102 protein-coding genes, 1 tRNA gene and 1 pseudogene are annotated in these 99413 nt (G+C 68.6%); 46 read left to right on the forward strand and 58 right to left on the reverse strand.

The features are described 5' to 3' along the window. Both OZ671_RS17795 and OZ671_RS17800 read right to left on the reverse strand, forming a co-directional pair. A partial coding sequence (locus tag OZ671_RS17795) for an inositol monophosphatase family protein (RefSeq protein WP_328286384.1) occupies positions 1–363 on the reverse strand: 363 nt, incomplete at its 3' end. Beyond that, positions 350–1699, reverse strand: a complete 1350-nt coding sequence (locus OZ671_RS17800; RefSeq protein WP_268861986.1) for a TldD/PmbA family protein — start codon at positions 1697–1699, stop codon at positions 350–352. The genes OZ671_RS17800 and OZ671_RS17795, both read right to left, overlap by 14 nt. A 364-nt stretch (positions 1700–2063) precedes the next feature. On the opposite strand from OZ671_RS17800, the gene OZ671_RS17805 reads away from it, so the two are divergent. From OZ671_RS17805 to OZ671_RS17815, 3 genes are all read left to right on the forward strand, one after another. Further along, entirely contained in the window at positions 2064–2642 is a 579-nt protein-coding gene (locus OZ671_RS17805; RefSeq protein ID WP_268861987.1) for a DUF6101 family protein, read from the forward strand. A gap of 93 nt (positions 2643–2735) precedes the next feature. Then, entirely contained in the window at positions 2736–3398 is a 663-nt protein-coding gene (locus tag OZ671_RS17810) for a DsbA family protein (RefSeq protein WP_268861988.1), read from the forward strand. A gap of 134 nt (positions 3399–3532) precedes the next feature. Beyond that, positions 3533–4228, forward strand: coding sequence for a DsbA family protein (locus OZ671_RS17815; protein ID WP_268861989.1), 696 nt, complete (start codon positions 3533–3535; stop codon positions 4226–4228). Between the two features lie 112 nt (positions 4229–4340). Here OZ671_RS17815 and OZ671_RS17820 read toward each other — a convergent pair whose 3' ends face one another. The 6 genes from OZ671_RS17820 to smc form a co-directional block, all read right to left on the reverse strand. Further along, the gene (locus tag OZ671_RS17820; protein ID WP_268861990.1) at positions 4341–4826 is read right to left on the reverse strand and encodes a F0F1 ATP synthase subunit B family protein; all 486 of its coding nucleotides are present in this window, start codon (positions 4824–4826) and stop codon (positions 4341–4343) included. A 15-nt stretch (positions 4827–4841) separates the two neighbouring features. Next, positions 4842–5387, reverse strand: a complete 546-nt coding sequence (locus tag OZ671_RS17825) for a F0F1 ATP synthase subunit B (protein WP_268861991.1) — start codon at positions 5385–5387, stop codon at positions 4842–4844. A gap of 105 nt (positions 5388–5492) precedes the next feature. Continuing rightward, entirely contained in the window at positions 5493–5720 is a 228-nt protein-coding gene (locus OZ671_RS17830) for a F0F1 ATP synthase subunit C (protein ID WP_038302261.1), read from the reverse strand. A 56-nt stretch (positions 5721–5776) separates the two neighbouring features. Beyond that, complete coding sequence (locus tag OZ671_RS17835; protein ID WP_268861992.1) at positions 5777–6523, reverse strand: F0F1 ATP synthase subunit A; 747 nt, start codon at positions 6521–6523, stop codon at positions 5777–5779. A gap of 70 nt (positions 6524–6593) precedes the next feature. Beyond that, a complete protein-coding gene (locus OZ671_RS17840) occupies positions 6594–6953 on the reverse strand; it encodes an AtpZ/AtpI family protein (protein ID WP_038302265.1) in 360 nt (119 codons plus the stop codon). 238 nt (positions 6954–7191) lie between these two features. After that, a complete protein-coding gene (gene smc, locus OZ671_RS17845) occupies positions 7192–10647 on the reverse strand; it encodes a chromosome segregation protein SMC (protein WP_268861993.1) in 3456 nt (1151 codons plus the stop codon). Positions 10648–10919: 272 nt separating this feature from the next. Between smc and OZ671_RS17850 the strand changes: the two genes are divergently transcribed. Then, entirely contained in the window at positions 10920–11048 is a 129-nt protein-coding gene (locus OZ671_RS17850; protein ID WP_268861994.1) for a hypothetical protein, read from the forward strand. Positions 11049–11147: 99 nt separating this feature from the next. On the opposite strand, the gene OZ671_RS17855 is transcribed toward OZ671_RS17850, so the two are convergent. Continuing rightward, entirely contained in the window at positions 11148–11732 is a 585-nt protein-coding gene (locus tag OZ671_RS17855) for a L,D-transpeptidase (RefSeq protein ID WP_038302280.1), read from the reverse strand. A 325-nt stretch (positions 11733–12057) separates the two neighbouring features. On the opposite strand from OZ671_RS17855, the gene OZ671_RS17860 reads away from it, so the two are divergent. Next, complete coding sequence (locus OZ671_RS17860) at positions 12058–12237, forward strand: hypothetical protein (protein ID WP_038302282.1); 180 nt, start codon at positions 12058–12060, stop codon at positions 12235–12237. A gap of 146 nt (positions 12238–12383) precedes the next feature. Here the strand turns inward: OZ671_RS17860 and OZ671_RS17865 are convergent, their stop codons facing one another. Further along, positions 12384–13022, reverse strand: coding sequence for a LysE/ArgO family amino acid transporter (locus OZ671_RS17865; RefSeq protein WP_268861995.1), 639 nt, complete (start codon positions 13020–13022; stop codon positions 12384–12386). 187 nt (positions 13023–13209) lie between these two features. Here OZ671_RS17865 and corA point away from each other — a divergent pair, with 187 nt between their 5' ends. Beyond that, entirely contained in the window at positions 13210–14184 is a 975-nt protein-coding gene (gene corA, locus OZ671_RS17870) for a magnesium/cobalt transporter CorA (protein ID WP_268861996.1), read from the forward strand. 123 nt (positions 14185–14307) lie between these two features. On the opposite strand, the gene OZ671_RS17875 is transcribed toward corA, so the two are convergent. Beyond that, positions 14308–14727: a hypothetical protein gene (locus OZ671_RS17875; protein ID WP_268861997.1), complete on the reverse strand. Its 420-nt coding sequence runs from the start codon at positions 14725–14727 to the stop codon at positions 14308–14310. Between the two features lie 196 nt (positions 14728–14923). On the opposite strand from OZ671_RS17875, the gene OZ671_RS17880 reads away from it, so the two are divergent. Continuing rightward, positions 14924–15736, forward strand: a complete 813-nt coding sequence (locus OZ671_RS17880; RefSeq protein ID WP_268861998.1) for a helix-turn-helix domain-containing protein — start codon at positions 14924–14926, stop codon at positions 15734–15736. Positions 15737–15828: 92 nt separating this feature from the next. Here OZ671_RS17880 and OZ671_RS17885 read toward each other — a convergent pair whose 3' ends face one another. After that, a complete protein-coding gene (locus tag OZ671_RS17885; RefSeq protein ID WP_038302289.1) occupies positions 15829–16596 on the reverse strand; it encodes an SDR family NAD(P)-dependent oxidoreductase in 768 nt (255 codons plus the stop codon). A 120-nt stretch (positions 16597–16716) separates the two neighbouring features. On the opposite strand from OZ671_RS17885, the gene OZ671_RS17890 reads away from it, so the two are divergent. Next, the gene (locus OZ671_RS17890; protein ID WP_268861999.1) at positions 16717–18102 is read left to right on the forward strand and encodes an ethanolamine ammonia-lyase subunit EutB; all 1386 of its coding nucleotides are present in this window, start codon (positions 16717–16719) and stop codon (positions 18100–18102) included. Further along, the gene (eutC, locus tag OZ671_RS17895; protein ID WP_268862000.1) at positions 18099–18929 is read left to right on the forward strand and encodes an ethanolamine ammonia-lyase subunit EutC; all 831 of its coding nucleotides are present in this window, start codon (positions 18099–18101) and stop codon (positions 18927–18929) included. The genes OZ671_RS17890 and eutC overlap by 4 nt, the downstream gene beginning before the upstream one ends. Here eutC and pdxH read toward each other — a convergent pair. Then, on the reverse strand, positions 18920–19537 hold the full coding sequence (gene pdxH / locus OZ671_RS17900) for a pyridoxamine 5'-phosphate oxidase (RefSeq protein WP_268862001.1): 618 nt from the start codon (positions 19535–19537) through the stop codon (positions 18920–18922). The two genes, eutC and pdxH, sit on opposite strands and share 10 nt — an antisense overlap. Positions 19538–19689: 152 nt before the next feature. On the opposite strand from pdxH, the gene OZ671_RS17905 reads away from it, so the two are divergent. From OZ671_RS17905 to proB, 5 genes are all read left to right on the forward strand, one after another. Further along, positions 19690–20265 carry an RT0821/Lpp0805 family surface protein gene (locus tag OZ671_RS17905; protein WP_268862002.1) on the forward strand — a complete coding sequence of 192 codons (576 nt, stop codon included), beginning with the start codon at positions 19690–19692 and terminating at the stop codon, positions 20263–20265. 208 nt (positions 20266–20473) lie between these two features. Continuing rightward, positions 20474–21475, forward strand: coding sequence for a DnaJ C-terminal domain-containing protein (locus OZ671_RS17910; protein WP_268862003.1), 1002 nt, complete (start codon positions 20474–20476; stop codon positions 21473–21475). Positions 21476–21552: 77 nt separating this feature from the next. After that, positions 21553–22362 carry an enoyl-ACP reductase FabI gene (gene fabI, locus OZ671_RS17915; RefSeq protein ID WP_038302297.1) on the forward strand — a complete coding sequence of 270 codons (810 nt, stop codon included), beginning with the start codon at positions 21553–21555 and terminating at the stop codon, positions 22360–22362. A 123-nt stretch (positions 22363–22485) separates the two neighbouring features. Further along, positions 22486–23571: a BMP family ABC transporter substrate-binding protein gene (locus OZ671_RS17920; protein WP_268862004.1), complete on the forward strand. Its 1086-nt coding sequence runs from the start codon at positions 22486–22488 to the stop codon at positions 23569–23571. A 130-nt stretch (positions 23572–23701) separates the two neighbouring features. Further along, positions 23702–24829, forward strand: a complete 1128-nt coding sequence (gene proB, locus OZ671_RS17925; RefSeq protein ID WP_268862005.1) for a glutamate 5-kinase — start codon at positions 23702–23704, stop codon at positions 24827–24829. 71 nt (positions 24830–24900) lie between these two features. On the opposite strand, the gene rpoN is transcribed toward proB, so the two are convergent. The 5 genes from rpoN to OZ671_RS17950 form a co-directional block, all read right to left on the reverse strand. Beyond that, complete coding sequence (rpoN, locus tag OZ671_RS17930) at positions 24901–26433, reverse strand: RNA polymerase factor sigma-54 (RefSeq protein WP_268862006.1); 1533 nt, start codon at positions 26431–26433, stop codon at positions 24901–24903. 167 nt (positions 26434–26600) lie between these two features. After that, on the reverse strand, positions 26601–27494 hold the full coding sequence (gene lptB, locus OZ671_RS17935; RefSeq protein ID WP_268862007.1) for an LPS export ABC transporter ATP-binding protein: 894 nt from the start codon (positions 27492–27494) through the stop codon (positions 26601–26603). 24 nt (positions 27495–27518) lie between these two features. After that, complete coding sequence (locus tag OZ671_RS17940; RefSeq protein ID WP_268862008.1) at positions 27519–28214, reverse strand: LptA/OstA family protein; 696 nt, start codon at positions 28212–28214, stop codon at positions 27519–27521. Between the two features lie 17 nt (positions 28215–28231). Next, positions 28232–28978, reverse strand: a complete 747-nt coding sequence (lptC, locus tag OZ671_RS17945; protein WP_268862009.1) for an LPS export ABC transporter periplasmic protein LptC — start codon at positions 28976–28978, stop codon at positions 28232–28234. Positions 28979–29124: 146 nt separating this feature from the next. Next, positions 29125–29742: a ribonuclease D gene (locus tag OZ671_RS17950; protein WP_268862010.1), complete on the reverse strand. Its 618-nt coding sequence runs from the start codon at positions 29740–29742 to the stop codon at positions 29125–29127. A 125-nt stretch (positions 29743–29867) separates the two neighbouring features. Here OZ671_RS17950 and OZ671_RS17955 point away from each other — a divergent pair, with 125 nt between their 5' ends. Beyond that, positions 29868–30302 carry a DUF2948 family protein gene (locus OZ671_RS17955; RefSeq protein WP_268862011.1) on the forward strand — a complete coding sequence of 145 codons (435 nt, stop codon included), beginning with the start codon at positions 29868–29870 and terminating at the stop codon, positions 30300–30302. 32 nt (positions 30303–30334) lie between these two features. On the opposite strand, the gene OZ671_RS17960 is transcribed toward OZ671_RS17955, so the two are convergent. Next, entirely contained in the window at positions 30335–31216 is an 882-nt protein-coding gene (locus OZ671_RS17960) for a LysR family transcriptional regulator (RefSeq protein ID WP_268862012.1), read from the reverse strand. 125 nt (positions 31217–31341) lie between these two features. Between OZ671_RS17960 and OZ671_RS17965 the strand changes: the two genes are divergently transcribed. The 9 genes from OZ671_RS17965 to OZ671_RS18005 all read left to right on the forward strand — a co-directional run bounded on the left by OZ671_RS17965 (position 31342) and on the right by OZ671_RS18005 (position 42031). Beyond that, a complete protein-coding gene (locus OZ671_RS17965; protein ID WP_268862013.1) occupies positions 31342–32166 on the forward strand; it encodes a putative hydro-lyase in 825 nt (274 codons plus the stop codon). Next, positions 32163–32600: a cupin gene (locus OZ671_RS17970; protein WP_268862014.1), complete on the forward strand. Its 438-nt coding sequence runs from the start codon at positions 32163–32165 to the stop codon at positions 32598–32600. The genes OZ671_RS17965 and OZ671_RS17970 overlap by 4 nt, the downstream gene beginning before the upstream one ends. Positions 32601–32643: 43 nt before the next feature. Beyond that, on the forward strand, positions 32644–33726 hold the full coding sequence (locus OZ671_RS17975) for a TRAP transporter substrate-binding protein (protein ID WP_268862015.1): 1083 nt from the start codon (positions 32644–32646) through the stop codon (positions 33724–33726). 187 nt (positions 33727–33913) lie between these two features. Beyond that, positions 33914–34534, forward strand: coding sequence for a TRAP transporter small permease subunit (locus tag OZ671_RS17980; RefSeq protein ID WP_268862016.1), 621 nt, complete (start codon positions 33914–33916; stop codon positions 34532–34534). Further along, on the forward strand, positions 34531–35907 hold the full coding sequence (locus OZ671_RS17985) for a TRAP transporter large permease (RefSeq protein ID WP_268862017.1): 1377 nt from the start codon (positions 34531–34533) through the stop codon (positions 35905–35907). Before OZ671_RS17980 ends, OZ671_RS17985 begins: the two co-directional genes overlap by 4 nt. Before the next feature lie 302 nt (positions 35908–36209). Then, positions 36210–38372 (forward strand): FAD-dependent oxidoreductase, encoded by a 2163-nt coding sequence (locus tag OZ671_RS17990; protein ID WP_268862018.1) that lies wholly within the window; start codon positions 36210–36212, stop codon positions 38370–38372. A 205-nt stretch (positions 38373–38577) separates the two neighbouring features. Continuing rightward, on the forward strand, positions 38578–40404 hold the full coding sequence (locus tag OZ671_RS17995) for an ABC transporter ATP-binding protein (protein ID WP_268862019.1): 1827 nt from the start codon (positions 38578–38580) through the stop codon (positions 40402–40404). 97 nt (positions 40405–40501) lie between these two features. After that, positions 40502–41557: an MBL fold metallo-hydrolase gene (locus OZ671_RS18000; protein ID WP_268862020.1), complete on the forward strand. Its 1056-nt coding sequence runs from the start codon at positions 40502–40504 to the stop codon at positions 41555–41557. Between the two features lie 162 nt (positions 41558–41719). Beyond that, positions 41720–42031, forward strand: coding sequence for a hypothetical protein (locus OZ671_RS18005; protein WP_268862021.1), 312 nt, complete (start codon positions 41720–41722; stop codon positions 42029–42031). Positions 42032–42131: 100 nt separating this feature from the next. Here the strand turns inward: OZ671_RS18005 and OZ671_RS18010 are convergent, their stop codons facing one another. After that, positions 42132–43142: a YeiH family protein gene (locus tag OZ671_RS18010; RefSeq protein WP_268862022.1), complete on the reverse strand. Its 1011-nt coding sequence runs from the start codon at positions 43140–43142 to the stop codon at positions 42132–42134. A gap of 136 nt (positions 43143–43278) precedes the next feature. Between OZ671_RS18010 and OZ671_RS18015 the strand changes: the two genes are divergently transcribed. Beyond that, positions 43279–44166 carry a LysR substrate-binding domain-containing protein gene (locus OZ671_RS18015; RefSeq protein ID WP_268862023.1) on the forward strand — a complete coding sequence of 296 codons (888 nt, stop codon included), beginning with the start codon at positions 43279–43281 and terminating at the stop codon, positions 44164–44166. Between the two features lie 6 nt (positions 44167–44172). Here the strand turns inward: OZ671_RS18015 and cysN are convergent, their stop codons facing one another. Genes cysN through OZ671_RS18070 form a run of 11 tightly spaced genes read right to left on the reverse strand, consistent with a single transcriptional unit; the run spans position 44173 to position 55619 of the window. Beyond that, complete coding sequence (gene cysN, locus OZ671_RS18020) at positions 44173–46110, reverse strand: sulfate adenylyltransferase subunit CysN (protein WP_328286385.1); 1938 nt, start codon at positions 46108–46110, stop codon at positions 44173–44175. Further along, on the reverse strand, positions 46110–47018 hold the full coding sequence (gene cysD / locus OZ671_RS18025) for a sulfate adenylyltransferase subunit CysD (RefSeq protein WP_268862076.1): 909 nt from the start codon (positions 47016–47018) through the stop codon (positions 46110–46112). Before cysD ends, cysN begins: the two co-directional genes overlap by 1 nt. 53 nt (positions 47019–47071) lie before the next feature. Next, positions 47072–47599 carry a DUF934 domain-containing protein gene (locus OZ671_RS18030; RefSeq protein ID WP_268862024.1) on the reverse strand — a complete coding sequence of 176 codons (528 nt, stop codon included), beginning with the start codon at positions 47597–47599 and terminating at the stop codon, positions 47072–47074. A 6-nt stretch (positions 47600–47605) separates the two neighbouring features. Further along, entirely contained in the window at positions 47606–48367 is a 762-nt protein-coding gene (locus tag OZ671_RS18035; protein WP_268862025.1) for a phosphoadenylyl-sulfate reductase, read from the reverse strand. Beyond that, complete coding sequence (locus OZ671_RS18040) at positions 48354–50012, reverse strand: nitrite/sulfite reductase (RefSeq protein WP_268862026.1); 1659 nt, start codon at positions 50010–50012, stop codon at positions 48354–48356. The genes OZ671_RS18035 and OZ671_RS18040 overlap by 14 nt, the downstream gene beginning before the upstream one ends. 7 nt (positions 50013–50019) lie before the next feature. Continuing rightward, a complete protein-coding gene (locus OZ671_RS18045) occupies positions 50020–50346 on the reverse strand; it encodes a DUF2849 domain-containing protein (protein WP_268862027.1) in 327 nt (108 codons plus the stop codon). Between the two features lie 10 nt (positions 50347–50356). After that, entirely contained in the window at positions 50357–51775 is a 1419-nt protein-coding gene (gene cysG, locus OZ671_RS18050) for a siroheme synthase CysG (protein WP_268862028.1), read from the reverse strand. Between the two features lie 9 nt (positions 51776–51784). Further along, positions 51785–52921: a sulfate/molybdate ABC transporter ATP-binding protein gene (locus OZ671_RS18055; RefSeq protein ID WP_442957098.1), complete on the reverse strand. Its 1137-nt coding sequence runs from the start codon at positions 52919–52921 to the stop codon at positions 51785–51787. Further along, the gene (gene cysW / locus OZ671_RS18060; RefSeq protein ID WP_268862030.1) at positions 52848–53711 is read right to left on the reverse strand and encodes a sulfate ABC transporter permease subunit CysW; all 864 of its coding nucleotides are present in this window, start codon (positions 53709–53711) and stop codon (positions 52848–52850) included. Before cysW ends, OZ671_RS18055 begins: the two co-directional genes overlap by 74 nt. Then, on the reverse strand, positions 53704–54564 hold the full coding sequence (cysT, locus tag OZ671_RS18065) for a sulfate ABC transporter permease subunit CysT (protein WP_268862031.1): 861 nt from the start codon (positions 54562–54564) through the stop codon (positions 53704–53706). The genes cysW and cysT overlap by 8 nt, the downstream gene beginning before the upstream one ends. After that, positions 54561–55619 (reverse strand): sulfate ABC transporter substrate-binding protein, encoded by a 1059-nt coding sequence (locus tag OZ671_RS18070; protein ID WP_268862032.1) that lies wholly within the window; start codon positions 55617–55619, stop codon positions 54561–54563. Before OZ671_RS18070 ends, cysT begins: the two co-directional genes overlap by 4 nt. Positions 55620–56152: 533 nt before the next feature. On the opposite strand from OZ671_RS18070, the gene OZ671_RS18075 reads away from it, so the two are divergent. Further along, entirely contained in the window at positions 56153–56827 is a 675-nt protein-coding gene (locus tag OZ671_RS18075; protein ID WP_268862033.1) for a response regulator transcription factor, read from the forward strand. Beyond that, positions 56824–58173, forward strand: coding sequence for an ATP-binding protein (locus OZ671_RS18080; protein ID WP_268862034.1), 1350 nt, complete (start codon positions 56824–56826; stop codon positions 58171–58173). Before OZ671_RS18075 ends, OZ671_RS18080 begins: the two co-directional genes overlap by 4 nt. Before the next feature lie 45 nt (positions 58174–58218). On the opposite strand, the gene OZ671_RS18085 is transcribed toward OZ671_RS18080, so the two are convergent. Genes OZ671_RS18085 through OZ671_RS18105 form a run of 5 tightly spaced genes read right to left on the reverse strand, consistent with a single transcriptional unit; the run spans position 58219 to position 62660 of the window. Beyond that, on the reverse strand, positions 58219–58791 hold the full coding sequence (locus tag OZ671_RS18085; RefSeq protein WP_268862035.1) for a flavin reductase family protein: 573 nt from the start codon (positions 58789–58791) through the stop codon (positions 58219–58221). Positions 58792–58802: 11 nt separating this feature from the next. Beyond that, the gene (locus tag OZ671_RS18090) at positions 58803–59633 is read right to left on the reverse strand and encodes an ATP-binding cassette domain-containing protein (protein ID WP_268862036.1); all 831 of its coding nucleotides are present in this window, start codon (positions 59631–59633) and stop codon (positions 58803–58805) included. 10 nt (positions 59634–59643) lie between these two features. Next, on the reverse strand, positions 59644–60459 hold the full coding sequence (ssuC, locus tag OZ671_RS18095; RefSeq protein ID WP_442957101.1) for an aliphatic sulfonate ABC transporter permease SsuC: 816 nt from the start codon (positions 60457–60459) through the stop codon (positions 59644–59646). Positions 60460–60494: 35 nt separating this feature from the next. After that, positions 60495–61661 carry an FMNH2-dependent alkanesulfonate monooxygenase gene (gene ssuD / locus OZ671_RS18100; RefSeq protein ID WP_268862037.1) on the reverse strand — a complete coding sequence of 389 codons (1167 nt, stop codon included), beginning with the start codon at positions 61659–61661 and terminating at the stop codon, positions 60495–60497. Positions 61662–61697: 36 nt separating this feature from the next. Further along, entirely contained in the window at positions 61698–62660 is a 963-nt protein-coding gene (locus tag OZ671_RS18105) for a sulfonate ABC transporter substrate-binding protein (RefSeq protein ID WP_268862038.1), read from the reverse strand. Between the two features lie 780 nt (positions 62661–63440). On the opposite strand from OZ671_RS18105, the gene cysE reads away from it, so the two are divergent. After that, positions 63441–64298 carry a serine O-acetyltransferase gene (cysE, locus tag OZ671_RS18110; RefSeq protein WP_442957099.1) on the forward strand — a complete coding sequence of 286 codons (858 nt, stop codon included), beginning with the start codon at positions 63441–63443 and terminating at the stop codon, positions 64296–64298. 250 nt (positions 64299–64548) lie between these two features. After that, positions 64549–65649, forward strand: coding sequence for an alkene reductase (locus OZ671_RS18115; protein ID WP_268862039.1), 1101 nt, complete (start codon positions 64549–64551; stop codon positions 65647–65649). Between the two features lie 99 nt (positions 65650–65748). Here OZ671_RS18115 and rnk read toward each other — a convergent pair whose 3' ends face one another. After that, positions 65749–66174: a nucleoside diphosphate kinase regulator gene (rnk, locus tag OZ671_RS18120; protein WP_268862040.1), complete on the reverse strand. Its 426-nt coding sequence runs from the start codon at positions 66172–66174 to the stop codon at positions 65749–65751. Between the two features lie 376 nt (positions 66175–66550). Here rnk and OZ671_RS18125 point away from each other — a divergent pair, with 376 nt between their 5' ends. The 3 genes from OZ671_RS18125 to OZ671_RS18135 all read left to right on the forward strand — a co-directional run bounded on the left by OZ671_RS18125 (position 66551) and on the right by OZ671_RS18135 (position 68725). Then, positions 66551–67519, forward strand: a complete 969-nt coding sequence (locus OZ671_RS18125; RefSeq protein ID WP_268862041.1) for a dimethylarginine dimethylaminohydrolase family protein — start codon at positions 66551–66553, stop codon at positions 67517–67519. A gap of 176 nt (positions 67520–67695) precedes the next feature. Continuing rightward, complete coding sequence (locus tag OZ671_RS18130) at positions 67696–68067, forward strand: hypothetical protein (protein ID WP_268862042.1); 372 nt, start codon at positions 67696–67698, stop codon at positions 68065–68067. A gap of 127 nt (positions 68068–68194) precedes the next feature. After that, on the forward strand, positions 68195–68725 hold the full coding sequence (locus OZ671_RS18135) for a MucR family transcriptional regulator (protein WP_268862043.1): 531 nt from the start codon (positions 68195–68197) through the stop codon (positions 68723–68725). Positions 68726–68727: 2 nt separating this feature from the next. Here the strand turns inward: OZ671_RS18135 and OZ671_RS18140 are convergent, their stop codons facing one another. After that, entirely contained in the window at positions 68728–69405 is a 678-nt protein-coding gene (locus OZ671_RS18140; protein WP_268862044.1) for a helix-turn-helix transcriptional regulator, read from the reverse strand. An 82-nt stretch (positions 69406–69487) separates the two neighbouring features. Here OZ671_RS18140 and OZ671_RS18145 point away from each other — a divergent pair, with 82 nt between their 5' ends. Next, positions 69488–69919 carry a PaaI family thioesterase gene (locus OZ671_RS18145; protein WP_268862045.1) on the forward strand — a complete coding sequence of 144 codons (432 nt, stop codon included), beginning with the start codon at positions 69488–69490 and terminating at the stop codon, positions 69917–69919. A gap of 261 nt (positions 69920–70180) precedes the next feature. Continuing rightward, positions 70181–71017 carry a hypothetical protein gene (locus OZ671_RS18150; protein ID WP_268862046.1) on the forward strand — a complete coding sequence of 279 codons (837 nt, stop codon included), beginning with the start codon at positions 70181–70183 and terminating at the stop codon, positions 71015–71017. A 13-nt stretch (positions 71018–71030) separates the two neighbouring features. Here OZ671_RS18150 and OZ671_RS18155 read toward each other — a convergent pair whose 3' ends face one another. Then, complete coding sequence (locus OZ671_RS18155) at positions 71031–72491, reverse strand: MFS transporter (protein WP_268862047.1); 1461 nt, start codon at positions 72489–72491, stop codon at positions 71031–71033. Positions 72492–72622: 131 nt separating this feature from the next. Here OZ671_RS18155 and OZ671_RS18160 point away from each other — a divergent pair, with 131 nt between their 5' ends. Together OZ671_RS18160 and OZ671_RS18165 are read left to right on the forward strand one after the other, a co-directional pair. Further along, positions 72623–73483, forward strand: a complete 861-nt coding sequence (locus tag OZ671_RS18160) for a helix-turn-helix transcriptional regulator (RefSeq protein ID WP_268862048.1) — start codon at positions 72623–72625, stop codon at positions 73481–73483. Positions 73484–73571: 88 nt separating this feature from the next. Further along, the gene (locus tag OZ671_RS18165) at positions 73572–74015 is read left to right on the forward strand and encodes a hypothetical protein (RefSeq protein ID WP_268862049.1); all 444 of its coding nucleotides are present in this window, start codon (positions 73572–73574) and stop codon (positions 74013–74015) included. An 85-nt stretch (positions 74016–74100) separates the two neighbouring features. Here OZ671_RS18165 and OZ671_RS18170 read toward each other — a convergent pair whose 3' ends face one another. Then, positions 74101–74790: a hypothetical protein gene (locus OZ671_RS18170; RefSeq protein ID WP_268862050.1), complete on the reverse strand. Its 690-nt coding sequence runs from the start codon at positions 74788–74790 to the stop codon at positions 74101–74103. Between the two features lie 190 nt (positions 74791–74980). On the opposite strand from OZ671_RS18170, the gene OZ671_RS18175 reads away from it, so the two are divergent. Next, positions 74981–75631, forward strand: coding sequence for an urea carboxylase-associated family protein (locus OZ671_RS18175; RefSeq protein WP_268862051.1), 651 nt, complete (start codon positions 74981–74983; stop codon positions 75629–75631). 52 nt (positions 75632–75683) lie between these two features. Here OZ671_RS18175 and OZ671_RS18180 read toward each other — a convergent pair whose 3' ends face one another. Next, entirely contained in the window at positions 75684–76574 is an 891-nt protein-coding gene (locus tag OZ671_RS18180; RefSeq protein ID WP_268862052.1) for a LysR family transcriptional regulator, read from the reverse strand. Between the two features lie 235 nt (positions 76575–76809). Here OZ671_RS18180 and OZ671_RS18185 point away from each other — a divergent pair, with 235 nt between their 5' ends. Beyond that, complete coding sequence (locus OZ671_RS18185; protein ID WP_268862053.1) at positions 76810–77736, forward strand: DMT family transporter; 927 nt, start codon at positions 76810–76812, stop codon at positions 77734–77736. A gap of 85 nt (positions 77737–77821) precedes the next feature. Here OZ671_RS18185 and OZ671_RS18190 read toward each other — a convergent pair whose 3' ends face one another. Continuing rightward, positions 77822–77941, reverse strand: a complete 120-nt coding sequence (locus OZ671_RS18190; protein ID WP_268862054.1) for a DUF2783 domain-containing protein — start codon at positions 77939–77941, stop codon at positions 77822–77824. A gap of 146 nt (positions 77942–78087) precedes the next feature. After that, positions 78088–79056, reverse strand: a complete 969-nt coding sequence (locus OZ671_RS18195; protein ID WP_268862055.1) for an MBL fold metallo-hydrolase — start codon at positions 79054–79056, stop codon at positions 78088–78090. A gap of 175 nt (positions 79057–79231) precedes the next feature. Between OZ671_RS18195 and OZ671_RS18200 the strand changes: the two genes are divergently transcribed. Together OZ671_RS18200 and OZ671_RS18205 are read left to right on the forward strand one after the other, a co-directional pair. Beyond that, complete coding sequence (locus OZ671_RS18200; RefSeq protein WP_268862056.1) at positions 79232–79687, forward strand: MarR family winged helix-turn-helix transcriptional regulator; 456 nt, start codon at positions 79232–79234, stop codon at positions 79685–79687. Positions 79688–79977: 290 nt separating this feature from the next. After that, positions 79978–80847: a class I SAM-dependent methyltransferase gene (locus tag OZ671_RS18205; RefSeq protein WP_268862057.1), complete on the forward strand. Its 870-nt coding sequence runs from the start codon at positions 79978–79980 to the stop codon at positions 80845–80847. A 79-nt stretch (positions 80848–80926) separates the two neighbouring features. On the opposite strand, the pseudogene OZ671_RS18210 reads toward OZ671_RS18205, so the two are convergent. Then, a pseudogene (locus OZ671_RS18210) lies at positions 80927–81903 on the reverse strand (IS481 family transposase). Positions 81904–82379: 476 nt separating this feature from the next. Then, positions 82380–82718: a MarR family winged helix-turn-helix transcriptional regulator gene (locus OZ671_RS18215; RefSeq protein ID WP_268862058.1), complete on the reverse strand. Its 339-nt coding sequence runs from the start codon at positions 82716–82718 to the stop codon at positions 82380–82382. Positions 82719–83057: 339 nt separating this feature from the next. Between OZ671_RS18215 and OZ671_RS18220 the strand changes: the two genes are divergently transcribed. Further along, the gene (locus OZ671_RS18220) at positions 83058–83537 is read left to right on the forward strand and encodes a VOC family protein (protein WP_268862059.1); all 480 of its coding nucleotides are present in this window, start codon (positions 83058–83060) and stop codon (positions 83535–83537) included. A gap of 36 nt (positions 83538–83573) precedes the next feature. Here OZ671_RS18220 and OZ671_RS18225 read toward each other — a convergent pair whose 3' ends face one another. Then, positions 83574–84098, reverse strand: a complete 525-nt coding sequence (locus OZ671_RS18225) for a DUF6428 family protein (RefSeq protein ID WP_442957100.1) — start codon at positions 84096–84098, stop codon at positions 83574–83576. A gap of 49 nt (positions 84099–84147) precedes the next feature. Between OZ671_RS18225 and OZ671_RS18230 the strand changes: the two genes are divergently transcribed. The 5 genes from OZ671_RS18230 to OZ671_RS18250 are packed head-to-tail and all read left to right on the forward strand — an operon-like array spanning position 84148 to position 86837. Beyond that, positions 84148–84507, forward strand: coding sequence for an ArsR/SmtB family transcription factor (locus OZ671_RS18230; protein ID WP_268862060.1), 360 nt, complete (start codon positions 84148–84150; stop codon positions 84505–84507). 15 nt (positions 84508–84522) lie between these two features. Continuing rightward, complete coding sequence (locus OZ671_RS18235; RefSeq protein WP_268862061.1) at positions 84523–85218, forward strand: aquaporin; 696 nt, start codon at positions 84523–84525, stop codon at positions 85216–85218. Continuing rightward, positions 85215–85640, forward strand: coding sequence for an arsenate reductase (glutaredoxin) (gene arsC / locus OZ671_RS18240; RefSeq protein ID WP_268862062.1), 426 nt, complete (start codon positions 85215–85217; stop codon positions 85638–85640). Before OZ671_RS18235 ends, arsC begins: the two co-directional genes overlap by 4 nt. Continuing rightward, positions 85630–86310, forward strand: a complete 681-nt coding sequence (locus OZ671_RS18245; RefSeq protein WP_268862063.1) for an MFS transporter — start codon at positions 85630–85632, stop codon at positions 86308–86310. The genes arsC and OZ671_RS18245 overlap by 11 nt, the downstream gene beginning before the upstream one ends. After that, positions 86280–86837, forward strand: a complete 558-nt coding sequence (locus OZ671_RS18250; RefSeq protein WP_268862064.1) for a hypothetical protein — start codon at positions 86280–86282, stop codon at positions 86835–86837. The genes OZ671_RS18245 and OZ671_RS18250 overlap by 31 nt, the downstream gene beginning before the upstream one ends. Positions 86838–86869: 32 nt before the next feature. On the opposite strand, the gene OZ671_RS18255 is transcribed toward OZ671_RS18250, so the two are convergent. The 12 genes from OZ671_RS18255 to OZ671_RS18310 all read right to left on the reverse strand — a co-directional run bounded on the left by OZ671_RS18255 (position 86870) and on the right by OZ671_RS18310 (position 99176). Next, positions 86870–87937, reverse strand: coding sequence for a reprolysin-like metallopeptidase (locus OZ671_RS18255; RefSeq protein WP_268862065.1), 1068 nt, complete (start codon positions 87935–87937; stop codon positions 86870–86872). Between the two features lie 408 nt (positions 87938–88345). After that, complete coding sequence (locus tag OZ671_RS18260) at positions 88346–89026, reverse strand: TetR/AcrR family transcriptional regulator (RefSeq protein WP_268862066.1); 681 nt, start codon at positions 89024–89026, stop codon at positions 88346–88348. Further along, positions 89019–90683 carry an AMP-binding protein gene (locus OZ671_RS18265; RefSeq protein ID WP_268862067.1) on the reverse strand — a complete coding sequence of 555 codons (1665 nt, stop codon included), beginning with the start codon at positions 90681–90683 and terminating at the stop codon, positions 89019–89021. Before OZ671_RS18265 ends, OZ671_RS18260 begins: the two co-directional genes overlap by 8 nt. A 31-nt stretch (positions 90684–90714) precedes the next feature. Beyond that, positions 90715–91419 (reverse strand): ABC transporter ATP-binding protein, encoded by a 705-nt coding sequence (locus OZ671_RS18270; protein WP_268862068.1) that lies wholly within the window; start codon positions 91417–91419, stop codon positions 90715–90717. Beyond that, the gene (locus OZ671_RS18275) at positions 91412–92182 is read right to left on the reverse strand and encodes an ABC transporter ATP-binding protein (protein ID WP_268862069.1); all 771 of its coding nucleotides are present in this window, start codon (positions 92180–92182) and stop codon (positions 91412–91414) included. The genes OZ671_RS18270 and OZ671_RS18275 overlap by 8 nt, the downstream gene beginning before the upstream one ends. Next, the gene (locus tag OZ671_RS18280) at positions 92179–93183 is read right to left on the reverse strand and encodes a branched-chain amino acid ABC transporter permease (protein ID WP_268862070.1); all 1005 of its coding nucleotides are present in this window, start codon (positions 93181–93183) and stop codon (positions 92179–92181) included. The genes OZ671_RS18275 and OZ671_RS18280 overlap by 4 nt, the downstream gene beginning before the upstream one ends. After that, positions 93180–94067, reverse strand: coding sequence for a branched-chain amino acid ABC transporter permease (locus tag OZ671_RS18285; protein ID WP_268862071.1), 888 nt, complete (start codon positions 94065–94067; stop codon positions 93180–93182). The genes OZ671_RS18280 and OZ671_RS18285 overlap by 4 nt, the downstream gene beginning before the upstream one ends. Before the next feature lie 70 nt (positions 94068–94137). Further along, positions 94138–95394 carry an ABC transporter substrate-binding protein gene (locus OZ671_RS18290; RefSeq protein ID WP_268862072.1) on the reverse strand — a complete coding sequence of 419 codons (1257 nt, stop codon included), beginning with the start codon at positions 95392–95394 and terminating at the stop codon, positions 94138–94140. Positions 95395–95437: 43 nt separating this feature from the next. Next, positions 95438–96235, reverse strand: a complete 798-nt coding sequence (locus OZ671_RS18295) for an enoyl-CoA hydratase/isomerase family protein (protein ID WP_268862073.1) — start codon at positions 96233–96235, stop codon at positions 95438–95440. After that, positions 96232–97335 (reverse strand): acyl-CoA dehydrogenase family protein, encoded by a 1104-nt coding sequence (locus OZ671_RS18300; RefSeq protein WP_268862080.1) that lies wholly within the window; start codon positions 97333–97335, stop codon positions 96232–96234. Before OZ671_RS18300 ends, OZ671_RS18295 begins: the two co-directional genes overlap by 4 nt. Positions 97336–97337: 2 nt before the next feature. Then, positions 97338–98522, reverse strand: coding sequence for an acyl-CoA dehydrogenase family protein (locus OZ671_RS18305; protein ID WP_268862074.1), 1185 nt, complete (start codon positions 98520–98522; stop codon positions 97338–97340). Positions 98523–99086: 564 nt separating this feature from the next. Next, positions 99087–99176: transfer RNA gene (locus tag OZ671_RS18310), tRNA-Ser, on the reverse strand. Positions 99177–99413 lie beyond the last annotated feature (237 nt).

Here is a 99413-nt window from a genome sequence, read left to right on the forward strand (position 1 = left end):
GGCCAGCGCCGCCGCCACCGGCCGGCCGTCGCGCACGACGGCGATCGATATGGTCCAGTCCGGCAGGCCGCCGGCAAAGGCGCGGGTACCGTCGATCGGATCGACGATGAACACCTCGCGCCGGGCCAGGCGGGCGGGATCGTCGGCGGTTTCCTCCGACAGCCAGCCGAAATCCGGCCGGGCCGCGCCGAGCCGCTCCTTCAGGAAGCGGTCGATGGCGATGTCGGCCTCCGTCACCGGCGAGGAATGGCCCTTGGTCCAGGTCTTCACGCCCCGCCTGGCATAGTCGAGCGCCATGCGGCCCGCCTCCTCGGCGAGCGCCGCCACGAGGTCGCGCAGAACCAGATCCTCAGCGTCCGGCAACGGTCAGGCCTTCGACGAGCACCGTCGGCGCGTTGACATAGTGACGGAACGACAGGTCGTCGGCGGGCGTCATGTTGAGGAAGATGTCGGCGAGGTTGCCGGCAATGGTGATCTCGGCCACCGGATAGGTCAGCTCGCCGTTCTCGATCCAGAAGCCGGAACAGCCGCGCGAATAGTCGCCGGTCACCATGTTGACGCCGCTGCCGATCATGTCGGTGACATAGAGCCCATCCTTGACCGCGCCGATCAGCGCCGCGCGCGTCTCGGTGCCCGCGGCGAGATGCAGATTGGTGGTGCCCGGGCTCGGCGCGCCGCCGACGCCGCGGCTTGCATGGCCGGTGGTCTTCAGCCCGAGCTCGCGGGCGGTGGTCGTGTCGAGCACCCAGCTCTTCAGAACGCCGTCCTCGACCAGTGCCAGCCGGCGCGCTGCAACGCCCTCGCCGTCGAAGGGCCGGGAGGCGAGTCCGCGCCGGCGGGTCGGGTCGTCGATGATGGCGACGCCGGACTTGAACAGGCGCTCGCCGAGCCGGTCGCGCAGGAACGACGTCTTGCGGGCGATCGACTGGCCGTTGACGGCGGCGGCGAGGTGGCCGGCAAGGCTCGCGGCCATCCGCGGATCGAACACCACCGGCACCTTGCGCGTCTCGACCTTGCGTGGATTGAGGCGCTTGACGGCGCGCTCGCCGGCGCTCGCACCGATCGCCTCGGGCGTCTCGAGATCATTCCGATGGCAGACGACCGAATAGTCGCTGTCGCGTTCCATACCGGTGCCCTCGCCGGCAATGGCGGTGACCTGGAACGAGGTGTTGGAATAGAGCACCGCGCCTTCGAAACCCGTCGAGGTGACCAGCGCGAAGCCGCCGAGGCCGGTGCCGGCTGCCGCGCCGCCGGACCTGCTCACCCCGGCAACGCCGAGCGCCGCAGCCTCGGCCCGGCGCGCTAGCTCCTCGAGCTCGCCGACGCTCGCAAGGTTCGGGTCGAGCAGGTCGAGATCCTCCCAGCCGCGGGCGAGATCCGCCGGATCGGCAAGCCCCGCCACCGGATCTTCCGGCGTTGCGCGAGCGATGGCGACCGCCCGTTCGGCGAGCGCCGCAACATCCTCGCGCGGATCGTTCGAGGAGACCGAGGCCGAGCGCCGGCCGACGAAGACCCGCAGGCCGATATCGTCGCCCTCGGACCGTTCGGTGCCTTCGACCTTGCCTTCACGGAGCTGCACGCTGAGCGACATGCCGCGCACCGCCACCACGTCGCAGGCGTCGGCGCCGGCCTGGCGCGCCGCTGCAGCCAGCCGATGTGCCTGGTCGATCAGAATGCGGGTATCGAGGAGATCGGACATGAAGGGCCTATGACCATCGAGGCAATGGTCCTCGTGTAGGGACGCGCGCGCGCCGATTCAAGGCGGCATCGCGGCGGCATCCGCACGATCGCGCGAGGCGGACGACAAGTCGAATTGTCGCGGCCCTGGTCATGAACGATTCATCCTGGCGCTGAACCTTTGCGAAAGCACGTGCCGCAAGCACTCGATAAGCAGTCGTGCCAAGGCTTTCTCAAGCATAGGCAGACATCGCGGATTTCTACGATTCAATTGAGCACCGCTTAACCGTTCCGCTTAAGCGGACCGACAAGAAATGCTGCGACAGTCAGGCCAACGACGGGGCGAGAGCTGGTGCAAACAGCCGAAGACCCCAGGGAGCATGCACGTGTCGCGTCAAACCGAATTGAGGAGCGCACCCGCCGGGATCGAGGCCCTCCGCCTCGATCCCGCCAGCCTGCCGGTCCGTTACCTGATGCCCGATGCGGGCGCCGACGGCGGCAAGCGAGCGGTGGACCTGTTTCACGACGGCCTGATCATCCGCCGCACCGTAGGCGGCGCCAGGATGAAGCTGAACCTGCCCTTCACCGCCTATCAGGGTGTCGCGGTCAGCGTCGGCGAGGGCGCCGAGCCCGGCACCGACCGGGTGGAAGTGGTGCTCGTCCATGCCGATGCCAGCCTCAACGTGCCGCTGTTCGTCGCCGCCGACGACACCGAAGTGGTCGCCGAATGGCAGCTCTGGGGCCGGCGTCTCGGCCTGCCGCTGCTCGTGGTCCAGCCCGACGGCTCGGTGCAGGATGCCTTCGACCGGCTCGGCCAGGTGCTGATCGGCCGGCCAGGGCCGCGCCGGCGCCGGCATTCGGCGCTGCGCAGCCGGCGCCCGATGGCGCTGATGCGCCGCAAGGCCGGCGGCGCCGTGCAGGGGCGGGCCGTGCACCGGGAGCGCGAGATCATCGCGCGGTCGTGACGGCCGAAGCCTCGGCGTGCATTGCACGACGGGGACGACCTTGCCACATTCGGCACGGCGGGCGCCGCGGCGGCGCTCCGGAGAACCCGACAGATGCCCTTGACCCGACGCGGCCTCGGCGTGGCCGGAGCGGCGCTCGCCGCGGGACTGGCCGGCACGGCGGGGGCCGCCTTCGGCCAGGCCGCGGCGGAAACCGTCGACGTCACGCAGCTGATGCAGCCCGGCCCGCTCGGCGATTGCGTGCTCGGAGCGCCCGACGCACCGGTCACGGTGGTCGAATATGCCTCCGTCACCTGCCCGCACTGCGCGCGCTTCCACACTGCAACCCTGCCGGCCCTGAAGAATAAATATATCGACCGGGGCCATATGCGGCTGGTGTTTCGCGAGTTCCCGCTGAACCAGCTCGACGTCGCCGCCTATATCTTCGCGCGCTGCACGCTCGGTGCCGGCCGGGCGCTCGGCAATCAGGAACGCTATTTCGTCTATCTCGATGCGCTGTTCCGCAGGCAGCGCGAATGGGCCACCGCCAGCAATCCGATCGTCGCCCTCGCCGACATCGCCGCCGAGGCCGGCTATGCGCGGGCCGATCTCGAACAATGCCTCAGGGACCAGGCGATCCTCGATGCCGTGCTGCACAGCCGCGACCGGGCGGCGAGCGAGTTCGGCGTCAACTCGACGCCGACCTTCTTCGTCAACGGCCGGCGGGCGACCGGCTCCGACGCCGATCTCGCCGCGCTGATCGGCACGCTCTTGTGAACGTGGCCGCCCGCGGTCTCGCGCAAGCGTGACCGTCACGGTGCGGGCAAGCCGAAGCCGTCCTGTTGCCACGGTCGGAGGCGACAGGTATTGGCCTTGATCGACCATTTGCTGGGCAATAAGGAACAAACCACATGGCGTTGTCGCGCAGGGAACTTCTCGAGGGGGCGGCCAGCCTCGCGCTGATCGGCGCGGCGGCGGGCCTTGCCGGTCCCGCCTTGGCCCAGGCACCCCGGCGCTCGGCCGCCGAGACCGTCGACGTCGCCGAGCTGATGAAGCCCGGCCCGCTCGGCGACTGCGTGCTGGGCAAGGAAGACGCCCCGGTCACGATCGTCGAATACGCCTCGCTGACCTGCGGCCACTGCGCCAACTTCCACAACACCATCCTGCCGGGCCTGAAGGAAAAATATATCGACACCGGCAAGGTCAAGCTGGTGTTCCGCGAATTCCCGCTGAACCAGCTCGACACCGCCGTCTATATGCTGTCGCGCTGCGCGCTCGGCGCCGACGGCAAGTCGAGCGGCGATCAGGCCCGCTATTTCGCGCTGGTGAGCGTGTTCTTCAAGGACCAGCGCCAGTGGGCCTTCACCAACGATCCGCTGACCGCCGTCACCAACATCACCCGCCAGGCCGGCTTCACCCAGGCCGCCTTCGAGGCCTGCCTCAACAACCAGCCGATCCTCGACGCGCTGAACGCGGCGCGCGACCGTGCCGCCAATGCCTTCGGCGTCGAATCAACCCCGACCTTCTTCGTCAACGGCAAGCGGGTGCTGGGCGCCCAGCCGCTGGAAGAGTTCGAGAAGATCATCACGCCGCTGCTGCCGGCCTGACCCGGCCGTGCCGGGGCCGCAAGGCGCGGCCCTCTCGCCAGAAACAAAAAGGCCGCCGGGACACCCGGCGGCCTTTTTGTTGTCGGTGCGGGCAGGCCCGCCAGGCCCTCGCTCAGTTGAGCTTCGCCTTGACCTCGGCGATGCCGGCCTTGATCAGGTCGCTGCCGCCGGCGCCCTTGGCGATGTCGGCAAGCACGGAACCGGCTGCCGCGGTTGCCACATCGGCCGCAGCCGAACGGACCTCGGCCACCGCCTGGGCTTCCGCCTGGGCGATCTTGGCCTCGGCCATCTTGGTGCGGCGGGCGACGAAGTCCTCGACCTTGGTCTTGGCTTCGGTGGCCAGGCGCTCGGCATCCGCCTTGGCGGCGGCGACGATCTCGACCGCCTCCTTTTCGGCGGCGGCCTGCTTGGCCTTGTAGTCGGCGACGATCGCCTGGGCTTCCTCGCGCAGGCGCTTGGCCTCGGCGAGTTCCCCCTCGATCTTGCGGCCGCGCTCGTCGATGGCGTTGAGCACGGTCCGATGGACACCGAAATAGGCGAGGATGCCGACGAAGATCAGGAAGGCGACGGCAACCCAGGTTTCAGCTGCGAAAAGCATGATAGGGCCCTTTCCTCAGTTCTTCAGGGCCGCATCGACCGCCTTTTCGACATCGGCCTGCGCCGGCGTCTGGCCGGTGAGCTGGGCGACGATGCTCGGGGCGGTCTCGATCGCGATGCCGCGGACATTGGCCATGGCCTTTGCCTTGGATTCCGCGATCTGGGCCTCGGCGGCCGTGAGCTTGGCGCCGAGCTCGGCTTCCAGGCTCTTGCGCGTCGCCTCAGCCTCGGCGGCAACCTTGGCGTGGGTTTCGGCGGCGATCGCCTGGGCATTGTTGCGGGCATCGCCCAGCGATTTCTCGTAGGCCGCGCCGGCAGCCTCCGATTCCGCCTTGAGGCGCTGGGCCTCGGCGAGGTCGCGCGCGATGCGCTCGCCGCGCTCCTCCAGGATACTGCCGATGCGCGGCAGGATCATCTTGGAGAGCAGCCAGTAGAGCAGGCCGAACGTGATCACCAGCCACAGGATCTGCGACAGGAAGGTGTCGCCCTGGAAGGGCGGGAACCCGACGCTGCCATGCGCGTCATGCGGCACGGTGGTTCCGGTTGTGGTGGGAGAAGCCATGGCCGACCTTTAGGGATCTTGATGCAAGCCGAGAGGGCCCGACGTTGGTCACGTCGAGGCCCCCGGATCTAGAAGGCGGCTGGAGCGCCGCCCGACCGGCTCGTATCAGACTGCGAAGAGCAGCAGCAGCGCGATCAGCAGCGAGAAGATGCCGAGCGCTTCGGTCACGGCGAAGCCGAAGATCAGGCGGGGGAACTGGCCGTCGGCAGCGCTCGGATTGCGCAGCGCGCCCGAGAGGAACTGGCCGAAGATGTTGCCCACGCCGACGGCGGCGCCGGCCATGCCGATGCAGGCCAGGCCCGCGCCGAGATACTTAGCTGCAACCGGATCCATGATGAACTCCTTGAGTGCCGGTAAAGAGGATGTGGGAGAGAAACGCCGCCGCCGGATCAGTGGCCCGGATGCAGCGCGTCGTTCAGGTAGATGCAGGTCAGGATGGTGAAGACATAGGCCTGCAGGAAAGCGACGAGCAGTTCCAGCGCGGTGAGGCCGACCGCCAGCGCCAGGGGCAGCGGCGAGAAGATGGCCCAGATGCCGGCGCCGAGCATGGAGGCGACGAAGCCCGCGAAGATCTTCAGCGCGATGTGGCCGGCCAGCATGTTGGCGAAAAGACGAACCGACAGCGAGATCGGCCGCGACAGGAACGAAATGACCTCGATGACGACGACCAGCGGCAGCACGTAGCCGGGAACGCCCGAGGGTACGAAGAGGTGGAAGAAATGGGCGCCGTGCGCGGCGAAGCCGTAGATCACCACGGTGAGGAACACCAACATCGCCAGCAGGAAGGTGACGATGATGTGACTGGTGACGGTGAAGGTGCCGGGGATGAGGCCGATCAGGTTGGCGACCAGCACGAACATGAAGAGCGAGAAGACCAGCGGGAAGAACTTCATGCCTTCGTTGCCGGCCGATTGTCGCACCGTATTGGCGACAAATTCGTAGGATATCTCGGCCAGCGACTGCCACCTCGACGGCACCAGCGAGCGCCCGCGGGTAGACAGGAACAGGAAGCCGATGATCACCGCGACGGTGATCGCCATGAAGGCTGCGGAATTGGTGAAGGCGATCGGGGACTCACCGATCTTGCCGAGGGTAACGAGCGGCTTGATCTCGAATTGTGCGATCGGGCTCGCCATTTGTCGGCTGCTCCAAGTTCTTCATGCCACGGTCGCGAGGCCGAACCCCGCGGCGAACCGGCTGCGCGCTCTAGCGATCGCCCTGCCGGCTTTCGCGTTCGGCGAGCCTTAGGAGGGTGATCACCCCCGCGGCGAAGCCGAGCACGACGAAAACAATCAGACCCCAGGGTCGCGTGCCAGCGAAATGGTCGAACAACCATCCCAGGCCCGAACCCACCAGCACCGCCGAGACGAAATCGGCAGAGTAGCGGAAGCCGCGTCCCATGCCCGACGTATCGGAACCCGTCCGGCCGGCTTGGCCGCGCGCCTCGGTTCGCTTCTGCTCGAGAGCTTCGAGCCTGGATCCGAGCGCACGGCGACGCGCGTCGAGGTCGGCCTCTTCGGACGACCGCCCGCCTGCCGATCCGTCGTTCCGCTCCTCCGCTGCCATTCCAGCCTCCACGGCCGGCCCGGTCGGATGTCGCAAAACCACGGAAGGACGCCGGTCTGCCACCCCCCGTAAGCCGCGGACACCTATAGTGACGGGGCGAAACTGTGTCAAGGATTGGCAATTTCAGCCTAACTCGCTGATTCCTTGTTCATTTTTCCGTTGTCGCCGGTTCGGACTATCACCCTTGCGCCATCGAGCGACAGTCGGCCGCACGACCGCGGCCGCCGCTTCGCCCCGGTCATTCCGCCGCGATCAATTGCTCGGCGCGATCGAGATTGACGCTGACCAGGGTCGAGATGCCGCGTTCGGCCATGGTCACGCCGAACAGCCGGTTCATCCGCGCCATGGTGATCGGGTTGTGCGTGATGACGACGAAGCGCGTCTGCGTCGTGCGCGCCATCTCCTGCAGGAGATCGCAGTAGCGCTCGACATTGGCATCGTCGAGCGGCGCGTCGACCTCGTCGAGCACGCAGATCGGCGCCGGATTGGTCAGGAACACCGCGAAGATCAGCGCAATCGCCGTCAGCGCCTGCTCGCCGCCGGACAGCAGCGACAGGGTCTGCGGCTTCTTGCCCGGCGGGCGGGCGAGAATGTCGAGACCGGCTTCGAGCGGATCGTCGGATTCGATCAGCTGCAGCTCGGCCGTGCCGCCACCGAACAGGGTGGTGAACAGCCGCTGGAAGTTCTCGTTGACCATGGCGAAGGAGGCGAGCAGGCGCTCGCGGCCTTCGCGGTTGAGCGAACCGATACCGGCCCTGAGCTTCTTGATCGCCTCGACCAGGTCGTCCCGTTCGCGCGTCATGCCGTCGTACTGGGTCTGGATCTCGGTCAGCTCGTCGTCGGCGCGCAGATTGACGCCGCCCAGCTTTTCCCGCTCGCGCTTCAGCCGGTCGAGCGCCTCCTCCAGGTCGCGGGCCGGCGGCAGCTCGGCTTCCGGCGCGAGCTCGGCGATCTTGGCGAGCGCCGCCGGCGGAGAATCGAATTTCTCGACGATCTCCTGCTCGAGCTCGCGCATGCGCGTCTGGGCCGCCTCGTGCCGGCCCTCGGCGCGCACCAGCGCCTCGCGCGCGCCGGCCATGGAATCGAGCGCGGAGCGGGCCGCCCTGTCGGCCTCGGCGAGCGTCGTTTCGCCGGCCGTCAGCCGGTCGGCGGCGGTCTTCTGGGCGGCTTCGGCGTCCTGGATGCGGCCGATCAGCGACCGGCGCTGCTCGACGAAGGTGTCGGGCGCGTCGGCGAGGGTCTGGGCCTCCTCCCGCGCCTCGCCCAGACGGCGCTCGAGATCGGCGATCTGGCGGCCGGAATTGGCCTGACGGTCGAGCCAGGCCTTGCGGTCGGTCATGATGTCGCCAAGCCGGCGGGTGCGCATTTCCGCTTCGCGCGCGAGGCCCTGGGCATAGGCCCGGGCCTCGGCCAGCACCGCGCGATGCTGGGCGACCTCGGTACGGGTCTCGCCGAGCGCCTTCTCCAGATGGTCGAGCCGGTCGAGATTGTCGAAGGCGCGCACGGCGTCGTCCTTGACGGTCGCCGCCTCCTCGATGCTGGCCGACAGGCGCGCCCGCGCCTCGGCGAGGGTCGCGAGCCGCGTCACGATGCCGGCCGCGGCGCGCTCGGCGCCGGCAAGCTGGTCGCGCATGCCGTCGGCGGCGCGCTGGGCGGCGCGCCAGCCGTCGCGGGCGGCCTGCTCGCGCTGGGCCGACATCTTCACCGCGCCGACCGCCTCCTCGACCGCGGCCTTCAGGGTCACGACGGTTTCGCGGGCGGCGACGAGATCCTTTTCGATGTCGCCGAGGCGGTTGCGTTCGGCAAGCCGCCGCGCGGCGGCGGTCGGCGCATTGGCCGCCACCACGAAACCGTCCCAGCGCCAGAGGTCGCCGTCCCTGGACACCAGGCGCTGGCCGGGCAGCAGGGACTTGGCGAGCTGGGCGCCGTCGGCCTTGGCGACGACGCCGATCTGGGCGAGACGGCGGGCGAGCTCGGGCGGTGCGTCGACATGGGCGGCGAGCGGCTCGACGCCGGCCGGCAGGGCGGCATCGCCGGTCGCGTCCGCGCCACCCCAGCGCTGCGGCGAATCGGCCGCCGTCGGCGCGTCGAGATCGTCGCCGAGGGCCGCGCCGAGCGCGGTTTCGTACCCCTTGGCGACCCGGATCGCCTCCAGCACCGGCGGGAAGGCCGAGTCATGGGCGACATTCAGCACCTTGGCGAGGGTGCGCGCCTCGGTGTCGAGATGCTGCACCTGGCGCTCGGCATCGGCGAGCGGCCGGCGCGCCTCGGCTTCGAGGTCGCGGGCCTCGGCATGGGCCTGCTCGGCTTCGACAGCCTCGGCCTCGGCCTCGACCAGCGCGGCGGAGGCTGCCTCGAGCTGCACCTTCAGGGCCTCGAGGCGCGCGGCATGATCGGAACTGGCCTCGAGCTTCGAGGTTTCCGCCTCGATCTCGGCGCGCTGGGCCTCCAGTCGCACCAGCCGGTCGGAAACATCACGGATCGCGCGCTCGAGCTCGGTGCGCCGGGCGACCGCCCCGGCCAGCGCGGCGGTGGCGTCGGCAAAGGCCTTTTCGCTGCCGGCGAGCGTCGCCTCGGCGCCGGCGACCTGCTCGGCCGCCTCCTCCCCGGCCTCGCGCGCGCCCTCGACGGCCTCGCGCAGGTCCTGTTCCTCGTTGGCGAGCCGGGCCAGCACGCCGTCGGCATCGGCGCCGAGCGCCTTCTCGCGGGCGATATCGCCGTCGAGCTGGGCGACGCGCCGCTCGAGCTCGGCCATGCGCTCGCGCGCCCGCCGCTCCTCGCCGTCGAGCTGGTCGCGTGCCAGAACCAGGCGCTGCAGGGCCGCGGCCGCCTTGGCGGCCTCGTCGCGCAGGGCCGGCAGCTGATGGGCGGCGATCGCCTGCATCTTCGCGGCTTCGGCCTGGCCGGTGGTGCGCTCGGCCACCAGCCGCGTCTCGGTCTCGACCAGGCGCGAGGCCTCGCGCACCGCTTCGCCCGCCTCGCGGAACTTCAGGAAGACCAGCGTCGCCTCGGCCTTGCGGATATCCGCCGAGAGGCCGCGATAACGGATCGCCTGACGCGCCTGGCGCTTCAGATTGTCGAGCTGGCCCTCGATCTGGGCAATCACCACTTCCAGCCGCTCGAGATTGGTCTCGGCCGCCTTCAGGCGCGTCTCGGCCTCGTGCCGTCGGGCATAGAGGCCGGCAATGCCGGCCGCCTCTTCCAGAATGCGACGGCGCGACTGGGGCTTGGCGTTGATGATCTCGCTGATCTGACCCTGGCGGACCAGCGCCGGTGAGCGCGCGCCGGTGGAGGCGTCGGCGAACAGGATCTGCACGTCACGGGCGCGCACCTCGCGGCCGTTGATCTTGTAGATCGAGCCCGCCTCGCGCTCGATGCGGCGCGAGACTTCCAGCGTGTCGTTGTCGTTGAACTGGGCTGGCGCCAGGCGCTGGCTGTTGTCGACGGTGAGCGTCACTTCCGCCGTGTTGCGCGCCGGCCGGTTGCCCGAACCGGAAAAGATCACGTCGTCCATGCCGGACGCGCGCATGTTCTTGAACGAATTCTCGCCCATCACCCAGCGCAGCGCCTCGACGAGGTTCGACTTGCCGCAGCCGTTCGGCCCGACCACACCGGTCAGGCCCGGCTCGATCAGGAATTCCATCGGCTCGACGAAGGTCTTGAAGCCGAGAATGCGCAAGCGCGAGAACTTCATGGGTCCCAGGACTCGCTACGATCACTTCGCTGGATCGGTTTCGGGTGGGCGTCCAACCTGCCACGATTCATCGGGGCGCGCCATATCTAGCGTTACAATCCTGTGGACCCCGCAAGATGTTGGTGATGACGACCGCGTGCCAGCCTGGGTCGTCGTGCTGTGGCGCAGCCGCCGATGTTGCGTCGCACGACTGCCCCCTTCGATGCGGCGGCACGATCGTGTTACATTTGCGTGACAAACGCAGGAACGGACGAACCGTTCAGGAGGAAACGATGGTTTCGAAGACCCCGCGGACGCAGCCGCAAGGCAGCGTCAAGCTGGAAGACCGCTACGGCAAGGTTGCCATCAAGGCGGTGGCCGGCGCGATCGGCACGCAGAAGACGGCCAAGACCGGCTCCTGACCGGCGCGGAATGCAAAAAAGGCGGCTCGCGCCGCCTTTTGTCGTTCCGGAGATCCGAGCAGGCCCCGGCCGCACGGCCGGCTCCGCGGCGCGGGCGCCTCAGCGCACGATCACGCGGGTACCGACCGGGACGCGGTTGAACAGGTCGATCGCATGCTCGTTGTGCATGCGGATGCAGCCCGACGAGACGGCCTCGCCGATCTGCAGCGGCGAATTGGTGCCGTGGATGCGGTAGAGCGTGTCGCGACCGTTCTGATAGAGATAGAGCGCGCGCGAGCCCATCGGATTCTGCGGTCCGCCCTCCATGAAGGCCGGCAGCTGCGGCCAGCGGCGGCGCATTTCCGCTGGCGGCGTCCAGCTCGGCCACTCGGCCTTGCGCTGGATGGTCGCCGTGCCGGTCCAGCCGAACGCCTCGTTGCCGACGGCGACCTGATAACGGATGGCCGTGCCGCCTTCCTCGACCAGGAACAGATGCTTGGAGGCGGTCTCGACGATGATCGTGCCCGGCGCTTCCTGGGTGCGATAAGGCACGCGCAGCGGCATGCGCCAGTAGTCCATCTCGACCTGCGGGCCCTGCGCCATCAAGGTGGCGTCCCGCTCGGACACCGGCCTGACGGCATTCACCGTCTGATTGTTGCAGCCGGCAAGCGCCACGGCCGCCAGCGCGAGGATACCCCACCGCATGCCCAGGTCCTTTTCCAATGCCCTGGGTCGCCGGATGGCGAGGGGGTCCAGGGAACTCTTGTGAATTGCTTTGTAAGTCTTGTGGCGAAGACATGACTTTTGGTCAACGTGCCCGCGCGTGGAGCCGTGGCAAAATGCGCATCTCTGTTGCATTTCTGCCATGACGTGCCACGGCACCCGCGAACTGCCGGTCGTAAAGAGAGCCGTTCGCCGCCACGATCCTTCCACGATCGGAACCAATGGCTGCCGCACCGCACGCTTAACTCTCTCTCCAGCCGACGCGAGCCCTATGCAAGCCCGCCCGGTGCCTTTGGAGATCAGACCTATGACCTTCGCCCCGACGGCCGTCACCGTCGCTGCCGAAACATCCGGCGACCCGCTCGCCGCGCACTATCGCCGGATCGGTATCCCCGCCGTATCGGCAGCCGCAGCCCTGACGAAGCCCTCAAGATCCAAGGTGCCGGCAAGACCGGCTCACCGGCCGATCGAAGAGTTCGTCGACTGACCTTTGCGGCCGTCACGGGCGACCGTCATGGGTTCGGTCTCCATGAGAGCCGGTTCCGACCGGTCTTCATGACTACCTCCTTTAGCCTCTCCTGAATCACTTCAAGGCCGGTCCTCTGGACCGGCCTTTTTTTCATGACCGCCTTTTCAGGGCCGGCCCTCGAGCCAGGCCGAGACGAGGCCGAGGGCGATCGCCCACATGACGCAGGCGATCAGCCCGTCGAGAATGCGCCAGGCGACCGGCCGCGCGAAAACCGGCGCGAGCAGGCGAGCGCCGAAGCCGAGGGCGTAGAACCAGACCGCCGAGGCGGTCATGGCGCCGCCGGCGAAGGCCAGCCTTTCGGCGCCGGCAAAGCGGGCCGACAGACTGCCGACCAGCACGACGGTATCGAGATAGACATGCGGATTGAGCCAGGTGAAGGCGAGCGCCGCGGCAAGCGTCGCCCTGAGATCGCCGGCCTGGCCGGCCGCCGCGACCAGCGCGCCGGGCTTGAAGGCGCGGCGGGCGGCGAGCCAGCCATAGGCGGCGAGGAACGCGGCGCCGCCGAGCGTGGCGACCGTCAGAAGGCCGGGCGTCGCCCGGACCAGCGTCCCGAGCCCGGCGACGCCCGCCGCGATCAGGATCGCGTCGGACAGCGCACAAACCGTCGTCACCGCCAGGACGTGCCGGCGGATCAGGCCCTGCCGCAGCACGAAGGCGTTCTGAGCGCCGATCGCGACGATCAGGCCGGCGCCGACGAGAAGACCGGCGAGCGCCGCCTGCAGGAAGGGATAGGCCTGATCCATGCGCCGGGATTAGGCCGCCGGCCGGCCGCGGGCAAGATCGGCGGCCAATCCATTTGCCGGCATCCTTGTCATGGCCGCGTCATGGTCTGGCCTTCTTGTCGCGGCCGGCTTTCCAGGCCGGCACGAATTGGGCTAGGCCGGGAACAGCAAGGCGGGACGCCCCGGCGTGCCATTCGGAGCTTGAGCCATGTTTAATGCCTATGCCGTCGAGAACGAGGCTCTCGTCCGGATCGACACGACGCCCGATGCGGTCCCGGCCAACGTCAAATGGGTCGACCTGCTGCAGCCGGTCCAGGGCGAGGACAAGCTCCTGGAAAAATGCCTCGGCATCGAGATCCCGACGCGCGAGGAAATGCTGGAGATCGAGCCGTCGAGCCGGCTCTATGTCGACCATGGCGTGCGCTACATGACCGCGACGCTGCTCTGCAACACCGAGCTCGGCGCGCCGAAGCTCACCCAGATCTCCTTCGTGCTGTCGCCGACCCGGCTGATCACCGTGCGCTACGACACGCCGAAACCGATCAACCTGTTCCTCAACCGGTCGCAGAAGCCGGGCTCTCTGCAGGCGAGCCCGGAAGCGATCATGACCGGCCTGCTCGACACCATCGTCGACCGGATCGCCGACATCCTGGAACGCGTCGGCGAGGAGATCGAGCAGGCTTCGAGCCGCATCTTCAGCGGCGGCCACGGCGCGCGCGGCGCATCCGAGACCTTCCAGGACGTGCTGCAGACGCTCGGCACCAAGGGCGAGCTCGTCTCGAAAGCGCGCGAAAGCCTCGTCTCGATCAACCGCCTCGTCCTGTTCCTGGCGACCGAGATCGAAGGCAGCAAGGTGTCGAAGGAGGTCCGGGCGCTGCTGAAGAGCCAGAGCCGCGACGCCGAATCGCTGACCCAGCACTGCGATTCGCTCGCCGCCAAGATCACCTTCCTGCTCGACGCGGTGCTCGGCCTCATCGGCATCGAGCAGAACAACATCGTCAAGATCTTTGCGGTGCTCTCGGTGGTGTTCATGCCGCCGACCCTGGTCGGCACCATCTACGGCATGAACTTCAAGGCCATGCCCGAGCTCGGCTGGGACTTCGGCTATCCCATGGCCCTGATCCTGATGATCCTGTCGGGCGTCGTGCCCTATTGGTGGTTCCGCAAGAAGGGCTGGCTGTAGGGCCTGACGCGGCCCGCACGGCCGCTCCACCGGACATCCGCCCGCGCTCGATGCGCGGCTCGCCTGCGAACGGAAAAGGGCCGGCAGACGACCGGCCCCTTCTCCGGGATCTCCGCGACGGCGTCAGCCGCGCGCCTGCCACTTCAGGCCGACGACCTGCAATTCGGCGATGAGGGCGACGAACACCGCCTGGGCGGTGACGAAGGCGATGCCGAGCATGCTCGGGCCGATCGCACCCGACAGCATCACGGCGAAGCTTTCGATCACCCAGAGCGCATTGATGCCGACAATGGTCCAGACCGCGCCGCGGCTGGGCACGGGACGCGCCGCGGCCAGGCCGACGCCGAGCGCGAAAGGCACGAGGATCGCGCCGGCCAGCATCAGATAGGCGCCAGGGATGGCGAGCAGCGGCTCGAGCAGACCGGCGCCGACCAGCAGGAGAACGCCCATGGCGCCCGACGTCACCGCGTCGAAGGCGAGGAGGCGGCGCAGCATGACGGCGGCGTCGGAGGTGCGGAACAGGGTGGCGGCAATGGTCGACATGGCGAGGGTCCTCGGGGCTGGGCTTCGATGGTTCGGGTCCGGGCCAGGAACGAGCGGCCCGTCGACATTGCCATCATCCAGAGGCCGGCGAGGCGGGTCGATTACCTCCGAGGTCATTGGTCCGCCGCCCCGCAGCGGCTAACGTCGGGGTCTCGACACGCATCGCCACCCCCGACGACAACCGCAGTTCCGCACCATGCCGCAAGCCTCGACCGCCCAGCGCCCCGTCGGCGACCATCTGCGCGAATGGCGCCAGCGCCGGCGCCTCAGCCAGCTCGACCTTGCGACCGAGGCCAATATCTCGACACGCCATCTGAGCTTCGTGGAAACCGGCCGGTCGGCGCCGAGCCGCGAGATGATCCTGCATCTGGCCGAACAGCTCGACGTGCCTCTGCGCGAGCGCAACGTCCTGCTGGTGGCGGCGGGGTTCGCCCCGATCTTTCCGGAGCGCAGGCTCGACGATCCCGCGATCGCCAGCGCGCGGCGCGCCATCGACATCGTCCTGGCCGGCCACGAGCCCTATCCGGCGGTCGCCATCGACCGGCACTGGAACCTGGTCGCGGCCAACAATGCCATCGGTCCGTTCCTGGAAGACTGCGATGCCGCGCTGGTCGCCGCGCCGATCAATGCGCTGCGGCTCAGCCTGCACCCGCGCGGCCTTGCGCCGCGCATCGACAATTTCGGCGAGTGGCGCGCCCACCTGCTCGCCCGCCTGCGCCATCAGATCGAGGTGACCGCCGATCCGGTCCTGGAGGCGCTGCACGGCGAGGTGTCCGGCTATCCGGTGCCGCTCGCGCCGCCCCATCAGAGCCGCGGCCAGGAGGCGCACGACCTGTTCGTGCCGCTGCGGCTGAGAACCGCGGCCGGACCGCTCGCCTTCGTCAGCACGACGACCGTGTTCGGCACGCCCGTCGACGTGACACTGGCGGAGCTCGCGATCGAAGCCTTCCTGCCGGCCGATCAGGCGACCGGCGACATCCTGCGCCGACTCGCGGACGAGGAAGGCTAGATCACCCCGATCGGCTCCGCACGACGCTTCGCCGTGCTTCGAGGCGCGCCCGGCCGGGGCCCGACAAAGCCGTCCGGATCCGGCCGCGCGCCTCAGACGTGCTGGCCGCCATTGATATGGATCTCGGCGCCGTTCAGATAGCTCGATGTCTCGGTGCACAGGACATAGATGATCTTGGCGACCTCGTCCGGCGTGCCGAGCCGGCGCATGGGAATCTGCTCGACGATCTTCTCCGTGCCCGGCGACAGGATCGAGGTGTCGATTTCACCCGGCGCAATGGCATTGACCCGAATGCCGTGCGGCGCGAAGTCGGCCGCCATTTCGCGGGTCAGCCCGGCGAGCGCGGCCTTGGAGGTGGCATAGGCCGCGCCGGCGAAAGGATGCACGCGCGAGCCGGCGATCGAGGTGACGTTGACGATCGAGCCCTTGGCCTCCTTCAGCTCGGCAAGCAGGCCGCGGGCGAGCAGGATCGAGGCGAAGAAGTTCACCTGGAACACCTGCTGCCAGACGGTGAGCGGGGTGTGCAGCGAATCGAGCCGGCCGCCGGCCTCGGCCTTGGGCGAAATGCCGGCATTGTTGACGAGCGCCTCCAGCCGGCCGCCGGTCAGGCGATTGCGGATCTCGTCAATGGCCCGCTCGGTGTCGGCGGGATCGGCGAGGTCGACCTGGATGTGATCCTCGGGCCCCATTTCCCAGGGGCAGTTCTCCGGGAAGGCCTGGCGCGAGCAGGTGATCACCCGCCAGCCGGCGGAGGAGAAACGCTTGACGGTCGCATGGCCGATGCCGCGGCTGGCACCGGTGAGGAGAAGGGTTCGACGAGGCTGGTTCACGATCGCTTCCCCAGGGGTCTGGCATGGCATTCGCTTCCGCAATGCGCAGGGCGGCATTCCGGCGCGGTCCCCAATATGGATCTCGTGGGTCGCCGCGCCACTCTCCTTAGATCATATTGATGTCGGCTGGATACACGATCAGGAGATGCGATGCCGTTTCGCACGACCGTCGGTCGCACGACGCATGTCTTCGCCGACCTGAAGGAGCTGATGGCCAAGGCGACGCCGATCCGCTCCGGCGACCAGCTCGCGGGGATCGCGGCGGCGAGCCGGGAGGAAAGCGTCGCAGCAAGGCTCGCGCTCGCCGACCTGCCGCTGAAGGCGATCCTCTCCGAGCCGCTGATCGACTATGACGCGGACGAGGTCACCCGGCTGATCCTCGACGGCCACGACGAGCGCGCCTTCGCCGCGGTCGCGCATCTGACCGTCGGCGAATTCCGCGACTGGCTGCTGTCGGCGGCGGCAACGCCCGCGGCCTTGGCGCGCCTTGCACCCGGCGTCACCCCCGAGATCGCTGCCGCCGTCTCCAAGCTGATGCGCAACCAGGACCTGATCCTCGCGGCCCGGAAGGCGCAGGTCGTGACACGCTTCCGCAACACGATCGGCCTGCCCGGCACCATGGCGGTCAGGCTGCAGCCCAACCATCCCTACGACGATCCGGCCGGCATCGCCGCGTCGATCGTCGACGGGCTGATGTACGGGGCGGGCGATGCCACGATCGGCATCAATCCGGCGTCCGATTCGCCTGGCGGCATCGGCGATCTCTTGCGGCTGATCGACGAGATCATCCAGCGCCACGCCATTCCGACCCAGGGCTGCGTGCTGACCCACGTCACCTCCTCGATCGCCTTGATCGAACGCGGCGCCCCGGTCGACCTGGTGTTCCAGTCGGTCGCCGGCACGGAAAAGGCCAATGCCGGCTTCGGCGTCACGCTCGCCCTGATCCGGGAGGGGCTCGATGCCGCCCGCTCGCTGAAGCGCGGCACGGTCGGCGACAATGTCATGTATTTCGAAACCGGCCAGGGCAGCGCCCTTTCCGCGGGCGCCCACCACGGCGTCGACCAGCAGACCCTGGAGGCGCGCGCCCAGGCCGTCGCCCGCGCCTTCTCGCCGCTGCTGGTCAATACGGTCGTCGGCTTCATCGGCCCGGAATATCTCTATGACGGCAAGCAGATCCTGCGCGCCGGCCTCGAGGACCATTTCTGCGGCAAGCTGATGGGCGTGCCGCTCGGCTGCGACGTCTGCTACACCAATCACGCCGAAGCCGATCAGGACGACATGGATACGCTCCTGACCTGCCTTGCCGCCGCCGGCGTCTCCTTCATCATGGGCGTGCCCGGCGCCGACGACGTCATGCTCAACTATCAGTCGACCTCATTCCACGACGCGCTCTATGTGCGCGAGACCTTCGGCCTGAAACGGGCGCCGGAATTCGAGGCCTGGCTCGAAACCATCGGGCTGACCGATGCTGCCGGCAGGCTGCTGCCCGCGCCTTCCGGCCACCGGCTGATCGCCGCCGCGGGAGCCCTGTCATGACCATGGACAGGAGCGACGGTGACACGGTCGATGGCGGTGGCGCCGGCCGGGATCCCTGGCTGCATCTGGCGGCGATGACGCCGGCCCGCATCGCCATCGGCCGGGCGGGCGGCTCGCTGCCGACCCGCGAGGTGCTGGCCTTCGCGCTCGCCCACGCCAAGGCGCGCGACGCCGTGCATGCCGCGCTCGATACGGCGGGCATCGCCGCCGCCCTGGCGGCGATCGATCTGGCGACCGTCACCGTGGAGAGCGAGGCGCGCGACCGCGCCGCCTATCTCAGGCGCCCGGACTGGGGCCGCCGGCTTTCGGCGGCCGCAGCGGAGCGCCTTGCCCGCCATCGCCATGGGCCGGTGGATCTCGTCATCGTCATTGCCGACGGCCTTTCCGCCACCGCGGTCGAGGCGGGCGCGGTCCGCCTCGTGACCGCCCTCGTGCCGCGTCTCGGCGCGGCCGGCATCGGTCTCGGGCCGGTGGTAATCGCGACCGGCGCACGGGTTGCGCTCGGCGACGCCGTCGCGGCCGCGCTCGACGCCCGCGCGGTGCTGGTGCTGATCGGTGAAAGGCCAGGCCTCTCCGCCGCCGACAGCCTCGGCGCCTATCTGACCTTCGACGCCCGCCCGGGCCGGGCCGATGCCGACCGCAACTGCGTCTCCAACATCCGCGACGGCGGCCTCGGCATCGACGCCGCGGCCTTCAAGCTGGCCTGGCTGACGCGCGAAGCGTTCCGGCGCCGGCTCACCGGCGTCGCGCTGAAGGACGACAGCGATCCCGCCTTGTCCGCGCCGTCGGGCGCGGACCGGCTCGCCGGCCGCCCGTCTCAGGGATAGAGCCGCAGCTTGGCGGTCCAGGGACCTTCCGGCTTGTCGCGGCGGAAGGCGATGCGGTCGTGCAGGCGGAACGGCCGGTCGTGCCAGAATTCGATGGAGACCGGCAGGATGCGGAAGCCGGTCCAGTGCGGCGGCCGCGGCACCTCGCCGACGGCATATTTGGCCGTGTAGAGCGCGACCGCCTTTTCCAGGGCGAACCGGCTCTCCAGGGGACGCGACTGCTGGCTGGCCCAGGCGCCGATGCGGCTGGCGCGCGGACGCGAGGCGAAATAGGCATCCGCTTCCGCGTCGGACACCTGCTCGATCGGGCCGCGCACCCTGACCTGGCGGTGCAGCGACTTCCAATGGAACACGACAGCCGCCTTGCCGGCGCCGAGAAGCTCGGTGCCCTTCTGGCTTTCGGTGTTGGTGTAGAACACGAACCCCTTGGGATCGACGCCCTTCAGCAGCACCATGCGGACATTGGGCAGGCCGTCGGCATCGACCGTCGACAGCGCCATGGCATTGGGGTCGTTCGGTTCCGACGCCTTGGCATCGGCCATCCAGCGGGCGAACAGTTCGTACGGCTCGTCGCTCGCGGCGAAGTCTTCCGGATCCGAACCTGACATTAACCAACTCCGTTGTTCACTCCGCCCAGAACGGTATCGGGCTGCGGAGTCGCGAGCGAATGGGTGAAGCGTTTGGCGCGAGCCAAGCATATAGCGCCGAGGCGGGGTCGCGCCCAAGGCCGCGATCGCCAGGCCACCCATGCGGGAGCCGCGTGCTGCGCCTCGCCGTCCTCGCCGTCGCCGCGGCGGGCCTTGCCGGCTGCGCCGTGACCTTGCCCTCGCTCTGGGAGAGGACGCAGACGACGCCGCCCGCGAGCCAGGCCGCCCCGGCCGCCGCAACGGCCCAGGCCGAACCGGCCAGCCCGGCGGCCCGTGACCAGGCCCGATCCGGCGGGAGCGGCGAGCCGTTGCGGCTGCAGGCCTACCAGGCCGACGATGCCGTGACGACCGGCTCGATCCGGCGCCCGACGCCGCAGGATGCGGCGAGCCAGCCTGCTGCGGGAACCGCGCCCATCCCGGATGCCGACTGGCAGGCGGCCAGGCGCGTGCTGCTGGAGGCCCTGGCCGATCCTGCCGACACGCCCAGCCTGCCCTGGGAGAACGCCGAGAGCGGCATGCGCGGCACGGTGACGGCGCTGCAGCGCGCCAACGGCACGGCGGGCCAGACCTGCCGCAACTTCCTCGGCAGCGCCATCAAGGACGGCAAGGAGGTCTGGTTCGACGGCCGGGCCTGCCGCTCCGCCGGCGCATGGGCGGTGCTCGAAGTCAGGCCCTGGCGCCGAGGCTAGCGTGCGCAGCCGGCGCAGCCTTTCCCGACACATTGTCAAGATCGGTGACAATCCCCACATTGAACGCCGACTGAACCCATCCCCTGTGTCCTGAATGGGATCTGCGCCCCGCTCCGCCGTTCGAACGAGGCGCGTTTCCCTTGAGGCCACGACGTAGCGGCGCCAGTGCGCGAGCCAGCGCGCCCTGGCGATTGTTTGAAGGACCACCATGCCACGCGATCCCTATGACGTGATCGGCGTCGCGCGCACGGCGAGCGCCGAGGATATCAAGCGGGCCTTCCGCAAGAAGGCCAAGGCGCTGCATCCGGACGCCAATCCGAACGACCCGAAGGCTCAGGATCGGTTCGCCGAACTGAACAATGCCTACGAGCTGCTGTCCGACGAGGCGAAACGCCAGGCCTTCGATCGCGGCGAGATCGATGCGGAAGGCAAGCCGCGCTTTTCCGGCTTCGAGGGTTTCGGCCGCTCTGGCGGACGCGGCGCGGGCGGCGGCGGAGCCGAGACCATCTTCGAGACCTTCAGCTTCGGCCAGGACGGCTTCCGCCGTTCCGGTGGACGGCGGGGTGCCGGCGGCGGCGCGACGGCCGACGATTTCTTCGACATTCTCTCCGGCATGACCGGGCGGGCCGGCGCGCGCGGCGGTGATCCCTTCGGTGGCAATCCGTTCGGCGGCGGACCGGAGCCGGCCGGCGGCGAAGACGTGACGCTGACCGTCAAGGTGCCGTTTCTCGACGCGGCGCGCGGCGCGACCCAGCGCGTCGTGCTGCCCTCGGGCGAGGCGGTCGACATCAAGATCCCGGCCGGCACGCGTGACGGCCACCGCATGCGCCTGCGCGGCAAGGGCAAGGCGGCCAGCCTCGGCCGGCCGGCCGGCGACGCCTATGTGGTGATCGCGGTCGAACCGCATCCCCATTTCCGCGCCGAAGGCCGCGACATCAGGCTGGAACTGCCGATCGCACTCGACGAGGCCATCCTCGGCGGCAAGGTGCGTGCGCCGACCCTCGACGGCGAGGTGGAGCTGACCCTGCCGCCGATGACCGCATCGGGCAAGAGTTTCCGCCTGCGCGGCAAGGGCCTGGCGGGCCCGGACGGACCCGGCGATCTCTATGTCACGACCAAGATCGTGCTGCCCGAAGCGAGCGCGGACCTGGAAGGTTTTGCCCGCGTCCTGAAGGAACGGCGCAAGACCGACCCGCGACAGGCCATGTAACAGCGCCTTGCACCGTCCCGCCGGCGGTGGCATAGCTCCCGGCTCACTTTTGAAGAATTCTGCCGGGCGAGGATCAGATGGCGGGCATCATGCAGGGCAAGCGCGGCCTCATTCTCGGGGTGGCGAACAACCGGTCCATTGCCTGGGGCATTGCCAAGGCATGCCGGGCCCAGGGCGCGGAGCTTGCCTTCACCTACCAGGGCGAGGCGCTGGAAAAACGCGTGAGGCCGCTGGCCGCCGAGCTCGGCGGCCATGTCGTCGGCCATTGCGACGTCACCGACCCGGCCACCATGGACGCGGTCTTCGCGGAGACCGAGAAGCTGTTCGGCGGGCTCGACTTCGTGCTGCACGCCATCGCCTTTTCCGACAAGGACGAGCTGACCGGCCGCTATGTCGACACGACCGAAGGCAACTTCACCAAGTCGCTGCTGATTTCCTGCTATTCGTTCACGGCGATCGCCCAGCGGGCCGAAAAGCTGATGCCGAATGGCGGCTCGCTTCTGACCCTGACCTATTACGGCGCCGAGAAGTGGATGCCGCATTACAACGTGATGGGTGTCGCCAAGGCCGCGCTGGAAGCGAGCGTGCGCTATCTTGCCGCCGATCTCGGCGAGAAGAACATCCGCGTCAACGCCATCTCCGCCGGGCCGATCAAGACGCTGGCGGCGTCCGGCATCGGCGATTTCCGCTACATCCTGAAGTGGAACGAATACAATTCGCCGCTGCGCCGCACCGTGACGATCGAGGAGGTCGGCGATGCCGGCATGTACTTCCTCTCCGATCTCGCCCGCGGTGTCACCGGTGAAATCCACCATGTCGATGCCGGCTACCATGTCGTCGGCATGAAGAACCCGGCGGCCCCGGACATTTCGGTCGCCAAGGAGTAGGCCCGGCCACGCCCGGCTTCGACGGGCCGGGCGGCGGCGATGCCGCTTGATCAACGGGTCCGGCCGCGCCACGATCCTGCCCGACAGCCGGGCCAACCGGCCGCACCAGACGGGACAGGACCCATGAAGCTCAGGACACTCCTCGCAGCTGCCGTCGCCGGCGTCGGCATTGCGATCGGCCTTGCGGCCGCCTACGCCCAGGAAAAGCTGAAGATCGGTTTCGTCTATGTCGGACCGGTCGGCGACCACGGCTGGACCTACCAGCACGACGTCGCCCGGCGCCAGCTGGAGCAGACCTTCGGCAACCGGATCGAGACGACCTTCGTCGAGAAGGTGGCGGAGGGCCCGGACGCCGAACGCGTCATCGAGCAGCTCGCCCGCACCGGCCACCGGCTGATCTTCACCACCTCCTTCGGCTTCATGGACCCGACCGCCAGGGTCGCCCAGCGCCATCCGAACGTGCGCTTCGAGCATGCGACCGGCTTCAAGCGCTCGGCCAACCTTGCCACCTATGCCGGCCGCTTCTACGAAGGCCGCTACATTCTCGGCCAGATCGCCGCACGCATGTCGAAGACCGGCACGGTCGGCTATATCGGCTCCTTCGCGATCCCCGAGGTCGTCTCCGGCATCAATGCCTTCATGCTCGGCGCCCAGTCGGTGCGGCCCGACCTGAAGATCAAGATCGTCTGGGTCAATTCCTGGTACGATCCGGGCAAGGAGGCGGACGCTGCCAAGGCGCTGGCCGACCAGGGCGCCGACATCATCTCCCAGCACACGGATTCGCCCGCCGCCATCCAGATCGCCGAGCAGCGCGGCATCTTCGCCTTCGGTCAGGATTCCGACATGATCCGCTTCGGGCCCCGGGCGCAGCTCACCGCGATCGTCAACAACTGGGTGCCCTACTACACGCAGCGCGTGCAGGCCGTGCTCGACGGCAAGTGGACGTCCGGCGACGTCTGGGGCGGACTGAACACCGATCTCGTCCACATGGCGCCCTATACCAACATGCCGGCCGAGGTCAGGGCCCAGGCGGAGGCGACGGAAGCGGCAATCAAGGCCGGCACCATCCACCCGTTCCGCTGCCCGGTGGTCCGTGCCGACGGCCAGACGGTGGAGTGCCGCGGCAACGGCGTCCTGTCGGACGAGCAGATCCTCGGCATGAACTTCTACGTCCGCGGCATCGACGAGCGGATGCCCGCGGGCAACTGAGCCAGGCCCGCGCGGCCGCCGGCCGGTTCGCATCGGCCGGCTCCGGTGCTATAGCCCGGCGGTCCGGTCCGCCGGCCTTTCCCTTTCATTCGCCCCGGCCACCCGCCGTCGGGCCTTCATTGTCGATGCCGTGACCACATCCCCCACCCTCTCCGGCTTCCGCCGCATCGTCGTGAAGATCGGCTCGTCGCTGCTCGTCGACGGCGCCAAGGGCACGCTCAAGCGCCATTGGCTGGAAACGCTCGGCCAGGACATCGCCCGCCATGCGGCGCGCGGCGCCGACATGCTGATCGTCTCGTCCGGCGCCATCGCGCTCGGCCGCACCATGCTGAAACTGCCGAAGGGCCCGCTGGAGCTCGAGCAGAGCCAGGCCGCCGCCTCGATCGGCCAGATCGCGCTGGCGCGGGCCTGGTCGGAAGTTCTCGGCGCGCACGCGATCGTCGCCGGCCAGATCCTCCTGACCCTCAACGACACCGAGGAACGGCGGCGCTATCTCAACGCGCGCAGCACCATCGAAACCCTGCTCGGCTTCCGTGCCGTGCCCGTCGTCAACGAAAACGACACGGTGGCGACCGACGAGATCCGCTACGGCGACAATGACCGGCTGGCCGCGCGGGTCGCCACCATGATCGGTGCCGACTGCCTGGTCCTGCTCTCCGACATCGACGGGCTCTACAGCGCGCCGCCGCATCTCGACCCGCAGGCGAAGCTGATCCCGGTCGTGCCGCGCATCACCCGCGAGATCGAGAGCGTCGCCGGCGGCGCGGCCTCCGAACTGTCGCGCGGCGGCATGGCCACCAAGGTGGAGGCCGGCAAGATCGCGACGACCGCCGGCACGACCATGGTGATCGCTTCCGGCAAATACGACCATCCGCTCGGCCGGATCGAGGCGGGCGGGCCCTGCACCTGGTTCCTGACCTCGACCCAGCCGGTGACCAGCCGCAAGAAATGGATCGCCGGCGCGCTCGAGCCGCGCGGCGTCCTCTGGCTCGACGCCGGAGCGGTGGACGCGCTGAGGGCTGGCAAGAGCCTGCTGCCGGCCGGGGTGCGCAAGGTGGAGGGGGCCTTCGAACGGGGCGATGCGGTGGTCATCCGCGGTGCCGACGGCGCCGAGATCGGCCGCGGCCTCGTCGCCTTCGACGGCATCGAGGCGGCCCAGATCATCGGCCGCTCGTCACGGGCGATCGAAGACATTCTCGGCTACAAGGGCCGCGCCGCCATGGTGCACCGGGACGACCTGGTGTTGGGGAGCGAGTAGCGAGCGAATTTTCCTGTCTCACGGCGCTGAGCAGCAAACCCTATTCGCCATTCGCTACTCGCTATTCGCCACTAACTCGCCGCCATCGCCTGCTTTTCGCGGCGGCGCTGGACCGAGGAGGGGATGCGCAGCGCCTCGCGGTATTTGGCGACCGTGCGGCGGGCGATGTCGATGCCGGATTCGCGCAGCTTGTCCATGATGGCATCGTCCGAGAGGATGTCGGCGGCATCCTCCTGGTCGATCATCTGCTTGATGCGGAAGCGCACCGCCTCGGCCGAATGGCTCTCGCCGCCCTCGGAGCTCGCGATCGCCGAGGTGAAGAAATATTTCATTTCGAAAATGCCGCGGCTGGTCGCCATCGACTTGTTCGAGGTGACGCGGGAGACCGTCGATTCGTGCATGCTGATGGCATCCGCGATGGTCTTCAGGTTGAGCGGCCGCAAATATTGGACGCCGAGCGCGAAGAAGGCGTCCTGCTGGCGAACGATCTCGGTCGCGACCTTCAGGATCGTGCGGGCCCGCTGGTCGAGCGCGCGGGTCAGCCAGGTCGCCGTCTGCATGGCATCGGCGAGGAAGGTCTTGTCGGTCTCGGTCTTCGCCGTCTTCGACACGCGCGCGTAGTAGCTCTGGTTGACCAGGACTTTCGGCAGGGTCTCGGTGTTCAGCTCGACCAGCCAGCCGCCGTCGGGGCCGGCGCGCACCATGACGTCGGGCACCAGCGCCTGGACCGGTGCGAAGCCATAGGCGAGGCCCGGCTTCGGATTGAGCCGGCGGATCTCGGCTACCATGTCGGCGAGATCCTCGTCGTCGACCCCGCAAATGCGCTTCAGCGCCTGGAAGTCGCGGCGCGCCAGCAGGTCGAGATGGCCGACCAGCGCCTGCATGGCCGGATCGAACCGGTTCTGGTCGCGCAGCTGGATGGCGAGGCATTCGGCAAGGTTGCGCGCGGCGACGCCGGAGGGCTCGAAGGCCTGGATGAGGCCGAGAATGCGCTCGACCTCAGCCGGATCGGCCCCGAGGCGGTCGGCGACATCGGCCGTCGTCACCGTCAGGTAGCCCGCCTCGTCGACGGCATCGATCAGCATCTGGCCGATCAGCCGCTGCTGCGGCGTCTCGACGGCCAGAGCCAGCTGGTTGGACAGATGATCGGCCAGCGAAAGGTCGGCGGAGACGAAGGCTTCGAGATTGTAGTCGTCCTCGTCGCGGCCACCCGAGCCGACATTCGACCAGGACGAGGTCATCGGATCGGAAGCAGCGTCGGCGTGGCGCACCTCCGGACCCTTGTCGTCCGGAAAGACGTTTTCCATTTCCGTGCCGAGCCGTTCCTCGATGGCGGTGCGGCTGCTGTCGAGTTCGTCGCCCAGCCAGTCGCCGGCCTCCGCGTCGCGTTCGGCCGCGGGGGCCGCGACGGGCGCCTCGCCGTCGACGGCCGGCTCGGGGGCGGGCTCGGCCCGCTCCAGGAGCGGGTTCTTCTCAAGCTCCGCCTCGACATAGGCGACGAGGTCGAGATTGGACAGCTGCAGGAGCTTGATGGCCTGCATGAGCTGGGGCGTCATGACCAGGGACTGGCCGACGCGAAGCTCCAATCGTGCAGAGAGCGCCATCGTTTTCCTTGCTACCACGGGATGTGGGCCGCCTCTTTCCAAGAGAGCGGGCGCAGGCTGATTCAATAGATCGGGCGCGCGCTGTTAGCAAGGTTCATGCCATGACTGGCGTGACCGTTCGGTTAAACCGCTTCCCTAGCGTTATTTACGGGACCTTACCTGGACCGTCAGAGACGGAATTCCTCGCCGAGGTAGAGCCGCCTCACATCCGGGTTGGAGACGATTTCGTCGGGCGTGCCTTCCATCAGGACCTGGCCGGAATGGATGATGTAGGCGCGGTCGATGAGGCCGAGCGTCTCGCGCACGTTGTGGTCGGTGATCAGCACGCCGATGCTGCGCTCCTTGAGGTGGCGCACCAGGTTCTGGATATCGCCGACCGCGATCGGATCGATGCCGGCGAAAGGCTCGTCGAGCAGCATGAAGGACGGCTTGGTGGCGAGCGCCCGGGCGATTTCGAGGCGCCGGCGCTCGCCGCCCGACAGGGCGATCGCCGGGCTCTTGCGCAGCCGCGCAATGTTGAATTCGTCGAGCAGCTCGTCGAGTTCGTATTCACGCTTCTTCTTGTCGCGCTCGGTCACCTCGAGCACGGCGCGGATATTGTCCTCGACATTGAGGCCGCGGAAGATCGAGGCTTCCTGCGGCAGATAGCCGATGCCGAGGCGCGCGCGCCGGTACATGGGCAGCTGGGTGATGTCGTGGCCGTCGAGCTCGGTGCGGCCCTTGTCCGCCTCGACGAGGCCGGTGATCATGTAGAAGACCGTGGTCTTGCCGGCGCCGTTCGGCCCGAGCAGGCCGACGGCTTCGCCGCGGCGCACGTCCAGGCTGACGCCGCGCACCACCGCCCGCCCCTTGTAGGACTTCCACACGCCGTGCACGCTGAGGATGCCCTCGCCGGACCTGGGCTCGTACTGGCCCTGAACCTTGGGCTCCGGCGGCGGCGGTTCGAGCGCGGCCACGTCATCGGCCATCTGGCGGATCAGCCAATCGCCGTCGATCGGCGGCGCCGCCTCCGCGGGAGAGCGGCGCCCGAAAAGTCCTGCCATCCGGTCGAGAACGGTCATGCGTGGGTCCTTGAGGCCCTTTTCTCAGCCGCGCGGTGCGCGCGACGGTTGCGCCGGACGCGCCGGCGAGCTCGGCACGCAGTCCGGATTGCTGGTCCGGCTGCCGCCGGCCGCGGCAGCGTTCGGCCCGCCGCCCGACAGGACGCCCGAGACGCGCCCGCCGGTCGAGGCCCCGCCGTCGAGGCGGACCCGGTTCTGGGTGAGATCGGCATGCAGCCGGCTGCCGCGCAGGACGTTCTCGCACTGGGTCAGCACGACATTGCCTTCCAGGATCGCCTCGTTGCGCCGGGCGTCGAACGAGCCGCGCTCGGCCGTGGCGGTCTGGTTCTTCGACTGGACCATGACGCCGCCCTGCATTTCGAAACGGCGGACATTCTGCTGGCCGGGCTGCTGGCCGGCGCCGCCCGGGACGGTGGCCGGCCGGCCCTGGTTCTGCCCCGACGTGTCCTCGTAGAGAATGACAAGGCGGCCGGTCGACAGGTTCGATTCGCCCTGCCGGACGCGGACATTGCCGGTCAGCACCGCCTTCTTCTCATTGTCGAACACCTCGGCGCGGTCGGCCTCGAAATTGATCGGCTGGTCGCGGTTCTGGGAAAAACCGACAAAGGGGCTGCCGGCCTGCTGGGCGAGCGCGGGAGCGCCGGACAGTCCGGCGACGAGCGTCAGCGGCAGAAGGGCCGCAAGGCGGCGCGGGGGCAGGACAAGGCCGGCCAGCGTCATTTTCGTCGGTCTCCGGATCAGCGTGGTGCAGTGTCGTTGCGGGGCGCCGCGGGTGCGGCCGGGGTTTCGGCGGGCGAGCCTTCGAGCGAGGGATCGGGCGGCTCGGGCATGAAGTTACCACGAACCGAGCCTTCGAGCAGAATGACTTTGCCATTCTCGCTGATCTGCATGCGATCACCCGACACTTCGCCGCGCGGCGAGGACAGAAAGACCGGTCCGGTGGCACTGATCGTCCCGGCCCGCGTATCAACCACCGCGGTGCGCACCCGGCCCTCCTGGCCGTTGGTGGTGGTGACCGTGACGTCGGCTGTCAGCTGAACGACGCCCGACTTGGTGTCAAGCACGCCGCTGGAGGAAACGACGCGCGCCATGCCGCCGCCCTCGAGCTCCATCTCCGCGTCGATCGCCGAGAGGCCGACCACGTTGGAATGAGCGACATCGTGCTCGGCGCGGGTGGCGGTGACGCGGTAGAAGCGGTTGTCGGTCGTGTAGCCGGTCAGCCGCGGCGCCTCCATGGTCACCTTGGAACCGGACAGCGACAGGGCGCCGATCGACACGGGCAGGTTGAGCGCGCGGAACGGATCCCACCAGCTGATGGCACTGACCACCGCCACCAGGAGCGCGGCCGTAACCGGCACCAGGATGCGCAGGCGCCGGACCCGGCGCGAATGGCGATAGGCGGCACGGAACGCCTCGGCGCGCTCGGCGACACCGATTGCGCCGCCGGCGGCGCCTCCGAAGTCGTCGAGCGGACGTGCGGCCATCGTCATTCCCTTGCGGCTGGCGTCGGCCGGGCGGCCGGTTTGGCTGGCAGGCGGCGGACTCTATCCCGTTCTATGGCTCCAGCATGGCGGGAACGGGAAAATGGACGATTCCGGATGTAGGATGCCGATCGGATGATCGCCAGGGTTTACGAATGGGCAAAAATATCGGTTTCCGGCCAGCCGGCAAGATCGAGATCGGCCCGGGTCGGCAGGAACCGGAAACAGGCTTCCGCCAGCGCCGTGCGCCCTTCGCGCGCCAGCATGGCATCGAGCCGGTCCTTCAGCGCATGCAGATGCAGCACATCGGACGCGGCATAGTCGAGCTGCGCCGAGCTGAGCGTCTCGGCCGCCCAGTCCGAGCTCTGCTGGGCCTTGGAGATGTCGAGGCCGAGAAGATCCTTGGTCAGGTCCTTCAGCCCGTGCCGGTCGGTATAGGTACGGACCAGGCGCGAGGCGATCTTGGTGCAGTAGACCGGCGTGGTGGTGACGCCGAAGGCATGCTTCATCACGGCGATGTCGAAACGGGCGAAGTGGAACAGCTTGACGATGCCGGGATCGGTGAGCAGGGCCATGAGATTGGCCGGCTTCGGCTGGCCCGGCCGGATCTGCACCACGTCGGCCGTGCCGTCGCCGGGCGACAGCTGGACGACGCAGAGCCTGTCGCGCTGCGGGATGAGGCCGAGTGTCTCGGTATCGATCGCGACCACACCGACGCGATAATGGTTGAGGTCGGGCAGGTCGCCCACGTGCGAACGGATGGTCATCGGGTTCGGGCTCGAATAGGGGACAGGCCACGCGCCTGTGGACGACGCGACCGTTCTCCCGTCCTATAAGACCGCCGCCGGAAGAAATCCAATGACGACGGACATCCCATGACCGCGGAAATCCGATGACCGCCACGCCGCTGAAACTCTTCGCCTTCGACGCCGACGACCTGGGCGTCCTGTCGGTTCATCTGCAGGACGCCGTCGTCAAGGCGTCCGACATCGCCTTCATTGCCAGGGGCAAGCAGTTCGCCTTCGTCTGCAACCGATTCGACTGGGCCGCCGCCGAAGGCGGCGAGAATCAGCGCCGGCGCACCGGCGTGCGCTTCGAGCGGGTCGGCGCGGTCAGCGCCAGGGGCATCACCAAGGGCACCGACACCGTGCTCAACCTGCTCGCGCTGCGCTTCGAGCCGGGCGAGGAGCCGGCCGGCACGATCGAGCTCGTCTTCGCCGGCGACGCCGCCATACGCCTCAAGGTCGAATGCATCGAGGCGGCGCTGGACGATCTCGGGCCGATGTGGGCGACCGGCCCGAAGCCCAACCACGGCCAGGGCGGCTGACGGGAGCGCCCAAAGGCGCGTTCGCCGGGAAATCAGCCGGCCGCAGCTGCGCCGGCAAGGTCGGCCACCGCCTCGATCGTCGCGGCATCGGGCGTCGCCCGCCAGGCCGCGACGAAATCGAGATCGGGCAGCTGCACCGTCGTATCGATCCGCTTCAGCTCGCCGGCCGTCAGCTTCTCCGCGGCGATCGGGCTCGGAATGGCGGCAATGCCGAGCCCGTCCTCGGCCATGCGCAGGATGGTGGCGAGCGAGGCCGAGGCATGGATATGCACCGGCGGCAGGCCTGACACCGAGAACAGCTCGCGGATCACGAGATAGGGCCGCGTGTTGCGCGAGAAGGTCACGATCGGGTGGGCGCCAAGTTCGGCAAGCGTGAGCCGGCCCGCCGGCAGGCCGAGGCTGTCGCTGGCGAAGAAACCGAGCGGATAGGTGCACAGCGGCCGGTTCTTCAGATGGGGCGCGCCGAGCGGCCCCAGCATGAAGGCAAGGTCGATCTCCTGGGCGATCAGGCGCTGGCGCAGGCTCGGCGAGATGTCGACCTCGATCTCCAGCGCGAGGCGCGGATAGGCCTTGGCCATGCGCTCGACGAAACGCGACAGCCAGGTGTGGACCACGGTTTCAGCGACGCCGAGCCGCAGCGTGCCGCGGATCGCCGAGCGGTCGGCTATGCCGTGCAGCATTTCCGCGCGCAGCCGGATCAGCCGCTCGGCATAATCGAGCACGTGGCGGCCGGCTTCGGTCGGCGTCACCTGCCGGCTTTCGCGCTCGAGCAGGCGCGCTCCGATCTCGGCCTCGAGCTGGGCGATGCGCTGCGATACCGCCGGCTGGGTCGTGTTCAGCTTGTCGGCGGCGCGGTGAAAGCTCCTCAGGGTGGCGACCCAGACAAGCGTTTCGAGCGCTTTGAAATCAATCATTCTACTGCGGCTTCGATTAGTAGAATTTATCATTGCCGATCCAAACTTCGGATTGGACCGGATGCAACAGGAATGTTGCACTTGCTCTGCGCACTCACATTCGTGCTTGGGGGAGCCCGATGGTCATGCTGCAGACGAAGGACGCCGACGGCCGTCCGGACGGCCAAGCCGCACTCACTGACCCCGTCGCCGTGCGCCATGCGGTGCGCCGGGGCGCCATTACCGGCCAGACGGCCGGCCTCGCCCGCGGCCACGTCCAGGGCAATCTCGCCATCCTGCCGAAGGCGCTGGCCGCCGATTTCCTGCGCTTCTGCACGCTGAACCCCAAGCCCTGTCCGGTGATCGGGCTCTCCGAGCCCGGCAACCCCGCCATTCCCGCGCTCGGCGCCGATCTCGACATCCGCACCGACATTCCCCAGTACCGGGTCTGGCGCGACGGCGAGCTGGTCGACGAGCCGACCGACATCCGCTCGGTCTGGCGCGAGGATCTCGTCGCCTTCGTGCTCGGCTGCTCGTTCTCCTTCGAGGAAGCGCTGATCGAGGATGGCCTGCCGCTGCGCCACATTGCCTGCGGCACCGGCGTTCCCGTCTACCGCACCAGCATCGCCTGCGCCCCGGCCGGCCCGTTCTCCGGCCCGCTGGTCGTCTCCATGCGGCCGTTCCGGCCGGCCGACGCGATCCGCGCGGTTCAGATCACCTCGCGCTTTCCCTCCGTGCACGGCGCGCCGGTCCATATCGGCCTGCCCGAGGCCATCGGCATTGCCGATATCGCCCGGCCCGACTACGGCGATCCGGTCGAGGTGAAACCCGACGAGCTGCCGGTCTTCTGGGCCTGCGGGGTCACGCCCCAGGCGGTCATCGCCGCGACCAGACCCGCTTTCGCCATCACCCATGCGCCCGGCGCCATGCTGGTGACCGATCTGAAGAACAGCCGGCTGGCCGCGCTGTGACAGCGGGCGCCGGCGACGCGCATCCCGGTTTCGGTGCCTTCGCCAAGGCACACCGGGAATTTTTCGACGCCCTCGGACCCGACGGCTGGCAGCCTGTTGCCGGCTATTGCGGTGTCGCGGAGAAGATCCTCTCCGGCCGGCTCGATCCGGTGCGCCGCACGGGTGCCCTCACCCGCCTGTCGCGCTGGGAGCCGGGCGCGCGTGTCGAGACGGCCGTCAGCCACGCCTGGTGCGAGGAGGTGTTCATCATCTCCGGCACGCTGTCGATTGGCCTCGCCGGCGGACTGCGGATCGGCCAAGCCGACGGGCCCGGCCCGGTAACGCGGCTCGGCCCCGGCACCTATGCCTGCCGACCGGCCGACATTCCGCATGGCCCGTTCTTCAGCGAAACCGGCTGCCTGATGATCGAATTCACCTATTTCCCGCCGATCTGAATCACAAAACGGCCGATTCAAGGCCGATCCAGAGGAGAAACCGATGACGCCATTCCGCCCCGCCGCCGCCGCGGCGGTTCTTGCCGGTTGTCTTTCCGGCGCGCCGGCAGCCCTCGCCCAGGGCCTGCCGCCCGGCCCGCCGGTCAGCGTGCAGATGGTGACCCAGCCGGGTCCGGCGCTGCCTCAGCACAGCCGTGTCGACATCCCCATGCTGCGCGACGGCCTGCCCCAGCGCTCCGGCGGGCGCATCACCGTGACGCTGGCGAGCTGGCCGGAACGCAATCTCAACGGCCCGGAAATCCTGCGCCTGGTGCGATCCGGCCAGGTCGACATCGGCGCCGTGCCGCTCAACACCGCCTCCGGCGACGTGCCGCTCGCCGACGTCGTCGACCTTGCCGGCCTCAACCCGACGCTGCGCCAGTCGCGGCGGGTCGCCCAGGCCATGCTGCCGGAGCTGAACCGCGAACTGGAGCGGTTCGGCGTAAAGATCATCGCCATGTATCCGTTCCCGGCCCAGGTGTTCTTCTGCCGCGACCGGGTGACGAGCCTTGCCGATCTGCGCGGCAAGCGCATCCGCACCGGCGGCGGCTCGTCCAACGACTTCGTCACCACCATCGGCGGCCAGCCGACCGCCATCGGCTTCCCGGAAGTCTATGCCGCACTCGAGCGCGGCGTCGTCGACTGCGCCATCACGGGCACCGCCTCGGGCAATGGCGCGCGCTGGTTCGAGGTGACGCAGAGCCTCTATACCCTCCCCCTTTTCTGGTCGATCTCGGCCTATGTGGTGAACATCGCCTGGTGGAACCGGCTCGACCCGGCGGTGCGCGGCATGCTCGAAACCACCATGGCGGAGGTCGAGGAAGCCCAGTGGCAGCTCGGCCGCACCGCGACCGAGGACGGCATCGCCTGCAATACCGGCAACCGCGAGGGCTGCAAGCTCGGCCGCCTGGTCGACAACAGGCCGATGACCGCCTTCGAGCCGACGCCGGCCGATACCGAGACGCTGCGCAACGTGCTCGCCTCCACGGTGCTGCCGGCCTGGGTGAAACGCTGCGGCGCGCGTTGCGGCGAGATCTACAACCGCGTCGTGGCGCCGGTGACCGGCGTCACCTTCGCAAGCAACTGAGCCCGGCCGGGCCCGAGGCTGACGGTCGTGCCGGCCGGCATCGGCCCGGCGCGCATGTCCGCCGGGGATGCCAGCATCGGTATTAACTCCAATACCGCGTCGCTCCCTTGTTCGCTCAGCTCGGCCCGAGCCCATGCCCGCGCGCGGGAACCGCGCGCCATCGATCGAACCGCACTTGAGGACCTGAATGCTGGACAGGATGATCGTCGTGGCGGCCGCCTGCCGCCGCGCGCTGGCGGCGCTGGGCCATCTGATGGGCTATGTCGCCGGCTGGGGCTTCATCGCCATTTCGGCGCTGATCACCTTCGATGTGCTGGCGCGTCGTTTTCTCGGCTTCTCGACCCAGGCGACCACGGAGCTGTCGGGTTATGCGCTGGCCTTCGGCATCGCCTGGGGCCTGGCCCATACCCTGTCGATGCGCGCCCATGTGCGCATCGACCTGCTCGTCAACAGGTTTCCCGACACGATCCGCTATTGGCTGCACATACTCAGCCTCGCCTTTCTCGGCGTGTTCATCGGCTACATGGTCTATGGCGCCTGGCTGCTGGTCGATGAATCCATGCTGTTCGGCGCGACCGATATTTCCGTCCTGCGTACGCCGCTCGCCCTGCCGCAGGGCCTGTGGGCTTTCGGCATCGGCGTCATGCTGCTGCTGATCGTCGCCATGCTGCTCGAAGCCACCTTCCTGGTGCTTGCCGGCCGCGGCAGCGAGGCGGAAGCGCTGCTGCACGCGCGCACCTATGAGGAAGAGGCGGCCGAGGCGCTCGAAGCCGTCGGCGACGCCCCCGCCCGGGAGGGCCGGTCATGATCGCCATCGTCTTCCTGCTCATTCTCGCCGGAACCATGCTCGGCCTGAGCTTCACCGGCTCGGCGCAGGCAAGCGGCCTTGCCGGCGAGATCCTGCTGCTGATCGGGCTGTTCGCCCTGTTCTTCGGCATGGGCATCTATGTCGGCGCGGCGCTCGGCGTGCTCGGCCTGATCGTCGGCTACGCCTTTTCCGACCGGCCGTTCTGGCTGTTCCTCGGCCAGACCATCTGGAACCCGTCCTCGTCCTTCGTGCTGGTGGCGGTGCCGCTGTTCCTGCTGATGGGCGAGATCCTGCTGCGCGCCGGCCTGTCGGACCGGCTCTACCGCACGCTCAACATCTGGCTGAACCGCATGCCGGGCGGCCTGCTGCACACCAACATCGCCTCCTCGGCGATCTTCTCGGCCATTTCCGGCTCGTCGGTCGCGACCGCCGCCACGATGGGCTCGGTCGCGCTGCCCTTCTTCAAGGGCCGGCCCTACGACCCGCGCATGGTGCTCGGCTCGCTCGCCGCCGGTGGCGCGCTCGGCAACCTCATCCCGCCCGGCATCACCTTCATCATCTACGGCCTGATCACGGAAACATCGGTCGGTGCGCTCTACATCGCCGCCATCGGTCCAAGCATCCTGGTGGTGCTGCTGTTCACCGCCGTCATCCTGCTCCGCGCCAGGACCGCGGCGCCGCGCGATCCCCATGCGCCGGTCATCCCGATGACCGAGAAGCTGAAGAGCCTCGTCGATCTCACCCCGACCGCCATCCTGATCCTGATCGTGCTCGGCACCATCTATGGCGGGCTCGCCACGCCGACGGAATCGGCCGCGCTCGGCGTGATCGCCGCGCTCGTGCTCGCTGCCATCGACGGCAAGCTGTCCTGGAAGATGCTGAACGATTCGGCGGAGGCGACGGCGCGCAACACGGCGATGATCGGCCTGATCCTGTTCGGCGCCTATGTGCTGAACTTCGTCTTCACCGCGCTCGGCGTGCCACAGGCACTCGCCAAGCTCGTTTCGGAGATGCCGCTGCCGCCCTGGGCCATCATGCTGATGATCATCGGCTTCTATCTGGCGCTCGGCACGTTCATGGAGGGTTTCTCCATGATCGTCACGACCATCCCCGTGATCTTTCCCGTCGTCATCGCGCTCGGCTACGACCCGGTCTGGTTCGGCGTCATCGTGGTCATGCTGGTCGAGATCGCGCTGATCTCGCCGCCCGACGGCACCGTGCTCTATGTCCTGCAGGGCATGCGGCGCGACGGCGGCCCGATCTCCGACGTCTTCACCGGCGTCATGCCGTTCATGCTCGTCTATATCCTCGCCATCGCCATCCTGATGGTCTGGCCGGCCATCGCGCTCTGGCTGCCGACCGTCATGCGGTGAGCCGGCTCGCCTTTTCCGGCCGGCCGGCGTCGCTTGCGGTGCGTCCGAAAGCGCAGCGGCGCCAAGCGGTTCACCTTGTGTTCAGACGGTTGTGGCCATTGATGGAGCAACGCCCCTTTCGGGACGGCGTGGCAAGAACCGCCAGGCCACCGGCGGCCAGGATCCGTAAAGGATTCCAGGCAACCGTGGCTTTATTATCAAGAGCGGGATCGCTATAGCTCCAACCCAAAGCCCCACATGGTGATTTCCTGGCTCCGCCGCACGGGACCGCGGTGAGCCAGCCAAGAGACGAAAGCTCCGATATGACGCGTGTCGCGATCGTGGGTGGCGGGCCGGGCGGCCTGTTCACCAATTATCTCCTCGACCGGTTCTGCGATGGCCTGTTCACGGCGACCCTGTTCGAAGCCTCCGACCGCCTCGGCGGCAAGGTGGTGACCGACCGTTTCGAAAAGGGCAATTCGCTGTTCGAACGCGGCGTCGCCGAGTTCTACGACTATTCCCATTTCGGCCCCGACCCGCTGAAGCGCATCATCACCGAGGTGATGGAGCTCGACATCGTGCCGATGGACGGCAAGGGCGTCATCCTGGGTGACGCCATCCTCAATACCAAGCGCGACATCCGCAAGCATTTCGGCGATGCCACCGTCAAGGCGCTCGACGCCTTCCAGGCCGAATGCCACGCCCTGTGCTCGCCGGACGAATATTACGAAGGCTATTCCGGCGACGACAACAAGCACCCCTGGGGCGACAAGACCTTCCGCGACGTGCTGGACGCTATTCCCGACGAAGCGGCCCGGCGCTACGTCGAGGTCGCCTCGCGCTCCGATGTCGCCACCGAGCCGCAGCTGACCAATGCGCTGAACGGCCTGAAGAACGTCCTGATGGACGACCCCAAATATCTGCGCCTCTATTCGGTGGTCGGCGGCAACGAGAAGCTGATCGACGGCCTGAAGGAACGCATCTCGGCCAAGGTGATGCTGAAGAGCCGGGTGACCAGGATCGCGCGCAACGCCGACGATACCTATACGCTCCACGTCCGCCGCAACGGCAAGACCGAGACCCATGTCTTCGACCATGTCGTTCTGGCCCTGCCGAACTACTGGGTCAGCCAGATCGAGTTCGAGGGCCGCGAGGCCCGCATGGCGATCCAGAAGCACCAGGCGGCCTACGACAATCCCGCGCACTATCTGCGGGTCACCGCCCTGTTCAAGAAGCCGTTCTGGAACCAGCACTTCCAGGGCAACTACGTCATGTCGGACGCCTTCGGCGGCTGCTGCATCTACGACGAGAGCTCGCGCCATCCCTCCAAGCACGGCGTGCTCGGCTGGCTGATCACGGCGACGGAAGCGCTCGCGCTCTCCAATCTCGACGACGAGACGCTGATCCAGCGCGCGCTCGACTCGCTGCCTTCCGAACTCATCCCGCTTGCCCGGAAGCAGTTCCTGGAAGCGCGCGTCCAGCGCTGGGTCGGCACCATTTCCGGCCTGCCCGGCGGCCATCCGACGCCGGAACTGCGCGAGCGCCACCAGCCCGACGGCAAGGTGCTGCCCAATCTCTACCTCGTCGGCGACTATCTCTTCGACTCGACCGTCAACGGTGCCTACGACTCGGCCAATTTCGTCGTCGACATGATGATGGGCAAGCTGCGCGGCGCGGCCTATTCGGGCGCGCGCAAGAAGGCGGATGCCGCCAAGGCGCAGGGCGTGGTCGAGGACGGCTTCGTCGAATCGACGCTGACCAACGACTATCACGACGAATATGCGGTCGGCCTGTCCTACGAGGAATCGTTCCGCGAATATTTCGACGAGCAGTACAATGCCGATCTCTACGAGTGCATTTTCGGCATCAAGGCGCCCTATACGCTCCTCGACGTCGGCTCGGCGAGCGGCCTGACGCTCGAGTGCTTCGCCAATATCGGCATCGATGCCTGGGGCATCGAGAACAACCGGCACGTCCATGCCCAGACGCCGAAGAAGTGGCTGCATCGCAACCTGCTCGGCGACGTCACCAAGCTGCCGTTCGAGGACCAGTCCTTCGACGTCATCTATGACACCTGCCTGTGCTACGTTCCCGAGGACCTGATCGACAAGGCGATCCAGGAGCTCTATCGCGTCACCCGCATCGGCATCTTCTTCGGCGGCATCACCGCCGACATGACCCGCGAGGTGATCGAATATCACGACGTCTTCGACGGGGTGCTGACGCTTGAGACGACCTGGCAGTGGTCCGAGCGCTTCCAGCGCCACGGCTGGCGCCCTGCCGTGCACGACCAGAAGATCCTGAAAAAGGCCTGGAAGATCGAGTGCGACGCCAATGAAGGCGACTTCCCCTGGTATCCCGACATGGAGACCATGCGCTACTGCTTCTACGCCAAGCCCGATGCGGCGCAGTGGGTCGCCAAGCTGATGGACGGGCGCGCCAAGGGCCCGACCAGCAAGGTGCGCACCGCCGCCGCGGCGCGCTGAACCTCAACCTGTCGCAACATGATGCACTGGCCCGGGCGAACCGCCCGGGCTAGTCTTATGAAGATCCGGTCCACAGTGCATCCCGGCGCCTGCCGGCCCGCTCGCCCCGAACAGGGGCCGGCGCTTCCGACACCGAACTCCCGTCCGCCGCGAGGCACCCCGTGACAGCATTCCGCCTGGCCCAGCGCCGCGCCCCGTTCGTGCCATGATCAGCGAGCAGACGGCGGTCGACCCGGACGACGAGCTCGACGAGGAGGAAGAAGACGTCAGCGCCGACGACGTCAAGGCGATCGTCGCCTTCCTCGCCCCCTTCGGCAAACCCTACAAGCTTCTGTTCGCGCTGCTCGGCCTGCTCGTGCTGACCGAGGCGGCGCTCAACTTCTCGTTCCCTCTGGTCACGCAATACCTGATCGACGAAGGCCTGATCAAAAAGGACTGGGAAGCGCTGGTCAAATCGCTGGTCTTCATGGGCACGGCGGCCGTGACCGTGTCGATGGTCGCGCTGCTTGCCGACTATCTCTATACGCGCATCTTCTCCGACATGGTCCGGGACATCCGGCAGCACCTGTTCAACCACGTGCAGACCATGTCCATGCCGTTCTTCCATACGACGCCGACCGGCACGGTGCTGTCGCGCTTCTCCGGCGACCTCGTCGCCATCGAGGTCGGCATCGTCGGCGTGGTGCCGCAATTCGTCATGCCGTTCCTGGAGGTGGTCTACGCCACCATCCTGATGTTCATGTTCGACGTCTGGCTCGGCATGATCGGCGCGCTGATCTTCCCGCTGATCCTGTGGTGGCCGCGCATCTTCGCCCGCCGCGCCTTCACCTATGCCTATGACAAGCGCCTGACCGAGGGACAGCTGCTCGGCGCGGTGCAGGAAAACGTGGCGGCCCAGCCGGTGATCAAGGCCTTCGGCCTGACGGCGCAGGCGCAGAGCGGCTTTTCGATCCTCAACACCTCCTGGCAGACCATCGCGCGGCGCACCAATTTCACCAGCGCCCTGGTCGAGCGGACCGCCCAGACCGGCCTCTATGTCATCCATATTGGCGTGTTCGCGCTCGGCGCCTACTGGGCCTATACCGAGCGCATCACCGTCGGCACGATCATCGCCTTCGAGGGCGTGTTCCTGTCGATGGGCTATGCCCTGACCAATGTCACCCAATATGTGCCGACGCTCGCCCAGGCGGCCGGCTCGATCCGCCATCTCGGCGACCTGCTCGCGATCCGGCCGAGCATGGTCGACCCGCCCGGGGCGCCGGCGCTCAAGCCGTTCGAGCGCGAAATCGTCTTCGACGACGTCGCCTTCAACTATCCCGGATCAAGCTTCCGCACCGAAGGCCTCAGCGTTGCGGTCGCCAAGGGGTCGTTCCTCGGCATTGTCGGGCCGAGCGGCTCGGGCAAGAGCACCTTCCTCAATCTGCTGATGCGCTTCTACGACCCGACCGAAGGCGCCGTGCGCATCGACGGCGTCGACATCCGGACCGTCACGCAGGCATCCCTGCGCGCGCAGATGGCCGTCGTGTTCCAGGACAGCTTCCTGTTCAACACCTCGATCGCGGACAATATCCGCATGGGCAATCCCGGCGCGACCATGGCCGAGATCCATGCCGCGGCGACCCAGGCCGAGGTGCACGACTTCATCCTGTCGCTGCCGCAGGGCTACGACACCCAGGTCGGCGAGCGCGGCGGCCAGCTCTCCGGCGGCCAGCGCCAGCGCGTCGCCATCGCCCGCGCGCTGGTGCGCGATCCCGCCGTGCTGGTGCTGGACGAGGCGACGAGCGCGCTCGACGCCGGCACCGAGGCCAAGCTGAACGAGACGCTGCGCCGGATCGCCGAGACACGCACCGTGGTCAGCGTCACGCACCGGCTCGGCAGCGTCACCACCGCCGATCGCATCATCGTGCTCGAACATGGCCGCATCGTCGAAAGCGGCCGCCACCAGGAACTGGTCGCGCAGGGCGGCCTCTATGCCTCGATGTGGGCACGGCAACGCTCCGTCCGCGCCAGCGAGGAGGAGGAGGGCGAGTAGCGAATGGCGAGTGGCGAGCAGCCGATGGGGATGCAATGAATGAGGCGGTGCCCGCCACGCATCCCTATTCCCTATTCGCCACAAACCCATGAGCAGCATGCCGCAAAGTACCAGCCGGACCGACCGGCCGCCCAGCCCGCTCGACTTCACCACCGTCGCCACGCCGAAGCCGGGCGAAGCGCCGGAGCTCGCGCCCGGCCTGCGCTGGGGGCGGCTGCCGCTGCCCTTCGCGCTGAACCACGTCAATGTCTGGCTGCTGGACGACGCGCCGGGCTGGACGGCGGTCGACGCCGGCGTCGAATCGCCGGAGATGCGCGCCGCATGGGACACCATGCTCGGGGGGCCGCTCGGCGGAGCCGGGCTCAACCGGCTGGTCGCGACCCACGGCCATACCGACCATATCGGCCTTGCCGGCCATCTCGTCGAGACCCATGACGTTCCCTTCGCCTCGACGCTGGTCGAGTGGCTGTGGGCACGTCTGCGCTATGCCGATGCCCGCGAGCCGCCGAAAGCACATGTCGCCCGCTACATGGCGCGCAACGGCTGCGACGAAGCGATGGTCAAGCGCTTCGCTGCCGACCGGTCGGGCTTCGCGCCGGCGCTCGGCCCGCCGCCGCGGCAGATCGAGCGGCTCGTCGACGGCACCGAGATCGCCATGGGCGGGCGCCGCTGGCGGACCATCACGGCCGGCGGCCATACCGAGGAACATGCCTCCTTCTACAGCGAGGCCGACCGCATCCTGATCGCCGGCGACCAGGTCCTGTCGCATATCACGCCGGTCATCGGCGTCTTCCCGGGCGAGCCGGACGCCGATCCGCTGGCCGACTATCTCGCCTCGCTCGACCGCTTCATGGCCCTGCCGGACGATACGTTCGTGCTGCCCTCCCACGGCCTGCCGTTTCATGGCCTGCATCTCAGGCTGAAGGCCCTGCGCGAGCACCACGTCCAGCGGCTCGACCGGCTCCACCAGGCGCTGGAACGGCCGATGACCGCCTATGAGGCGGCCGCCGCGCTGTTTCCGCGCGCGATCGGCGAAGGCCACGCCTTCCTCGCCATTGCCGAAACGCTCGCCCATCTGCACCGCCTGCGCGGCGACGGCACGGTGCAGGTGGAAACGGACGGCCGGGGCGTGAGGCTGTTCAGCCGTCGCTGAGCCCGATCGACCGACCGGAGGAGGAGTGGAATGTTTCGCTCCTCGAAGCTCTGCAGGGAGACCGTTCTTGCTGCGATGCGTCTCGAAAAGACAAGGTCATTCCCTTCCTCGACATCCCGCAAAACCTTATGATTTCAGGGCTTTTTGCAGGGAGGCGCTGGCATGGCGGCAGTTCGGGAGGGGATCGATACAGCGGCCGGCAGCCGCTTCGCCCGGCTGATCGCGACGCTGCGCCAGACTCTCGCCGGCACCGATCATCACGGCCTGTGGACGCTCACCGTCGACGGCGTCATGGCCGGCGCGTTGTTCCGGGCCGGCGACCGGCTGGAGCTGAGCCTGTTCGAAGGCGCCGATCCGCGCCTCGCCGGCTTCGAGCCGCTCGCCCGTGAGCCCTCCGAGATCGAGCACGCCCTGTCCGCGCGTCTCGGCGGTCCGGACCGGGTGCGGTTGACGCCGGTGCCCGCCTGGGCGTGAAGACCATGCGGCCGGCCTGAGGCGCCATCGCGACCGTCGTTCGCTCTTTCGCCGCCTCGGGGTCCCGTCGATCCGCGACGCGCCGTGACCGTGCTCGCTCTCAAGCGATGCCGAGGCCGTGGATCAGGGCGAGGCTGATGGCGCCGAGCAGGGCGAGCGAGATGACGGCGACGAGGGTCACCCGTCCGCCGGCCGCCTTCAGCACCCGGGCATCGACGCTGAGGCCGAGGGCCGCCATGGCGACCACGGTCAACAGGCCGGACAGGACGGTCAGGCCATCGACCACCACGGCCGGAATGACCCCCGCCGAGCGAAGACCGGCCAGAACGATGAAGCCGACGATGAACCAGGGCACCAGCCGTTGCGGCGCGGTCGGCTGCGCCTTGCCGCGGCCGAGCGCCAGCGCGAGGATCACCGGACCGAGCATCAGCACCCTGACGAGCTTGACCAGCGTGCCGATCTGGACGCTGAGCGCGCCGACCGGCGCGGTCGCCGCGAGGACCTGCGGCACGGCATAGACGGTGAGGCCGGCAAAGACGCCATATTGCAGTGGCGACAGGCCGAAGAGCGGCACGAGGAGTGGCAGGCAGAGCACCACCACGACGCCGAGCGCGGCGGTGAAGGCGATCGAGGCGGCCACCTCCTCGCTCCGCGCCTCGATGACCGGCGCAGTCGCGGCGATGGCCGAATTGCCGCAGATCGAATTGCCGCAGGCCACCAGCAGGGCGAGCCGATGGCCGAGGCCGAAGGCGCGGCCGACGCCATAGCTCATCACGATGGCAACCGCGACGACCGCGGCGATACCCCCGATCAGGGCCGGTCCCGCCGCCGCCAGCGCGGCCGTGCTGATCGACGCGCCGAGCAGCACGACCGCCCATTCCAGCAGCGTCTTGGCGGCAAAGTCGACGCCGCGGTCATGACGCGCCGCAACCCGGCCCGCCGTCCTCAGCGCCATGCCGATGAGAATGGCGAGCACGAGGGCCTCCAGCCAGGCCCGGCCGAACAGCCAGGACTGGAGATGGCCGAGGCCGAGCGCAACACCGGCAACGCCGAGGCTGAGGACGAGGCCCGGCAGGATCTGTTGCGGTCTGGTGGCGGCGGTAGCGGACATGGCGGCACTTCCTGGCGATGCCGGATCCCATGCACCCGCATGATCATTCGATCCATTGCAATTTTCGATATGTTTCGTTCGAGAAAATTGCATAATACCGGCCCCAGACAGACCGACCGGACGTTTCAGAGCCGCCATGACCCTTGAACAGCTCCGCATCTTCGTGGCGGTTGCCGAGCGGCAGCACCTGACGGCGGCGGCCGCCGCCGTCAACCTCACACCCTCCGCGGTCAGCGCGGCGATCCGCGCGCTGGAGAGCCGGCACGGCCTGCAACTGTTCCATCGGATCGGCCGGCGCATCGAACGGACCGAGGCCGGCACCATCTTTCTCGATGAGGCACGCGCGACGCTGGCCCGCGCCGCAGCCGCCGAACAGACGCTGGCCGAGCTCAGCGGGCTGACGCGCGGCACACTGCGCATCGAGACGAGCCAGACCATCGGCAGCTACTGGCTGCCGCCGCGGCTGACACGCTTCCACGACCGCTATCCGGCGATCACCCTCGACACCGCCTTCGGCAACACCCAGACGGTGGCGCGCGCCGTCCTCACCGGCACGGCCGAACTCGGGCTGATCGAAGGAGCCATCGACGAGCCGGCCCTGGCGAGCCGGGTGGTTGCCGAGGACCGGCTGATCCTGGTCGGCGCGCCCGGCCATGCCCTTGCCGGCCAGGCCATGGTCACCGCCGGCATGCTCGCCCGCCAGCGCTGGGCAATGCGCGAGCCGGGATCCGGCACGCGCTCCGCGCTCGAAACGGCGCTCCGCCGGCACGGCCTTGCGGCCGGCAGCCTCGAGATCGCGCTCGACCTGCCGTCCAATGAGGCCCTGTGCTCGGCGGTCGAAGCCAGCGCCCTGGTCGCGGTCGTGTCCGAACTCGTCGCGGCGCCGCGGCTCGCCGCCGGCCGGCTCGTCCGCCTCGCCTTCGTCCTGCCGCCGCGGACCTTCAGCCTGGTCCGCCATCGCGAAAGGCACCGCTCGCGAGCCGCGCTGGCCTTCGAGGCGACCCTCGATGGAACGGCCGGCTGAAGCCGGTCAGAGCTGGGCGGAATCGAACCCGCCGAGCGGCGGCTCGATCCGGGCCAGAATCAGCTCGACCACCTGTTCAGCGGCATCCTCCGGGCTGAGCTCGTCGCTGCGCAGAACCAGGGCCGGTTCGAGCGGCGGCTCATAGGCCTGGTCGCGGCCGGTGAAATTGACGATCCGGCCAGCCTCGGCCTTGGCATAGAGCCCCTTCGGATCGCGCGCCCGGCAGGTTTCGGGCGATGCGTCGACGAAGATTTCGACGAAACGGCCTGCGGGGAACAGCGCGGCGACCCGCTCGCGGTCGGCGCGGAACGGCGAGACGAGCGCGACCAGCGTGACGAGGCCGGCCTCGGCCATCAGCCTGGCGATCTCGCCGACCCGGCGGACATTCTCGGCGCGGGCGGCGGCGTCGAAGCCGAGATCGGCATTGATCCCCTGGCGCAGATTGTCGCCGTCGAGCAGCATGGTATGGCGGCCGAGCGCGGCGAGCCGCCGCTCGACCAGATTGGCGATGGTCGACTTGCCGGAGCCCGGCAGGCCGGTCAGCCAGACGGCCAGCGGCACCTGGCTCTTCAACGCCGCGCGCACCGCGCCGGTCACCTCGGTTGGGTGGCGATGCACCTCGCGGGCGCGATCGAGACCCTCGACGACGAGGCCGGCGGCCACCGTCAGATGGGTGGTCCGGTCGATCAGGATGAAGGCGCCGGTCTCGCGGTTGTCGGCATAGGGATCGAAGGCGATGCGGCTGCCGGCTTCGATCTCGACCCGGCCGATCGTGTTGAGCGCGAAGCCGAGCGGATCGGCGCGCCGCTCGAGCGTTGCGACGTCCAGCGTGTCGACGAGCCGCGTGACCGTCGCCGGCACGGTGGCGCTGCCGATCTTCATCAGGTAGCGGTCGCCGGCCGCGCCCGGCGCCTCGCCCATCCAGACGAGGTCGGCGGCCAGCCGGCGGGCGCTCATCGGGCGCGCGCGCGGATCGGCGATGAGGTCGCCGCGCGCAATGTCGACATCGTCGGTGAAGGTCAGCGTCACCGCGCGGCCGGCGGCGGCCGAGCCGAGGTCGCCGTCGAGCGTGACGATGCGCTTGACCCGCGTCGTCTTGCCCGAGCCGGCGACGACGACCGTGTCGCCGACAGCGACGCGGCCGCTCGCCACCGTGCCGGCCACGCCGCGGAAGTCGATATCGGCGCGGTTGACCCATTGCACGCCCATCCGGAACGGCGCCTCGTCGACCTGGTCGGAGGTCTCGACCGCCTCGAGGTGGCGGATCAGGGTCGGGCCCTCGTACCAGGGCGTGTTGCGGCTGCGGATGGTGACATTGTCACCGAAGCGCGCCGAGAGCGGGATGGCGACCACCGAACGGAAGGCGAGCGGCGCGGCGAAGGCCGTGAAGTCGGCGACGATGGCGTCGTGGCGCTCCTGAGAGAAATCCACCAGATCGATCTTGTTGACCGCCAGCACGACATGGCGGATGCCGAGCAGCGCGACGATCGCCGCATGGCGCCGGGTCTGCTCCATCAGGCCCTTGCGGGCATCGACGAGCAGCACGGCGAGCTCCGCCGTCGAGGCGCCGGTCGCCATGTTGCGGGTATATTGGGCATGGCCCGGCGTATCCGCGACGACGAAGGCGCGGCGGGCGGTCGAGAAGAACCGGTAGGCGACGTCGATGGTGATACCCTGCTCGCGCTCGGCTTCCAGGCCGTCGAGCAGCAGGGCGAGATCGAGCTCCTCGCCGGTCGTGCCGAAGCGCCGGCTGTCGTCCTTCAGGCCGGCGAGCTGGTCCTCGAGGAGGCCGATCGAATCGTGCAGGAGGCGGCCGATCAGGGTCGACTTGCCGTCGTCCACCGAGCCGCAGGTGATGAAGCGCAGGGCGCCGCGATCGCGGACCGGCAGGGTGTCGTTGGCCGGGTCGAGAGCCGGTGGCCGGGCGGCGACGCGCATGGTCATCAGAAATAGCCCTCGCGCTTCTTGCGTTCCATCGAGGCCTGCAGGGCCCCGTCGACGAGGCGGCCTTCCCGTTCGGAGGTGCGGGAGGCGACGATCTCGGCGATGATGTCCTCGACCGTGGTCGCTTCCGAGGCGACCGCGCCGGTCAGCGGCCAGCAGCCGAGCGTGCGGAAACGGACGCGGCGCGTCACCACCTCCTCGCCCGGACGGAAGCGCATGCGCTCGTCATCGACCATGATCAGCGCGCCGTCGCGCTCGACCACCTGGCGGTCGCCGGCCAGATAGACCGGCACGATCGGGATCTGCTCGGCGCGGATATAGTCCCAGACGTCGAGCTCGGTCCAGTTGGACAGCGGGAAGACGCGCATCGTGTCGCCGGCGCCGAGCCGGGTATTGAACAGGCGCCAGAGCTCCGGGCGCTGGTTGCGCGGATCCCAGACATGACCGGCCGAACGGTGCGAGAAGATGCGCTCCTTGGCGCGCGCCTTCTCCTCGTCGCGGCGGCCGCCGCCGAAGGCGGCGTCGAAACCATGCGCGTCGAGCGCGCTCTTCAGCACCTCGGTGAGCATCAGACGCGAATATTCGCCCGTCTCGGTGTCGAAGGGATTGACCCCCGCCGCGGCGGCGGCCTCGTTCGAATGCACGAGGAGGTCGAGCCCATAGTCGCGCGCCATGCGGTCGCGATGATCGAGCAGCGCGCGGAAATCCCATCCCGAGGCGATGTGCAGGAAGGGAAAGGGCGGTCTGGCCGGAAAGAAGGCCTTGCGCGCGATGTGCAGCATCACGCTGGAATCCTTGCCGACCGAATAGAGCATGACCGGCCTGCGGAACTCGGCGACCACTTCACGCATGATGAAGATCGCCTCGTCCTCGAGCCGCTGCAGGTGCGGCGACAGCGTCCGCCTGATATCGCGCGTGTCGGTGGTGTCGTCGGACTTCAATGCACGAACTGCGGACGCGGTCACTGGACGACTCCCGGCACGAAAGACTTGCGCAGCCAGGGGCGCGGCCCCGGCTTCGCCTCGACGGCCGCCTGCGAGGCCGGCTGATAGTGGTGATGGACGGCGACGATCGCGCCGTCGCGGAGCGCCTGGATGGTGCCCTGGTGCGTCACCTCGAAGGCGTCGACGCCGGCGCGGGCGAGAAAGACGATCTGGTCGCGCAGGACATCGCCGCTCGCCCGGATCTCGCCGGTGAAGCCGTGGCGGTCGCGCAGCAGCCGGGCGATCGAATAGAGCCGGCCGTCGGCATAGCGGGGAATGACCAGCTTGACGAGCCGGAGCCGGCCGATCGTCTCGGCGAGGCCATCGAGGGTCTCGCCCGAGGCGAGCACCAGGCCGATGGGATCGGCGCGATCGGCCAGCGTCGCGAAGTCGGCGACGAGGCGCGCCCTCGGCAGCGCCACCTTGCCGGCCGCGGGGATCGGCGCGCCGTCTTCGGGGAAGATCCAGTCGTCGGCGACGAAGGCGCCGTGCCTGTACAAGGCCATGGGAGGTCAGTGTCCTGTTCGAAGGCCGGTGAGCGTGCCGGCGGGCTTGTGAATGCCGCATTCGATCTTGGCGGTGCCGCGCCAGCGCCCGGCGCGCGGATCCTCGCCGGCGGCGACCGGCGACGTGCAGGGCGCGCAGCCGATCGAGGGATAGCCCTGCGCGACCAGCGGATGGGCCGGCAGATCGTGGGCCCGGGCATAGGCGGCAAGGTCGCGGGCGTCCCAGGCCGCCAGCGGATTGACCTTGATCCGCCCCTCCTCGGCCTCGAACACGGCAAGACCCGAGCGGGTCACCGCCTGGTGCCGCTTGCGGCCGGTGATCGCGGCACGGAAGGGCTGAAGCGCCCGGGCGAGCGGCACCACCTTGCGGAAGCCGCAGCAGGCATCGGGATCGCGTTCGGCGAGCGCGAGGACCGGATCGCTGGCGCTCACCTCGGCAGGCGTCGGCGCGACCGTGACGAGCCCGGTCAGCCCGAGCCTTGCGACCAGAAGATCCCGATAGGCGAGCGTCGCCGGGAAATGCCTGAGCGTATCGATGAAGACGACCGGCGCCGCCGGATCGATGCCGGCGGCCAGATGCAGGAGCACGGCCGAATCGGCGCCGAAGGAGGTGACCAGCGCGGCCTTGCCCGGGAACAGGTCGACCAGCACCGCCTTCAGGATCTCGGCCGGGTGCCGGGTGCCGAAGGCGCGCTCGAGCCTTGCCGCTTCGGCGCCCAGCGCCGCATCGGCGGTCGCGCGCGGCCGCGTCAGGTCAAGCGTCGGCATAGAGCGCCTCGCGGAACGGGGCCTCGCCGACCCGGCGATAGGTTTCCAGGAAGGTTTCGGCCGGCGCCGAGCGGACCTTCAGATAGGTGCCGATGATGTTCTCGACCGCATCGACGACCTCGTCGGAAGAGAAGCCGCGGCCGACGATCTCGCCGATCGACGCCGTCTCGTCGGCGGAGCCGCCGAGCGTGATCTGGTAGAACTCCTCGCCTTTCCGGTCGACGCCGAGAATGCCGATATGACCGACATGGTGATGGCCGCAGGCATTGATGCAGCCGGAGATCTTCAGCTTCAGCTCGCCGATCTCCTCCTGCCGGTCGAGTGCGGCGAACCGCTCGGAAATGCGCTGGGCGACCGGGATCGAGCGGGCATTGGCAAGGGCGCAATAGTCGAGGCCTGGGCAGGCGATGATATCGGTGACGAGCCCGGCATTGGGGGTGGCGAGCCCCGCCCGCTTCAGCGCCGCATAGACCGCCGGCACGTCATCGAGCCGGACATGGGGCAGCACCAGGTTCTGCTCGTGGCTGACCCTGATCTCGTCGCACGAATAGCGCTCGGCAATGTCGGCGATGGCATCCATCTGCCCCGCGGTGGCGTCGCCCGGCGGCTGGCCGACGGGTTTCAGCGAGACGGTGACGATGCCGTAGCCCGGCGCCTTGTGGCCATGGAGATTGCGGGCGAGAAAGCGCCGGAGATCCGGATCGGCGGCCTTGGCGCGTTCCAGCACCTCGGACCGGGCCGGCAGCGCCGCCAGCGCCGGCGGCGCGAAATAGGCGCCGATCCGCGCCACCTCCTCGGCCGGCAGGGCGAGCGTCGCGCGGCCGATCGCCTCGAACTCGGCCTCGACCGCGCGGGTCATCTCCGCCTCGCCCATCTCGTGGACCAGGATCTTGATGCGGGCCTTGTATTTGTTGTCGCGCCGGCCCTGCAGGTTGTAGACGCGCAGGATCGCCTCGCAATAGGCCAGGAGATCGGCCTCTGGCAGGAAGTCGCGCACCTTCTTGGCGATCATCGGGGTGCGGCCCTGGCCGCCGCCGACCCAGACGGCAAAGCCGATCTCGCCCCTGTCGTTGCGCTTCACCTCGAGCCCGATGTCGTGAACCTGGATCGCCGCGCGGTCGTTCGGCGCGCCGGTCACGGCAAGCTTGAACTTGCGCGGCAGGAAGCTGAATTCCGGATGCAGCGACGACCACTGGCGCAGCACCTCGGCATAGGGCCGGGGATCGGCGACCTCGTCGGCGGCGACCCCGGCGAAATGGTCGGCGGTGACGTTGCGGATGCAATTGCCGGAGGTCTGGATCGCATGCATCTCGACCTCGGCGAGCTCCTTCAGGATGGCCGGCACGTCGGCGAGCCGGATCCAGTTGAACTGCAGGTTCTGCCGGGTGGTGAAATGGCCATAGTCGCGGTCGTAGGTGCGGCCGATATGGGCGAGCTTGCGCATCTGGCGCGACGACAGCGTGCCATAGGGGATGGCGATCCGCAGCATGTAGGCGTGCAGCTGCAGGTAGACGCCGTTCATCAGCCGGAGCGGCTTGAACTGATCCTCGGTCAGCTCGCCCGACAGACGCCGCGCCACCTGGTCGCTGAATTCGGCGACGCGCTCGTCGACGAAAGCCTGATCGAATTCATCGTAGCGGTACATGGTCGTCTCACAGATGGGCGTAGGCGTCGGACGGCAGCGCGACGGTCGGTCCGCTGGCACGGATCAGCTCGCGCAGCGAGGCCGGCCGCACGAAGCCGCCTTCCCTGACGATTTCGATCAGCGCCGGCTCGACCACGATGCAGGCCTCCTGGTCGGCGAGCGCACGGGCCATGAGCTCGTCGCCGGCCTCGCGCGTTTCGGCGATCTCGGCCTTGCTCACATCGATCGACCAGCCGCCGTCGGCATGACGGAACAGCACTTCGCCCGAGGCGAGGCCATTGGCGGTGACGATCACCGGCTTGAACACTTTCGGGGCCTTGACGGGTTGGGACATCGGACAGCTCTCAGGCGGCGGCCGCGAGCGACGCGGCGAAGGGTTCGGCATCGGCGAGGTCGCCGGCGGCGACCGCCGGGCCGATCAGGATGAGGACGGGACCGGTCAGGTCGGCGCGCCCGGCGAGGCCGCCGAGCTCGGCCAGCCGGCCGGCGAGCAGGCGACGGTCGGCGCGGCCGGCATTCTCGACGGCGAGCACAGGGGTGGCCGGGGCGAGCCCGGCGGCGGAAAGCCGCGCGGCGACGCGCTCGGCGACCGACTTGCCCATGTAGACGGCAATGGTCGCGCCCTCCGCGGCGAGCTTTTCCCAGCCTTCCGGCTCGGTCCCCTCGGCGCCATGGCCGGTGGCGACGACGAGGTGCGAGGCGACCCCGCGCAGCGTGAGCGGCACGGCCGCGTCCGCCGCGGCGGCAAGCGCGGCGGTCACGCCGGGCACGACCTCGTAGGCGATGCCGGCCGCCCGGAGCGCCGCGATCTCTTCGCCCGCCCGTCCGAACACCAGCGGGTCGCCGGCCTTCAGCCGCACCACCTGGCGGCCGTCCCGCGCGAGCCGCACCAGCAGGGCGTCGATCTCGCCCTGCGCGACGGAATGGCGGCCCTTGCGCTTGCCGACCGCAATGCGCTCGGCATCGCGCCGGCCCATGGCGATGACGGCCTCGGGAACCAGCGCATCGTGCACGATCACATCCGCCGTCTGCAGCAGGCGATGCGCGCGGATCGTCAAGAGGTCCTCCGCGCCGGGGCCGGCGCCGACAAGGAAGACCTTGCCGGCCGGCATGGCATCCGCCTCGGCGGCATCGAGCGCATTGAGCGCGATGATCCTGGCGCGCTCGGCTTCGCCGGCGAGCGCCGCCTCGGCCGCGCGGCCATCGAACAGGCGCGACCAGAACCGCCGCCGGCGGTTCGCCTCGCCAAGCCTGAGATTGACCCGTTCGCGCAGGCCCGCGGCCAGCTCGCCAAGCCGCCCGAAGGCCGGCGGCAGCATGGCTTCGATCGCCGCGCGCACCTTCTGCGCGAGGACCGGCGCGTGGCCGTCGGTGGAGATGGCGATCGCGACGGGCGCGCGGTCGACGATGGCCGGAACGGCGAAATCGGAAATCTGCGGCCGGTCGACGACATTGACCGGCACGCCGGCCGCTCGGGCGATCAGGGCGAGACGGGCATCGTCGCCGGCATCGCCGGAGGCGATGAACAGGAGCGCCGCGCTCGCCAGGCGCCGCGCATCGGGCTCGGCCGCGATGTGCTCGATGCCATGGGCGGCGGCGAAGGCGGCCAGATCCGCTGACGGGTCGGCGGCGCAGAGCACCAGCCGTGCCTCGGTGCGCACCAGCAGCCGGAGCTTCTGCAGGGCCTGCTCGCCATTGCCGGCGACGACAACGACGCGTGCGGCCACGTCATAGGAGATCGGAAAAAACTTGAAACGCGACATGGGACGACCTCAGAGGCGGGCGGCGGGGAAAAGCCGCACCGTCCTGAGCGCGACGGACAGCCATTCGCCACGGCCGACCGGCAGGCCGGTGGGCACTTCGACCTCGACCGCCGGCTGGCCATCGGCCAGCACGACATCGACGCGGCGCGCCGGCCCGGAGCGCCGCACGCCGACGACGCGAGCCTTGACGGCCGGCGTGCCCGGATCGGCGAGCGCGAGGTCCTCGGGGCGGATGAACAGCTCGACCGGGCCCGGCGGCGTGCCGATCGGCGCCGAGACGAGCTGCGCGCCGCCGGCCCACACCGTGCCGTCGCGGACCTCGGCATCCAGCTTGATGGCGCCGCCGATGAAGCCGGCGACGAAGGCGGTCGCGGGATGGTCGTAGATCTCGTCCGGCGTGCCGATCTGCTCGATCCGGCCCTTGTTGAGGATGGCCACCCGGTCGGCGAGCTCGAGCGCTTCGTCCTGGTCGTGGGTGACGAACAGGGTGGTGTGGCCGGTGCGGTCGTGAATCTCGCGCAGCCAGCGCCTGAGATCGCGCCGGACCTGGGCGTCGAGCGCGCCGAAGGGTTCGTCGAGCAGCAGCACTTTCGGGTCGACGGCGAGCGCCCGGGCAAGGGCGACACGCTGGCGCTGGCCCCCCGAGAGCTGCGCGGGAAAGCGCTTTTCGAGGCCGGAGAGCTGGACGAGATCGAGAAGCTCGGCGACCCGCCGCCGGATCTCCGCGCGCGGCGGCCGCTGGGCGCGCGGCCGGACATTCAGCCCATAGGCGATGTTGTCGGCCACGTTGAGGTGGCGGAACAGGGCATAGTGCTGGAAGACGAAGCCGACCTTGCGCGCCTGGACCGGCAGGGCGGTGGCATTCTCCTCGTCGAACAGGATCTGGCCGGCATCCACCTGTTCGAGGCCGGCGACGGCACGCAAGAGCGTGGTCTTGCCGGAGCCGGACGGGCCGAGCAGGGCCAGGAGCTCGCCGGGCCGGACGTCGAGATAGATGCCGTCGAGCGCCGCGGTGCCGGCGCCGAACCACTTGATCAGGCCCTGCGCCCGGATCGCGACGGCGTGCCGCGCGTCAGTGCCCACGCGCGCCGGCGAGAGCGTCCGCGTATCGCCATTCGAGGATCGATTTCGCGAAAAGCGTGACAAGGGCAAGCCCTGCGAGGAGCGAAGCGACTGCGAAGGCACCGACAAAGTTGTACTCATTGTAGAGTATCTCCACATGGAGCGGCATCGTGTTGGTGAGGCCACGGATATGGCCCGACACCACCGAGACGGCGCCGAACTCGCCCATGGCGCGGGCGTTGCAGAGCAGGACGCCGTAGAGCAGCGCCCATTTGACGTTCGGCAGCGTGATGGTCAGGAAGGTCCGAAGCCCCGAGGCGCCGAGCGTCAGGGCAGCCTCCTCCTCGCTCGTGCCCTGTTCCTGCATCAGCGGGATGAGCTCGCGGGCGATGAACGGGAAGGTGACGAAGATCGTGGCGAGAACGATGCCGGGCACGGCGAAGATGATCTTCAGGCCGTGCGCGTCGAGCGTCGCGCCGAACAGGCCCTGGGCGCCGAACAGCAGCACGTAGATGAGGCCCGAGACGACCGGCGAGACGGAGAAGGGCAGGTCGATCAGCGTCACCAGCAGGCTCTTGCCGGGGAATTCGAACTTGGCGACGGCCCAGGCCGCGGCGATGCCGAAGACGAGATTGGCCGGAACGGTGATGGCGGCGACCAGCAAGGTCAGGCGGATCGCGGCCAGCGTGTCCTCGTCGCCGAAGGCGTCGAGGAAGGCCGGCACGCCACGGCGGAACGCCTCGGCGAAGACGGCGACGAGCGGCAGCAGGACGAACAGGGCGAGAAAGCCGATCGCGACGAGGATCAGGATCAAGCGGGTGACCGGCCGCTCGCCGGTGGCCGACGGCGGCCAGGCGGGACGCGGCTCATGCATGACCGAACCTCCGCCGGCTGTAGGCCTGCAGCAGGTTGATCGCCAGCAGCGCCAGGAACGAGATGGCCAGCATGATGGTCGCGATCGCCGTCGCCTCGGCATATTTGAACTCTTCGAGCTGGACGACGATCAGCAGCGGCGCGATTTCCGATCGGAACGGCATGTTGCCGGCGATGAAGATGACCGAGCCGTATTCGCCGACGGCGCGCGCGAAGGCGAGGGCGAAGCCGGTCAGCACCGACGGCAGCAGCGGCGGCAGGACGACGCGCAGCACGGTCTGGCGGCGGCTCGCGCCAAGCGTCGCCGAGGCCTCCTCGATCTCGCGGTCGAGATCGGCGAGCACCGGCTGCACCGTGCGCACCACGAAGGGCAGGCCGATGAAGACCAGCGCCACGAAAATGCCGAGCGGCGTATAGGCGACCTTGACGCCGAGCGGCGCGACGAGCGCGCCGATCCAGCCATTGGGTGCGTAGAGAGCGGTGAGGGCGATGCCGGCAACGGCGGTCGGCAGGGCGAAAGGCAGATCGACCATGGCGTCGATCAGGCCCCGGCCGGGAAACCAGTAGCGGGTGAGCACCCAGGCGAGGATGAAACCGAATACCGCGTTCAGCGCGGCTGCGGCGAAGGAGATGAAGAAGCTCGTCTCGAGCGCCGCCAAAACGCGCGGCGACGTGCCGATGCGCCAGATCCCGTCGAGCCCGAGACCGCTCGCCCGCCAGACCAGGACCGCGAGCGGGATCAGGACGATCAGCGAGAGATAGACGAGCGTGAACCCGAGCGTCAGCCCGAAGCCGGGCAGGGCGCTCGGCTTGCGGAAGCTGAAGACCGACGCTGACAGGCTCGCCGCGGTCATCTGCCCGGCGCTCCCGGCCGGTAGATCTGATCGAAGACGGCGCCGTCGGCGAAATGGTCGGCATGGGCCTTGGTCCAGCCGCCGAAGACCTGGTCGATGGTCACGAGCCTGATCTGCGGGAAGCGCGCAATGTCGGCGCGGTCGGCATGTTCGGGATGGACCGGCCGGTAGAAGTTGCGGGCGATGATCGCCTGGGCCTGGGCGCTATAGAGGAACTGCAGATAGGCCTCGGCGACCTGGCGGGTGCCGCGCCGGTCGACCACCTGGTCGACCACCGAGACCGGCGGCTCGGCGAGGATCGACACCGAGGGATTGACGATATCGAACTTATCGGCGCCGAATTCCTGCAGGGCGAGATAGGCCTCGTTCTCCCAGGCGATCAGCACGTCGCCGATGCCGCGCTGGACGAAGGTGGTGGTGGAGCCGCGCGCGCCGGTGTCGAGGACCGGAACGTTGCGGAAGATCGCCTCGACGAGCCGGCGGGCGGCGGCCTGGTCGCCGTTGCTGCGCTGCAGCTCGTAGGCCCAGGCGGCGAGATAGTTCCAGCGCGCGCCGCCCGAGGTCTTCGGATTGGGCGTGATCACCGCGATGCCCGGCTTGGCCAGGTCGTCCCAGTCGCGGATACCTTTCGGATTGCCCTTGCGGACCAGGAACACGATGGTGGAGGTATAGGGCGAAGCATTGTTCGGCAGACGCGACTGCCAGTTGTCGGGCAGGCGGCGCGACTCGCGGGCGATGGCATCGATGTCGCCGGCCAGCGCGAGCGTCACGACATCGGCCTCCAGGCCGTCGATCACCGAGCGGGCCTGCCGGCCCGAGCCGCCATGCGAGGTGCGGATGGTCACGCGCTGGCCGGTGCGGCCCTGCCACTCCTTCGCGAAGGCCTCGTTGATGGCCCGGTAGAGCTCGCGGGTCGGATCGTAGGACACATTGACGAGGGTGACGGCGGCCGGCGCCTGCGCCCGCACGTAGAGCGTCGTCGCCAGGACGAAGCCGAAGGCGAGTGCGACGCCGGCAAGATCACGAAGACGATGAGAGCCCAGGCTCACGAACATGTCGGTCCCCACATGTGGCTGAAGCGCCGTGGCCCTCGCCATTGAGACCGCCACGACGTCAGAGAAAGGCCGAAGACGACTGTCAATTCAAGATGTTAGACTCAGAAAAGAAGACCTCGGTCGCGGCATGACAGATCGGGAGAAATTCATGATGGTGCAGACTGCGCCGCAGAGGTCATTTTACTCTGGCATCACCTTGCGCAACGCGTTCCGAACCCGTCGGAAAGGCCATGACGGGCGCACCCGATGCAATCCCCCGACAGAGAGAATGTTCCACGCCGCGGCTTTGTCCCGCCAATGCCGGGGAAGATTGTTCTATGAAGATGGCAAATTCCGGGGCCTGGCGCCATTGTCGATACCGGCCACGCCGCAGCCGGGACGGCCGATGCCGGCACTATTCGCGGAGTATTGGCGGCGGGCCTCTCCGCCACGGACGGTGTGGTCGCGCGCGTCGGCCGTCAAAAGCCGATTGACAGGGCCATCGCGATCGATTGTCAGATGACAGAGGTGCGGCCTTCACGAGGATAGCGGCCTTGCGCGTTTTGGTGATCGAGGACGAAAAGCGGATCGCCGCCGATATCGGCGCGGCGCTCTCCGGCGCCGGCTTCATCGTGGAAACGAGCGGCGACGGCGAGGACGGCTGGTTCCGTGCCGACAGCGAGGATTTCGACGCGGTCGTGCTCGATCTCGGGCTGCCGGTGATGGACGGGCTCACCGTGCTGCGCAAATGGCGGGCCTCCGGCCGGCGCATGCCGGTGCTGCTGCTCACCGCGCGCGACGGCTGGCGCGAGAAGGTCGAGGGCATCGATTCCGGCGCCGACGACTATCTGACCAAGCCATTCCATATGGAGGAGCTGGTGGCACGCGTCAGGGCACTGACCCGGCGCGCCAGCGGCCATGCCTCCGCCGTCCTCACCGTCGGTCCGGTCGAGGTCGACACGCGCAAGAAGGACGTCGCGGTCGACGGCCGGGCCGTGGCGCTGACGCCGCTCGAATACCGGCTGCTGACCTACCTGATCCTGCAGAATGGCCGCGTCGTGTCGCAGAGCGAACTCGGCAGCCACATCTACGACCAGGACAAGGAGCACGATTCCAACGCCATAGAGGTGCTGATCGCCCGGCTGCGCAAGAAGCTCGGCACGCCGGTCATCGAGACCCGGCGTGGCCACGGCTATTGCGTCATGCCGACCGAGGGCGGCACCTCGTGATTCCGAGCTCGCTCCGGGCGCGCTTCACCATCATCGCCGCCTGCGCGATCACGGTCGCCCTGGTGCTGGCCGGCTTCATGCTGACCCTCATCTTCGACGGCAATATCCGCGCCCGCGCCGTGGCCGAGGTCGGCGACGACCTGCGCACGCTCGCCGCCAATGCCCGGATCGGGGCAGATGGGCGGCTCGTCATCGACGGCGACCTCTCCGATCCGCGCTTCCGCACGCCCTATGGCGGCTATTACTGGCAGGCCGGCCGAGACCAGCATATCGACCTGAAATCGCGCTCGCTGCTCGACTTCACCATCGACTGGCGGCCGCAGCCGCCGACCGGCAACGACGTCGCCATCTACGAACGGCCGGCCCCGGAGGGACGGCGGATGTTCGTGCTCGAGCGCCGCGTCGTGGTCTCGCGCGGCGGTGCGCCGACCATCGCCCGCATCGTCGTCGGCCTCGACCAGGGCGAGCTGGACGAAGCGCGCACCGCCTTCATCCAGTTCGCCGCGTCCTCGCTCGCCGCGCTCGGCTTCGCCCTGGTGGCGACGCTGTGGTTCGCGACCAGCGCCAGCCTCGCGCCGCTCAGGGCGCTGCGCGCCGCGCTGATGGAGGTCCATCTCGGCCGCAAGACGAGCGTCGAGGGCCGATTTCCCGACGAGGTCAAGCCGCTGGTGGACGATCTCAATGCGCTGCTGCAGGCGCGCAATGCCGATCTCGTCACCGCCCGGGCGCGCGCCGGCGACCTCGCCCACGGCCTGAAGACGCCGCTCGCCGTGCTCACGTCCACGGCGCGCCAGCTGCGCGACGCCGGCCAGGCGGAAGCGGCGGCCGATATCGAAGGCGAGGTGCAGCGGATGAGCCGGCACGTGACGCGCGAACTGGTGCGCGCCCGCGCCGGCGTGCGCGCCTTCCGCCGCAGCCACCCGACACCGGTCGCCCCGGTCGCGGCAACCCTGACCAGAGCCCTGTCGGCCTTGCCCAGCCCGCGGCCGATCGCCTTCGAGACGCGTATTCCCGCCGAGGCCGCGGCGCCCATGGACGAGACCGACCTTACCGAGGTGATGGGCAATGTGGTCGACAATGCGCGCAAATGGGCGCGCGGCAAGGTGCTGATCACCGCGGCCGAAGCCGCCGGCGCCATCCACATCACGGTCGAGGACGACGGTCCGGGCCTGCCGGGCGATACGCTGTCCTATGAGATCGAGCGCGGCCGCCGGCTGGACGAGCAGGTCGAAGGCTCGGGCTTCGGCCTCGCCATCGTCAAGGACCTGGTCGAGGCCTATGGCGGCGACCTGACCTTGACGCGCTCACCGCTCGGCGGACTGAAGGTCGACATCGTCCTGCCCTGACATGTCCCGGCCCGGCGCGGCCCGAAGCGGGTCGCGCCGGCCCGCTCAATAGGCCGCCAGCCCGGCGCTCAGGCTGATCTCCGCCGGCGCCGTGCCGAGGCGCTCGTAGCCGCCGCGCCAATAGGCCAGCGCGCCGGTCTTCGCGTCGCCCACGCGGACCGCCGCGACCCGGCCGATGACGATGACGTGGGAGTGGCGCTCGATCAGCTCCTCCAGCTCGCAGTCGACCGAAGCCAGCGCACCCTCGAGAATCGGCGCGCAGGTCGCCAGTGTCGTCCATGCGGCGTCGCGATAGCGCCGCGGTCCCTTCAGGCCGCCTTTGCCGGCAAAGTTCTCGGCGACGACCTGCTGGTCCGCCGCCAGCAGATTGACCGCGAAATGCCTGTAGGCGGCGATCACCGGCAGGGCCGAGGCGGATCGGTTGACGGCGAGCAGCATGGTCGGCGGATCGACCGACAGCGACACGGGCGAGGTCGCCGTGAGACCGGTGCGGTCTTCGCCGATGCCGGCGGTCACCACGCTGACCCCGCCGGCGAGCTGGCGCATGGCGGCCCGGAAGGCATTCGCATCGGCGGCCAGGGGATTGGCGGCAAGCGGCACGGGGGTCAGGGCGTTCATGGGCTGTCCGATCAGATCGAATAGTCGGGGGCGAGCGGCTCGTCGTGGACCAGTCGTTTCAGGATCTGCTCCTCGAGCCGGGCAAGCGCGACCGAGCCGCGGCGGCGCGGGCGTGGCAGGTCGACGGCGAGGTCGAGCGCGATGCGGCCGTCCTCGATCAGCACGACCCGGTCGGCGAGCGTCAGCGCCTCGGCGACATCGTGGGTGACGAGCACGGCGGTAAAGCCCTGGTTGAGCCAGACCCGCTCGAGCAGCTGCTGCATCTCGATGCGGGTGAGGGCATCGAGCGCGCCGAGCGGCTCGTCGAGCGCCAGGAAGCGCGGCCGGCAGACCAGGGCCCGGGCGAGCGCGACGCGCTGCTTCTGCCCGCCGGAAAGCACGGCCGGCCATTCGCCGGCGCGCTCGCCGAGGCCGACCGCGCGCAGCGTGTCCAGGGCGCGTACCGCCCCGTCATGGCGGCGGTCGGCGCCAAGCCCGACCTCGACATTGGCGAGCACTCTCGCCCAGGGCAGAAGCCGCGGCTCCTGGAACATCAGCCGTGCCGCGGCCGGCCGGTCGCTGTCACCGATGACGAGGCGGCCTGCATCCGGCCGGTCGAGACCGGCGAGAATGCGCAGCAGCGTGCTCTTGCCGCAGCCGCTGCGCCCGACGATCGCCAGGAACTGGCCGGCGGGAATGGCGAGATCGAGGCCGCGCAGCACTTCGGTGGCACCGAAGCGCCGGTCGAGGCCATGCGCCTCGACGGCAACGCCGCGGGCGGCGCGGGCGAGCGCGGCGGGATCGGCGAACAGGCCGTCGAAGCGCTGCGCCAGGCGGTCCTGCCGGGAATCGGCGAGGGTCATGACCGCCTCCTCACGCCGTCCGGAAGGCCGGATGCCAGGCAAGGCAACGGCGCTCCAGGAACCGCACCGCGGCATCGGCGGCCTTGCCGAGCGCGGCATAGATGAGGATGGCCAGCACGACCACGTCGACCAGCATGAATTCACGCGCGTTCATGGCCATGTAGCCGATGCCGGAACTGGCCGCGATGGTCTCGGCGACGATCAGCGTCAGCCACATGATGCCGAGGCCGTAACGCAGGCCGACAAAGATCGATGGCAGGGCGCCGGGCAGGATGACGCGCCGGAACAGTTCCAGCCGGCCCATGCCGTAGGAGCGGCCCATTTCGACGAGCTGGGGATCGACCGTGCGCACGCCGTGGAAGGTGTTGATGTAGACGGGGAAAAAGACGCCGAGCGCGGTGAGGAAGAGCTTCGCCTCTTCCTCGATGCCGAACCAGAGAATGACCAGCGGGATCAGGGCCAGGTTCGGAATGTTGCGCAGCATCTGCACGGTCGTGTCGGTGAGCCGTTCCGACAGCACGGACAGCCCGTTGGCGAGCCCGAGCGCGAAGGCGAGCGTGCCGCCGACCAGGAAGCCCGAGACCGCGCGCCGGAAGCTGACGGCGATGTGGCCGAAAAGCTCGCCACTTAGGGTGAGGCGCCATGCCGCCTCCATGACATCGGTCGGCGCCGGCAGCACGTTGGCGGGCAGGATGCCGACATGGCTCGCCAGCTGCCAGACGACGAGAATGGCCGACGGCAGCAGCCACGGCGTCGCCGACGAAGCGATCAGCGTCTCGCGCCAGTCGGGGCCGGCGGCGGAAGGCGCGGGACGGCCGCGCGGAATGACAGAGGTCGGGGCGAGATCGGTCACGGCGCGTCTCACGAGGCCGCGGCGGCAATGCTGAGGCCGGTGCCGCTGACGCCGAACTCGCCGATCTGCGTACGGTGTGCGCCGGCTGGCCGCGCCGTGATGCCGAGAACCGGGAACAGGAGCTCGGCCACGCGATAGGCTTCCTCCAGATGCGGATAGCCCGAGGCGATGATCGTTTCGATGCCGAGGGCCTGATATTCGGCAAGACGCGCCGCGACCGTCGCGGGGCTGCCGACCAGCGCCGTGCCGGCGCCGCCGCGCACGAGGCCGATGCCGGCCCACAGGTTCGGCGCGATCTCCAGATTGTCGCGGCCGCGGATGAGCGCACTTTGCCGTTTCTGGCCGATCGAATCCGACTCCTCGGCGAATTTTCTCTGCGCCGCCGCGATCGCTTCGTCCGGCAGCCTGGAGATCAGCCGGTCGGCCGCGGCCCAGGCCTCTGCGTCGGTCTCGCGCACGATCAGATGGATGCGCAGGCCGAAACGCACGGTGCGACCATGGCGGGCCGCCCGCTCGCGCACCGCGTCGAGCTTGGTCCGGACCGCCTCCGGCGGCTCGCCCCAGGTCAGATAGACATCGACATGTTCGGCGGCGACATCGAGCGCCGTGTCAGAGGAGCCTCCGAACCAGATCGGCGGCGCAGGCCGCTGCACCGGCGGAAAATCGAGACGCGCGCCGGCGACGCGAATGAATTCGCCGTCGAGATCGACCTTGCGGCCTTCGAGCAGCGGCCGGTAGACGGCGAGGAACTCGCGCGTATGGGCGTAGCGCTGGTCGTGGCCGAGATGCACGCCGTCGGCGGCAAGCTCGGACGGATTGCCGCCGGTGACGATGTTGACGATGAAGCGGCCCTGGCTGATCCGGTCGAGCGCGGCGGCCTGGCGCGCCGCGAAGGTGGGGGAGGCGACCGCCGGCCGCAGCGCGACCAGGAACTTCAGCCGCTCGGTATGGGCGGCGAGCGCCGCCGCCGTGATGGTCGGGTCGTCGCAGCCCCTTCCCGTCGGGATCAGCACACCTGCGAACCCGAGCCGGTCGGCCGCCTGGGCGATTTCCTTCAGATAGCGGAAATCGGCCGGGCGGTGGCCGTCGGTCGTGCCGAGATAGGAGCCGTCGCCGCTGACGGGGATGAACCAGAAGAGATCGAGCGGATTCTGCGGGGCGGTGTGCACGGTCATGGGAACCTCGATTGGGGGCGCGGGACGGACGGGTGCTCAGGCCCGCGGCTGGGGCCGCCAGACGATGTCGCTGACGGTGATCGGCCGCGGAATGAGGCCAAGCCGGTGGAAGCGGTCGGCGAGCCGCTGCTGCTCGGCGACCGCGGCGGGGCTGAGCGGACCGACGCCGAATTCGGTGCGCGCGACAGCACGCTGCCACGCGGCGCGGTCGAGCCCGGTCGCCTCGGCCAGCAGGCTGGCCACCGCGTCGCGGTGATCGCCGGCCCAGCCTGCGACCACCGCGAGCTCCTCGTTGAGCGCCGTGACCACCGCCGGATGGCGATCGGTGAAGGCGCGCCCGGAAAGGAAGAAAGAATTCTGGGCGACGATGCCGCGCGACAGCGACAGGATGCGCGTGCCCGGAATGGTTTCGGCTATGGCGAAATAGGGATCCCAGATGGTCCAGGCGTCGATCGCGCCGCGTTCGAAGGCGGCGCGCGCATCGGCCGGCGGCAGATGGACCGGCGTGAAATCGGCATAGCCGAGGCCCGCCTTTTCGATGGCGGCGATCGTCAGATTGTGAGCGCTGGAGGCGCGCGCGAAGCCGATGCGCTTGCCCTTGAGGTCGGCGAGCACGCGGATCGGCGATCCCGCCGGCACCAGGATGGCCGAGCCGTTGCCGGCGCTTTCATTGGCCGCAGCGTAGTAGAGGTTGGCGCGCGCCGCCTGGGCGAAGATCGGCGGCGCATCGCCCGTCGGCCCGTAGTCGATCGAACCGACATTCAACGCTTCGAGAAGCGGCGGCCCGAACGAAAACTCGGTCCATTTGACCTGGATGCCGAGCGGGCCGAAACGACGCTCCAGCACGCCCTGCTGTTTCGCGATCAGCAGGACCCCGTTCTTCTGGAAGCCGATGCGCAATTCGCGCGGCGCGGCCTGCTGCGCGGGGGCCGGTGCCGGAGCACCGAGGAGAGAACCGCCGGCTGAAACAGTCGCGGCCAGAAACGCCCTGCGATCCATCGCCTGTAACCTTCATACTTCATCGAAATGACTTGTCTCAACGGTCGTTCAGGTGGGGACTTGAAGTCAATTGTGCGGTATTTTTCTATTTATTGCGATTTTTAGAACTTCCATCTCGCAGGAAATGCGAAAATGGCTCCCGGTTCTACTGCGCGGCCGCTCGCTCGCCCGGCCCCGCCGCATGGATCGCCAGGCGGCCCGGGAGGCTGTCCGCGCGCCCGGTCAGAGCCCGGCCGACAGAACCTCATCGCGGTCATGGCGCAGGAGCACCAGCGGCCCATCGGCCCGCGCGCCGATATCATGTGCGCTCATGGTTTCCGGCGGCGGCCCGTCGTCCCGCTCGGCCGTCAGGGGCGGCAGGTCCGCGCTCAGTACCAGCCCCACGGAAAAGGGAACGACGTCCGGTCGAGTTCGACCAGCCGGCCGTAATAATGATCCAGCGCTTTCCTGATCCAAGCCATGGCGACACCGCTTTCCAGAGAACCTGCGCGATGGTTCGGATGCTCGATCGGCCCAGCATGCGAAGTCAATTGGAACAGGCTTGCGAATGTTCACCGTCCTGGAAAATGCCATTGCCGACGGCGGCCGCATCGGAGAATGTCTGTTCGGCGCCGTCCCGCTGGAGATTGATTTTCTGTTTTCAAATTTGCCGACGATTATATTTTTCTATTCTTCCCTGTCGGCCGAGATGATTGTTTCATCGCCTGGATTTGACTTGATTCCTCAAGCGCCGACGGTGTTCCCTCGAAGCCTGTCACCATCGACGGGATCGGTCTCATCATGGCTCAAATCCACAGCAATGCTGGCGCCGTCATCCGGCTGCCCACCGACATGGCGGACGCGGCGTGGTTGCGCCTGCGCAGCGAAGCCAACGAGGTTGCCGCCGCCAATCCCGAACTCGCGACCCTCGTTCTGCGCACCATCGGTCATGCCCATTCGTTCGAGGATGCCGTGGCGCGCCGCGTCTCGGCCCGCCTCGGCAATATGGAAGTGCCGGCCGACATCCTGCACGATGCCTTCACCGAGGCGCTGAAGGGCTCGCCCGCGATCGGCGCCGCGATCCGCGCCGATGCGGCCGCCGTCATCGACCGCGATCCGGCGGCGAGCCGGCTGGTCGACCCTGTCCTGTTCTTCAAGGGCTTCCACGCCATTCAGGCGCACCGGCTGGCGCATTGGCTGTTCGGCCAGGGCCGGCGCGATTTCGCCCTCTATCTGCAGAGCCGGGCATCGGAAGTGTTCCAGGTCGACATCAATCCGGCGGTGAAGATCGGCCGCGGCATCTTCCTCGACCATGCCACCGGCCTGGTGGTGGGCGAGACGGCGGTCATCGAGGACGACGTCTCGATCCTGCAGGACGTGACTCTGGGCGGCACCGGCAAGGAGACCGGCGACCGGCATCCCAAGGTGCGCCGCGGTGTCCTGATCGGCGCCGGCGCCAAGATCCTCGGCAATATCGAGGTGGGGCGCTGCGCGCGCGTGGCGGCGGGCTCCGTGGTTCTGCAGCCGGTCGCGCCGAACACCACGGTCGCCGGCGTGCCGGCGAAACCCGTGGGATCGGCGGGCTGCGCCGAACCCGCGCGCTCGATGGACCAGATCCTCAGCCGCGAGGCCTACGATTCGTTCTCCTACGTGATCTGAGGCGCGCCGCGGCGGGCGAACGGATCGGGAGCCGTGACCTGCGGCCTGTACGCCCTGGCGCCTGGCGCCGTTTCGCGATTTGCGGCGCCCATTCGCCGCTTGCGGGGCTGACCTGCGCGTGCGAGGGGGGCGGCAAGGGCCGAAGGCGCTTAACTCATCCGCACCTCACCCGTCGCGCCAGCCGCCTGTCCTGAGCCGGCTTCGGAGCGCGCTCCCCAAACCATCGCCTTCTCTCCAAAGAGTACGATTCATGAGCAAAGACGCCAGTGCCCTGTTCACGCCCTTCCGCATCGGCGACCTGACGCTGCCCAACCGGCTGGCCATGGCGCCGCTGACCCGCAACCGGGCAACCCCGGGCACCGACGCGCCGAACCCGCTGAATGTCGAATATTACACCCAGCGCGCCTCGGCCGGCCTGATCATCAGCGAGGCGACCCAGATCTCCCGCCAGGGCCAGGGCTATATCTGGACGCCGGGCCTCTATACCGACGCGCAGATCGCCGGCTGGCGCAATGTCACCAATGCGGTGCACGGCGCCGGCGGCCACATCTTCGTCCAGCTCTGGCATGTCGGGCGCATTTCGCACGTCTCGCTGCAGGAGAACGGCGCGGCGCCGGTGGCGCCGTCGGCGATCACCGCCAAGTCCAAGACCTATATCGAGACCGGCTTCGTCGAGACCTCGGCGCCGCGCGCCCTGGATGCGGGCGAACTTCCCGGCATCGTCGCCGACTATGTGCGGGCAGCCGAGAATGCCCAGCGCGCCGGCTTCGACGGCATCGAGCTGCACGGCGCCAACGGCTATCTCATCGACCAGTTCCTGAAGGACGGCACCAACCAGCGCACCGACAGCTATGGCGGCTCGGTGGAGAACCGCGCGCGCCTCGCGCTGGAAGTGGTCGATGCGGTCGCCAAGGTCTATCCGAAAGGCCGTCTCGGCATCCGCCTGTCGCCGGTCAGCCCGGCCAACGACGCCGTCACCTCGGATCCCGAGGCCGTCTTCGGCTATCTGGTCGCCGAGCTCGCCAAGCGCGGCATCGGTTTCATCCACGTGGTGGAAGGCGCGACCGGCGGCCCGCGCGACAATGTCGCCTTCGATTATCAGGCGCTGCGCAAGGCCTTCCCGGGCGCCTATATCGCCAATAACGGCTATACCCGCGACCTCGCGATCGACGCGATCGAAGCCGGACGCGCCGATGCCATTGCCTTCGGCAAGGCGTTCATCGCCAATCCGGATCTGCCGGAGCGGCTGCGCCGCGACGCGCCGCTCAACGAGGTGGAACGGGCGACGCTCTATGGCGGCACGGACAAGGGCTATACCGACTATCCCGCGCTGAGCGAGGCGGCCGAGTAAGGTCAGCGAGTAGCGAGTAGCGAGTAGCGAGTAGCGAGTTTTGCGGCCTTCCGGGCCGCCCGCAACTCCCTGTTCGCTATTCGCCACTCACCAACCACCTTACGCCAGCGCCGGCCGCGCGGCGGCCGCGACGCTGATCACGGTCAGGCGGTTCGGGTGGCCGCCTGGACCGACCCATTCGAAGGACTGGCCGGGCGAAAGGCCGATCAGGGCGGCGCCGAGCGGCGTCATCACCGAGATCTTGCCGGCCTCGATGTCGGCTTCGGCTGGAAAGACCAGCGTGACGCGACGGGTCTGGCCGCCGTGGGACGAGAATTCGACGGTCGAGCCCATGCCGACGACGTCGGCCGGCACCGCCTCGGCAGCCACGACCTTGGCACGGTCGAGCTCGTTCAGCAGCGCCTCGGCAACCTCGGGCGCGCGCTCCAGCGCATCATTGGCGAGGGCCGACAGGCGGCGATGATCGAAATCGCTGACCACGATCGGCGGCAGGGCGCTGGCGGCGCGACGGGTAGGGGTATTCATGATGGATGCTCCTGAGACCTTGCAGGGCTGGGAAACAAGGGGGCGCCGCGGCCAAGGGCCTGCGGCGGTCGACCTCGAGGCTCGCGTCCGCACCGGTCGGACGTGTCGAGCAGATGTCGTGCGGGAGGGTGAAACCATCGCCCCGTCCCGGGGCGCACGCACACCCGGCCGGGGCTAGGAGCCCAGGAGAAGCTTCACGCGCAGGGAAGCGTTGCGACCGGTGACGACGACGGGTTTCATGTCTTTGAATCTGGCGCGTGGCGCGCCATTGTCAAGATGGACCCTGTTCCCTGGGTCCGCCTGCCCAGGCATAGCTGCCAGGGCGTCGGTAGCCGTTCGCAAGAAGAGCCGGACCGCATGACCGGAGAGTTGCGCCATGGGCGAAATCCATGTCGAGAGCGAGTTCGCACCACTCAGAACAGTTGTCCTGACCCAGTCCGAAGTCGCTTTCGGCGAGACCATGCTGCATTCCCGCGACATGGACTTTTTGCCCGACCCGGCGCCAGGACGATTCGGCGCCGGCCAGGACTTCCGCGACGCAGATCCGGTCGGCCAGCGCGCCTGGGAGAAGGAACGTGACGCCTTCAGGGCGGTGCTGGAGAGGCACGGCGTCGAGGTGCTGCGCCCGCGCATGCTGACCGCGGCCGAGAAGGCGGCCGCCGGCGGCGACGGCTATGCCAATTTTTTCGTGCGCGACCCGTTCTTCACCATCGGGCCGGTGGTCGTCGAAGGCTCCCTGCGCTTCCGGCACCGCCGCCGCGAGGTGCTGCCGGTCCGTGACATCATGCGTCACCGGGTCATGCCGTCCGCATGCACCTATGTGGCCGTGCCGATGCCGGAGGTCGCGGCGGACGATGATGCGAGCCTCGGCGCAGGTCCGTTCCTGGAAGGTGGCGACGTCCTGGTGCTGGGCAAGACGGTCTTCGTCGGCATGTCGGGCCTTGCGTCCAATGCCGCCGGGGCGGAATGGCTGGCCAAGCTCCTGCGCCCCCAAGGTTACACCGTCGAGCCGGTGCGCCTCCGCCCGAACATCCTGCATCTCGACTGCGCGCTCGGCCTTGTTCGCGACGGCCTGATGATCGTCTGCGAGGAGGCTCTGCTGGACGGCATTCCGGAACCCTTGCGGGCGTGGGATCGCATCGCCGTTTCGCTGGACGAAGCCATGCGCCTTGCCACCAACGGCCTGCCGATCTCGCCCGGCATCTATGTCGCCGACCCGGCCTTCGCCACGATCGGCGACGCCCTCGGCCGGCGCGGGATCGCCGTCGAATATGTCGACTACCGGATCAGCCGGTCCTTCGGCGGAGCCTTCCGCGGCAGTACGCAGCCGCTGTGGCGCGCCTGATCGACGACGGTCGCAAGCCGATGCAAGCGCCGGCAATGGCGCGCGGCGCGTGGCAGATCGTGAATAACCGATGCAGCATGATGCGTTGAAGGCGCGACTCTGTCTTGATCAGGCGCGATTTTCCTGTCCGTCATTCGCCGCGCGCCATTCGCCCCCCAAGCCAAGGATAGCCCCGCATGCCGTCCCGCCGTTCCATCATCCTGACCTTCGGCGCCGTGCTCGCCGTCGGCGCGAGCCTGTCGCCCGCCGCGGCGCGAAGTCTCTGCCTCTGGAGTTTCGTGCAGAACGAACGCATCGACCTCGGCTCGACAGAGGAGATCGAGACCGCCTTCCAGCGCCAAGGCGGCTCGTGCCGGATCCAGCAGACCCGCGAATCGTTCCGCATGGACTGCGCCATCCCGGGCCGGCCGGTCCAGACCCTGGAATTGACCGGCTCGCCCGATGGCACCACCTGCGCGGGCATCACCCATGTCCGCCACAACGGCCGCGGCATCGGCACCGACCGCGTGCTGGGCCTCATCGAGCGCCTCGGTACGGCGCGGCGCTGACAGCGCCCGCCTTGAAAGCCTTCCCTCCGGCGGCCGGTCCCATGGATCGGCCGTTTTTTGCGCCCGGCCCGGGACCTGCATCGACCGCGCCATCCGGACCGGAACCGGACAAAAATGGGACAAGAGGATGGCTGACATGCCGGGGCACCAAGGGCACATCGAGGATTTGGAAACGGCGGGGGGGCTCGCGCGCGGAGGCGAGCAGGCGGACACCGTCGCCCTCACCGCCGAGATCGTCGCCTCCTACGCGGCCAGCAACACGCTCGCGCCGGACGCGCTCGTGGAGCTGATTGCAACCGTAAATCAGGCTTTGCAGGGTCTCTCGGCACCGTCCGCGGTCGCCACGGCGCCGACGCTGGTTCCGGCCGTACCGATCAAGAAGTCGATCACCGCCGACTACATCGTCTGCCTGGAGGACGGCCTGAAATTCAAGTCGCTGCGCCGGCACCTGCGCGCGGCCTTCGGTCTCACACCGGATCAATACCGTGCCAAATGGGGACTGCCGGACAGCTATCCCATGGTCGCGCCGAATTATTCGGCGGCCCGCTCGTCGCTCGCCAAGGAGTTGCGTTTCGGCCATCGGCGCAGCCCGGCCGCAGCCCCGGAGGCCCCGGCGGCGAAGAAGCCGGCGGCGGCCAAGCGGCTGGCCAAGGTCTGAGCTCAAGGGCGCGCGCCGATCCGTGCGAGATAGGTGGCAAGGTCCTTGCCGGCCTCGTCCTCGAACGGCTCGCCGAGCGCCAGCTCGCCCATCCGGTCGAGCCGGAAGGTCCTGAAATCGGTCCGCATGAGGCACCAGGCCCCGAGCAGCCAGCCGTCGGAAAAGGCGGTCAGCGCGAGCGGCCGGACCGCCCGCGTGCTCAGCCGGCCTTCACCGTCGACATAGGCGAAGCGGACGAGCCGGCGGGCCCGCAGCGCGCCGCGCAGCAGCGCGCCGAAAGCCGGCGAGCGATGGTTCGGGCGCTGGCGCGCGCGGATCGGATGGGCGAGCGCCGGCCCACGGCCCGCGGCATGCCAGGCCCGGTCGACCTTGAAGCGCGCGGCGCGCGCCGCAGCGACGAGCTTGGCGTCGCCGACCTGCTCCGCATAGGCGAGGCCGAGCGCCAGGGCTTCCAGCTCATCGTGGTCGAAGGCGATCGGCGCGAGATGGATGTCGCCGCGCAGCAGAAAGCCGACGCCGGCCGCGCCCTCGATCGGATGGCCCTGTGCCTGCAAGACGGCGATATCGCGGTAGACCGTGCGCACCGACACTTCGAGACGGGCGGCGAGATCGTCCGCGCGCACGGCCCTGTCGCGCCTCAGGCAGCCGGCCAGCTCGATGAGGCGATCGGCCCGTCGCATCGTCCTCTCCTGACAATACTGTGTCAGCAGCGCCCGGCTATCACAAGGTCGCGTGCAACGCCCGGGGGCGAGAGACCCGACCATGATCCAGACCTGTCTTTCGGAGTTCACCATGCCGCCCTGCGCGGCCCTGCTCGGCGCCGAGATCCTCGACGCGGACGTCACGCGCGGCTGGGTGCGCATCCGCTTCGCCGGACGTGAAACCTTCTGCAATCCGTCCGGCCATATCCAGGGCGGCCTCTTGACCGCCATGCTCGACGATACGATGGGGCCCGCCGTCCTGGTCGCGACCGCCGGCGCGTGCATGCCGGTCACCATCGCGCTCAGCGTCGCCTTCCTGGCCCCGGCCAGGCCCGGCCCGCTGACCGGCGAGGCGACGGTGCTGAAGCTCGGCCGGTCGATCGGTCACGTCGAAGCAAAGCTGACCGACCCGGACGGACAGGCGGTCGCACGTGCGAGCGCCAGCGTCCGGCTGGTGCCCGTATCCGCGCGTGCACCAGCACAGCGGCCTTGATGCCGGCCGGCCGTCACGCGCGGCGACATCGACAGGCAGCAGGCGGTGGCGCGGCGGGCCAGCCGTGCATCGCAGGATCTCCACGGCAGCCCTGGCCCTGCGGCCAAGCGCCATGGCGTAATGCGCCTGAAACACGAATCCGGTCTCAATCCGACGCGCCCGTTGCCACGACTTGTCTTTCCCGATCTCCATGCCGATTGCCGAGCTCTGATGCGCCTCCCAGCCTCCGCCTCCAAAATCCGCCTGCTTGTGACCGCTTTCGTGGCCACGCTCGCGGCCGCACCAGTCTTCACGCGCCTCGCCCATGCCCAGTCCGCAGCGCCGGCGCCCAATGCCGCGGCGCCCGCCGCCGGCACGGCGCCCGCGCCCGACGTTGCCCGCTCGTTCCAGGCCGGCATGACCTATGCCGATCTCAGGGCCAAGCTCGACGCGGCGGGCTGGCTGCCGCTCTCCACCGACAAGTGCCGCGAGAATGTCGGCGGCGAAGCGCTGGTCTGCCGCTACATGCCGGAAACCGATGCCTGCAGCGGCGACGGCTATTGCGTGTTCCGCTTCGCCCACCGCGCGAGCGGGCTGATGATGCGGGTCGGGACCTATGGCAGCTATCAGCGCTGGAAGCAGCCCGGGCACCAGCAGAAGCTGACCGTGCGCTGGTGGGAAGCGTCCCGCCTGCCGACGGCCGCAGCGCCCCAGGCTGCCTGCCCGGCGGGCGACTTCGCCGCCTTCTTCCGCGCTTTCGTCGACGATCCTGCCGTGCGCCAGGCCCACACCGCGCCGGTGGTGAAGGTGATGGAGCTCTCCTCCGACGACCTGCCCAACTTCTATCACGAACGGGCGGGCTACTGGCCCGTGCCGACCTATGCGCTCGCCTCGACCTACGCGAATTTCCCGGTCCGTCGGCAGGGCGGGCGGTATCATCTCCTCGACGGCGGCGGCGAGATGATCCCGACGCCCGCCCGCGTCAGCATCACCGAACCGCGGCGCGGCACACGCAAGGTGCGCCTCGACATGGGCCTGTCGGAAGGGCGGGGCTTCCTGTTCGAGCGCCGCGGCAATTGCTGGGTCCTGACCGAGGAGCCCGACCCGCCGTCGCCGTGACTTAAGGCCGCCGTCAGCGCGCCGAGCCGGCGCGCGGCAGGGCGGCGAGCAGGACGAGGGTGACGCCGAGCGCTCCGACGCAATAGCCAAGGCCGGCGGTCAGCGCCCGGCCATAGGCGGCCTTGTCGGCAAGGCCGAGCGCCTGGGCCTCGGCGAGGCCACCGGAGAACAGGATGCCGACGACGGCGACGCCGATCGCACCGCCGACCTGCTGCATGGTGCTGAGCACGCCGGCGGCACTGCCGGCCTGCTCGTCGCGGATGGCGCTGATCACGGTGTTGATCAGCGGCGTCATGAACAGGCCCTGGCCGAGACCGAGCGCGGCCAGCGCCGGGACGAGCAGGACGACCGGCATGGCCGGCGACAGCACCGGCGCGGCCGCGGCCAGCGCGAAACCGATCAGCGTGATGGCGGCGCCGGTGGCCAGCAGGGCGCGACGGCGCTCGACCGGCAGGCGTCCGGCGAGGACGGACGCGCCGACATAGACGACGGCAAGCACGGCGAAGAGCAGCCCGGCCTCGAAGGGCGAGCGCTTCAGGCCGGCCTGGATGAAGAAGGCGAGCGCCAGGAAGCCGGCATTGAGGGTGGAATAGAAGGCCAGCACGGTGAGCAGCCCGACCGTGAAGGCGCGGTCGCGGAAGAGGCCGGTATCGACCAGGGGCGAATCCCGCCGCCGCGTCCGGCCATGCTGCTGGCGCGCGAACAGGGCGAGCAGGGGGACGGAAGCCCCGAGCGTGGCGCGCGACCAGAAGGGCCAGCCGGCTTCGCGGCCCTCGATGAGCGGGACCAGCAGGCAGCCGAAGCCGACCGCGCCGAGCAGGACGCCGGCAAGGTCGAGCCGCGCAGCCTGGGGCGCCCGCGATTCGGCGATGAACCGGCGGGCTGCGACGAGCGCGCCGAGGCCGACCGGCAGGTTGATCAGGAACAGCGGACGCCAGCCAAGACCGAGGAGGTTGGCCTCGGCGATGAAGCCGCCGAGCACCTGGCCGGTGACGCCGGCAAGCCCGGCGACGACGCCGAGCGCGGCGAAGGCGCGCGCCCGGCCGGCCTCGTCGGTGAAGGTGACGCGGATGAGCGAGAGCACCTGCGGGAACATCAGGGCGGCGGCGGCGCCCTGCAGCACGCGCGCGGCGACCAGCGCCGGCGCCGTCGGCGCCAGGCCGCAAAGCGTCGAGGTCAGGGTGAAGCCGGCAAGGCCTGCGAGGAACAGGCGCCGGCGGCCGTGGAGGTCGCCGAGGCGACCGCCGGTGATCAGCAGCAGCGCATAGCTCAGGCCGTAGGCGGCGATGACGAGCTGCGCCTCGGCGAAGCTCGCCTGCAGGTCCGCCCGGATGCTGGGCAGCCCGACATTGACGATCATCACGTCCATGATGGCGAGGAAGGCGCCGGTCAGCATGGCGGCGAGAGCGCGCGCGCCGCTCCGGTCCCCGGCAGGCGGCGCGCCGGCTGGGGTCATCGAGGACAGGTCGTTCATGGGGCGCTCCGGCGGCTCGCGGGCCCTAGTCTGCAATGGCTGGGACGACCTTGCCCGATCTGCTATCCTGTTATGAGAGAAGAACTTATCCTGGTAGTGGCAACACCCGTCAGGCCGATGCCGAGAGGCGCATGACATCCCTCGACCGCATGGGCGCGCGCCAGGCGCTCGCCGAATTCGTCCGTGATCGCCGGGCCCGGGCCCGTCCTGCGGATGCCGGCCTGATCGCCGGACCCCGCCGACGGACGCCCGGCCTGCGGCGCGAGGAGGTGGCGCAGATCGCCGGCGTCGGGCTCACCTGGTACACCTGGTTCGAGCAGGGCCGCGACATCAAGGTATCGACCCATTTCCTGGAACGGGTAGCCCTCGCCCTGGCGCTCGACCCTGCCGAGCGCCTGCATCTTTTCGCCCTCGCCCGGCAGAGCCCGCTGCCGACGGCCGCCGTGGCCGCGCCGGCGGTCTCGGACGTTGTCAGGACCGTGCTGGAGAGCCTGCCGAACCCGGCCTACGTCAAGACGCCGCGCTGGGACGTCGTCGCCTGGAATGCCACCGCGGAGGCGGTCTTCACCTTCACGGCGCAGCCGCCCGACCGGCGCAACAGCCTCTGGTCGGTGTTGGTCGATCCGGTCTACCGCGCGATGATGCCGGACTGGGAGGCGGATGTGCGGGCGATGATCGCCAAGTTCCGGCTCGACCATGGCCGCGCGGCCGGCGACCCCGCCTTCGCGCGGCTGGTCGACGACCTGAACGCGGCGAGCCCGGAATTCCAACGCTGGTGGGCACTGCAGGACATTTCCGGCCGCAGCGAGGGCATCAAGCGCTTCCGATTCGCCACCGGCGGCATCATCGCCTTCGAACATGGCGCCTTCCTCGTCGAGGGCGCGCCGGACCTGCGGATGGTGGTCTATTCGCCGGCGACGCCGGCCGACCGGGCCGCGCTCGCCAAGGTTTTGGCCACGTCCGGGAAGGAGCGAATAGCGCATGGCGAGTAGGAAAGAGTCGCCACACCCGCCGCCCTGGAACGCCGCGCGACCCCGCATCCCCATTCTCCATTCGCTAGCCCGGGACGAGCCGCAAACGATGACATCGAGGTTCCTTTTCGCCCTGGCTGCCGCCACGGCCCTGCACGCCGCCTCCGTTGCGCCGGCTGCGGCCTGCGCGGTGGCGCATGAACAGAACGTGGTCCGCAGACCCTTCGCGGCCATTGTCGTCGCCATCGTCGAGACCGCCGCCGATGCCGGCCCGCCGCGCTCGTCCGGACGCGCCGGGCCGGCCGAATGGCGGCCATGGCAGGCGACCGCCCGGCTCAGCCGGGTGGTGAGCGGCCGCGCCGATGCGCAGACCTACGCGTTCGGCCGAACCGGCCCGTTCCACCCCTGCGCCATGTCCGAACCGATGCCGCGCCCGGCCGCCGGCCAGCGCTGGGTGCTCTATCTCGGCCGGACCGACGGAGGTGCGCTTGGCGTCGCCGCCTCCTATCCACTCGACGTCGCGCGGCGGCTGGATCGCCGTCTGAGGCAATAGCGGGTGGCGAATGGCGGGTGGGGACGAAGCGTCCACCCCATCGCCTGCCGGGCGCGGCATCGCTGCTCGCCGGCCGCCACGCGATCTATTCCCGGTCCACCGAGCGCAGGTCGCAGGTCGTCTCTTCGCTTGAGCAGACGCTGCGGAACCAGGCCCGGCGGCGCTGCTGGTCCGCCGCGGGCAATTCGGTGAGCCGGGCGCCGGGGCCCCGGCTGGAATGAAGGGTGAGGTCCACCAGCACCCATTCGTCCGCGCAGGCGAGGATGCGCGTCAGCGTGCCGAGCTCGGTCGCCCAGTCGGTGCCGAGATCGACGAGGCGCAGGCTTGCCGTGTCGGGCCGCTGGTAGCCGCGGGCTGACTGGATGCCGAACCGGGCCGCGTCGGCCCGGATCCAGCCCGAGCCGGAATAGACCGGACGGGCGGCACGGTTGTCATCGGCGTTGTTCGCGTCGGTCGCGCCGAAAATCTGCAGCCATTCGCCGGTCGCCGCGGTGATCTCGAAGGCGACGCTGTAGTCGTAGGCCGTGCTGCCGTCCGCACCGGTCGTCGGCAGCCATCCGACCACGGCGGAGGTCGCCGAAGGCTCGGCGTGAACCACGATCGGCTCCGCGGTTTCATTGCGGGTCCAGGCGCCGAAACGGCAGGTCGTGGGCCGGCCGGGCTCCCACGCCGCGGGCGCGGCTGCGGGGCCGGGCGCCTGGGGCAGGGCCGGCGTAGCGTGGCTGAGAAGCAGGGCGGCGGCCATCATGCGGCGGCGGACGGCGGATCGGACCACGAGGACCTCCAGGGCGAATCGGCGCAGCCTCGCGCCGGAGACGGCGGCCTGTCCATTGCGGCCGATTGAGGGGTGCAACGGAAGGTCGCACCGGCGGGTTCTTCGGATACCCCGCCGTTGCCGCGCCGCTGCGGCGCTACTAGCTAGCGTTCGGAGCGGGCTGAAGGCCCGCACGGCGGGGACTTTGCCCTTGCCCGGACCGGACAGCGCCGACGACCGAGCCCATGACCCCGGCCGTGCGGCGCCACATCCGTCCCGCATCGTGGTGCCGCCGCAATCGGGCCGCGCCTTTCAGGTTGCGCGCGGCGATCTCATCCGCATCGTCGACCCGCAGGGGCAGCAGGTCGCCGACCTCTGGGCCATCGTCACCGAACCGGCGCTCGACTGGCTGAGCACGGCGCAAACCCGCGACGTCAACGAGCGCCTGTTTCCCGTGGTCGGCCAGGCCTTCTACAGCGCCGCCGGCCAGCCGCTCCTGACCCTGATCGAGGATGCTTCGCCGGGTCCGCACGACATGCTGTTCCCGGCCTGCAATCCCGGCCTCTATGCCCGTGTCGGCCTGCCCGGCCATCCGAACTGCCACGACAATTTCCTGAACGCCCTCGCGAGCCGCGGGCTGGCGCTGCCCTTCGTGCCCGATCCGGTCGACTTCTTCCAGAACTCGCCGCCCCAGCCCGACGGGCGGCTTGAAGTGCTCGCCTCGCTCAATCCGCCCGGCGGCTATGTGCGCCTGCGCGCCGAATGCGACCTCACGCTCGTGGTGACCGCCTGCTCGATCGATTTTCACCCGACCAACGGCGCTGTCTGCACCGAGATCGAGGTGCATATCGAAAGAGACTAGGCCGGCCGGAGTCGCGGCGCGCCGTGCGCGACGCCAGGCGTCGCCCCGGAGCTCAGTCCGATGCGCCGCCGCCCTCGAGCAGGCCGCGCAGCGCGCGCAATTCCCGCACCATGAACTCGGTGAAGGTGCTGACGCGGGCGGTGCGCCTCAGGTCCTCGTGGGTCAGCACCCAGAGCGCCGAGCGGGGATTGTCGATGACTGCGCCGTGCCGCTCAAGTCCCGGCCAGCGGTCGCCGAGATAGCAGGGCAGCACCGCTGCCCCGATGCCGGCCGCGGCAGCCTCGGCCATGCCGACCATGGTATCGGCGCGCAGCGCGATGGCGCCGTCCGGCACTTCCGCCGCGAGCCAGCGCGCCGCCACCGTGCCGGCGAGCCCGGCGTCGGTTCCCACCCAGCGCCGCCCGCCGCCGTCGGCCTGCGCCGCGCCGGGTGCCGCATAAACCGCAAAGGCGACATCGGCCACCTTGCGGCCGACCAGGGTTTCGGGTGGATCGGCCGCCGGCCGGATCGCGACATCCGCGTCGCGCTTGGTCAGATTGGCGAGCTGGTTGGTTGTCGTCACCTCCAGCACGATGCCCGGATGATCTCTGAGGAAGCGGGCCAGCAGCGGCGGCAGCAGGCTCGCCATCAACGTATCGGTGGTGGTGACCCTCAGGCTGCCGTCGAGCCGCAGGTCGCGGCCGAGGATCTTGCGTTCGAGCGCGGCCATCTGGCCCGAGAGCTCGCGCGCCATGGCGAGGATCTCTTCGCCCGCGGCAGTGAGGGCATAACCGGTGGGCAGCCGGTCGAACAGGCGGACCTTGAGCCGCGCCTCGAAGGCCGCGACCCGGCGCAGGACCGTGGTGTGGTTCACGCCGAGCGCGCGTGCCGCCGCGGCGAGCGAGGCATTGTCGGCGACCGCCAGGACATAGCGCAGGTCGTCCCAATCGATTCGGCTGTGCATGGTCGCGCAAGGTTAGCCTTGCCATCGGCCCGGATCCAGCGGGGGCGCACAGGTAGGTGATCCCTCGGAGCGGGCCGGGGGCCACCCCGTCCCCGGCGCGGCTATGGCTCCTCTTGTGCAGTTTTGCAGGCCATTGAGGCAATGGAACAGATCGCGCGGCACATTCGCACAGATCATTGTCCCGTCATTCAGCCTGCGCCGCCGGCGTGGGAGCAGCCGCAACAGGAATCCCGCCATGGACATGATCTTCATCCCGCTTTCGCTCGCCGCCGGCAGTCTGCTCGCCGTGCAGGCCGGCGCCAACGCCCAGCTCGCCAAGGCGGTCGGCTCGCCGTTCGCCGCGACCACGTTGCAGCTCTCGGTCGGCGCAGCCGTGCTCGCCCTCGTCATGCTGGCGACGGGCACGGCAGCCGCGCTTGCAGCCCTGCCCGGCGCCGTCTGGTGGCATGCGGCCGGCGGCACCGCCTCGGCCTTCTATGTGGTCTCGACCATCCTGCTGTTTCCGCGCCTCGGCGCGGTGGTTTCGGTCGGCCTGTTCATCGCCGGCCAGATGCTGGCTTCGCTCGCCCTCGACACGTTCGGCCTCGTCGGCGTCGCCGCCAGCGGGCTGACCACGGGTGCGGCGGCCGGCACGCTGAGCGTGCTGGCCGGCGCCGCGCTCATCGTGTTCGGCCAGAAGGGGGGTACCGACGCGCTCTCGCCGTCGAAGCTCGGCTGGATCGGCCTGGCGCTCGTCGCCGGCGCGGTGCTGCCGGTGCAGGGCGCGGTGAACGCGCTGCTGCGCCACGATCTCGGCGGCGCCCCCTTCGCGGCGGCGGCGGTCTCCTTCGTCGTCGCGACGCTGGCCATGGCCGCCGTGCTCGGCGTCAGCCTCATCCGGGCCGCCGCCCGGCGGCCACAGCTCGACGGCGTCAAGGCCATGCCCTGGTGGGGCTGGCTCGGCGGCCTTGCCGGCGCGACCTATGTGACGACCGTGTTCACCGCCATTCCGGTCATCGGTACGGCCGCGGCTGTGGGTTTCACGGTGGCCGGCCAGCAGGTCGCCTCGGTGTTCGTCGACCGGTTCGGCTGGTTCCGTCTGCCCGAGCGTCCCGTCTCGCCGCCGCGCCTTGCCGGTGTCGGCCTGCTGCTCGCCGGGGTGGTGCTGATCAAGGCGCTCTGAGCGCAGGCTCCTGCCATCGGGACGGCCTTGCAGCCCATGCGGGGCCGTTGCGCCGCAGGGCGGGATCGCGGCGACGGTCCGGCCGCTAGGCCGTGACGGAAAGGTCCGGCCGGGCCTCGTCCGGCGGAATGCCGTCGCGGGCGGCCGCGACGGCCTCGGCGATCACCGCCATGTCGCCGACATGGTCGGCGAGAAGCAGGACCATGTGCTCCCGCGCAGGCGTCGGCCGCCGTCCCGGAGGCAACAGCGGCCGCGAGAGCCGCCGGGCTCGAATCTATCTCACCGAACAGGTCCGGATCGTCTGACACGGGTGCGGCGGCGCGAGAACCGCTCCGCGCCGCGCGACCGGCCTTAGCCTTCCAGCGCCTGCCACATCTCGCGGTCGCGTTCGGCCGTCCAGATGCGCGGATTGTCGATGCCCTGCGCCTCGTCATAGGCGCGCGAGACGTCGAAGGGCATGCAATGATCGAAGATCACCCAGTGGCCGTATTTCGGCCGAAGCTGGCGCATCGCCTCGGCATAGACGGTCTTCAGGTCCTGGCCGGCCTTGACGCCGGCTTCGGCGACGGCGAACACGTCCTTCAGGAAGGCGCGCGTCTCGCCGATGCCGGCCTTGATCTTCTCGGGCGTCGTCAGCGCGTCGCCGCGGCCCGGCACCAGCTTTTCCGGCCGGAGCGCCTCGAGCCGGTCGAGCGTTGCCGGCCAGTCGCGGAAATGCGCGTCGCCGCAATAGGGGGTGGCGCCGTATTCGACGAGGTCACCGGCAAACAGCACCTTCTCCTTGGGCAGCCAGGCGATGGTGTCGCCGCGCGTATGGCCGCGGCCGGCATGGATGATGCGCACCTCGCGCGAGCCCATCCAGAGGGTCATCTCGCCCTTGAAGGTCACGGTCGGCCAGGTCAGGCCCGGGATCGTCTCGCGGGCGCGGAACAGCCGCGGGAACCGTTCGATCTCGGAGGCCATGTCCTGGGCGCCGCGCTCGACGATCATGTCGCGCGCGACGTCGCTGGCGATGACGTTGACACGCTCCTCGAAGCCGCTCGCGCCGAGCACGCGCACGGCATGGTAGTGGGTCAGCAGGACATGGCGGATGGGCTTGTCGGTCACCGCGCGGATGCGCGCGACCAGTTCCTTGGCCATGACCGGCGTCGCCCGCGCGTCGATGACCATGACGCTGTCGTCGCCGATGATGACACCGGAATTCGGATCGCCCTCGGCGGTCAGCGCGAACACGCCGTCGGCGAGCTCGGTGAAGGTCTCCTTCTTGTCGGCAAGGTCGGCCTGGCTGGCGAAGGTCCTGGTGGCGGTGGTGGGGCTCACGGCGCGGCACTCCCTAGATCCTGGGCCGCCCGGGCGGCGGGGATATCCGGCCCCTCCGGCGGCCCCTGCAAAATGGTTGCGACTGCAACCAAATAGGCCGTTGCAGGTGCAACCGTCAAGGAACCCGCGCGCATCGCCGTTTCGCGGCGGCCCGCCCTGCTTTATGGCTGACCGGATGACCAAGCCGCTCGATCTGCTCCGCTTCACGCCGTTCCGGCTCAACCGGCTGGCGGCCGAGTTCTCCAACGCGCTCGCCGCCGAATATATTTCACGCTTCGGCATCGACATTCCCGAATGGCGCGTGCTCGCGACCCTCGGCCCCCGGTCCGAGCCGAAAAGCGCGCATTACGTCGTCCACTGCACCCGCACCCACAAATCGACGATCAGCCGCGCCGTCGGCACGCTGGTCAGGCTCGGCCATGTGCGGCGCCTCGCCTCGCAGGACGACGGGCGCGAGGTGATGCTCGAGCTGACGCCGCAGGGGCGGGCGGTCTACGCGGAGCTGGTGCCGCTGCTGCTGACGCGCGAGCGCACGGTGCTCGCCTGCCTGAGCGCGGCGGAGCAGACGCAGCTCGACGTCCTCCTCGGCAAGCTGGAACGGGCCTTCGGCCTGATCCAGCACGCGGAGTAGCCGCCGCTTCCAAGCAGGGAGCAACAAGCTGACACCTTGGGCCTTCGCCGACCGATGCCGCTCCCGAGTACCCAATCTTGCCGCGTCCCGTTAGCGCAGTCGATGCGCTGTTCACCAGAGTGACGTTGATCAGATCCCTCTGAACCCGGTCAATGGCATCGAAATGGACCCGCTGTTCCGGGGGGTGCACCATTGTATCCAACAACATCGCCCGGTAAACGTGAGACAGACGAGAAGCGCTGTTCCAACTCTTCCGCGCGCGTGGAGGTATGATGTCGTTCGATTCGTATATGAGCCAAATTGATGATGTTGAAGGCTGGCTATCAAATAGCACCGCGCTTTATTCTCATGCTCTAATGAAATATCAAACGGAGCAAAGTATTATTGGCAACATATGTGAAATTGGAGTGCATCATGGACGTTATTTCCTAGCACTTGCGCTTGGACTTCGTGACGATGAAAGAGCTGTTGCTATAGATCTATTTGAAGAACAGGAGCAGAATATTGATAATTCCGGCCGTGGTGATAAGGATATTTTTTTATCAAATTTTGATAAGTTTATGAATCGCAGCCAATTGGACATTATAACGGGAAACTCACTCAGAATTACTAGCGCCATGATTAATAGTCATGGTCTTGTTCGATTCTTTTCAATTGATGGCGGACATGACGAGAATACAACCGCAAATGATCTAAGACTTGCCGAAAGATCAATACTTCGAGATGGTATTGTTGCGCTAGACGATATCCTGAGTTCGCATTGGACTGGTGTAATCAGCGGGCTTGTTCGGTATCTAAGAGAGGGTGGCTCTCTTCAACCCATGGTATTGGTGCCCAATAAACTGTTTCTTGGCTTCCCCGAGTCCTTCGATCGATACCGCACATATATGCGTGAGGAGTTTAAGGACACGCTCCAGTTAATGGATCGCGAATTTTTTGGAAGTACTGTTGACGTTTTCGGAGAGCGGAGCGTTAAGAATTCCGTCGCGGATCAGAATAGATACGATATTGATACGAACAAGCTGGAAGCAGAGGCAGCGCAACTTCGCGCAGAGAATGCATTACTAAAATCTGAACTCGCCGATCTAATGTCTTCCCGTCGCTATCGCCTTGGAGCATCCATTGCATCAATTTACAATGCGGTTCGAAGTCGAACCTAGATGCGCTTAGTTCACAGTATAATGACCAACATGGACGCTATACGTCGGGATAAAATGGTGCGGAGAAACGACGGTCCATCTAGGTGTTCAGTCCCGAGGTCAAGTGGGCGGCGTCGCGCCTGAAGCGTTCGGGCTCATCTGCCCATACTTTGCAGATGGCTTCATATGGTGTGAGGCCGCGTAAGGTCTTCAAGCGCTTGGCGAAGTTGTAGGCGTCCAGGAACGCGGCGAGGTGGTCCCGGAGCTGCCGATGGGTGTTGTAATGATATCGCCGTACGGTGGCCTCCTTGAGGATGCGGTTCATCCGCTCCACTTTGACCATTGGTCCATGGGTGATTGGGCTTGGTCAGGCGATGCTCGATGCCATGGCTCGAGCAGGCGCGATCGAAGGGGTGTCCGCGGAATCTGGCAGTCGGTCCCTGGCGGTTCTTAGGCAGGTCGGCGAATTGGATGCCGTTGTCGGTGAGCACGGTGTGGACCTCGTAGGGCACCGCCGCCACCAGTGCGTCGAGGAAAGCCCTGGCCTCGCGAGTGGTCGCTTTCGGCGCGAGCTGGGCGAAGGCGTATTTCGAAGTCCGATCGATGGCAACGAAGAGGTAGAGCTTGCCTTCCTCGGTCCGCACTTCAGCGATGTCGATGTGAAAGAAGCCAATCGGATAGCGCTTGAAGGTCTTCTTGGCGGCCTTTTCCCCATCGATCGCGGGAAGCCGACTGATGCCGTGACGCTGGAAGCAGCGGTGGAGGGCCGAGCGCGTCAGATGCGGGATCGTCGCCTGCAGGGCGTAAAGACAGTCATCAAGCGGCAGCAGCGTGTGTTTGCGGAAGGCGACCGCCATGGCCTCTTCCTCCGATGTCAAAACGGTGGAGCGAGGCGCCTTCGGCCCCATCGGCGCGTCGTGGAGAAAACTGCGCTTGCGCCACTTGGCAACTGTCTTCTGGTTGAGGCGCGTAGCGCCCAGCTAGCTCTTTGAGCGGAGCCATCGATCGCTGTATTGCAGCTCGGACGGCGTACGTGATCGTGGCGCTGCCATGGAGTAGCTGGCCCGCGGGGGCGATGGGGCCTGAGCCTCCGGCGCCGTCCGTCAGATGCAAGGCTCTGCAAAAAAAAATCCAGCCCATCTGTTGACGCTCAATCTTGCGCTCAAGCTCGGCAATCCGGGCATGGACTTGTGCCAGATCGCCAGGCAATTTCGCCGGCGGCTTGAATAGCCAAATTCAGGCGCCTTGGGCTGGCCCGGCTTGCGCCCCGGTTTGCGGTTCTCCAGCCCGGCAGCACCTCGTCGGCACGTCGGCAGTCGTACAAAAGCTTGCGCTCGATCCTCAGATCCCGCGCTACCGTTGCAAACGGTCCGCCCGCCTCCACCCGGCGCAGCGCCGCCGCCTTGAAGGAAGCTCAAAAGACACGGTGCAGTTCGTGGGTCATGGCTTCCCCTCACAGGCACCTGTCACCTGATTACCGTGTTTCACTCAGGGGGTGCACTCCAAGCGAGCAGGGCGAGCTGCGCGCTGTCGAGGCCCTGCAGGAGATCGGCTCACGCCCGCGCAATCGGCGCGATCGTCTTGAACAGGGCCCGGCCGGCCGCCGTCAGGGTGAGGATCTGGGCTCTCCGGTCGGTCGCGCCCTTTTCCTCGAGGCCGGCGACGGCCCGGCTCACCTGCATCTTCTCCAGCGTCGAATAGGCGATGATCTCCTTCGGGGTCATGGCGTTGTTGACGGCGAGCGCCGCCAGCACCCGCCATTCGGCGCGCGTCACGTCGAAGCGGTGGGAATAGAGCTGGGCGACCGCCATCGAGACGCGCTCCGACCGCACGGCCAGCCGGTAGGGAAAGAAGTCGGTTAGTTGGAACGGCTCCGACGCTTGCCTGCTCATCGTCTGCTTCCGCCTCGCGTCGGCAGCCGACATGGCGCATCCGGCTCCGGCCCACGGCCTGTGCTTCACCTCTGGATCAGGAAAGGCAGCCTGCGGCGCCGCGGCTATTCGTATCATGTGATAGTATTATTGCCGGCCCGTTTCGCGCTTCCACGGGCCCGAGCCCCGTGCCTCTTTCGGTGGATCGCCGAAAAGCTCGGCCCGGCGCCTTCGGTCCGGCACCACGGAACGTCCGGCGGGCCACAGGCATTGCATTGTCGCGATGGATCCGCGCGACGCGGTCCTCGCAGCGGGCTGAAAGCCGGGCCGGACCGGCCGGGCGAGCGAAAGGGACAAGCCATGGCCATTGCCAAGAACACGATCTGCCTGTGGTACGACAAGGATGCCGAGGCGGCGGCGCGCTTCTATGCCGAGACCTTTCCCCACAGCACGGTGAGCGCCGTGCACCGCGCCCCGAGCGACTATCCCTCCGGCAAGGCCGGCGACGTGCTGACCGTCGCCTTCACGGTCGCCGGCATTCCCTGCCTCGGTCTCAATGGCGGTCCGGCCTTCAAGCACAACGAGGCCTTTTCCTTCCAGATCTCGACCGAGACGCAGGAGGAGACCGATCGCTACTGGAACGCCATCGTCGGCAATGGCGGCGCGGAGAGCGCCTGCGGCTGGTGCAAGGACAAATGGGGCGTTTCCTGGCAGATCACGCCGCGCGTGCTGATCGAGGCGCTGGCGGCCGGCGGCGGGGAGGCGAAACGGGCCTTCGAGGCCATGATGGCGATGCGCAAGATCGACGTCGCGGCGATCGAAGCGGCGCGCAGGGGCTGACGCGGCGCGCCGGATCGCGGGCGGGACGCCGCGCGGTCAGGTGCGGCAGGACTGCCCGGACGCGGTCGCGCAGCAGCCGCTCTGCCGCTCTTCCAGCCAGCGGTCGCGTGGCTTGCAGCTCGAAGGACGCGCGGAGAGCGGAACGCGCACGACGGCGCCGTCGACGGCGATGCGGTCGGCCTTGTAGAGCTGCATCGGCCGCACCCCGTCGCTGACTTCGAAAGTCAGCCGGGCGTCACCGGGAAGGCCGACGCGCTCGGCGACCTTGGCCATGATGGCGAGGAATTTCCCCGCCGCCATATGGCCGCGGCTCGCCTCGACGATGTCCCAGAGCTGCACGAAGGTTTCGTTCCAGCGCTCCGGGTTCGCGCCGCAATCGAGGCCGCTGAAGGCGCCGGTCTTGACCTCCGTGACGTGATAGCTCGGCTGCACGTCGCGGCCGTCATAGCTGAACACCAGCGCCTTCTCCCGGTGATCGGCGAGCGCGCGGAAAAGCTCGGCCGCACCGATTTCGGGGCCATGGATCATGCCGTCGGAAATGGGCTTGGCAGCGGCAGGCATCGGAGCTATCCTTATTTCGATATTCCTATGAATGTAGGATTGTTGAAATATGGATGAGCGTCAAGCGCGTGTCGGTTTTGCCGCCCTGTCGCAGGAAACCCGGCTGCGCATCGTCCGCCTGCTGGTCCAGGCCGGGCCCGACGGCCTCGCATCGGGAGCGATCGCCGAGGCGGTCGGCGTTTCCGCCTCCAACGTCTCGTTCCACCTGAAGGATCTGGAAGGATCGGGCCTGATTGCCGCGCGGCGCGCGGCGCGCTCGATCATCTATGCCGCCGACTACCGCGCGCTGCGCGGCCTGGTCGAATTCCTCATGGAGGATTGCTGCGCCGGCCATCCGGAAATCTGCGCGCCGGCACCGGGCGGGGCCGGCTGCGGACCGGCCGAGGGACGGGCGGCGGAACATGTCTGACGCGGGCGCGCCACGGTGAGGGAGCCATTCGACATCGGCCGGCGGCTGGCAGCGGAAGCCCTGGGCACGCTGCTGCTGGTCGCCACGGTGGTCGGGTCCGGCATCATGGCCGACAGCCTGACGCGCGACGGCGCGGTGGCGCTCCTTGCCAATGCACTGCCGACGGGCGCGATCCTCGTCGTTCTGATCGTGACGCTGGGCCCGATATCGGGCGCCCACTTCAATCCCGCCGTCACCATGGTCCTTGCGCTGAGGGGCGTGCTGGCTCCGTCGCAGGCAGCGCTCTACGTGATGGCGCAGGTCGTCGGCGGCCTTGCCGGCGTCGTCGCGGCTCACGCCATGTTCGGCCTGCCGCTGATCGAGTTCTCCGCGAAAATCCGGACCGGCGGCGGGCAGTGGCTGTCCGAAGCCGTGGCCGCCTTCGGGCTGGTCGCCACGATCCTCGCGGGCTTGCGCTTCCGCGCGGACGCGGTGCCGTGGCTGGTGGGCCTCTACATCACCGGCGCCTATTGGTTCACCGCCTCCACCTCGTTCGCCAATCCCGCCGTGGCCATCGCACGCAGCCTCACCAACACTTTTTCGGGCATTCGCCCGCCGGACGTGCCGGCCTTCGTGGCCGCTGAATGCGCGGGCGCCCTGATCGCACTGGCGCTGGCCACATGGCTGCTCGGACACGATGCCGGCGGGCCGGCAAGGGAGCGCGAAGCATGAGCATCGTCATCTATCACAACCCGGATTGCGGAACCTCGCGCAACACCCTGGCGATGATCCGCCAGAGCGGCGAGGAGCCCGAGATCATCGAATACCTGAAGACGCCGCCGACGCGGGAGCGGCTCGTCGCGCTCATGGCAGCGATGACGATCGGCCCGCGCGATCTGCTGCGCGAAAGGGGGACGCCCTATGCGGAGCTCGGCCTCGGCGAGGAGCGCTGGACCGATGACGACCTCATCGACCTCATGCTGGCCCATCCGATCCTGATCAACCGGCCGATCGTGGTGACGCCGCGCGGCGCCAGGCTCTGCCGTCCTTCGGAAACCGTGCTCGACATCCTGCCCAACCCCGATATCGGTCCCTTCGTGAAGGAGGACGGGGAGATCGTGCCGCCGAGGCCGGCGGCGCCGCATGTCGCCTGAGGCCACCGAGCACAGTCGCCGGCGCGCGGCGGTCATCGTCCTCGGCGCCCTGCAGATCCTCGCCTGGGGATCCTCGTTCTATCTGCTCGGGGTTCTCGCCGGGCCGATCGCCGCCGACACCGGCTGGCCGTCCTCCTTCGTCGTCGGCGGCCTGTCGATCGCGCTTCTGATCGCGGGCCTCGCATCGCCGCGCGTCGGCAAGGCGATCCAGGCCCATGGCGGCCGCCCGGTGCTGGCCGCGAGCTCCCTGCTCTTCGCGGCCGGGCTCGGCTGTCTTGCCGCAGCCCCCGCCCTGCCGGCCTATCTTTTCGGCTGGGCGGTGCTCGGCCTTGCCATGGCCTGCGGCCTCTATGATCCCGCCTTCGCGACGCTCGGCCGCCACTATGGCCATGCCGCCCGGCGCATGATCACCTTCGTGACCCTGTTCGGCGGCTTTGCCAGCACCGTTTCATGGCCCGCCACCGCCTGGCTGCTCGAAACCCATGGCTGGCGGACCGCCTGCTCAGCCTATGCCGCGATCCATATCGGCTTGGGCGCGCCGCTCTACTGGTTCTGCCTGCCGCGCCGCCCGCCCGCGCTCGAAGCCATGCCGGCGGCGGCCGCGACCATCGCCGAGCCCTTGCCCTTGAGCGCCAGCCGATGGCCCTCGCCTTGCTCGGCCTCATCCTGACCATCGGCTCGGTCACGCTGTCGATGATGTCCATGCACCTTCTGACGCTCCTCCAGGCGCGCGGGCTCGACCTTGCCGCGGCGGTCGCGCTCGGCGCGCTGATCGGCCCCTCGCAGGTCGCCGCGCGCATCGTCGACATGGCGGCCGGCCGGCGCTTTCACCCGCTCTGGGCCATGCTGTCGGGCGTCGTTCTCGTCGCGATCGGCATCCTGCTGCTCTGGGCCGGCTTTCCGCTCGTCGCGCTGGCGCTCATCGCCTACGGCGCCGGCAACGGCATCAGCTCCATCGTGCGCGGCACCGTCCCCCTGGTCCTGTTCGGCCCGGCCCGGTACGCGCCGTTGATGGGCAGGCTGGGCCTGCCGATCCTGATCGGCATGGCGATCGCCCCGACGCTCGGTGCGGTGCTGATCGACAAGGGCGGGGCGGCGCTGGCCTTCGGCGTGATGGCCGGCGCGTCGGTGCTGAATGTCGGGTTGACGATCGGGCTCGGGTGGTGGTGCTGGAACGCTGCCGCAGATCGCCGATGACATTTGCCGTCGCCACGCTTCCAAGGCACCCGCTATGGCATCGCGACCGGCGCGAGCCGCACGAATGACGGGCCGAAATCACTTGGCAGACATGGGGTTCCGGCGCTGCTGAACCAGGTCGCTGCGGCCCTCTGCCAGGGCATTGCGTGACGGGCGCGCAATTCGTTGCCGGTCGCCATGATTTCCCCGCTCTCCGGGTCCGTGGCCACGCAGTAAGGGGTCGCGGGGGTGGTTGCCTGGCACGCATGCGTAAAGCCGAGATTGTGCCCGATCTCGTGAACGGCCGTGACAAACGGCTTGGTCTGCCCGGAATAGGTGCCGACTGGGTCGACATTCAAATCGTTCTTGTCGAGGAGACGGGAATCGGAGCGAAACACGCCGACGGCGGGCAAGCTGGCTTTGACGACCCTGATGATCTGGTGCGCGGCGGCGGAGTTGGACAGGACGCATTTCAGCACGCAATGGAGGTTCACGCGGCGTTTTCCACCGCCGGGATCGCTCACTTCGAGATCATGAAGCGATGCCGGCGTGGAAAGCCAGATTCTCTCGCTCCATGCGGACTCGATCATCTTCTTGAACTTGGCGGTCCAGGCATTCCATTCGCCGCGACCCCAGTTGGACGCGCCAAAGGCGATACCATCGGAATCTTTGACGCTGGGCCCGTTGACCGGAACGAGCGCCACCTTCCATTCAAGAACGATCGACGCGTTAAAATTCGAACCGATGCCCTTCGTATCGACATAATAATTGAACGTCATGCCTCGGACCGGGGGCCGATCGTTCTTTTTGACCTTGCCTTTGACATCGAGCGTGAACTGATCCCAGACGTAGTTCGTGTTGGTATCGACAGCGATGATCTCGGCCGAACCCTCGGACATCCCGACGATTTCGAACCAGGCTATGCCATTTGTGGCCGCCTCGACGGCCTCCCGCTCGGTGATGCGCACGCTCGAATTGTTGGCGCGGATGTCGATCCAGGATTGAATGTTGGTGAAACCGATGCGGATGGACTGGCCCACCGACGTCGTCTGATCCCGCCGCTTGATGGCCGGCGGCGCCGCGGCGTGGGGATTTCCGACAAACTTGACGAAATGCGGCATCCGCTCCTCCCGCACAAAGCCGCCCGACCGCAAGATCGAAGCGCGCACCCGCGTTTTGAGCACGAGGGAGGCGTGAATGCTGTGCGGTGGCGCACGCACCGACCGCCGCGTTCGTCCACAGTCGCGCCGCCATCACGTCTACGGCATGCTGCCGGTCGTCTGGACAGCGCGAGCCGGCGTGCAGGCGCGTCATGTCGCACCCCGCAGCCGGCGCGGCTCGTGACGCCAGGTCGGAACTATCGTTCGGCGATGCCAGCCATTGCCGACGCCGTGTTTCACGCGACCGCCCGACAGATCCGTACCTTGTCCATCTCTCAAGGGTGGCTTCCGGGCTGACGCGCGTCTGCGCGGGTCGCGACCGGAAGCGAGCGCCGAGGCGGGCACCACGCGATGCCGACATTCCGGCCGTCAGGTTTCGGCCGACCGATCCCGAAGGCCGTTCATGAACACGTCGAGATAGGTCTCCAGCTTGTCCGGATCCAGCGGTTTGACCGTATTGTCGTCTCTGCAAAACATCATCAGCAGGTAGGAGCGTGCGCCTGTGAGAAGCGCCGCGACCGTTTCGAGTTCCTCGTCAGCGAACTGGCGCAGTTCGCCGCGCTTCTTGCTCCGTTTGAGAGACCGAACGTAACGGGTCTGAATCTCCTTGAGATACTGCTGGAATGCCGCCGGCGCGTAGAGCTCGGCCTCGTTCATCACCCGGTGGATCTCCGGATGGGCGGCGAGATAGGCGAAATTGGCGGTGATGCCACGCCGTTCGATCTCCTCCAGCGACCTGCTATCGCGTATCGCCGAGGTGAGGCTGTCCAGCATGGCACCGCCAAGCTCCGGAAGCAGCACATCGAACAGCGCCTGTTGATTGTCGAAATGCAGGTAGAAGGCGCCGTGGGCAACGCCAGCTTCCGCCGTGATCCGCGCGATCGAGGCGCCCGCGTAACCATGACGGCCCACGATCACGCCGGCAGCCTCGATCAGCCGACGCCTTGTTTCGGCGTTCTTGGCGGCCTGGCGGGCGCTCGGCGGGCGGCGGGACGCCCGCCGAGGCGGCGGCACACGGGACGGTGCGGATCGAGTGGACGCGTCAGACAAGCGGGCGTTCCATGGCCATGCGGTCGGCGATCATGCGCCTCAGGATGTCCTTCTTGACCTTGCCCGAGGCGGTGCGAGGCAGGTCATCAACGAGTTCCAGATGCTCTGGAAACTTCTGTCTTGCAAGTCCGGCGGCCTCCAGATGGGCGACGACCTCCGCGAGATTGGGCGCATGCCCCTCGCAGGGTACGACATAGGCGCAGACGGTCTCGCCGAGACGGGCATGCGGCATGGAGACGGCAACCGCTTCGCGGACGGCGGGGTGGCGGTGGAGCGCGTCCTCGATCTCCTTGGCGGAGATGTTCTCGCCGCCACGGATGATCAGGTCCTTCTTGCGGCCGGTGATGAGGATCGAATCCCTGGCGCCGAAGAGACCGATGTCGCCCATGCGGAAAAAGCCATCGCTCGTGAAGGCGGCGGCGGTCTCGGCCGCATCTCCGTAGCCGACAAACAGCGCCGGCCCCCTGGCGAGGATCTCGCCCTCACTGCCGGGGGCGACCGCGCGATCCCGTTCGTCGACGATCCTCACCTCGTAGTCGATGACCTGTCCGTCGGTCTCGGCTGCGAGCGATGCAGTGTCGGGCGAGACGAATCCGAGGGTGATCATCGGCGCTTCGGTCGAGCCATAGACGCGGGTGGCCTGGCCGTTGGCGAAGAGCGCATTGGCGCGGGTCACGAGGTCGGGCGGCACGGCAGCGCCGCCGCAGGCGAAGACCTTGAGCGAGGGCAGGCGCGAGCCCGCCCGCGTGGCGGCGTCCACCAGCTCCTGCAGGAAGGGCGTCGCCCCGACCGTCACCGCGACGCCATGGGCGTCGATCAGCCTGACCGCCTCGTCGCCGTTCCAGCGCTCCATCAGCACGGATTTCAGGCCGTGCTGGAAGGGCTGCTCCAGTCCCCAGGCGAAGCCGGTCACGTGGGTCACCGGCGAGGGCATCAGCACCACGTGCCCCTTGGCGAGCCCCCAGTGGTCGACGCAGCAGGCCATGGAGTGGGCCATGGTTTCGTGGGTGTGGAGAACGCCCTTCGGCATGCCGGTGGTGCCGGAAGTGTACATCACCATCTTCACGGCCTCCGGCACCTGGCGCGGCCAGGGAACGGAACCGGCGCCCGCGGCCAGCTCGTCGAAGGCGAGGGTGCCGGGCAGGGGGGCAGGCGCCCGCGCGACGACGACATGGGCGAGGTCGGGCAACCCTGGCCGCAGGCGCTGCATCATCGCGGCATAGTCGAAGCCGCGGAAGCTCTCGGGGATGATAATGGCCTTGGCTCGGCAATGGCGGAGGATCAGGCCGAACTCGGCGTCCCGGTAGATCGGTACGATGGGATTGACCACGAGGCCGAGGAGCGCCGCGGCGAGATCGACGGAAACGGCCTCCAGCCAGTTCGGCAGGGCGAAGGACAGGACGTCGCCTGGCCTGAGGCCGAGGTCCCAGAGGCTCACCGCCAGCCGCTCGCCGCGCGCAAGGGCCTCGGCGAAGGTCAGGGTCTGCTCGCCGAGCTGCAGACAGACTGCGGCCGGTGTTGCGGCGGCACGCTGGCGTGCGTCGTCGGCGATCGTGCGGTTGCGCCATGCGCCGCTCGCCCGGTGTCGCGAAAGCGCCGCCGCATCGAGACGCGTGGACCATCCGCTCGGGTCGCGCCAGGGAGAAGGAGCGTTCATCGTCATCCCCATGAGCCTTCGTCGTTCCTGCCTAGACGGCGAGGTAGCGCGCTTCGAGATCGGGTGATGCATCGAAGCTCCGCCAGTCGCCGGCGAAGACGATGGCGCCCGAATCGATGATCAGCAGCCGGTCGGTGCACGCGCGGGCGAAATCGATATTCTGCTCGGTGACGAGGAGGGCGAGGTTCTCCCGCCGTCGCACCGCCGCGATCTCCCGCGCCATGTCCTCGACGATGACGGGCGCAAGCCCCTCGGCCGGTTCGTCGAGCATGAGGAGGCGGGGCCGCGCCATGAGCCCGCGCCCGACCGCGACCATCTGCTGCTGGCCGCCCGACAGCCGGTCCCCGCGCCGATCGAGGATCGGCTGCAGCAGCGAGAACTGCGCCGCGACCTCCTGGGGCGTCGGCGCCACCACGCCCGGCGGGCAGGCGTGGCGGGCGAGTTCCAGGTTCTCGGCGACCGAAACGTGGGTGAAGATGCGCCGATCCTCGGGCACGAGGGCGATGCCGCGCCGCGCGCGGCGGTGGGTCGGCTCGCCCGCGAGGTCAGCGCCGTCCAGGCGGACGGTGCCGCGGACCTTCGGCCCCGCATCCATTAAGGCCTTCAAAAGCGTCGACTTGCCGGCGCCGTTGCGTCCCAGCAGTGCGACGCCCTCGCCGGCGCTGATAGTGAAGCCGATGCCATGCAGGATGTGGCTATCGCCGTAGAAAGCGTCGAGATTGGCGACCTCAAGCATGATGGCCTCCACGTCCCAGATAGATCTCCCTGACGAAGGCGTTGCCTCGGATTCCCTCCGGCGCGTCCGTGGCGACAATCTCGCCGTAATGGAGCACGCTGATCCGGGTCCCGAGGTTGAACACCACGTCCATGTCGTGCTCGGTCAGGATCAGCGTTGCCCCGGTCTCCCGGACGATGCGGTCGACGAGGCGCACGGCGGCGGTGCGGTCGGCCGAGGCCATGCCCGCCGTCGGTTCGTCGAGCAGCAGCAGGCGGGGCTTCAGCGCCAGCATCATGGCGAGTTCCAGCCGCTTCTTGTCGCCGTGGGCGAGGACGGAGGCAGGCGCGTCGCCCCAAGCCGACAGACCGAGGTCGGACAGTATCCTTTCGGCCTCGCGCCGCAGACCGGGCTTCGGCCCGGTGGCGAAGCGCCAGCCGGCGGTGCCGTTCGACACTTCCCCAGCCTCGAGAGCGACGATGATGTTTTCGGCAGGCGTCATGTCGGCGAAGACGCGTGCCACCTGGAAGGAGCGGCCCATGCCGGCTCGCACGCGCCGGAAGCCGTCGAGCCGGGTCACGTCGCGGCCCTCGAAGAGGATCCGGCCGGCGGAGGGCAGGAGTTCGCCGCAGAGGGTGCGGAAGAAGGTGGTCTTGCCGGCGCCGTTCGGGCCGATCACCACATGGCGCTCGCCGGCCGCGACCGAGAGCGAGACGTCCTTCAAGATGGGGGTTCGTCCATAGCCGGCGAACAGGCCTTCGACCACGAGCGGAGCATCGGTCATGGCCGGCCCCCTTCCGCGACGGGCTGGACCGCGGACTTTTCCGGCGGGCCCTTGCGGCGCAGGCGGCCGACGACAAGCGCGGCGAGCCCGAGCAGGCCGCCGGGTATCGCGAGGACGACGGCCAGAAGGAGGCCGCCGGTGATGAGGTCGGAGGCCCCCGCGAGGCTGCGCGTGCCATATTCGACGCCTGAGAAGACAATCGCACCCACCAGCGGGCCCCAGAAGTGGCCGGCCCCGCCCAGCAGCGTGAACAGGATCGGCTTGGTCGATTCTGCCCAATGGGCGAGATCGGGGCTGACAATGGAGGTGAGCGGCCCCATCAGCCCGCCGGCTGTCGCCGCGCAGGCGCCCGAGATGGCGAAAGCCTCGAGCCGGCGGCGGCGCACGTCGATGCCGAGGAAGGCGGCGCGCATCGGGTCGAGGCGCACGGCGCGGAAGGAGCGCCCGAGCCGGGAGTGGGTCACCCACCAGAGGCAGGCGATGAGCAGCGCCGTCACGAGGACGACGAAGACGTAGTAGGCGTGCCCCTGGGCGAGGTCGATGGGCCCGAGGCGCGGCCGGGGAATGCCCGCAAGGCCGTCGTTGCGGCCGAAGAACGAGGTCTTGGCGATGACGACGTGGACAAGTTCGGCGAAGGCGAGGGTCAGGACGGCGAAATAGACACCCTCGGTGCGCCGCAGGGCCACCAGCCCGATGAGCGTGGCGATGGTCGCGCCGACGGCGGCCGCGACGGCGAGGGCGACGACGAAGGGGAGCTCGGGCACGCGCAGGAGCAGCAGGGCCACCGCATAGGCGCCCGCCGCCGAGAAGGTCGCCTGGCCGAAGCTGAGCAGGCCGGCGGTGGAGAAGAGCAGGTTGAAGGACAGGCCGAGGACAACGTTGATGGCGACGACACCTGCGAGGAAGACCAGGCCGCGATTGGCCACGAGCGGCAGGAGCAGCACGGCGCCCGTGAGCGGCACGAGGACCAGGAGGAAGCGGATCGGCGGCGAAAGCGTCACGAGAGCCTCCCCGACGCGATGAGGCCACGCGGCCGGACCAGCAGGATGACCGCGAGGGCGACGAAAAAGAGCACGCCCGGCATCTGTGGCAGCAGGGCCGTGCCGAAGCTGTCGACGAGGCCGAGCAGGATTGCCGCGAGGAAGGCGCCACGGATCGAGCCCATGCCGCCGACGATGACGACGCCGAAGGCCTGGATGATGAAGATGCCGGCAAGGTCCGGCGACAGGCTCTGGTTGGCGACGAGGAGGCCGCCGGCGAGCCCTGCGAGGGCGAAGCCGATCACCACGGTCGCCGAATAGATCAGGCCGACATTGACGCCGAGGAGCCGCGCCATCCAGGGGTCGATGGCGATCGCCTGGATCAGCCGGCCGATCGCCGTCCCGTTGATCAGCCATTCGAGGGTGAGGAACACCAGCACCCCGGCGACGATGACGAAGAGCGAGTAGTGCGGCAGGACGAGGTTGCCGACGAACGACACCTCGAAGAGCTCCGGCGGCGGCGAGGCGCTCACCACGTTGAGGCCCCAGACGAGCTTCACGAAGCCGTTGCAGACGAGCAGCAGGGCATAGGTCGCGACCAGCACATAGGCGCCGTCGACATGGGCGAGCCGACGGAAGATGGCGCGGTCGACGACCAGCCCGAGGAGCCCGGTCACCACGCCCGCGAGGACGCTGGCGAGGAGGAAACCCGCAAGGTTCCCCGACAAAAAGGACCAGTTGGTCAGGGTCCAGGCGAGATAGGCGCCGATCATGAAGAACCCGCCGTGCGAGAAGTTCAGCACGTGCAGGATCCCGAAGATCATAGTGAGGCCGGCGGCGACGAGGAAGGTCGCCATGCCCCAGACCAGAGCGTTGAAGAGCAGCGTCGGCAGGTCCGCGACCATGAGGCGGCATCCCCTTGCAGGAAAAGGGTGAGGACGGCGACAGGCACCGTCCCCCGTTGGAGGGGGAGCCTCAGGCGCGCTTGCGCAGGACCATGGCCTTGCCGGGGGTGGCCGGCTCGATGACGCCGGCGCCGGCAATCTTGACGTAGTCGGAGACCTTGAAGCCGACATCGGCGGTCGGATCCGGCTCGATCTGGATCATCTCCAGGTCCTTGATCGCCTGGTTGTCCTCGGCGCGAATGGTGCGGGCGCCGGTCACGGTGTCGAAGGTCAGGCCCTTCAATGCCTCGATGATGGCCTTCGTCTCGGTCGAGCCGGTCTTGGCGATCGCGGCAGCATAGGCCGCGACCGCCGCCTGCGCCTCGCCGGCCCAGCCCATCGGCATCTTCTGCCCGGTCTTGGCGACATAGGCCTTGTAGAAGATCTCGCTCACCGGCGAGGAATTGGCGGCATAATACCAGTGCGTCCCCGTCCAGTGCTTCGGCACCTGCGTCTTGAGGGCGTTGGCGACGATGAACTCGTTCGCCGCGTCCATGAGAATGCGGTTGTTGAACAGGCCGAAGGGGCGGGCCTGCTGGAAGAAGGTCGCGGCGTCGCCGCCATAGGTGGCGTTGACGATGCCGCGGGCCGGCGTGCGCGCCGCCTGGGTGATGAAGTTGCGGTAGTCGCCGCTGCCATAGGGCACGATGATCGGATCGACGATCTCAGGCTGCTTGCCGGTGATCTTCGGGTAGAATTCGAGGAGGCCGTCCACATAGATCGCCCAGACCGTCCGGCCGTATTCGTGGTCCGGGATGATGCCGGTCCAGCTCGTTACGTCCGGGAACTTCTCCGCCATCATCCGCGCCTGCGCGCGCATGCGGTAGGTGCCGTCGCCGATGCGAAAGACGTGCGGGCTGTAGTTCTCGTGGTTGATCTTCTCGGATCCGGCGCCGCAGGTCAGGTTGACGCCGTTCTCCGCCTGCATCAGCGGGCCGTAAGCGAGCGCCACTGTCGAGGCGATGGTGCCGAGCTGCAGGTTGATCCCCATGCCCAGCAGCTCGCGCGCCACCGTCGTGGCGGCCGCTGGATTGGCCTTCTCGTCGCGGAACTCGATGGCCAGGGGCCGTCCGCGCACGCCGCCGGCCCTGTTGATGAGCTCGACTGCTACCTCGGCGCCGTTCTTCACGAAGCTGCCGATGAACTCCTGCGGACCCGAGAGCGGCGTCACGACGCCGAGGCGGATGGGCTCGTTGGTCTGGCCGACGACGATGCGGGAATTGGCGGAGAGCGCCAGCGCAGTGCCGGCACCCGAGGCCAAAAGGGCGCGGCGGGTGAGTTTCGACATGGGGTTTCCTCGAGGGTTTTGTGTTGTTGCTGCCAAGCGGGCTCTAGCGGCCCTTGAAGACGGGCTTCCGCTTGTCGCGGAAGGCGTTGACCGCCTCCTGATGGTCGGCGGTGAGGTTGGACATGGTCTCGTAGGCGAGGCCGGCGTCGAAATGGGCGTGGAACAGGGCTTTCAGCGGCAGGTTGGCGGTGATCTTGGTCCAGTTGATCGCCTTGAGCGCACCCTTCGCGAGGCGTTCGGCGAGGCCATAGACTTCGGAGTCGAGATCCTCCGGGGCCACCACCTTGGTGATGAGGCCGATGCGCTCGGCCTCGCCTGCGGTCATCAGGTCGCCCGTGAGCAGGTAGTGCTTGGCCTTGGCATGGCCGATCAGCTGCGGCCAGATGAAGGCGCCGCCGTCGCCGGCGACGAGTCCGACGGAGACGTGTGGGTCGCCGATCTTCGCCTTGTCCGAGGCGATGATGATGTCGCAGAGCAGAGCGAGCGAGGCGCCGAGGCCCGTTGCATGGCCGTTCAGGCGGCAGATGAGCGGCTTGTCGAGGTCGATCTGGCTGAAGACAATGTCCTTCGCCTCGCGGCCGGTCACCTCGAATTCCTCGGGACGGTCAATGGTGGACTGCATCCAGTCAATGTCGCCGCCGGCGCAGAAGGCGCGGCCCTCGCCGGTCAGGACGATGATGTCAGCCTCGGCGTCGTCGCGCACGTCAAGGAAGATCCGCGACAGCTCCCGATGAAGCTGGGCGTTGACCGCGTTCAGCTCGTTCGGCCGGTCGAGCGAGATCGTGAGAATGCGGCCCCGGCGCTCGGCCTTGATGGTCTGGTAGTGGTCGTAGCGGCTCATGGGTGATGCTCCTCGACGGGAAGGGATTGGCCAGCCTCGAGGGCGGCGTAGCGGGCGCGATAGGCGTCGTCGTCGCCGTAGCGGCCCTCGGTGGCGACGAGCGCGCGAAAATGGTGGCTGACGCGCAGGTCTTCGGTGATGCCGATGCCGCCATGCATCTGCACCGCCTCGCGGGCAATCAGGCGAGCGGAGCGGCAGCCGATCACCTTGGCGACGGCGACGGCGCGGGCGAAATCCTCGCCTGCGGCAGCCGTCGCGGCGGCATCGACCACGGCCTCGGCCTCCTCCAGCGCGATGGTCATATCGACGGCACGATGCTGGAGCGCCTGGAAGCGACCGATCGGCTGGCCGAACTGCTGGCGCGTCTTGAGATAGGCGAGCGTGTCGGCAAGCAGGACGCGCATGGAGCCCACGGCCTCCGCCACGGTGAGGAGCGCTCCACGGTCGAGAGCCGTGTCGAATGCTGCCCCGGCATCCGGCGGCGTCAGGCAGCGATCCTCGGCCACCGCCATGTCGATCGCGACATCCATCAAAAGCCGCCCGTCGAGCGCGCGGTAGATGTGGCGCTCGATGCCGGCCTCCCTCGCCGCGGCGGCGACGATCGCCATCGCCCCATCCGGTCGGCGCGCGGGGACGAGCAGGTGATCGGCGAGCGCGGCCGCCTCGACCGCGACGCAGCGTCCGGTGAGCCTGAAGCCGCCTGAGGCCGGCGCGAGGCGCGCCATGCCATGGCCTCGCGCATGACCGGCATCGGCGCCCTGGTGGGCCAGCACCGGCACCGCTCCGCCGCTGAGCGTCGCGGCCAGAAGCTCGGCTGCGACGGCACCTTCGGCCGCCGCGAGCAGCGGCACGGCCACGCCGGCGACCGCCATGACTGGAACCGTTGAACGCGCCTCGCCGAGGGCTCGGGCGAGTTCGGCGAGGTCGGCCAGCCCGAGCCCGAGGCCGCCCTTTGCCTCGTCGACCGCCAGCGCCAGCCATCCGGCCTCGACCATGGCGGCATAAACCATGACGTCGTCGCCACCGCCGGCGAGAAGCCGCGCCGCGCTGTCGCCGAGGGCGCCGCGGATATCGTCCTGGGGGAAAGGCGCGGTCACCATGGTCACAGCCCCAGTCCCTGCTTGGCGATGATGCCGCGCTGGATCTCGTTGGAGCCGCCGTAGATCGTCGCGGCCCGCAGGTGCATGAACTCGCTGGCCATGCCCGTGGCCCCGGAGGGCCAGGCGGCAGGCGGGCTCGCGTCCGGCGACAGGGTCGCCGGATCGAAGGGGATGCCGATCCGGGCCAGGGCCCGCATCATCTCCTCGGTCACCCGCTGCTGGAGCTCCGATGAGCGGATCTTCAGCATGTTGACCTCGACTCCACCGGGAGCATCGCCATCGGCACGGCCCAGCAACCGCGCGCAGACAGCCTCAAGCGCCGCAAGGTCGATGGCGATGTCGGCGATCCGGGCGGCGAAGGCGGGCGCTTCGGCGAGCGGCCGCCCCCCCTCGGGCAGCGCGGCGGCGACAGCCCTCAGGCCGGCGAGCAGGTGCCGGATGCGGCCGGTCTCGGCGGCGATGAGGCGTTCCTGGACGAGCAGGAACTTGGCGTAGCGCCAGGCCTTGCCCTCCTCGCCCACAAGGTTCTCGGCGGGGACGCGCACATTGTCGAGGAAGATCTCGTTGACATGGTGCTTGCCGTCCATGGTGGCGATCGGGCGAACCGTCACGCCCGGGGAGGCCATGTCGACGAGCAGGAAGGACACGCCATCCTGCGGTCGCTCGCCCTTCTGCGTCCGGGCCAGGCAGAACATCCAGTCCGCCCAATGGGCATAGGTGGTCCAGGTCTTCTGGCCGTTGAGGACGAAGTGGTCGCCGTCGCGCTCGGCGCGGGTCTTCAGCCCCGCGAGGTCCGATCCTGCGTTGGGCTCCGAATAGCCCTGCGCCCAGAAATGGTCGGCGCTGAGAATCGGCGGCAGGAACCGGCGCTTCTGCGCCCTGCTGCCAAAGGAGTAGATGACGGGGCCGACATAGGCGACGCCCATCGGGATCAGCCAGGGTGCGCCTTCCTCCGCCAGGGTCTGCTCGAAAAGCCAGCGCTGCAGGGGCTTCCAGTCAAGTCCGCCCCATTCGCGCGGCCAGTGGCCGCCCATCCAGCCGCGGGCGAAGAGGATCTTCTGCCAGCGCTGGTGATCGCTGCGCTCGAGCACGAGGTTCTCGGCGACCTTGCGTCTGATGTCGTCTGGCAGGGCCTGACGGCAGAAGGACCTGACCTCCTCGCGGAACGCCCCAAGTTCGGCCTGCACGATCGTTTCCAACCCAATTATTGATTTATGATCCATCAATCATACCTGGCCGATCGCGCCTGCCAAGAGGGCCTGCCATCCCCCGAGCGACCGAGTTCGGCACCGACGGCGGCCGGCCGTTCCACAGCCCGCCTCGGCGCGATCAGCGCCTGCATGCTGTCCTGTCGGAGGTCGTTTGGTCGCCGAGCCTCGGCTTCCGCCCCGGAGCTATTCACGCCTGATCATGCGCTCCCACGGCGGGTCGTTCGGCGCGATCACACATGGGGCGCCGGCATCATCCGCGATCGTTGATCGGATGTTCCCGTTCGAAGCAGCCAGGACGCCCTGCCCGTCGTCAGGACCGGACAATTCAAAAAAGAGGGGGGCGTTGCCAGCCTTGGATTGCGACGCGTCGCGACCTTGCTAGCTTCCGATAAGCCGTGCCGTGCTTGAAGTCTGATGCGCCGCGGGCGGGCGCAAAGCGCGCATCCCTCACGCCCGGATCGCACCCCAGGGCAAATGCTGGCTTATCGCCCGGAACGGGCGTTCTTTTCTTTTATTGTCCGGACCGGACAGGCGTAGTGGTGGCGGACAGGGCGGGATTCGAACCCGCGATACGGTTCCCCGTATACACACTTTCCAGGCGTGCGCCTTCAACCACTCGGCCACCTGTCCGTGGAGGGCGCTGATAGCGGCCCCCGCGCCAATTTGCAAGGCGGGGGCGGTGGGTATCTGACGCCCGGCTCCGGGCCGCGGCTCAGCGGAACAGGAACCAGTTCATGAACGGATTCGTCTGCTGCTGCGGCACGACCACCGCCGGGCGCTGGGGCGCGGCGCGGGTCGCGGCGGGATAGGCGCCGCGTGGCTGGCCGTAGGCGATATGGGCCTGGGCCTGGCGCCGCTCGACCGGGC

The organism is Phreatobacter sp. AB_2022a (assembly GCF_026847585.1).
In the GTDB taxonomy this organism is placed as follows: Bacteria; Pseudomonadota; Alphaproteobacteria; order Rhizobiales; family Phreatobacteraceae; genus Phreatobacter.

Excerpts from the sequence above, each read along its gene's own strand:
- OZ671_RS17800 (WP_268861986.1), bottom strand. The coding sequence starts at position 1,699 with ATGTCCGATCTCCTCGATACCCGCATTCTGATCGACCAGGCACATCGG.
- OZ671_RS17810 (WP_268861988.1), top strand. The coding sequence starts at position 2,736 with ATGCCCTTGACCCGACGCGGCCTCGGCGTGGCCGGAGCGGCGCTCGCC.
- OZ671_RS17815 (WP_268861989.1), top strand. The coding sequence starts at position 3,533 with ATGGCGTTGTCGCGCAGGGAACTTCTCGAGGGGGCGGCCAGCCTCGCG.
- OZ671_RS17820 (WP_268861990.1), bottom strand. The coding sequence starts at position 4,826 with ATGCTTTTCGCAGCTGAAACCTGGGTTGCCGTCGCCTTCCTGATCTTC.
- OZ671_RS17825 (WP_268861991.1), bottom strand. The coding sequence starts at position 5,387 with ATGGCTTCTCCCACCACAACCGGAACCACCGTGCCGCATGACGCGCAT.
- OZ671_RS17830 (WP_038302261.1), bottom strand. The coding sequence starts at position 5,720 with ATGGATCCGGTTGCAGCTAAGTATCTCGGCGCGGGCCTGGCCTGCATC.
- OZ671_RS17835 (WP_268861992.1), bottom strand. The coding sequence starts at position 6,523 with ATGGCGAGCCCGATCGCACAATTCGAGATCAAGCCGCTCGTTACCCTC.
- OZ671_RS17840 (WP_038302265.1), bottom strand. The coding sequence starts at position 6,953 with ATGGCAGCGGAGGAGCGGAACGACGGATCGGCAGGCGGGCGGTCGTCC.
- smc (WP_268861993.1), bottom strand. The coding sequence starts at position 10,647 with ATGAAGTTCTCGCGCTTGCGCATTCTCGGCTTCAAGACCTTCGTCGAG.
- OZ671_RS17850 (WP_268861994.1), top strand. The coding sequence starts at position 10,920 with ATGGTTTCGAAGACCCCGCGGACGCAGCCGCAAGGCAGCGTCAAGCTG.
- OZ671_RS17855 (WP_038302280.1), bottom strand. The coding sequence starts at position 11,732 with ATGCGGTGGGGTATCCTCGCGCTGGCGGCCGTGGCGCTTGCCGGCTGC.
- OZ671_RS17860 (WP_038302282.1), top strand. The coding sequence starts at position 12,058 with ATGACCTTCGCCCCGACGGCCGTCACCGTCGCTGCCGAAACATCCGGC.
- OZ671_RS17865 (WP_268861995.1), bottom strand. The coding sequence starts at position 13,022 with ATGGATCAGGCCTATCCCTTCCTGCAGGCGGCGCTCGCCGGTCTTCTC.
- corA (WP_268861996.1), top strand. The coding sequence starts at position 13,210 with ATGTTTAATGCCTATGCCGTCGAGAACGAGGCTCTCGTCCGGATCGAC.
- OZ671_RS17875 (WP_268861997.1), bottom strand. The coding sequence starts at position 14,727 with ATGTCGACCATTGCCGCCACCCTGTTCCGCACCTCCGACGCCGCCGTC.
- OZ671_RS17880 (WP_268861998.1), top strand. The coding sequence starts at position 14,924 with ATGCCGCAAGCCTCGACCGCCCAGCGCCCCGTCGGCGACCATCTGCGC.
- OZ671_RS17885 (WP_038302289.1), bottom strand. The coding sequence starts at position 16,596 with ATGCCATGCCAGACCCCTGGGGAAGCGATCGTGAACCAGCCTCGTCGA.
- OZ671_RS17890 (WP_268861999.1), top strand. The coding sequence starts at position 16,717 with ATGCCGTTTCGCACGACCGTCGGTCGCACGACGCATGTCTTCGCCGAC.
- eutC (WP_268862000.1), top strand. The coding sequence starts at position 18,099 with ATGACCATGGACAGGAGCGACGGTGACACGGTCGATGGCGGTGGCGCC.
- pdxH (WP_268862001.1), bottom strand. The coding sequence starts at position 19,537 with ATGTCAGGTTCGGATCCGGAAGACTTCGCCGCGAGCGACGAGCCGTAC.
- OZ671_RS17910 (WP_268862003.1), top strand. The coding sequence starts at position 20,474 with ATGCCACGCGATCCCTATGACGTGATCGGCGTCGCGCGCACGGCGAGC.
- fabI (WP_038302297.1), top strand. The coding sequence starts at position 21,553 with ATGGCGGGCATCATGCAGGGCAAGCGCGGCCTCATTCTCGGGGTGGCG.
- OZ671_RS17920 (WP_268862004.1), top strand. The coding sequence starts at position 22,486 with ATGAAGCTCAGGACACTCCTCGCAGCTGCCGTCGCCGGCGTCGGCATT.
- rpoN (WP_268862006.1), bottom strand. The coding sequence starts at position 26,433 with ATGGCGCTCTCTGCACGATTGGAGCTTCGCGTCGGCCAGTCCCTGGTC.
- lptB (WP_268862007.1), bottom strand. The coding sequence starts at position 27,494 with ATGACCGTTCTCGACCGGATGGCAGGACTTTTCGGGCGCCGCTCTCCC.
- OZ671_RS17940 (WP_268862008.1), bottom strand. The coding sequence starts at position 28,214 with ATGACGCTGGCCGGCCTTGTCCTGCCCCCGCGCCGCCTTGCGGCCCTT.
- lptC (WP_268862009.1), bottom strand. The coding sequence starts at position 28,978 with ATGGCCGCACGTCCGCTCGACGACTTCGGAGGCGCCGCCGGCGGCGCA.
- OZ671_RS17950 (WP_268862010.1), bottom strand. The coding sequence starts at position 29,742 with ATGACCATCCGTTCGCACGTGGGCGACCTGCCCGACCTCAACCATTAT.
- OZ671_RS17955 (WP_268862011.1), top strand. The coding sequence starts at position 29,868 with ATGACCGCCACGCCGCTGAAACTCTTCGCCTTCGACGCCGACGACCTG.
- OZ671_RS17960 (WP_268862012.1), bottom strand. The coding sequence starts at position 31,216 with ATGATTGATTTCAAAGCGCTCGAAACGCTTGTCTGGGTCGCCACCCTG.
- OZ671_RS17965 (WP_268862013.1), top strand. The coding sequence starts at position 31,342 with ATGCTGCAGACGAAGGACGCCGACGGCCGTCCGGACGGCCAAGCCGCA.
- OZ671_RS17975 (WP_268862015.1), top strand. The coding sequence starts at position 32,644 with ATGACGCCATTCCGCCCCGCCGCCGCCGCGGCGGTTCTTGCCGGTTGT.
- OZ671_RS17980 (WP_268862016.1), top strand. The coding sequence starts at position 33,914 with ATGCTGGACAGGATGATCGTCGTGGCGGCCGCCTGCCGCCGCGCGCTG.
- OZ671_RS17985 (WP_268862017.1), top strand. The coding sequence starts at position 34,531 with ATGATCGCCATCGTCTTCCTGCTCATTCTCGCCGGAACCATGCTCGGC.
- OZ671_RS17990 (WP_268862018.1), top strand. The coding sequence starts at position 36,210 with ATGACGCGTGTCGCGATCGTGGGTGGCGGGCCGGGCGGCCTGTTCACC.
- OZ671_RS17995 (WP_268862019.1), top strand. The coding sequence starts at position 38,578 with ATGATCAGCGAGCAGACGGCGGTCGACCCGGACGACGAGCTCGACGAG.
- OZ671_RS18000 (WP_268862020.1), top strand. The coding sequence starts at position 40,502 with ATGCCGCAAAGTACCAGCCGGACCGACCGGCCGCCCAGCCCGCTCGAC.
- OZ671_RS18005 (WP_268862021.1), top strand. The coding sequence starts at position 41,720 with ATGGCGGCAGTTCGGGAGGGGATCGATACAGCGGCCGGCAGCCGCTTC.
- OZ671_RS18010 (WP_268862022.1), bottom strand. The coding sequence starts at position 43,142 with ATGTCCGCTACCGCCGCCACCAGACCGCAACAGATCCTGCCGGGCCTC.
- OZ671_RS18015 (WP_268862023.1), top strand. The coding sequence starts at position 43,279 with ATGACCCTTGAACAGCTCCGCATCTTCGTGGCGGTTGCCGAGCGGCAG.
- cysN (WP_328286385.1), bottom strand. The coding sequence starts at position 46,110 with ATGACCATGCGCGTCGCCGCCCGGCCACCGGCTCTCGACCCGGCCAAC.
- OZ671_RS18030 (WP_268862024.1), bottom strand. The coding sequence starts at position 47,599 with ATGGCCTTGTACAGGCACGGCGCCTTCGTCGCCGACGACTGGATCTTC.
- OZ671_RS18035 (WP_268862025.1), bottom strand. The coding sequence starts at position 48,367 with ATGCCGACGCTTGACCTGACGCGGCCGCGCGCGACCGCCGATGCGGCG.
- OZ671_RS18040 (WP_268862026.1), bottom strand. The coding sequence starts at position 50,012 with ATGTACCGCTACGATGAATTCGATCAGGCTTTCGTCGACGAGCGCGTC.
- OZ671_RS18045 (WP_268862027.1), bottom strand. The coding sequence starts at position 50,346 with ATGTCCCAACCCGTCAAGGCCCCGAAAGTGTTCAAGCCGGTGATCGTC.
- cysG (WP_268862028.1), bottom strand. The coding sequence starts at position 51,775 with ATGTCGCGTTTCAAGTTTTTTCCGATCTCCTATGACGTGGCCGCACGC.
- cysW (WP_268862030.1), bottom strand. The coding sequence starts at position 53,711 with ATGCATGAGCCGCGTCCCGCCTGGCCGCCGTCGGCCACCGGCGAGCGG.
- cysT (WP_268862031.1), bottom strand. The coding sequence starts at position 54,564 with ATGACCGCGGCGAGCCTGTCAGCGTCGGTCTTCAGCTTCCGCAAGCCG.
- OZ671_RS18070 (WP_268862032.1), bottom strand. The coding sequence starts at position 55,619 with ATGTTCGTGAGCCTGGGCTCTCATCGTCTTCGTGATCTTGCCGGCGTC.
- OZ671_RS18085 (WP_268862035.1), bottom strand. The coding sequence starts at position 58,791 with ATGAACGCCCTGACCCCCGTGCCGCTTGCCGCCAATCCCCTGGCCGCC.
- OZ671_RS18090 (WP_268862036.1), bottom strand. The coding sequence starts at position 59,633 with ATGACCCTCGCCGATTCCCGGCAGGACCGCCTGGCGCAGCGCTTCGAC.
- ssuD (WP_268862037.1), bottom strand. The coding sequence starts at position 61,661 with ATGACCGTGCACACCGCCCCGCAGAATCCGCTCGATCTCTTCTGGTTC.
- OZ671_RS18105 (WP_268862038.1), bottom strand. The coding sequence starts at position 62,660 with ATGGATCGCAGGGCGTTTCTGGCCGCGACTGTTTCAGCCGGCGGTTCT.
- cysE (WP_442957099.1), top strand. The coding sequence starts at position 63,441 with ATGGCTCAAATCCACAGCAATGCTGGCGCCGTCATCCGGCTGCCCACC.
- OZ671_RS18115 (WP_268862039.1), top strand. The coding sequence starts at position 64,549 with ATGAGCAAAGACGCCAGTGCCCTGTTCACGCCCTTCCGCATCGGCGAC.
- rnk (WP_268862040.1), bottom strand. The coding sequence starts at position 66,174 with ATGAATACCCCTACCCGTCGCGCCGCCAGCGCCCTGCCGCCGATCGTG.
- OZ671_RS18125 (WP_268862041.1), top strand. The coding sequence starts at position 66,551 with ATGGGCGAAATCCATGTCGAGAGCGAGTTCGCACCACTCAGAACAGTT.
- OZ671_RS18130 (WP_268862042.1), top strand. The coding sequence starts at position 67,696 with ATGCCGTCCCGCCGTTCCATCATCCTGACCTTCGGCGCCGTGCTCGCC.
- OZ671_RS18135 (WP_268862043.1), top strand. The coding sequence starts at position 68,195 with ATGGCTGACATGCCGGGGCACCAAGGGCACATCGAGGATTTGGAAACG.
- OZ671_RS18140 (WP_268862044.1), bottom strand. The coding sequence starts at position 69,405 with ATGCGACGGGCCGATCGCCTCATCGAGCTGGCCGGCTGCCTGAGGCGC.
- OZ671_RS18145 (WP_268862045.1), top strand. The coding sequence starts at position 69,488 with ATGATCCAGACCTGTCTTTCGGAGTTCACCATGCCGCCCTGCGCGGCC.
- OZ671_RS18155 (WP_268862047.1), bottom strand. The coding sequence starts at position 72,491 with ATGAACGACCTGTCCTCGATGACCCCAGCCGGCGCGCCGCCTGCCGGG.
- OZ671_RS18160 (WP_268862048.1), top strand. The coding sequence starts at position 72,623 with ATGACATCCCTCGACCGCATGGGCGCGCGCCAGGCGCTCGCCGAATTC.
- OZ671_RS18165 (WP_268862049.1), top strand. The coding sequence starts at position 73,572 with ATGACATCGAGGTTCCTTTTCGCCCTGGCTGCCGCCACGGCCCTGCAC.
- OZ671_RS18180 (WP_268862052.1), bottom strand. The coding sequence starts at position 76,574 with ATGCACAGCCGAATCGATTGGGACGACCTGCGCTATGTCCTGGCGGTC.
- OZ671_RS18185 (WP_268862053.1), top strand. The coding sequence starts at position 76,810 with ATGGACATGATCTTCATCCCGCTTTCGCTCGCCGCCGGCAGTCTGCTC.
- OZ671_RS18190 (WP_268862054.1), bottom strand. The coding sequence starts at position 77,941 with ATGGTCCTGCTTCTCGCCGACCATGTCGGCGACATGGCGGTGATCGCC.
- OZ671_RS18200 (WP_268862056.1), top strand. The coding sequence starts at position 79,232 with ATGACCAAGCCGCTCGATCTGCTCCGCTTCACGCCGTTCCGGCTCAAC.
- OZ671_RS18205 (WP_268862057.1), top strand. The coding sequence starts at position 79,978 with ATGAGCCAAATTGATGATGTTGAAGGCTGGCTATCAAATAGCACCGCG.
- OZ671_RS18215 (WP_268862058.1), bottom strand. The coding sequence starts at position 82,718 with ATGAGCAGGCAAGCGTCGGAGCCGTTCCAACTAACCGACTTCTTTCCC.
- OZ671_RS18220 (WP_268862059.1), top strand. The coding sequence starts at position 83,058 with ATGGCCATTGCCAAGAACACGATCTGCCTGTGGTACGACAAGGATGCC.
- OZ671_RS18225 (WP_442957100.1), bottom strand. The coding sequence starts at position 84,098 with ATGCCTGCCGCTGCCAAGCCCATTTCCGACGGCATGATCCATGGCCCC.
- OZ671_RS18230 (WP_268862060.1), top strand. The coding sequence starts at position 84,148 with ATGGATGAGCGTCAAGCGCGTGTCGGTTTTGCCGCCCTGTCGCAGGAA.
- arsC (WP_268862062.1), top strand. The coding sequence starts at position 85,215 with ATGAGCATCGTCATCTATCACAACCCGGATTGCGGAACCTCGCGCAAC.
- OZ671_RS18245 (WP_268862063.1), top strand. The coding sequence starts at position 85,630 with ATGTCGCCTGAGGCCACCGAGCACAGTCGCCGGCGCGCGGCGGTCATC.
- OZ671_RS18250 (WP_268862064.1), top strand. The coding sequence starts at position 86,280 with ATGGCCCTCGCCTTGCTCGGCCTCATCCTGACCATCGGCTCGGTCACG.
- OZ671_RS18255 (WP_268862065.1), bottom strand. The coding sequence starts at position 87,937 with ATGCCGCATTTCGTCAAGTTTGTCGGAAATCCCCACGCCGCGGCGCCG.
- OZ671_RS18265 (WP_268862067.1), bottom strand. The coding sequence starts at position 90,683 with ATGAACGCTCCTTCTCCCTGGCGCGACCCGAGCGGATGGTCCACGCGT.
- OZ671_RS18270 (WP_268862068.1), bottom strand. The coding sequence starts at position 91,419 with ATGCTTGAGGTCGCCAATCTCGACGCTTTCTACGGCGATAGCCACATC.
- OZ671_RS18275 (WP_268862069.1), bottom strand. The coding sequence starts at position 92,182 with ATGACCGATGCTCCGCTCGTGGTCGAAGGCCTGTTCGCCGGCTATGGA.
- OZ671_RS18285 (WP_268862071.1), bottom strand. The coding sequence starts at position 94,067 with ATGGTCGCGGACCTGCCGACGCTGCTCTTCAACGCTCTGGTCTGGGGC.
- OZ671_RS18290 (WP_268862072.1), bottom strand. The coding sequence starts at position 95,394 with ATGTCGAAACTCACCCGCCGCGCCCTTTTGGCCTCGGGTGCCGGCACT.
- OZ671_RS18295 (WP_268862073.1), bottom strand. The coding sequence starts at position 96,235 with ATGAGCCGCTACGACCACTACCAGACCATCAAGGCCGAGCGCCGGGGC.
- OZ671_RS18300 (WP_268862080.1), bottom strand. The coding sequence starts at position 97,335 with ATGGTGACCGCGCCTTTCCCCCAGGACGATATCCGCGGCGCCCTCGGC.